Here is a 114,450-nt window from a genome sequence, read left to right as displayed (position 1 = left end):
TTGGCACGTTCTATCTGACATCGGTGATCTTCGTGGTCGTGGTGCTGGGCCTAATCGCGCGCATGGTGGGCTTCAACATCCTCCGCTTCGTGGCGTACATCAAGGAAGAAATGCTGATCGTGCTGGGCACGAGCTCGTCGGAAGCCGCGTTGCCGCAACTGATGCTCAAGCTCGAAAAGCTCGGCTGCTCGCGTTCGGTGGTGGGTCTCGTGGTGCCGACCGGCTACTCGTTCAACCTCGACGGCACGAACATCTACATGACGATGGCCGTGCTGTTCATTGCGCAGGCAACGAACACGGATCTGACGTGGACGCAGCAATTGACGTTGCTCGCGGTGACCATGCTGACGTCGAAGGGCGCGAGCGGCGTGACCGGCGCGGGTTTCATCACGCTGGCCGCAACGCTTGCCGTGGTGCCGACCATTCCGCTGTCGGGCATGGTGCTGATTCTGGGCATCGACCGTTTCATGAGCGAATGCCGCGCGCTGACGAACATCGTGGGCAACGGCGTGGCGACGGTGGTTGTGTCGGCGTGGGAAAAGGAACTGGATCGCGACAAGCTGCGCGACCAGCTCAAGCACGGCGCGGTCGATACCGAAGCCGAGACGGTTTCCTGATCGGCAGGAAAGCGATTCAACCGATCGCACAAAGGAACCAACGCAATGAAAGCGGCGAGGCATTCTCTGGCGGATGCTTCGCCGCGCGCGTTTACCGAGGCGTCGTTCGAAGCCGCGCGTGCCACAATCGGGGGATCTCACCGACTGGAACCCGTTCACGTGACGCGGCGTTTGCTGGTTTTTATCGTTCTTCTCGCAGCGCTTTGCGGTGTCTGCGCGCTCACGTGGAGCATTGCGTGGCAGCGCGGGCTCGACGATCTGCGCCAGAACGCGGCCACGCGCGTCGACCGGACGACCGCCGAGCTGAAAAGCACGCTCGACCGCTACGAATATCTTCCGTATCTGCTTTCGCGTCATCCGTTCGTCCAGGAAGTTCTCGCCGATCCCAATCCGCGTTACGCCGCGCGCGCCGACCGCTATCTCGAAGACCTGAATACGCACGCACGCGCCACGGCGACGTACATCATCCAGTCGAACGGGCGCTGCGTGGCGGCGAGCAACTGGAACGGTCCGGACAGTTTCGTGGGCGCGGAATACCTGTTCCGCCCGTATTTCGTCGATGCCGTCAAAGGCGGGACCGGCCGGTTCTTCGGGCTCGGAACCATCTCGCGGGAGCCGGGATATTTCATCTCGCAGCCGGTTTTTCGCGAGGGAACGAGGGAGATCATCGGCGTGGCGGTCGTGAAGCTGAATCTGGAATGGCTGCAAGGCGCCGATTCCACGGAACCGCTTCTCGTCACCGATGACCACGGCGTGATCTTCCTGTCCTCCGTGCCGGAGTGGAAATATCACACGCTGCGGCCGTTGCCGAAGGATATCGAGGCATCGGTTTATACGGCGCGGCAGTACGCTCAACATCCGGTGACGCCGTTGCCGATGACCATCGTGCGCACGCTCGAAGGCGGCGCGCAAATCGTGCGCGTGGGCGGCGGCCGCGATGCGCCGAGTTACCTCGCGACCCAGCGCGCGCTCGGCGAACCGGACTGGCATCTGATGACCATGGTGTCGCTTGCGCCTGCCGTCGATGCAGCCCGCAGCGCCACGATCGTCACGGCGCTGGTGTTCATCTCGTTGTGTTCGGTGGCGTTCTACTGGCGCATGCGGCGCGCGCGCGTGCGCGAAATGATCCGCAGCCGCGCGTTGCTGCAGACCGCTTATGCCGAGCTCAACGAACGCGTGGCGGAGCGGACGGCGGATTTATCGCAGGCGAACGCGTTGTTGACGAAGGAAGTGAGCGAGCGCACGCGCGCCGAGCAGGACCTGCGTGCCGCCCACGATGAACTCATCCAGGCAAGCAAACTCGCCGCTTTGGGCCAGATGGCCGCGGGCATCACGCACGAACTCAATCAGCCGCTCGCCGCGCTGCGCAGTTTTTCGGACAACACGCGTGTGTTTATCGAGCGCGGAGATCATGTGGCGGCGAACGAGAATCTCGAAGCCATCGCCGCGCTCACCGAACGTATGGGCAAGATCACGAATCAGCTCAAGCTGTTCGTGGCGAAGGCGCGGCCGAAAAACGCGCGAACCGATGTCCGCCGCGCGCTTCGCAACGTGCTCGCAATGCTTCAGCCGCGGCTGAAGAACGTGATCGTTGCGTTGAGCGCGCAGGATGATCCGCCGCTTTACGTGCGCTGCGAAGATCTGCGGCTCGAGCAGATCCTGATCAACCTGGTCGGCAATGCGCTGGACGCGGTGTTGTCTTGCGACGCTCCGCGAATCGAGATCGAGTTGATCACGAACGAGACAACGGTCGAGATCGTCGTGCGCGACAACGGCCCTGGCATTCCGTCCGACATCCTTCCGCGCCTGTTCGAGCCGTTTTTCACGACGAAGGAGATGGGTCACGGATTGGGGCTTGGATTGGCGATTTCATCGGCGATCGCGCGCGATTATGGTGGTACGTTGGTCGCGCGCAACGTGACGCCGCAAATTGAAGTCGATGGCCCCGAAGGCGGCACGCAGGCCGACGCCGACCGCTCGCACGGCGCAGAATTCGTGATCACGCTGTTGCGCGCTTAAGCGCGGCCGAGCGAATCAAGCAGGAGCAGGAATTCATGACAGCAGGACTTCAAGTGATTTTTATCGAAGACGACGAACTGGTGCGGCGCGCGAGCGTCCAGAGTCTCCAGCTCGCCGGTTTCGATGTCGCCGCGTTCGGCAGCGTGGAAGGCGCCGCGCGCGCGATCGATGCCAGCTTTCCTGGCGTGATCGTCAGCGACATCCGCTTGCCGGGCGCGAGCGGCCTCGACTTGCTCGCGCAATGTCACGAACGCGCGCCGGAAGTGCCGGTGATCCTCGTCACGGGACACGGCGATATCTCCATGGCCGTCCAGGCGATGCGCGACGGGGCATACGATTTCATCGAAAAGCCGTTTGCGTCCGAACGGTTGATCGAAGCCGTTCGCCGCGCGCTGGAACGGCGCAAGCTGGTGCTCGAGAACCGCGCGTTGCGTCGTGAACTTGCGGGACAAAGCAGCGTGGCGCCGAGGATCATCGGCCGCAGTCCCGCGATCGAACAGGTTCGCAAACTGATCGCAAACGTGGCGCCGACCGATGCGTCCGTGCTGATCAACGGCGATACCGGCGCGGGCAAGGAGCTGATTGCGCGCAGCCTCCACGATCTCTCGCCGCGCCGCGACAAGCCGTTTATTGCCGTGAATTGCGGCGCGCTGCCCGAGCAGATGTTTGAATCCGAGATGTTCGGCTACGAAGCCGGCGCGTTCACGGGCGCGCAGAAACGGCGTATCGGCAAGCTGGAACATGCGTCGGGCGGCACGCTTTTCCTCGATGAAATCGAAAGCATGCCGCTCGCGCTGCAAGTCAAGTTGCTGCGCGTCTTGCAGGACGGCGTGCTGGAACGGCTCGGTTCGAACCAGCCGATTCGCGCGAATTGCCGCGTGATTGCCGCGGCCAAAGGCGATATGGAGGAACACATCGCGGCGGGCACGTTCCGGCGCGACTTGATGTATCGGCTGAACGTGGTGACGATCACGCTGCCGCCGCTCGCCGAGCGCCGGGAAGACGTCGTGCCGCTCTTCGAGCATTTTCTCCTCGATGCCGCCGTGCGATACGAGCGCGCCGCGCCGCTTCTGAGCGACCGCCAGCGGGCGGAACTCATGCAGCGCGACTGGCCGGGGAACGTGCGGGAATTACGGAACGCGGCGGACCGGATGGTGCTCGGCATCGTCGATGAAACCGGCGTTCCTCTCGACGCCGCCACGCAATCGCTCAAGGAACGTACCGAACAGTTCGAGCGCGCGGTGATTGGCGAGGCGCTAGAGCAATGCGGCGGCGTGGTGGCCGCGGCGGCCGATCGGCTACAACTGGGCAAGGCCACGCTCTACGAGAAGATCAAACGATACGGGCTTGCAGCGAAGGGAGATTGATCGATAAAAAACGCCCGGCTTGGAACTGGCCGGGCGTTTCTTTGAAGGCGGGGAATATCAGGCGGCGTTCAATGCTTTATCGAGCAATGCATCGAGTTCCGCGAACGTCGGCTCACCCACGTAACGCTTCAGGATCTTGCCGTTCTTGTCCACCACGAAAGTGGTCGGCGTGAGTTGCACATTGCCGAATTGCTTCGCGGCGCTGCCGTCGTCCATCGCGACCTTGAACGGCAGATTGCGCGTTTGTGCGTAGTTGTTCACGTACATTGGCGCGTCGTAGTTCATGGCGACCGCCACGAATTCCAGGCCGCGGCCCTTGAAGCGGTTATACGTGTTGATCATTTCCGGCATTTCTTTCATGCAGGTTTCGCAGCTCGTCGCCCAGAAGTTGATCAGGTAGACCTTGCCCTTGAGATCCGTGGAAGTAGAAACTTTTTGCCCCGACAACAAGGTGAACGTTGCGTCCGGCACGCGTTGCTGCCCACCAAACGCGAAGTAGCCGGTACAGGCAATCACACCCGCCACAATCGCCATGACGATGTAGCGCAGCGGGCTTTTGCTCCGCGTTGAAACCTGTGAATTCTCTGACATGTGAACCTCGAGCGTGCTCGATAAAAAGGGCAAATACATCGGCGTAACCGGATGCTGCGCATTTTAGCCCCAATCTCAGAAATGCGTTTCTGCTGAAAAGCCGCTTTTGAGTGGTCAGCAGCGCCGGCGACTCGGGGAGCGGATAATTACATTTTCTCCTTCCGCTTTTCCCATGAATCGATTTTTGCAAACTTCGTTGTCCGTGGTCTTTACCGCCGTCGCGTTGCTCGCCTGCACGCCTGCTTATGACTGGCGCACGATCCAGAACAACGACGACGCCTACGAAGTCACGTTCCCCGCCAAACCCCGCTCGGACGCGCGTGACATCGAAATTGCCGGAAAGCCGATGCATATGAAGATGCAGACCGCCGAAGCCGGTGATGCGGTGTTCGCCGTGGGAACGGTGGACTTGCCCAATAGCGACGCCGCCACGCAGCAAGCAGCGCTCGACTTCCTTCAGCACGGTTTGGCTCGCAACGTGAACGCCGCGCCGGCCGCGCATCCGGTTCAGATCGAAGTCGCCGCAGGTGGCCGGCTTCACGGTTCTGAAATCGCGGTGAACGGCACGCGGGATGACGGGCAGAACCGGGAGACGCGCCAGATTCGGGCGCGCTTTATCGCGAAGGGCATGCATGCGTATCAACTCGCGATCGTCTCCACCAAGGCGCCGCCCGCGGAGCAAGTCGATCAGTTCTTTTCGTCGTTTAAACTTTATTAAGTATTTGCCGGCATTAGTAACCCTGCTTTGGTTGCCATTTCACTAGCTGATTTACGCCACGACAACGTTTCACGGCTGAGAATCTGGGCAAGGTTTTGAGGCTAAAACTAAGATTTATCTCACTTTTTCGAACTATCCACAGAGGCTGTGGATAACTTTGTGGAAAAGATCGAATGGCGAGCCGCAAGCGCCCGCCCGACGCGGCTTTCCTTACTTTGCCTTCATTCGCGGCACCCGAAAATACTCAAGAAAATCAAAGGTCTATGAATTGTTACCAGATTTAGGGTTTGATCTGACGTTAGGGAAACAAGGAACGTTCATGTGTGTATAAGTCAAGTCTTGACAGGTGATTTCTTTCCATTTTCACGCAGCGAGCAGCCTATACCGCAGTGAAAGCCCGCCGATATTGAATCGCTTCCGCAAGATGCCCGGCGGTCGGTGATTCAACGGCCGCCAGATCCGCGATCGTGCGCGCGACCTTGAGCACGCGGTAGTACGCGCGCGCCGACCAGCCAAAGCGTTCACTCGCTTCGCGCAGCAAGCTTTCCCCGGCTGCATCGAGGCGGCATACCGTGTCCGTTTCCCGTCCATCGAGCTCGCGATTCGTCTTGCCTTGGCGTTGAAGCTGACGCTCGCGAGCTGCGGCGACACGACGCGCAACAACCGCGCTCGTCTCACCGACCGCCGAGCTTCTCGCCGATAACTCCGCCGGCGATAACGCGGGCAGCTCGATCTGGATATCGATACGATCCAGCAGCGGTCCCGACAGCTTCCGCAGATAACGCGCTGCGATTTCTGGCGTGCAGCGGCATCGGCCATTCGGGTCGCCTCGCCAGCCGCACGGACACGGATTCATGGCTGCGACCAATTGACACGCTGCCGGGAAGTCCGCCTGATGCGCCGCGCGAGAAATGGTGATCCGGCCTGCTTCCAAAGGTTCGCGCAACGTTTCAAGCACCTTCCGGTCGAATTCGGGCAACTCGTCCAGAAACAAAACGCCTAGATGCGCCAGCGTGATTTCGCCTGGCTGCGGCGGATTTCGGCCGCCAACGAGCGCGACCGAACTCGATGAATGGTGCGGTGCCCGGAACGGCCGCTGACGCCACTGGGCCGGCGTAAAACCGAGCATGCTCGCCGAAAGTATTGCGGCTGAGGACAGGGCTTCGTCGTCGGTCATGGGCGGCAGCAGGCTGGGCAAGCGCGCTGCGAGCATCGATTTTCCGGCGCCCGGCGGTCCGACCATCAGAAGATGGTGTCCACCCGCGGCGGCGACTTCGAGCGCGCGTCGTGCGCCGGGATGGCCGATCACATCGGAGAGATCGGGCAACGACCTGCGCCGGTCTGCCGCTGAATCGAGCGCCGCAGTGCGAACAGGCGTGAGCCGGTCAATTTCCGAACCGCACAGATGTGCACATAAAGTGGGCAAATCCGAGGCGCCGAATACCTCGATACCCGGCACGAGCGCCGCTTCCGAGGCACTTGCCGCCGGAAGATACATTTCAGGCATACGCAAATCTGTGTCTCGAACGGATCCGTTTTTTGGCGTCACGGCGGCCGCATATTGCCGCGCGGCGCCGCACGCCATTGCAAACGCGCCGCGCATTGGACGAATGGAACCGGTCAGCGACAATTCGCCAGCGAATTCGCGATGCAGTAACGATTCGACAGGAATCTGCCCGCTCGCCGCGAGAATGCCCAGCGCGATAGGCAAATCGAAGCGGCCGCTTTCCTTGGGCAGATCGGCGGGAGCCAGATTGACGGTGATCCGGCGAACCGGAAAATCGAAGCCGCAATTTTGAAGCGCAGCGCGAACGCGCTCACGGCTTTCGCGAACTTCGAGATCGGGCAAACCGACGATTGAAAATGAAGGCAATCCATTGGCGAGATGAACCTCGACGGTCACCTCGGGCGCGCGCCCAGGCGCGGGCGCGCGGCTGCGCACCACGGCAAGCGACATGATTTTTTCCCCGCTGCCCGCGCCTCGTGATTGCAAAACGCAAACGCGGGCGCCGGTTTATTGATTCAACATCATGGCTCGCTTGGCCGATGACACGCTTTTAACTTTCAGACCTCAGTCCTGAGCACTCGATGACGTTGCGCCACCCAGCTTTGCTTCCAGTTGAGCGACGCGGCGTTCGAGTTCTTCGAGTCGGGTACGCGTACGCACGAGCACTTGCGTCTGGGTATCGAACTCTTCGCGCGTTACCAGATCCAGCTTCGAAAAACCCTGCGAAAGCATCGCTTTCATATTCTTTTCAATGTCTTTGGCCGGCGAATTCTTGAGCAACTCGCTCACCTTGGCCTGGAAGTCATTGAACACGTCGTTTGGTTGTTTCATACGGTCTTTCCTCTTGCGCACCATAAAAGTGCATTCATTGTTAGCTCAGTGCCCCGGCATTCGCGATGATCCAAATTGGTGCGTTTCGCCTCGCTGGTTGATAGCCGAAACGCTTGGATCGCACCGTGACGCGGCGTTTCGCCGCGCATGAAAAACCTGAACTTCTCCCCGGACCTTGCGTGCACTCTAGCAACGATCCACGGTGCACGCCAGCACATGGAAGCAGCGTTAGCCATCTGGTCTATGGATCGGGCCAGCATCCCGCGAAGCCCTGATGAGCATGCTTGGACGCTCGCATGGCATACGAGTTGCATATGTGGCCCGGGCCTTGTCCGTACGCGCTTTTCCGGGCGATGGGCAATGCGGCGTGGCGCGTCAGACGCCGCTCGCGATGGCACGAGGCAACACAGGATCAGGCATGGGACCAGAGCGAGGCGCTAACCCGCCAACTCTGCTCGACACACACGCGAGGGATACATGAAGCTCATTACCGCAATCATCAAGCCGTTCAAGCTCGACGAAGCACGCGAAGCGTTGTCGGCGATCGGCGTCTCGGGCATCACCGTGACCGAGGTAAAAGGCTTCGGCCGCCAGAAGGGCCACACGGAGCTGTATCGCGGCGCCGAGTACGTGGTCGACTTTCTGCCGAAAGTGAAGATTGAAGCAGCGGTGTCGGACGATATCGTCGACCAGGCAATCGAAGCGGTCGAGCGCGCGGCACGCACGGGCAAGATCGGCGACGGCAAGATTTTCGTCACCCCGATCGAACAAGTCATTCGCATTCGCACCGGTGAGACCGGCGCGGACGCTCTCTAAGAAAAAACGAAACGGCGATAAGAGGAAACAGAAGAATGCGTAAATTATTGATGTCCTTGTTGATGGCGGGGTCGCTGCTGGGAGTGAGCGCCGGCACCGTGATGGCGCAGGATGCATCGGCGCCGGCGGCTGCTTCGGCCGCAGCGCCGGACGCAGCGTCGCCGGTCAGCGCGAACACCGCGCTTGCATCTGACGTACAGGCCGCATCGGCGGCAGCGCCTGCTTCGGGCGCATCGGACGCAGCAGCAGCGCCGGCCGCACCGACAGAACCGTTCTCTGTGGATTCATCGAAGATCAGTTCCGGCGATACCGCCTGGATGCTGACCTCCACCGCCCTCGTGCTGTTCATGACGGTCCCGGGCCTCGCGCTGTTCTACGCCGGCATGGTGCGCAAGAAAAACGTGCTCGCAACGGTCATGCAGTCGTTCGCGATCTGCTGCCTGGTCACGATCATCTGGACGGTCGTCGGCTATTCGCTGGCGTTCACGCCGGGCAACTCGTTCATCGGCGGATTTTCGCGCGTGTTCCTGCACGGCATGAACTACATCAAGGGCGACAAGGCCACGACGCTGACCGTCAGCCACCTCGCGCCGACGATTCCCGAATCGGTCTACTTCGTCTATCAGATGACGTTCGCGATCATCACCCCTGCGCTGATTGCAGGTGCGTTCGCTGACCGCATGAAGTTCTCCGCGATGCTCGTGTTCATGGCCTTGTGGTCGATCATCGTCTACTCGCCGGTCGCGCACATGGTGTGGGAACCGACGGGCTGGCTGGCAACGGCCGGCATCCTGGACTTCGCAGGCGGCACGGTGGTTCACATCAACGCCGGTATTGCAGGTCTGGTGTGCTGTCTGGTACTTGGCAAGCGGGTTGGTTATGGCCGCGAAGTCATGGCGCCGCACAACCTGGTGCTCTCGCTGATCGGTGCTTCGATGCTGTGGGTCGGCTGGTTCGGCTTCAACGCGGGTTCGGCAGTGGCGGCTGACGGCCGTGCCGGTTTCGCGATGCTCACCACGCAAATTGCAACGGCGTTCGCTGCATTTGGCTGGATGTTCGCGGAATGGCTCGCAAAGGGTAAGCCTTCGGTGCTCGGCATCATCTCGGGCGCGGTGGCTGGCCTGGTGGCGATCACGCCGGCTTCGGGCTTCGTTGGTGTGACCGGCGCGATCGTGATCGGCATTCTGGCTGGCGTGGTCTGCTTCTGGTCGGCAACGTGGCTCAAGACGAAACTCGGCTACGACGATTCGCTCGATGCGTTCGGCGTGCACGGCGTGGGCGGTATTCTCGGCGCGTTGCTGACGGGTATCTTCGCGGTGAAGGACATTGGCGGCTTCGACGGCAGCATCCTGCTGCAAGCCAAGGGCGTTCTGACCACGCTGGTCTACAGCGGCGTGATGAGCTTTGTCTTGCTGAAGATCATCGACATGGTCATGGGTCTGCGTGTCACGGAAGAAGAGGAACGTGAAGGCCTCGACGTGACGCTGCATGGCGAACACGTCGAATAAGAGTGTTTTATGCGGTTGAGGCCGGGCGCGAGAGGCCGGGCTTCAATCCGAAGAAGTTGCAAGCCATGACACATGGCTCCGAGATAAGCGCAGCGATTTTGCCCGCCCGTCCTGAGGCGGGCATTTTTTTGTCCCGGTTTTGTGCACGACGCGCATTCCGAATCCGCTGAAATGTTCGCGAAAGGCGGCACGAACCATGCGAATAGGCTTGGGAAAAGGGAGTTCATCCCCAAATACGCGAAGTATTTGCTCTACAATCTTTCCTCTTAAGTCCGCGAGTCATCAATGGTTCCGCATCTCGTAACGGCGTTAAACGGCCCCCTGCTCGACCTCGAGCGGAAGATACTCGACGCGACGCCGTCCATTGAACGCTGGTTCCGGCTGGAGTGGCAAGAACACACGCCGCCGTTTTATTGCTCCGTGGACCTGCGCAATGCGGGTTTCAAGCTCGCCCCTGTCGATACAAACCTGTTCCCCGGCGGATTCAACAACCTGCCGGTCGAAGTGCTGCCGCTTGCCGTGCAGGCGGCCATGGCGTCAATCGAAAAGATCTGTCCGGACGCAAAGAACCTTCTGGTGATTCCAGAGCGCCATACGCGCAACGCGTTTTACCTCGAGAACGTTGCGCGGCTCGCCACCATCATGCGTCAGGCCGGGTTGAACATCCGCTTCGGCACGCTCGATGAAAACATTCACGGTCCTGTCACCATCGCGTTGGCCGATGGGCAGAAGATCGTGCTCGAGCCGCTCGAACGCACGCCGCGCCGACTCGGTCTGAAGAATTTCGATCCGTGTTCCATTCTGCTGAACAACGATTTGTCGGGCGGCATTCCGCCGGTGCTCGAGAATCTGCACGAGCAATATCTGCTGCCACCGCTGCATGCGGGCTGGGCGGTGCGCCGTAAATCGAATCACTTTTCCTGTTACGACGACGTTGCGAAGAAGTTTTCGAAGCTCGTCGAAATCGATCCGTGGATGATCAACCCGTATTTCGCGCACGTTGAAGGCGTGGATTACGAGGCGCGTACGGGCGAGCAGGAACTGGCGGATGCCATCGACGGCGTGCTGAAAAAGATCGCCAAGAAGTATCGCGAATATGGAATCAGCGAGAAGCCGTACGTGGTGATCAAGGCCGACGCCGGCACTTACGGCAAGGGCGTGATGACCGTGCACGACGCAAGCGAAGTCGCCGCGCTGACCAAGCGCGAGCGCGTCAAGATGAACGACGCCAAGGACGGCCTGGAAGTGCACGACGTAATCGTCCAGGAAGGCGTGCATACGTTCGAACGCGTGGAAAACGCGGTCGCCGAGCCGGTGGTTTATATGATCGACCGGTATGTGGTGGGCGGGTTTTATCGTGTGCATGATTCGCGGGATCGCGATCAGAACCTGAACGCGCCCGGCATGCACTTCGTGCCGCTCGGCTTCGAGCACACCGCGCTGCCCGACGCGCACGCGAAACCCGGCGCGGCGCCGCCGAACCGCTTTTACATGTATGGCGTGGTGGCGCGGCTTGGGTTGCTGGCGGCATCGGTCGAACTGGAAAAGACCGATCCGGAAGCCATTCAGGTTTAAGCTGTCGCAACAGGAACATAACGAGGAATACAACGGCCGCACGCAATTGCGGCCGTTTGCACGTCAGGCGCGAACGCACGCAACGTGTTAAAAATCGCGTATTGCAGACCGCTGCTGCTTTCTACCGAATAAACCAAGGCCGAACGGCCATTCTGGACGCTTATGGACATCCTTTTTATCGCTGATCCGCTCGATCATTTCAAGATCTACAAAGACACGACCTACGCGATGATGGCCGAAGCTGCGCGTCGCGGGCACACGCTGTACGCGTGCGAGCCGCAGCATCTGGCATGGGTTTCAGGCAAGGTCGAAGGGCTGGTTCAGCGCGTGTCCATTGTCGGCGACGTGGCGGATTCCGCGCGTTCGCCGTGGTACGCAGCCGAAACGCCGGAACTGCGCGATCTGAAGCAGTTCGATGCCGTTCTGATGCGCAAAGACCCGCCGTTCGACATGGAATATGTGACGTCCACATGGCTGCTCGAACTGGCCGAACGCACGGGCGCACGCATCTTCAACAAGCCGCAAGCAATCCGCGATCACTCTGAAAAACTCGCGATTGGCGAATGGCCGCAATTCGTCGTGCCGACGCTGGTGACGCGCGACGCCAACCGTCTCCGCGCATTCCACGCGGAACATGGCGATGTGATCCTGAAGCCGCTCGATGGCATGGGCGGCATGGGCGTGTTCCGTGTGAAAGCGGATGGCATGAACCTAGGTACGATAGTGGAAATGCTGAGCGACAACGGCGCGCGCAGCGTCATGGCGCAGAAGTTCATTCCGCAAATTGCCGATGGCGACAAGCGCATCTTGATTATCGGCGGCGAACCGGTGCCTTATTCGCTCGCGCGCATTCCGCAAGGCAACGAAGTGCGCGGCAACCTGGCCGCCGGCGGCCTGGGACGCGCGCAGCCGCTGACTGATAACGATCGCAAGATCGCGGAAACGCTTGGGCAAACGCTCTTCAATCGCGGTTTGCTGCTCGTCGGACTCGATGCTATCGGCGACTATCTGACCGAAGTGAACGTGACGAGTCCCACGTGCTTCCGGGAGATCATGGACCAGACCGGGTTCGATGTGGCGGGCATGTTTATCGATGCACTGGAGCGTGCTGCTGGAAATTAGAGGCGTCTTTCAGAGTTCTGACCGGGCGGTTGATTCCGTCCGGACTGCTACAATCTGCCACTCATGAGATTCGTTTCGTGGCGCGATCCGGCCCCGAAATTGAAAGTGAGAACTTGCTGCAACGTGTTTCATATTGCGCTGCGCAAGACGTGCGAATTCCGACTAAGCTTGCAATATGCGCTTTGTTCGTTGTTTTCGCATCCGGATCGATGTTTGCGAGCGTGTTTTTGAGCGCACGCATATAAAAGCAGGTTCCCACGATTTCCGACGTATCTCGTCGTTTTGGGGCAGCACACTCTGATATGGCTGGCATTCTGATCATTGCTCACGCACCGTTCGCTTCGGCGCTACGTGAGTGTATTTCCCACATTTACGGCGGTTTGCCCGCGCGCATCGGCGTGATCGATGTGATGCCGGACTGCGATCCAGTCGAGGTGCGTGCGTTCGCGCGTTCCGAAATCGATCGTCTGAAGGAAGAGAACGGCGCTGTCGTTCTCACCGACGTTTTCGGTGCAACGCCCGCGAATATTGCGCAGAGTCTGGCAAGCGATACCGTTCGCGTCCTGGCCGGCGTCAATCTGCCCATGCTCGTGCGCGCCGTGTGTTACCGGACGACACCGCTCGAGACGCTTGCCGAAAAGTCGCTGCAGGGTGGATCGAAGGGCATTCAGGAACTGGATGCATCGACGCCCGCAAATCCATGTGCAATGGCCAGCGCCGCCGCGGCGGCAAGCTGCGCCGTGAAAACGGCCGCGGTAGCCAGCGAACCCGAAAAAGTAGTCAGTCACTGAAAACGACGCACCTGCACGAGTCAGCCCTTTCATCTAGCGCCCGGAGCATCATGCTGCAACAAGAAACAACGATTGTGAATAAGCTGGGCCTGCACGCACGTGCATCAGCGAAGCTCACACAGCTGGCAGGAAGTTTTCAATGCGAGATCTGGATGAGCCGCAACGGCCGCCGGATCAACGCAAAAAGTATCATGGGCGTGATGATGCTGGCAGCGGGTATTGGCAGTACGGTGACCATCGAGACCGAAGGCGCAGACGAAGCCGAAGCCATGAAGGCCATTCTCGCCTTGATCGCCGACAAGTTTGGCGAAGGTCAATGATCCTGTCGTAGTGAATGTTTCGAAGAAAGCCGCGTTCCCACGCGGCTTTTTTTATGCGTTGCTGCAGTGCAAACGGTGAGGCATCGCGTTCGAATTTATAATGAGCGCGCAATTGCATTGCTGGGCTGTGATTGAAGTATCAGCAGCCAGGCATGCGGCCAACCGCGATCCACCATAACCAGAGAGGTGCGCGTGTCGTTCACGCTGCATGGAATTCCAGTCTCCCGCGGCATTGCCATTGGCCGTGCTTATCTGATCGCGGCCGCCGCACTCGACGTCGATCATTACCTGGTCGAGCCGGATCGTATCGACGGTGAAATCGAACGCTTTCACGCGGCTCAGGCGCAGGTCCACGCAGAGCTCGACGCGCTGCGTGAAGATCTCGCCGCCGACGCGCCCAGCGAAATGGGCGCCTTCATCAACGTCCATTCGATGATCCTGAACGACGCCATGCTCGTTCACGAAACCATCGATCTCGTGCGCACCCGCCGATACAACGTCGAGTGGGCGCTGACCGAGCAGCTCGAAATCCTGAGCCGTCATTTCGACGATATTGAAGACGAATATCTGCGCGAGCGCAAAGCCGATATCCAGCAGGTTGTCGAGCGCGTGTTGAAGGCGCTGGCCGGCGCGCCGTCCACGGCGACGCTCGTGGTCGATGGCGCCGCGACCAATGGGCACAACGACATGATCGTGGTCGCGCACGACATTGCGCCAGCCGACATGCTGCAGTTCAAGACGCAGGCCTTCAAGGGCTTTGTCACCGACCTGGGCGGCCGCACATCGCACACGGCGATTGTCGCGCGCAGCCTGGGCATTCCGGCGTCGGTGGGCGTGCAGCAAGCGAGCGCGTTGATCCGGCAGAACGATTTGATCATCGTGGATGGCGATCACGGCATTGTGATCGTCGATCCCGCGCCGATCGTGCTGGAGGAATATTCGTACCGGCAAAGCGAGAAGGTGCTCGAGCAACGCAAGCTCCAGCGCCTCAAGTTCTCGCCTACGCAAACGCTGGATGGCACCAAGATCGACTTGTGCGCGAACATCGAATTGCCCGACGACGCGAAGACCGCGCTCGATGCCGGCGCGATGGGCGTCGGCCTGTTCCGCAGCGAATTCCTGTTCATGAATCACAAGGACGAGTTGCCGGAAGAGGAAGAGCAGTTCGAGGCGTACAAGCGCGCTATCGAATTGATGAACGGCCGGCCGGTGACCATTCGGACAATCGATGTCGGCGCCGACAAACCACTTGAATCCATGAGCGGCGGCGACGGTTACGAGACCGCGCAAAACCCGGCGCTGGGCTTGCGCGCGATCCGCTGGAGCTTGTCCGAGCCGCAGATGTTCATGACGCAATTGCGGGCAATCTTGCGCGCATCGGCGTTTGGCCGGGCGAAGATCCTGATCCCGATGCTCGCGCACGCGCAGGAAATCGATCAGACGCTCGACCTGATTCACGAAGCAAAACGTCAGCTCGACGACGCTGGCATCGATTACGACCGCAACGTTCAGGTCGGCGCGATGATCGAGATTCCGGCGGCGGCGATTGCGGTGCGCCTGTTCTTGAAGCGGCTCGATTTTCTGTCGATCGGCACGAACGATTTGATCCAGTACACGCTGGCCATCGATCGCGCGGATAACGCCGTCGCGCATCTTTACGATCCGCTGCATCCCGCTGTGCTGCACTTGATTGCGTTCACATTGCGAGAGGCAAAGGCGGCGGGCGTTCCGGTTTCGGTATGTGGCGAAATGGCTGGCGACCCGAGCGTGACGCGCCTTTTGCTCGGCATGGGACTGACCGAGTTCTCGATGCATCCCAGCCAGTTGCTCGTCGTGAAACAGGAGATCCTGCGCGCCGATTTAAAGGCGTTGCACAAGCCCGTCGCGGACGTGCTCGCCGCGTACGAACCCGCGGAATTGCTCGCTGCCTTGGCAGTCCTTCAGAAGGCTTGAGCCGGCAGCGTCCGGTCGGCGATCAGGTTATCGACAACGCGCATCACGAACTCGGGCGTGATGATCGCGGTGCACTGAAATCGCTGCGCCGGATCTGCCCGGCGTGGACACCACGCGAAGTCCGATGCGTCGAACTCGACGGTGGTATCGTTGAAGCAGCTATTGCAGCCGTGGAAGTTGATTACGCGATACGGCGTGCGAAATTCCGCCGATGGATGCGAAAACCCGCTGATCATCACAACTGGCGTGCGGGCAGCCCACGCGAGCCACGACAAGCCGCTCCCCAATCCGATAAAAAATTCCGCATGATGCAAGAGGCTCAACCGTTCCTGCAGCGGCCGGTTGCCGGTGAAATCCTCGGCGTCTTCGGGCATCGCGTTCGTGTATTCCGAGTTGCCGTACGACTTTTCTTTGTCTATGCACAACACGCGATAACCGCGCGCTTTCAAATGCGCAATCAACGTTGACCAGCCGCGCGGGTTGTTCCAGTACTTGCATTGCGCCGTCGATTGCGTCGCGATGCAAACGTAGCGTTCCTTGATCGTGCGTGTTTTATTGGCGATGACCACGTTGGGGCGGCGTTCTTCGCAGGGCACGCCGAGCAGGTAGGCAATCATGTCCTGCATGTTGCTGACGCGAGGATCGGTGGGTTGATGATCTCGTTCCGAGAATGGTTTCAGCAAGCCGATGTAGTACGTTGCGTAGAACGTGTCGGCCTGGCTATTCAGTTGTTCCTCTGTCTCTATATGCAGATGCGGATAACCATCGCGGAAAAGCGGTTGCAGATGCGCTTGCAACGGCATGTGGAGTTCGCAATTGTGCTGCTCGCGAAATGTATCGATGACCGGCATCCACGCGATCGAGTCGCCGAGAGCAAGCGGCGCTGTGCGGATCGCAATCTTCTGGTTGGCGGCGTTGAACGCGTGGGAAAACACGAGGCGCTGACCGTCGAACACTTCGAGCAGGAAGCGCACGAAGTACTTGCGACGGCTTGTGACCACCGTGTTGGCTTCCACGGTTTCGTCGAGCAGGACGTTGAACGTATCGAGATCGGTCATGCGAACGCGCCAGCCATCCACCGGCACTTGCACGCGGCATCCATAGTTGAAATCGAAACGTACGCCTTCCGCTCCGTGCAACGCCAATGGGCCGGGATGTGCAAATTCGGTTTCCGTCCGGCCGCGCTGCGTGCTTCCGTTTGCTGTCTCGCTCACGTGTTGCTCCGATTGCTTTTAAAGTTCAGCGCCCACAATAGAGCCGCCGAATACGCAGAAAAATTGGAGAAGTCTTAAATTTGAGACACAGATTCGTCGCAGTCGATCGCGCTGGCAACGCGCGCCCGACTTTGGTCACGAATCAAACGATCCACGACTTGCATCACAAATTGCGGTGTGATCGATGCAGTGCATTGAAACCTTTTCGGGCTATCTTCCAGGCGGGGGCATCGTCCAAAATCGTCGGGTATGAATTCGATTCCCGTGTCGTTCAAACAGCTATTGCAGACGTGAAAGTTAATCACGCGATACGGAGTATGAAACTCGGTCAACGGGTGAGTGAATCCATTGATCATGACTACGGGCACATCGAGCGCCCACGCAAGCCACGACAAGCCACTACCCAAGCCAATAAAAAAATCTGCGTGAAACAACATGTCAACGCGATCTTGTAAAGAACGATCGCCGGTGAAATCTTCGGCGCCTTGCGGCATTGTGTTGGTGAATTCATCGTCACCGTATTGCCAATACCGGTCGATGCAAAGAACCCGATACCCAAGAGATTTCAGGTAGTCGATCAACACGGGCCAGCCGTCTGGGTTGTTCCAGTATTTACGCTGCCGGCTCGCCTGGGTCGCGATGCAAACATAACGTTCGGCAACTTGCCGCTCCGTATCTGCAACTCTGAGCGGCGGCTTGCGTTCACCCGGCGACACGCCAAGCTGATACGCGACGGTGTCCTGCATACTGCTGATGCGCGGGTCGGTCGGCTGGTGATCCCGCTCGAAAAATGGCGTTATCCAACCGAAATAGTAAGTGGCGTAATAGGTGACGTTTTGCTTGGCTAGCTGCGCTTCGGTTGCGAGCTGCAAATGCGGATAGACCTCCTGATAAAGAACCTGCAGATGTTCGCCCATGGGAACGTGCACCTCGCACCGGTGCTTATCACGGAACGCATCGATTGCGGGCAACCATGCAACAGTGTCGCCGAGCGCCCACGGCGGCATGCGGAGCCGGATTTGTTTTCCTGCCGGGTCGAACGTATGAGAAAACACTCGTCGCGCACCGTCGAACACTTCAACCAGGAAGCGTACGTAGTACTTGCGCATGCTTGCAATTACGGAGTTGGCGTCGACATGCTCGTTGAATAAAACGGTGAATGTATCGGTGTCGACCATCTTGACGCGCCAGCCGCTGACAGGGACTTGCACACGACAGCCATAGTTGAAATCGAAACGAATACCTTCTGGACCACTAAATACAGGCTCTGCCGGGCCTTCCTCCATTGCCGGCCTCCCTGCCTCACTGGGCTTCGTGCCTGCGCTCATTATTTCGCTCGTTGAAACGGTCGGTCAGATTAGACTCATTTATGATTCAACTGAACTAGAAAATTCTTAATCGAGAAAATCAGCCGTCATTCGACCCACACACCGGGCAATCCACCTGCCGCGCAACGCGCATCGTGTTCCACTCCATGCGCAGCGAATCGAGCATCATCAGACGTCCTTGCAATGTTGTCCCGAAGCCGCCGATCAGACGCAGCGCTTCCGCCGCCTGCATCGTGCCGATAATGCCGACCGTCGGCGAGAAAACGCCCATGGTCGAGCATGCGACTTCCTCGAATGCTTCGTCCGGCGGGAACACGCAGGCGTAACAAGGGGATTCTGCAGAGCGAAAATCGAAGGTGCTGATCTGGCCATCGAAGCGAAGAGCCGCGCCTGAAACCAACGGCACGCCGTGCGCGAAACACGCTGCGTTGATGGCGTGGCGAGTGGCGAAGTTATCGGTGCAATCGAGCACGACGGTCGCGTTGGGAACGTTGTCGTTCAGCCATGGCGCGTCGGCACGCACGGCAACCGTGTTCACCTTGACGTCGGGATTGAGCGCAGCAAGTGTCTTGCGCGCCGAGTCCACCTTGGGTTCGCCGACCGACGCGGTGACATGGACGATCTGTCGCTGGAGATTGGTGAGATCGACGTTATCGGCATCGACTAGCGTGATTTCGCCAATCCCGGCTGCGGCCAGATACATCGCCGCCGGAGCACCCAGGCCGCCCGCGCCAATGATCATCACACGCGCCTCGAGAAAGCGCTGTTGCGCCTCGATGCCGATTTCATCGACGAGAATATGGCGTGAGTAGCGGAGAAGCTGGTCGTCGTTCATCGAGTGCTCGAGTAGGCGTTGACCGCAGGAGGGTCAGGAAACGCCTATTTTAAGCGCGAGGCTGGAAAGCGATGACAGCGATGAAAGCGGAAACGAAAACGCCGCCCACATGGGGCGGCGTTTCAGCTACAGGGACAACAAACTTATTGCGTAGCCGATGCCGGCACCGGAGCCGAAGCAGGCGCAGCTGCGTCCGATCCTGGCGTAGCCGGCAAGGCAGGCTTCACGACGATCGGAGCCGATGCCGACGGTGTTGGTTTGTCCTGCGCGAGCTTGCGCTCCGAGTACGACTTCGATTCCTGAACCGGCTTGCCTTCCAGCTTGTTCAGGCCTTGGCTGAGCATGAAGTCGTCTGCGCTGCCAAATTCAACAGGCTTTCTCTCACGATCTTTCCGGCGCTGTTCAGGCGTCTTCTTGTCGTTCTGCTCTTCAAGGATACGCAGTTGTTCAAGCCGGTCGGCTTCGCGAGCTTCCTGTTCCTTCTTCTCGTTCGGATCCTGCGTGTTCGCCAAGTGGTTTGAATAATCCACTTCGCGCGTCACGAGTGCGTCGTCCGGATCACCTTCAGCGTATTGATCGACCGGAACGTCAGGACGGATGCCCTTGTTCTGAATCGACTTGCCACTCGGGGTGTAATAGTACGCAGTCGTCAGGCGCAAAGCGGTGTCGGCGGTCATTGGCCGGACGGTTTGGACAGAGCCCTTGCCAAACGTGGTCTTGCCCACGATCAACGCACGATGATGATCTTGTAGCGCACCCGCCACGATCTCCGATGCCGATGCCGAATAAGCGTTGGTCAGCACGACCATTGGCACCTTCTTGAACACTTCCGGCAGGTTCTTCAGCGGATCGGTGTCGAATGACGGCAGACGGTAGTTGTCGTACGTATCGCGGAAAGTTTGCTTCGCGTCCGCAATCTGGCCATTGGTCGAGACAACCACAGAATTGTCCGGCAAAAACGCACCGGCCACGCCGACAGCGCTCTGCAGCAGACCACCACCGTTATTGCGCAGATCGAGCACGAGACCCTTCAGGTCCGGTTGCTGACGGGCGAGATCCTGAAGCTTCGCAGCGAGATCAGGCACCGTGCGTTCCTGGAAGCTCGTGATACGGATATAACCGTAACCCGGCGCGGGAATCTTCATCTTCACGCTTTGCACGCGGATGAGCGCGCGCGTGACCGTGATCGGGAACGTCCGGTCGTCGGTCTTACGGAAGATGGTCAGCGTGACTTTGGTACCGGGTTCGCCGCGCATTTGCTTGACGGCGTTGTCCAGCGTCATGCCACGAACCGGCTTGTCATTGATACGGGTGATCAGGTCGCCCGGACGAATTCCCGCGCGGAACGCGGGCGTATCTTCAATGGGCGAGATCACCTTGATCAGCCCGTCTTCCGACGAGATCTCGATCCCAAGTCCCGCAAAGCGGCCCTTGGTCTGCTCCTGGAGTTCTTCGTAATCGGTTTTGTCGAGATACGACGAATGTGGGTCGAGGCTGGACACCATTCCCTTGATGGCAGCGGTGAGAAGCTTTTTGTCGTCGACCGGTTCGACGTATTCATGCTTGATTTGCCCGAAGACTTCGGCAAACAACCGTAGTTGATCTAGCGGGAGAGGCGCGGTGGCGGCTTGCTGGGCGGATGCAGAGAGTTGCAGCGTGGCAAATGCGCCGGTAGCAAGGCCCGCGGCGATCAGGCCGATGTTTTTCAGGTTCTTTCGCATAGAGTCTGTTGCGGTCGGAAGCGGATTAGGCTGCGTCGTGGTTGACTGGGCAGTATAACTGCAAGCCCTGGACCACGACTTAAACACAGCTTAAACGTCCTCGCCGGCATGGTGGGTAAGTTGTTCTCGGAAGCCGCGATTTTTAAAAACGGTAATCCTTCCGCAAATGTCAGGCCCGGTTTTACGAATTAGGGAAAAATCCTGATGACGGTTTATTTGCCAATAAAACTCAGTGATCAACGCCAATAACCTTTGAATTGGCTTGCCCCAACCATGCAATGCGACGATGCGAGCCTACAGCAACTCGCATCGCCCTTGTGGCTGAGCCGGCAACCGGAATCCGGATAACCGGCAGAGCCGATATCCCGCTTATCCCGCTTTACCTTGCTTTGCGACCGCAGCCTGCGCTTTCGCAATGGCGTCCGGGTCGCCAAGATAATAATGCTTGATAGGTTTAAGGTTTTCGTCGAGTTCGTAGACGAGCGGCACGCCATTAGGGATATTTAATCCGACGATATCGTTATCGGAAATGCCATCCAGATATTTGACCAGCGCGCGCATGGAATTCCCGTGCGCGGCAATCAGCACGCGCCGCCCCGACTTTACGGCTGGCCCAATGGATTCATTCCAGATGGGCATCACGCGCGCTACCGTGTCCTTCAGGCACTCGGTCAGCGGCAATTCTTCGCGCGGGACCTTGGCATAGCGAGGATCGTTGAACGACGTACGTTCATCCGATGGGTCCAGCGCGGGCGGCGGCGTGTCGTAGCTCCTGCGCCAGATCAGCACTTGTTCGTCGCCGTATTTCTTGGCTGTCTCTGCCTTGTTCAGGCCTGCGAGCGCACCGTAGTGCCGCTCGTTCAACCGCCACGAATGCACGACGGGTAAATACATCTCGTCCATTTGATCCTGCACGTGCCACAGCGTGCGGATGGCGCGCTTGAGCACCGAGGTGTACGCAATATCGAAACTGAAACCCGCTTCTTTCAGCAGCACGCCGGCTTGCTGCGCTTCGCGGACGCCTTGTTCGGTCAGGTCGACGTCGACCCAGCCTGTGAATCGGTTTTCCTTGTTCCACGTGGATTCGCCGTGGCGGATGAGCACTAGCTTGTACATGATGTCCGTTTAGAGGTCGGTTAGTTGGGAAGCCGTTAGAGACAGCGAGATGAGGAAAACTGGCATCGATTCTGTGCGGCAATGCGTTCCGGCGCAACTAGGCCGATTGGCCGATGCCTTTACGGAGAACGGTTATTTTATAATGGCTGGATTGTCCCGATTTTTTTACGGCTTTTCTTTTCTCCACACTCCCAATCCGGCGGTCCCGACGTGAAGTTTTTCACCGATTACACCAACCTTGTACTTATCGCGGTCCTCCTCGTTTCGGGCGGGTTGCTGCTGTGGCCAACGCTTATGCGGCGCGGCAGGGGCGCCGTTTCGCCAGCCGATGCGGTTCTCCTGATCAACCGGCGCAACGCCTCGGTCATCGATTTGCGGCCGGCCGCCGAATACTCGCAAGGGCACATTCCTGCCGCGAAAAACTTCGGTTTGGCGGAGCTTCAAGCAAAAGTTGGCCAAATCGCGAAGAATAAGAGCAATCCGGTCTTGCTCGTTTGCCAGACCGGGCAACAGTCCCAGAAGGCGAGCCAGATCGTGAGCGACGCAGGCTACGCCGAGGTCCACGTATTGCAAGGCGGACTGGATGCCTGGCAGAAAGCCGGCATGCCGGTCGTGAAACAAGGAGCCATAAAGTGAACAAAGTAATCATGTACAGCACCCAAGTGTGCCCGTATTGCCAGATGGCCGAACGTCTACTAAAGTCGCGCGGCGTGGAAAACGTCGAGAAGGTGCTGATCGACCGAGATCCGGCGAAACGTGAAGAAATGATGACGCGTACGGGCCGACGCACGGTGCCGCAGGTGTTTATCGGCGAAACGCATGTCGGCGGGTACGACGACCTGTCCGCTCTCGATCGCAAGGGCGGCCTGATGCCGCTGCTCGAGGCGGCCTGAACGCGTTGCCGGCAGCAAAGCAGTCCGTGGCATTGAGCCGGAAAAACCGGAAAAGCCGCGGACTGCACTTTAAATAATCAAGGGAATCAACATGTCTGACGACAACAACCAACCGTTCTTCAACATCCAGCGCATCTATCTCAAGGATATGTCGCTCGAGCAGCCCAATTCGCCGGGCATTTTCCTCGAGCAGGACATGCCCTCGGTGGAAGTGGAAGTGGACGTGAAAGCCGAGCGCCTGGCAGAGAGCGTGTTCGAAGTGCTGGTAACCGGCACTGTGACGGCGAAGGTGTCGGACAAGGTCGCGTTCCTGATCGAAGCCAAGCAAGCCGGCATCTTCGATATCCGCAACATCCCGGCCGACCAGATCGATCCGCTCGTTGGCATTGCTTGCCCGACCATCCTGTTCCCGTACCTGCGTTCGAACATTGCCGACGCCATCACGCGCGCTGGTTTCCCGCCGATCCACCTCGCGGAAATCAACTTCCAGGCGCTGTACGAACAACGTATCTCGCAGTTGTCCGCTGCCCAGGAAGGCGTGGCGAACGGCGCGACGCTGAACTAAAACCCCTGTTCCGGAGCCGGGCATGCAAGTAGCCGTTCTCGGCGCCGGTGCGTGGGGCACCGCGCTGGCTGGCCATCTGGCCACTCGCCACAACACGGTCCTCTGGGCGCGTGATCGCGCGCTCATCGAGTCCCTGTCCGTTTCTCATGAAAACGAGCGCTATTTGCGCGGCGTGATGCTGCCTGAGTCGCTGGCGTATGAGCCGGATCTTTCCTCCGCGTTGCGTCACTGCGTGGCCGGCGATGCGCTCTGCGTAGTCGCCGCGCCCGTCGCGGGTTTGCGCGCGTTGTGCCGGACCATGCGCGAATCGGGCATCGTCCCAGCGCATATTGTGTGGTTATGCAAAGGGTTCGAAGCCGATACCCAATGCCTGCCGAACGAGGTCGTCGCAGCTGAATTGCCGCAGCATGCGAGCAACGGAACGCTTTCCGGGCCAAGCTTTGCGCGCGAAGTCGGGCAGGGCTTGCCTGTTGCGCTGACAGTTGCAAGCGCATCGGCCGCGCTGGGCGAGCGTACTGTCGCCGCTTTCCACCATGGCGCAATGCGGATCTATACCGGCGACGATGTCATCGGCGTTGAAGTAGGCGGCGCGGTGAAAAACGTGCTTGCCATCGCGACAGGTATTGCCGACGGGCTCGGTCTCGGCCTGAACGCGCGTGCCGCGTTGATCACACGCGGATTGGCTGAGATGTCGCGGCTGGGCGTGGCGCTGGGCGGCCGCGCGGAGACGTTCAACGGCCTGACCGGACTCGGCGATCTGATACTGACGGCGACCGGCGATTTATCGAGGAACCGCACGGTCGGCATGCAGCTCGCGACAGGTCGCTCCTTGACCGATATTCTTGCCGCGCTTGGTCATGTTGCGGAAGGCGTGCGTTGCGCGCGGGCCGTGCTGGCCTTGGCCGAATCGCACGGTATCGATATGCCCATCACCCACGCAGTGTGCCGCGTCTTGTTCGACAACGTCGCGCCTCGCGATGCCGTTCACGCGTTGCTAAGCCGGGACGCAAAAGCTGAATAACAAGCGTATAGCGTTATTCGCCGCCCTCGAAGCCCGTTTGACGCCACGCTTCAAACGTCACGATCGCGACCGTGTTCGACAGATTCAAGCTCCTGTTTCCAGGGCGCATTGGTAATCGGACGCGACGGTCGTTCGTGAACTGTCCAAGTACCGCATCCGACAAACCGCGTGTTTCCGCGCCGAACACAAACCAGTCGCCTTCCTGAAACGCGTGCCCGAAAAACGGCGTAGAACCGCGCGTGGTGAACGCGAACATGCGGTTCACGTCCGGCGTCTCCTTGCCAATAAAAGCGTCCCAGCTCGAATGCACATGCATTTGCGCGTACTCGTGATAGTCGAGTCCGGCGCGCCGCATCTTGGCGTCATCGAGCGGAAAGCCGAGCGGTTCGATCAAATGCAGACGTGCGCCCGTGTTGGCGCAAAGCCGGATCACGTTACCGGTGTTCGGCGGAATTTCAGGTTCGACCAGGACGACATTGAACATAAGCGATGACTCGAAAAATTAGTCTTGTGGCGTACGCAGCGCGACGAAATTGGTGACGCGGCGCGCGCCGGCGGTTTTCAGCGTGCGCGCCAACGCGTCGAGGGTGGCGCCGGAAGTCATGACGTCATCGACGACACCTACATGCTTGCCGCGAACATCGCGCAGCACTTTGAAGGCATCGCCGACATTGTGCCGGCGAGTATCGAGATCGAGCTTTGCTTGCGGCGCGGTATCGCGTGTACGTTCTATCAGCGTTGCGTCAGCCCGCGCGCCAAGCCGGCGTGCCAACGGCTTGGCAATAGACCATGCCTGGTTGTAGCCACGCGTTCTGAGGCGCTTTGGCGATAAAGGCACCGGCGCGAGAACGTCCGGCGCCGTCAGATTCGTGTCTTCGAAGATGGCCCGCAACTGCCGCGCGAATTCGTCCGCGCTAGCGAGCCGCGCGTGGAACTTCAACTCGAGCGCGAGGGTATCGAGCGGCGCACGATAATCGGCCAGCGCGATGGTTGCATCGAAGTGCGGAGGCTCGGCCACGCAGAGTCTGCAAAGCAACGGAGCGCGTGCGCGGTCGCTCGGTTTCGTAGACAACGGCATGGGCAATGCACAAACCGCGCAACGCAGGCGTGCCTGATTCCAATACTGTTCATCGCAGCCGTCGCACAATACTCCATGCGACAAATTGCCACACAATGCACACTGACTCGGTAAAGCAATGTCGCGGAACCCGACGAACCAGCGCGCGGCGTTCGCGAAGCCTTTTCGTAAAAAGCTCGAACCCGGATTGGAATCGCGTAACGTCACGAAAATTTGTCGATTCATAAATCCGATCCAATGACACGAAAGCAACCCGAAATACTGGCTATAACGCCAGCGAACCGTTGTGGCGTCTGGTTTTGCTGAACGTTTTGACAATCGACCGAGTATACTTCGCACTCTCAGAAAACAGGCTGTCATGTCCCCAACTTCCGCCAACGCTGGCCGAGAGGCCTACGATTCGCGCCTTATCCGGCAGATTTTCGATCGCCGGGCTGCGAGATTCGACGACGTCGCATTCCTGCCGCGCGAGATCGCGGCCCGCATGCGCGAGCGGCTCGAGTACATCAAGGTCGCGCCGGTGCGGGTTCTCGATGCAGGCTGTGGCGTAGGAGCAGACTTGCCGGGTTTGCGCGAGCGGTTTGCGGATGCATCGGTGATCGGGCTGGATTTATCGGCGGCAATGCTGGGCCGCGCGAACCAGGCCGAGACGGCTGAATCGGAAGCGAACGCCGGCTGGCGCCGGTTCCTGCCGGCCACGCTGGGTAAGGCATTCGGCGCGCGCGGACCGCAACTGGCGCAGGGCGATTTCGCCGAGCTTCCCTTTGCCGGCAATGCATTCGAGATGCTCTGGTCGAATCTCGCGCTGCAATGGCACGCGCGGCCCGACCTCGTGTTCCCCGAATGGGCGCGCGTGCTCAAGGTGAACGGCTTGCTGATGTTCAGCTCGCTCGGCCCCGACACGCTGAAAGAACTCAGCGGCGCGTACGCTCAGGCGGAAAAGTCGCTGGGATTGGCGCCACGGCGGCACACCATCGAATTTGTCGATATGCACGACCTTGGCGACATGCTGGTCGAAAGCGGTTTTGAAATCCCGGTGATGGATCAGGAAGTGCTGACAATCACGTACAAATCGCCGGAATCGTTGTTAAAGGATGTACGTGGCTGGGGTGCTTTTCCCGTAGATACGGGCGCACGACAACACGGTCGTGAATTACGCGATGCGCTGCACGCGGCGCTGGAATCCCGGCGACGTGAAGACGGCACCATACCGCTGACCTTCGAGGTGATTTACGGCCACGCATGGAAGGCTGTTCCGCGAATGACAGTGGAAGGGCACGGAATAATCAGGCTGGAAGATATAGGACGAGGCCCAAAGCGGAGCAAGTGAACAAGCCGAATTGCAGCGACGGGGCCACCGGAACGCAGCCAAAACGAACTTGCAATGTTCTCAGCACCCGCTCGAATACGCGCGTTGACAAGCGTTGAAAAGGGTGCGGCAAAAAGGCGCAGAAGCTTGTGCTGCTTGGCTTTGCGGCGTATGCCACCTTGCTTGTGGATGCTGGGCAACGCGCCTATAATGCGTCAGTTTGTCGCCTGGCTGGCATGATTTTCGTCGTATTCCTAGCGACGGGTGAGCAACACGTGAACAGGAATTGGCACTTGGCGCTGCGCGGGTGAAACAACTCTGAAGCGGGAGACGGCGATGCAAGCAACCGATCTGCTGATGGACCCCGAGCCAGTCGTAAAGGACTGGTTGTTCAAGCGGAACTGTTCGGTGTCGCCGCGTCAGTTCGTAGCGTTTTATGTGTCGCTGGCGCTGTTTTCGTTGCTGATTGCCAGTTTGCTGGTTTGGGCCGGCGCTTGGCTGGTGCTGCCTTTTACGGGTATCGAATTGCTGGCGGTTGGTATCGCGTTCGTCATCTACGCGCGCCATGCTGTCGATTACGAGCGAATCCTGCTGTTTCACGACCGGCTTCTGATCGAGCGCATGGACGCTGAAACGCTGACCCAAGTGGAATTCAACCCGCGCTGGGTCCGGGTCGAACCGGGAGCGAGGCCGAGGGATCCGGTCACGCTGGTGTCGCGGGGTCAGTCGGTGCCTGTCGGGATTCATCTGGCGCAGCATCGGCGCAGGCAGTTTGCGGTCGAGTTGCGCACATGGCTGATGTGTTGCAACTGATGTGCGTGGCCGGGTAATCGCCTCCGGGGGGATGCGGTGCAGGAGTCGGACGGATGCAAACGGGGGTCGAGGGTCTGAATGGAAATTTTGGGTAAGGAAGCTATGAAAACAATCAAGCGAGCCCTCTCGGGCGTGCTGGCGTTAAGCGGACTCCTGTTCGCCGGCGCAGCCCTGGCGGTCAGTGACGTTCCCGGCGGTCCTGGAGTGAACGAACTCAACTTCCAGACGCCCGTGACGAAGATCGCCGAGGAGCTCTACGGCCTCCATACGTTCATGCTGATCATCTGCACGGTGATTTTTCTCGGCGTGTTCGGCGTGATGTTCTATTCGGTCCTGATGCACCGCAAGTCGAAGGGGCACAAGGCGTCCAATTTCCACGAAAGCACGACCGTCGAAATCATCTGGACGATCGTTCCGTTCGTGATCGTCGTGCTGATGGCGCTGCCGGCCACAAAGGCCGTGGTTGCCATGAAGGACACCACCAACGCCGATCTGACCGTGAAAGTGACCGGTTATCAGTGGAAGTGGGGCTACGACTACGTGAAAGGGCCGGGCGAAGGCATTAATTTCCTGTCCACGCTCACCACGCCGCGTAGCCAGGTCAACGGCCAGGAACCGATCGGCGAGTTGTATCTGCAGGAAGTCGACAACCCGCTCGTGGTTCCTGTCGACAAGAAAATCCGCATCATCACGACTGCCAATGACGTAGTCCACTCGTGGTATGTGCCGGCGTTCGGCGTGAAGCAGGATGCGATTCCAGGCTTCGTGCGCGACACATGGTTCAAGGCCGAGAAAATCGGCACGTTCCGTGGTTTCTGTACTGAGTTGTGCGGCAAGGAACACGCGTACATGCCGGTCGTGGTGGAAGTGCTTTCCGCCGACGACTATACAAAATGGGTCGATGGCCAGAAGAAGAAAATGGCTGCCAGCGCCGATGATCCAAACAAGACCTACACCATGGACGAGCTGAAAGCGCGTGGTGAAAAGGTCTACACGGCGAATTGCGCGGTCTGCCACCAGCCGACCGGCAAGGGCGCGGGCCAGTTCCCGGCGCTCGATGGCAGCAAGATCGCCAACGGTCCGATTGCCGAGCACGTGAACATCGTGTTGAAGGGCAAGGGCGCCATGCCGAACTGGGGCGCGACGTTGAACGACGTCGAAATCGCTTCGGTGATCACGTACGAGCGCAATACGTGGGGCAACCACACGGGCGACATTCTCCAGCCGAAGCAAGTCGCGGATGCCCGCAACGGCAAGATGCCTGAAGGCGGCGATCATCTCGCGGCGGCCGGCGCTGCTGCTCCGGCAGCAGGTTCGGACACTGCGGCGAGCGCGGCGCCTGCGGCTTCGGCTCCGGCTTCGTCGGACGGCGCGGCTCAGTCGGCCGGACTTCCCGCCAGTATCTATTTCGAAACGGGCAAGAGCGTTTTGCCCGCCGATGCCGCAGCAGCCGTCCAGGCTGCCGCTGATTACGCGAAGGCGCATCCGGACGCGAAGTTCAACTTATCGGGTTTCACCGACGCAACCGGCTCTGCCGCGACCAACGCCGATCTGGCGAAGACGCGCGCACAGGCCGTTCGCGACGCGCTGAAGGCCGCGGGCATTGCGGAAGACCGCATTATTTTGAAAAAGCCGGAAACGATCACGGGCGGTGCTGACGCGAGAGAAGCACGGCGTGTTGAGATCAGTCCGGCTGCTTGACGTACGTACCCGAACGTCCAGCTTCCTTCTGAAAGAAAGCAGGCGTAGCGTATCGCCCAAGTGCCGCAGTATTCGCTTTAGGAGATTGTCATGTCGAGCATCGGACACGATGTAACCGCGGGCCACGAACACGGCCACGCTCATGATCACGGTCATGAGCACGACGAGCACGCGCACGAACTGCCTTACGGCTGGCGTCGCTGGCTGTTCGCGACCAACCACAAGGACATCGGTACGTTGTACCTGTTGTTCTCGTTCATCATGTTCCTCTCCGGAGGCGTGATGGCGTTGATGATCCGCGCCGAGCTCTTCGAGCCTGGTTTGCAGATCATGCGTCCCGAGTTCTTCAACCAGTTGACCACCATGCACGGCCTGATCATGGTGTTCGGCGCGATCATGCCGGCGTTCGTCGGGTTCGCGAACTGGATGATCCCGCTGCAGATCGGCGCGTCGGACATGGCGTTCGCCCGGATGAACAACTTCAGCTTCTGGCTGCTGCCGGTTGCCGCCATCTTGCTGATCACGTCGTTCTTCGTTCCTGGCGGCGCGACTGCTGCGGGCTGGACGCTGTACGCGCCCTTGTCCACGCAAATGGGCCCGGGCATGGACTTCGCCATTTTCGCGATCCACCTGATGGGTGCTTCGTCGATCATGGGCGGGATCAACATTGTCGTGACGATCCTGAACATGCGCGCTCCTGGCATGACGCTCATGAAGATGCCCATGTTCTGCTGGACATGGCTGATTACCGCGTACTTGCTGATTGCCGTGATGCCGGTATTGGCAGGCGCGATCACCATGGTGCTGTTCGATCGCCACTTCGGCACGTCGTTCTTCAACGCGGCGGGCGGCGGCGATCCGGTGATGTACCAGCACATCTTCTGGTTCTTCGGGCATCCCGAGGTGTACATCATGATCTTGCCTGCGTTCGGGATCGTGTCGCAGGTGATTCCGGCGTTCTCGCGCAAGCCGCTTTTCGGCTATAGCTCGATGGTGTACGCAACGGCTTCCATCGCGATTCTGTCGTTCATGGTCTGGGCGCACCACATGTTCGCGACCGGCATGCCGGTAACGGGCCAGCTGTTCTTCATGTACGCGACCATGTTGATTGCGGTGCCGACAGGCGTGAAGGTGTTCAACTGGGTTGCCACCATGTGGCGTGGCGCGCTGACCTTTGAAACGCCGATGATCTTCGCCATCGGCTTCCTGTTCGTGTTCACCATGGGCGGTTTCACGGGCCTGATCCTCTCCATGGCGCCACTCGATATCCAGATGCACGGCACTTACTACGTGGTGGCGCACTTCCACTACGTGCTCGTGGCCGGATCGCTGTTTGCGCTGTTCTCCGGCTGGTATTACTGGGCGCCGAAGTGGACAGGCTGGATGTACAACGAGACGCGCGGCAAGATCCACTTCTGGGCGTCGATGATCTTCTTCAACATCACGTTCTTCCCAATGCACTTCCTGGGCCTCGCCGGCATGCCGCGTCGTTATGCAGATTACCCGGCGCAGTTCACGGATTTCAACCAGATCGCGACTATCGGCGCATTTGGTTTCGGTCTGGCACAGGTGTACTTCCTGTTCGCCGTTGCATTGCCGACGTATCGCGGCGGTGGCGAGTTGGTGAAGGCCGATGACAAACCGTGGGATGGCGCTGAAGGACTGGAATGGACTGTGCCGAGCCCGGCTCCGTTCCACACGTTCGAGCGTCCGCCGCAGGTTGAATAAACGCCTTATCGTGCGCCTCGCCAAGAAAGCGGGCGCACGCGGCGCAGCACATTGACAGCGAATGCATGACTAGCGGATTAAAGCCTGATCGGATGACGCGTAATTCACAGAAGCAACGCACGCCCGCGGAAGTTCGCGCAGGCAACAAGCGGCTTGGATTCATCTTGCTGGCGGTAGCTGCGGTGTTTTTTCTGGCCGTTGTTGTCGACCAATACGTGCGTTCGAGAGGCTAGGGAGCAACGTGTCGACGCCTCAGGAAGTAAAGGAAGACCGCGCGTTCAATCGCACGATGATGTTCAAGTTGATCGTCGTCGCGGCCGCCATGTTCGGGTTCGGATTTGCGCTCGTGCCCATGTATCGCGCGATCTGTTCTATTACCGGCATCAACAATCTCGTGCAGCGCGACGTGGGCGCACGGGAAGCGAAAAACACGCAGGTCGACACGAGCCGCAAGATCGCAATCGAATTCGATGCCAACGCGCGCGGCCCGTTGCAGTTCAAGCCGGAGCAGAACACGCTGGACGTGCATCCTGGCGAAGTGATGACGGTGATGTACGAGGTGACCAACCAGCAGTCGCGCACGGTTCAGGCGCAGGCCATTCCGAGTTACGCGCCCATGCAGGCCACGGAGTATTTCAAGAAGATCGAATGTTTTTGTTTCACGCAGCAGACGTTGAAGCCGAACGAGACGCGGCGCATGCCTGTGGTGTTCGTGGTGGATCCGAAGCTGCCCAAGGATGTGAAGACGATCACGTTGTCGTACACGTTTTTTGAGCTGACCGCCCCGGCGTCGGTGTCACGAAGCGGTACTTAGTAAGGCCGTATTTGCGTAGCGCACAAGCCGCGTAAAGCCGCCGAAAGCCGCATGCGGCGACGGAGAAGCAAGATGGTCGAAACACACAACCCGGCGCCGAAGAGCAGTTTTCTCCGGTTGCTGAAAGCGGTTTTCTGGTCGTTCTTCGGCGTGCGCCGTCGCCGCGACCTCGAAAGCGATGCGTCCCTGAATCCGCTGCATCTGATCGCGGCCGGCGTAATTGGGGCGGCGCTTTTTATCATCGTGTTGCTGGTGGTGGTGCGGGCGGTAGTGGGATAAAGCTGGCGGCGCTGCGGTGCGGCGCTGAGGCGATAAAAAATTCAAGCAACTGGATCGAAGTGGAGAATCAATAATGAGCGGTCAAAACGAAAGCCCGTACTATTTCGTCCCGCATCCGTCGAAGCATCCGATCATGGCCGCCACCGGCCTTCTGATCTCGATGGCTTCGCTGGCGTCGTGGGTGAACGGTGAACCGTGGGGGCCGATCGGCTTTGTTATCGGCCTGCTTTGGCTGCTTTACACGCTGTGGCACTGGTTTGGCGATTCCATCGGGGAATCGGAAGGCGGCATGTACGGCAAGAACGTTGATCTGTCGTATCGCTGGAGCATGAGCTGGTTCATCTTTTCCGAAGTCATGTTCTTCGCTGCATTTTTCGGCGCGTTGTTTTACGCGCGGCAGATTGCGCTGCATGAACTTGGCAGTCTCGATTACAAGCTGATCTGGCCGGACTTCTCGGCTGTGTGGCCGAACAACGGTCCCGCTGCGCTGGTTTCCCATTTCCGCTCCATGACGCCGTGGCCGCTGCCGACGATCAACACCGCGCTTCTGCTGAGTTCGGGCGCCACCCTGACCGTGGCTCACCATGCGTTGCGCGAGAATCATCGTAAGAAGACGATTATCTGGCTGGCAGCGACTGTCGGTCTTGGTTTGCTGTTCTTGTTCTGCCAGGGCTACGAATATTTCCACGCCTACAACGAACTGAACCTGACGCTGGCTTCGGGCGTTTATGGCTCGACGTTCTTCCTGCTGACCGGCTTCCACGGTTTTCACGTGTTCCTCGGCGGCACGATGCTGACGGTCGTTCTGGTGCGTGTGATTCGCGGGCACTTCACAGCAGACCATCACTTCGCTTTCGAAGGCGCGGCGTGGTATTGGCACTTCGTGGATGTGGTCTGGCTGGGGCTCTACGTAGTCGTCTACTGGCTGTAAGCGCGCGCAGGGGAGGACGCGCTAATCAGCGCGACCTTTCATCAGCAATTTGAAGTCGATTGAAGAAGATGCTTTACAAAAGCGCCGCCTCGACATGATTCGGGCGGCGTTTTGCTTTTTTGCGATGTGCGCTTTTGTCGCGGGATCGAATGGATTGTTTTACGCGTATCCGGTGAAAATCCGCAATCGTGGCGCGCGGAAGGCAAGCTCAGCGTCCGAGCGGGATACCGGTAGACTGAATCCATCCCATCCAGTGCGCGAACAGGATGAAAAGGAACAACGAAATCGATAGCCCGACACGCATGGCGAGCGACCACACCATGCGCTTGCTTTTGCCCTTGTCGGTCATCATGAAGTACAGCGCCGAACCCAGGCTGCCGATGATGAGAATGAATGCGATGGCAACGAATATGTGCATGAAAACAGCCAGTTGGCCTAAGAAGTTCGATTCCTCGATTATCGCATCGCAGGTAATGTGCCGCGTGCGGGTTGAAAGTTTCGTCGCTGGAATCGTGGCAGGCACCGTATGAAAATCCGCTTCTGGCCGGCACTGATCATCTTGATCGTCATGGCGGTGACGGTGCGGCTTGGCTTCTGGCAACGCGATCGCGCGCATCAGAAAGAGCAGCTCAATGCGCGGATCGTTGCGTTCGAGAACGCGCCGGCGCAACTCGTAGGCGCGGAGCCGATGGCGCTGAAGGACATCGAGTTTCATCGCGTGCTCGCGCGTGGCACGTTCATGCCCGACCAAGCCGTTTATCTCGATAATCGGCCTTATCAGGATCAGCCGGGGTTTTACGTCGTGATGCCGCTCAAGCTCGATGGCGGCGGTGTAGTGTTGGTGAACCGTGGCTGGCTGCCGCGGAATCTGTCGGATCGCACGGGTATCGAACCGTATGTAACGCCCGGCGGTGAAGTGAAAATTGAAGGGATTGCGCGCGCGAATGCATCGCAGGCGTTCGAGCTTGGGCACGGCGGTTCGGCTGCGAAACTGAAGATTCGACAGAATCTGGATGTCGCCGCGTACGCCGCCGAGACGGGTTTGCCGCTGCAACCGTTCGTGATCCAGCAACTGAACAATACGGGCGACAAGCTGGTGCGGGACTGGCCGGCGCCCACAATGGGTGTCGATACGAATTACGGCTACATGCTCCAGTGGTGGGGCATGGCGGCTGCAGCGCTCGGGTTCGGGCTCTACGCCGCGCGTCGGGCGGCGAAAAAAGACGAGTTGAAAGAAGGCGCTGCGCAGCCAATCGATGGCAACGCGTGAAGCAGCACTCACACAATCCGGATGTTGCGACGCTCCTAAACGAATAGAGGCAAATTTTGTCCATGCAAACTCCCCGTCCTTCGCCGTCCGCGGTTAACAAAGCGCGTGCGCAGCAGCAGGAGCGCACGCCCGGATCGTGGAACAAGGGCCGCTGGATGCTGCTGTTGCTCGCGTTCGTGTGCGCGGCGCCGGTCCTGGCGTCCTATTTCATGTACTACGTGGTCAAGCCGACTGGCGGCACGACGAGTTACGGCGCGTTGATTGAACCGCAGCGTCCGATTCCGGATCAACTCGTCGTGACCGACGAACAAGGCAAGCCCATGCCGCTTTCCGCCTTGCGCGGCAAGTGGCTGATGGTCACGGTCAATGGCGGCGACTGCAACGAAAAATGCGTCACGCGGCTTTTCTTCATGCGTCAGGTGCGCGCGCTGCAATCGGCTGAACGCGAGCGCGTGGTCAACGTGTGGCTTCGGACCGACGACAAACCCGTCGCTCCCGTCATTCAGACGGCCTATCCGCAGCCGGATACGCGCATGTTGATCGCCGATCCGAAAGCCGTCGCCGCGTGGCTGCCGGCAGGCGCGGATTCACAGCTCACGGACCATATCTTTCTCGTCGATCCAAACGGCAATTTGATGATGCGTTTCCCGAAAGACCCGCGGCCAGAAAAGATCAAGGCCGATCTGGCAAAGCTGCTGAAGTGGTCGCGTATCGGTTGAGACAAAAGGTTGAGACAACAGGAACCATGCAGGTATGACTTACGTTTTACAACTCGGCTTGATTGGCATTTGCATTGCGTTGTTGCCGCTTTCGTACGTCTGGGTAAAAGCCGACGACAACAAATTCCGCAAGCTCGTCTGGCTGACCACGTTTCTCACGCTTGACCTCGTGATGTTCGGTGGATTCACGCGCCTCACGGATTCCGGCCTCGGTTGCCCTGACTGGCCGGGTTGCTACGGAACGTCGTCGCCTTTTATCGCGCATGCGGCCATCACCGCCGCGCATCAGGCCATGCCCACGGGGCCGGTGAGTATCGGCAAGGCGTGGATTGAAATGATCCACCGCTATTTCGCGATGGCGATCGGCGTGTTGATCATCGCGCAGGTGATCATTGCGTGGACGGCGCGGATCAAGCGTCGCCCGCTGCATGTTTCGCCGTGGTGGCCCACGTCCATCTTGTTGCTGATCGTGGTTCAAGGTGCATTCGGCGCGTGGACGGTCACCATGAAGTTGCAGCCGGTGATCGTGACCATTCACTTGCTCCTCGGCCTCGCGCTGCTCGGTTCGCTGGGGCTCTTGGCCGCGCGCCAGACGCCGGTTCCATCGATAAACCCCGCCGCCGCGCGCTGGCTGCCGGCAGCGCTCGTGGGTTTGCTGTTGTTGATCGTGCAAATTGCGCTCGGCGGCTGGGTCAGCACGAACTACGCGGTGCTCGCCTGCACGGATTTCCCGCTATGCAACGGCGCCTGGATTCCGCCAATGAACTTCGAGCACGGTTTTCACTTGTGGCGCGCGCTCGGCATGACCGGTGACGGCGATGTCATTTCGCAAGACGCGCTGGTCGCGATCCACTGGACGCATCGCACCTTCGCGGTCGTCGTGGTGCTTTATCTGGTGTGGCTGGCTGCCAAACTGCGTCGATTTGAATCTTTGAGAAGACCCGCGAACGGCGTAATGTTCGTGATCGTGCTGCAGTTTCTGACCGGGCTGTCGAACATCGTGCTGCAGTGGCCGTTGCCCATTGCAGTGGCGCACAACGGCGGTGCGGCCGTCCTGTTACTACTGCTCGTTATGATAAACTTTCGGATCTCTTCCAGCCGCCACGGCTTCGCTCTTAGCCCCGCTGCGGCAACGTCCGCCACCGCCTCGCTGGACGCGGTATCCGCATCACTCCCGCGCCAGGCTCCGTGAGTTTCTATGGACAGCACAACACTGATTTCCCCCTCCGGCAGCCGCCTTTCCCAGTACATCGCGTTGACCAAGCCGCGCGTCACGCAGCTTGCTGTTTTCTGCGCGGTCATCGGCATGTTTCTTTCAACGCCGGGTATGGTGCCCTGGACCGTGTTGATTGGCGGAACAGTCGGTATCTGGTTGCTGGCGGGCGCCGCGTTCGCCATTAATTGCCTGATGGAGCAGAAAATCGATGCCATGATGCGTCGCACCGCATGGCGTCCGTCCGCGCGTGGCGAAATCACGCCGGCGCAGATCCTTTTGTTCTCGGCAGTGCTCGGTGCAGCGGGCATGTGGACGCTCTACACGTTTACGAACGCGCTCACCATGTGGCTGACCATTGCAACGTTCGTTGGCTACGCGGTGATCTACACGTGTTTGCTGAAGCCGGCCACGCCGCAGAATATCGTGATTGGCGGGGCTTCCGGCGCAATGCCGCCGGCGCTTGGCTGGGCGGCAGTGACGGGCCACGTTCCCGGCGACGCGTGGATCCTCGTTCTTATCATTTTCGTTTGGACACCTCCGCATTTCTGGGCGCTGGCGTTGTACCGCCGGAAAGATTATGAGAACGCCGGCCTGCCCATGTTGCCGAACACGCATGGCGAGCAATACACACGTCTGCATATTCTTTTGTACTCCGTGATTCTCTTCGCCGTGACCATGATGCCGTTCATTTCGGGCATGAGCGGCGTACTGTATCTCGCATCCGCGGTTGTGCTCGGCGGCATGTTCCTTGGGTACGCGTGGAAGATTTATCGTGATTATTCCGATGCTCTCGCGCGCAAGACCTTCCGGTTTTCCATCGTGTATTTGTCGCTGCTGTTCGGCGCACTGCTCGTGGATCATTACGTGCGGACGGTGATCGGCGTATGAAGTTTTCAGTTCGCGGGATGGTGGTGTGGATTGGGTTTGCGTTGGCCGCCGTATTACTGGCCGCATGCGACAGCAAGCCCGCATTCACGAATCTCGACATTACCGGCAATACTCAGTTCGGCAGCGATTTCTCGTTACCCGATACCAGCGGCAAGCCGCGCACCCTGGCCGATTTCAAGGGCAAGGCGGTCGTACTGTTCTTCGGCTACACACATTGCCCGGACGTCTGTCCGACCACCATGGCCGAACTGTCGCAAGCGCTTCAAAAGCTGGGCGACGACGCCAAGCGCGTTCAAGTGCTGATGGTCACCGTCGATCCCGCCCGCGATACCGCTCCGTTGCTGAGCGAATACGTGTCGGCGTTCAACCCTTCGTTTATCGGCTTGCGTCCCGCCGATACCGCTCAGCTCGTTAAGATCACGAAAGATTTCCGCGTGTATTACGCGCAGGTTCCAGGCAAGGCGCCGGGTGAATACACCATGGACCATACGGCCGCGAGCTACGTCTTCGATCCACAAGGGCAGCTCAGGCTGTTCGCCCGCGACGGACAAGGCGTGGATATCTGGGTCCATGACCTGAAGTTGTTGCTGGACTGAGCGAAACGCGTCCCGAAACATCGCAGAAACCAGAAGGCCGTTCCGACGCAAGCCGAAACGGCCTTTGTGCTTTCAGGCGCGGTACTACAAGTTCTTCTCCCAGATCGTTTGATCGCTGCGCCGCGGCCGGAAGCCACAACGTTGGAGCAGGGGCTGGAAAAGCTCATGGCGCAGATCGGGTATGCAACTCAGTCGTTCATAACCCGACTCGAGCGCAAACTCCTGGCAAGCGTCGATCAGTTGCCAACCGATTTGATCATGTTTTGCATCCGGATCAAGGACAAAAAGCACGGCGATGCGCGCATCGGCGGACCCGGGCGCGCAGACCAGCAGACTTGCTCCCGCGCTCACGCCATCTTCCTCCGCGATCCAGCACGCGTTGCGCGTGGGATCGGGCGCCGTCAAAAATTCCGCGACAATCCGCGCCGCGTGAATCTCCCGCGCCCGTTTTGCGGCATCGCCTCCCACAGCCATTCGCGCTTCGTGATCCACGATCCAGCCAAAATCGCCCGGCCGCGGACCGCGCAGCCGTGCACGCGATCCGTTTTGCGAAAGGGTGAGCAAGCGTTCGACGGCTTCCATGGATGCCATCAGTTGCGAGCCTTCGTCCGGCGTCATGGCTTTGAGCGCCGACGACACGTTGTCGCGCACGCCGGTGCTCGTTGCGGTCAGCGCGCTTTCGCCGACAGGCGTCAACGAAATCTGGCTGCTGCGAGCGTCACCGGCGTGCGGACTCCTTTCGATCAGGCCGTTACGCTCGAACTCATTGAGCATTCGGCTGAGATAGCCCGTGTTGATCTGCAGCGCGCGAGACAGATCGGCCGCGATCGTCGTGCCCGCATCCATGATCGCAAACAAGACCCGCCATTCAGTTGGGGACATCACGTTCTGATCCGCCAGTTCATACGGCGCCCAAACATTGCGTGTGTAAAACCATTGGAAACGGCGCACCGCATCTCTCAGCCCATCGCTTGCGCAACCACCCATTCTTTGCCTCGCTCTCTTTGTATTGGCGCTTCGCCGTTTCCCCCGGCGAATCGATCAGGATCATTGTGCCGAAAAATAGTATGACCGTGCGAACCTTGCGTCTGACGACATCTTGCGGAGAGTTCCGGGCGGATATAGTGTGTAGACCAGCCGCGTTGAAGTGGGCTTTATCCGAGGGTAATTACCAATGCGAAATCAATGGTCGGATAGCGCAGTGTTTTACGCAAGCTATTGATAATTAACAATTTTTGAAATGCGTTGCATTATGATTTCGTAAATTGACTGGTATTATTTTGGTTATATAATGGGCTCGCCAATCGAGGCCGGCATACGACGATTCTTATGAACATTTGGTGGACAAACGCTTCGTAAAAATTGATCAAGAAACATCAATTAAGGTGTCGTTCAGGCGTTTGCTGTCGGTCTTGTCCGTAGCGTAGGTTGCGGTTTCCACGCTGTGAGATGCCGTAACAGGTTTCGATAAAAACAATCCGGGGCGAAGTCCGCCGTCGCCGAAAATAGCCAGGTCGTTTCCTGGAATTTTCAGCTCGCTCGCAGCGGGCGTGACGGCTGATGGCGCCTTGCCACGCGTCGAAGCATCGATGAACGGGCACGTTGAAGCTGCCCGCCACGCGAACGCTGCCAACGGCGCGTCACGCAGTACGTTTCACGAGAGAGATTCATGCTGAAAGGAAACATCCTGACGACCGACGGCTGGATACATGGCTCGATCGCGTTCGAGAACGGCCGGGTGACGGCGCTCGAAGGCGCGAGCGTGGACCCCAGAACCAACGACGACCCGTATATCCTGCCGGGTTTCATCGATTGCCATGTACACGGCGGCGGTGGCGCCGACATCATGGAAGGCGGCGACGCCGCTGTCACGGTCGCGCGTGAGCACGCGAAGCACGGCACCACCAGCATGCTCGCCACCACCATGACCGCGCCCCGCGACGAATTGATGGCCGTGGTCGCCGGCCTCGGCGAACAATCCGTTCGCCGTGCGCCCGGCGGCGCGCGCGTGCTCGGCGTGCATCTGGAAGGCCCGTATATCAATCCTGGAAAGCTCGGCGCGCAGCCGGACGCCGCCGCCGTTGCAGTGCGCGACGAGGTGCTTAAATACCTTTCGCTCGCGCCCATCCGCGTGGTGACCATCGCGCCGGAAATTTCCGGGCACATTGACGTGATCCAGGAAATGGCGGCGCGCGGCGTGCGCGTGCAACTAGGCCATTCGCTAGGTACATACGACGACGCGGTCAACGCGCTCAAGCATGGCGCGCGGGGTTTCACGCATTTGTTCAACGCCATGTCGCCGCTGCATCATCGCGATCCTGGCATGGTCGGCGCCGCGCTCGCGCACGCCGAGTACGCCGAGCTGATTCCCGATCTGCTCCACGTGCATCCCGGTGCAATCCGCGCTGCGTTGCGAGCCATCCCACGCCTGTATGTGGTGACCGACAGCACGTCGGCGTCTGGTATGCCCGACGGCGAATATCGCCTGGGAAGCCAGCACGTGACCAAGTGCATGGGCGGTGTGCGTCTCGCCGACGGCACGCTCGCCGGCAGCACGCTCACGATGGATCAGGCGCTGCGCAATCTTGTCTCCATCGGCTTGCCAATGGCAGATGTTTCCAATCGCTTGTCCCGTTACGCCGCCGATTACCTCGGTCTTGAAGATCGCGGCCGGATTGCGCGTGGCGCGTGGGCGGACCTCGTCGTGTTCGATCGTGAACTGGCGTTGACAGCAACTTATGTAGAAGGTGAATCAATTGTCGAATATGCTTGATGAAGCGTTGGCATCCGCCGACGTGGTGCTTGCCCAGCTTGCCGATACATCCCACATCGAAGCGCTCGCCGCACGCCTCGCCGAAGAGCCGCGGCACGTTGCGCTGACGGTTGCGCGCGGTTCGTCGGATCACGCCGCAAGTTACTTCGCAGGGCTGACCATGAGCCGTATCGGCGTGCCGGTCGCTTCGTTGCCCATGTCCGTTGCGACCCTGCAGCAAGCGCCGTTGCGCGTGAAAGGCCAGTTGGCCGTGGCGTTTTCGCAGTCGGGCAAAAGTCCGGATCTGATCGGCACGATGCAAGCCTTGCGCAACGCCGGCGCACTGACCGTGGCGGCGGTGAACGCGCCGAATTCTCCGCTCGCCGAAGCGTGCGAATGGAATCTGCCGTTGCTGGCCGGCCCGGAATTGTCGGTGGCGGCGACCAAGAGCTACATCGCGATCCTGTCGTTGTCGGCAATCGTGATCGCGCATGTGCAGAAAGACGCCGAGTTGCTCAACGCACTCAAGTCGCTGCCCGACGCTTTGCGCGCCGCCGGCAAGCTCGACTGGTCGCATGCTGTCAATGAGCTCAAGGACGTCGATCGCATGATCGTGATCGGCCGTGGCCTCGGGCTTGCGATCGCTCAGGAAGCAGCGCTCAAGCTGAAGGAAACCTCGGGCATTCAAGCCGAAGCGTTCTCGAGCGCAGAAGTGCGGCATGGCCCGATGGAACTCATCGGCGAAGACTATCCGCTGCTGGTGTTCGCGCCGCGTGGACCCGAGCAGGCTGGGCTCGTTCAGCTCGCCCGCGACATGCGCGCCCGTGGCGCACGTGTGCTGCTCGCCGCGCCCGCCGATATCCCCGAAGCCAATCTGCCGCTCGTCGAGACCGCGCATTTCGCGCTCGATCCGATCGCGGCAATCCTGTCTTTCTATGTGATGGCTGACAGCCTGGCAGCCACGCGCGGGCGCAATCCCGACGCGCCGCGCCACCTGGCCAAAGTCACCGAAACCCGTTAATCGAGAGAAATCCGATGCGCCGTGCCGAGGAGTCCCTGTTGAATCATTCCCCTGAAAACCAGAGCGATTTTGTATTGGTCGCGCCGTTCACCGGGCCGATGGTGCCGCTCGCCGAAGTGCCCGATCCCGTGTTCGCCGACGGCATGTTCGGCGACGGCATCGGCATTGATCCGCTTGCGGGCGTGATGGTTTCGCCATGCGATGGCGTCATCACGCACCTCGCGCGCACGCATCACGCGGTGACCTTGCGCACGCCGCAGGGCGCGGAAATCCTCGTGCATATCGGTATCGATACGGTCGAGCTGGGCGGCAAAGGTTTTACGCCGAAAGTGGAGCAGGGCGCGACCGTGCGCGCGGGCGACGTGCTGATCGAATTCGATGCCGATTACGTCGCGCAACATGCGCCGAGTCTTGTTTCGGTGATCGCGGTGGCGAACAGCGATGCTTTCGATGTGGTCAATCGCGCCAGTCGCGGCATGTTGCGGGCGGGCGAAAGCCAGTTGCTGGTTCTGCGCAGCAAGGACGGCGTGAAGGCGGATGCTGCGCGCAGCACGTCGAATGTCACAGACGAAGCGCGCCGCAACGTTACGCTAGGTCATGCCGGCGGATTGCATGCGCGACCGGCCGCGCGCGCTCGGGAAGCGGCACGCGGTTTCGACGCCAAGGTCGAAGTGCGTTTCAACGGCCGCAAGGCGCCTATAGAAAGCGTCGTCGGCTTGCTCGGACTCGGCGCGGGCGAAGGCGCGACCGTCGAGTTGCTCGGCGTGGGTTCGCAAGCGGCGGCGGCGGTGGAAGCGGTCGCCGCCGAATTGCTGCGCGAAGCACATGGCGAAGTGGAAGAGAAACCGGCGCGCGCGCGTTCGCCGGCGCCCGTTGCCACCGTGCGTGATGCCGGCACGCCGCTCGATCCGAACACGCTCGCGGGCGTGTGTGCATCGGCGGGGATTGCTGTTGGCAAGCTGGTCCGCTGGGACGACAACGACGTCACGCCGCCCGAACAGGCAACAGGAACGTCGGCGGCGGAAAGCCGCTTGCTCGACAAGGCGATTGCGGCCATCGACGCAGAACTCGACGAAACGGTACGCACGGCTTCGCAACGCGGCGCGGTTGGCGAGGCGGGAATTTTCGCGGTGCATCGCGTGTTGCTCGAAGATCCGACTTTGCTCGATGCCGCGCGCGACCTGATCAGCCTCGGCAAGAGCGCCGGGTTCGCATGGCGCGAAGCGATTCGTGCGCAAATTGTGTTGCTTTCGAACGTGGAAGACGCGTTGCTGGCAGAGCGCGCCGCGGATCTTCGCGATATCGAAAAACGTGTGTTGCGCGCACTCGGTTATACGAACTCGGCCGCGCGCCAGTTGCCCGACGAAGCCGTGCTCTCCGCCGACGAATTCACGCCATCGGATCTGTCTTCGCTCGATCGCACGCGCGTGACGGCGCTGGTCATGGCGCGTGGCGGCGCGACGTCGCACGCGGCGATCATCGCGCGTCAGATTGGCATTCCAGCGCTGGTCGCAGTCGGCGACGCGCTGCATGCAATTCCTGATGGCACGCAAGTCGTCGTCGATGCAACCACGGGCCGTCTGGAATACGCACCCACCGCACTCGATGTGGAGCGCGCGCGCCTCGAGCGCCAGCGTCTTGCGGGTGTGCGCGAGGTGAACAGGAAGACGTCGCAGGCAGCGGCCGCGACCGCCGATGGCCGGACCATCGAAGTCGCGGCGAACATCGCGACTTTGGACGACGCCAGGACTGCCGTCGAAAACGGCGCCGATGCTGTCGGCCTCTTGCGCACGGAACTGTTGTTCATTCATCGCCAGTCGGCGCCGACCGCCGCTGAGCACGCAGAAAGCTATCAATCGATTGTCGGCGCGTTGAGTGGACGCACGGCGATCATCCGCACGCTCGACGTAGGCGCGGACAAGGAAGTCGATTACCTCACGCTGCCGCCCGAAACCAACCCGGCGCTCGGCCTGCGCGGCATTCGCCTGGCGCAAGTTCGCCCCGATCTGCTCGACGACCAGTTGCGTGGTCTGCTCGCAGTCAAGCCGTTCGGCACGGTGCGCATTCTCCTGCCCATGGTGACCGACTCGGGTGAACTCGTGCGCTTGAGAAAGCGTATCGATGAACTCGCGGCCGAAATTGGCCGCACCGATCCCATTCAGGTCGGCGTGATGATCGAAGTGCCATCGGCCGCGTTGCTCGCCGACCAGCTCGCGCGGCATGCGGATTTTCTGTCTATTGGCACGAACGATCTCACCCAATACACGCTTGCCATGGACCGTTGCCAGGCCGATCTCGCTGCACAAGCCGACGGTTTGCATCCGGCCGTCCTGCGCCTCATCAAGGCGGCAACCGACGGCGCCGCGAAGCACGGCAAGTGGGTCGGCGTCTGCGGCGCGCTGGGTGGTGATCCGGTCGCGGTGCCCTTGCTCGTGGGGCTGGGCGTGACGGAATTATCGGTGGATCCGGTTTCGGTCCCCGGCATCAAGGCGCTCGTGCGCAAACTCGATTACCCACTGTGCCGCCAGCGCGCGCTCGATGCATTGGCGCTCGAATCGGCACAGGCAGTAAGAGCAGCAAGCCGCGAAATCTGGCCGCTGGACTAACACGTCCTTCCGGCTGCCAGCCTTCGCGTTCATTAGTAAAAAGAATCGGTCGACAACAGCTTCACCTCACGATCAACGACAAGACACTTATCTTTGGAGAATTCGATGGACGCCAACCCGTTTGCAAAAATGCAGCGACTCGGCCGCGCGCTGATGCTGCCGATTGCGGTGCTACCGGTTGCCGGGCTGCTATTGCGCCTTGGTCAGCCGGATGTCTTCAACATCAAGATGATCGCCGATGCAGGCGACACCATCTTCACCAACCTGCCGCTCTTGTTCGCCATCGGCGTGGCAGTGGGTTTCGCGAAAGACAACAACGGCACGGCCGGTCTGGCTGGCGCCATTGGTTATCTGATTGAAATTGCGGTGATGAAGGACATCAACGACAAGCTCAACATGGGCGTGCTGTCGGGGATCGTTGCGGGTTGCGTGGCCGGGTATCTCTACAACAAGTACAAGGACATCAAGCTGCCCGAGTACCTCGCGTTCTTCGGGGGGAAACGCTTCGTGCCAATTGTCACGGGGGTGGCCTGTCTGGTGCTCGGCATTGTCTTTGGCTACATCTGGACGCCCATTCAAGCGGCGATCGATGCAGCCGGCGGCTGGCTGACGGGCGCGGGCGCAATCGGCGTGTTCGTGTTCGGCGTGCTGAACCGGATCCTCCTGGTCACGGGCCTGCACCACATCCTGAACTCGCTTGCGTGGTTCGTTTTCGGTTCGTACACGCCAACGGGCGGCGGCGCGGCGGTGACGGGCGACTTGCATCGTTTCTTTGCCGGCGATAAAACCGCTGGCGGCTTCATGACGGGCTTCTTCCCGATCATGATGTTCGGCTTGCCGGCAGCGTGTCTGGCCATGTTCCACGAAGCACCGAAGGAACGTCGCGCAGTCGTGGGCGGCCTGCTGTTTTCAATGGCGCTGACCGCGTTCCTGACGGGCGTGACCGAGCCGATCGAATACAGCTTCATGTTCCTCGCGCCGGTTTTGTATGCAATCCACGCAGTGCTCACGGGTTTGTCGCTCGCGATCTGCTCGGCGTTGGGCATTCACCTCGGCTTCACGTTCTCGGCTGGCGCGATCGACTATGTGCTGAACTATGGTCTCTCGCAGCGCGGCTGGCTGGCGATTCCTATTGGCCTCGTCTATGGTCTCGTCTATTACGGCCTGTTCCGCTTCTTCATCCGCAAGTTCAATATGGCGACGCCGGGCCGCGAACCCGCGACGACCGACGCAGAAGTCGCATCGTTCGACAACACGGGTTTCGTTTCGCCGACCGCTGGCGCAACTGTGCCGCGCGCCGTGCGTTACATCGCGGCGTTGGGCGGCGCGTCGAACCTGACGCTCGTCGATGCCTGCACGACGCGTCTGCGTTTGTCCGTGGTCGATTCGGAAAAGGTTTCGGAACCTCAGTTGAAGGCGATTGGTGCACGTGGCGTGTTGAAGCGTGGCGCGACGAACGTGCAGGTGATCATTGGACCGGAAGCCGATCTCATTTCTGATGAAATCCGCACCGAACTCGAACGCTCATCCACGCGCGGCGCGACGCCGGCATCGTCCAAACCCGCTGTTGCCGAAACCGCGCCGCTGGCAGCCGTTCCGGCCGGCGAACAAGGCCCGCTCGATCCGGACCCGGTGCGCTGGCTTGCGGTGTTCGGCGGCGCAACGAACGTTGCTTCCCTTGATGCCGTCGCATCCACGCGCCTGCGTGTGGTCGTGCGCGATCCGTCGTCGGTTGATCGTCAACGCTTGTCGACGCTCGACGTAGCCTGGGTTTCCGCCGATACGTTCCATATTGTCGTAGGCAACTCGGCGCCGCGTTACGCTGCAACGATGGCGAAGCGTCTATCGCCGGGCAACGGAGCGTCGCCGCTGCCGGCATGATGTTTGTTTGATGCTGCTACGCGAACTCATCATCTGCAATGAGTTCGCGATTCATTAAGTTCCTTTAGGTTGCTGTTAAACCTTTTAAGACCCGGCATGGCGAAAGTCATGATCCGGGTCTATTATTTGGTTGGTAAAAAATAAGTTAACCTAAGTATTTATAAATCAGAACCAATTCGGTTTTCGTTTCTCATTAGGTCAATGATTGCTCCCGGAACATTTCGCTTTTGCATAACATCGCTTTAATTAAATAAAGAATCCTAATCAATTTATAAAACGCGAAACTCATTTCTTCGGCATTTCAGTTTCTATGACAGGAGTTGCTCATGAAAAAGTTTGTTATGGGGTTGGTGCTTTTAACGACTGTCTGCGGGGCACATGCGGCTGCTTCATTCTCCGTGCAGTGCACGTATTCGCACACGTTGCCGGATGATCCGATCGTGTACCCAGGCAAGCCGGGAGAGGCGATGGTGCATGATTTCTTCGGTAATCCGGGATCGAATGCGAACGCCACGTATGAGTCGCTTGCGGCCAACAAAGTAACGACGTGCAATGCCAGCGCGGATGTCTCGTCGTATTGGGCGCCACAATTGAAGCGCGCGTCCGGCATCATCGTTCCTTCGTATCAGAAGACCTATTACAAGAACGATCAGGCCGTGGTGCCCGTAACTGCTCCGCCACCAGGGTTGCAAATGCTGGCTGGGGATCACATGGGCACGGCGCCAAACTCGCACGTCAGTTTTCTATGCTCGGGATACGGATATAAATCGACGATGCCAACGAGTTGTCCGCCAAGTACTCCCGGTGGAACTTCACAGCTCAACATCTCAGTGCGGTTTCCGGATTGCTGGGATGGACATTCGCTGAAACCAAATCTCGGAACCAGCCGAACGGAGCGAATGAATAACCTCATGAAGGCCGCGAACGGCAAGCTGAACGTGGGGTATCGAAATAGCGACGGCACGTGTCCCGCAGCGTATCCAGTCAAGATCCCCGAGTTGCAGTTGAATCTGGCTTACGACCTGGGAAGTGATCAGGACCTCTCGACCGCGCAACTTTCGCTTGATCCCGTGTTCCAGAATGGCGAATGGGTGCCGCAATGGGGCAGCATGTACACGGCGCATGGTGACTTCTTCAACGTGTGGCATGTGTCGACCATGAAGTATCTTGTCGATATGTGCTTGAACAAGCCCGAGACTGGGGGAAGCTGCGGTAGCGGCATTCCCACTTATTACTCTGCGGCAAGCGCGGACGTCCAGGTCGACAGCGACGGCACGACTCATCCGGTCGATGCGACCGTGGTTTCAGTACCGGGCAACGCGGTCCTGATCAAGTTCCCGATGCCAACCAACCTAAACGACTACCCCTACGCCAAGTCGTACTTGCAGACATACGGCGGCAACTCCACCGACGGCGAAGCGGTCATGCTGGATCTCTACGCCGCCACCACGACATGGGACGATGGCCCAAACCTGCCGTCTACGGCTGCGTGCAGCACGAGCGAGCGGATCGGCGGAATCTACCTGGACAACGTCAAGCAGGTGCGGATCAACGAAATCTCCGGCTACATTGCCGCACAAAAATCTGCCGGCGCCGCGCAGATCGCACTGTGCATTCGCAACAACACTGGGCGCACCGTCACGTTTTCATCGCGCGAGGGAATGTGGACGCCCGGGCTCTATCTCAAATAAGCAGATAACGAATAAGCGTGAGGCAGGTCAAAGCAGTTCGTACGGTTTCCGTCGAACTGCTGATTTTCTTAACATTAAGCGCTTATCTTCTTAAGCGTTTCTGATTGTCTCGGTAATTATTTTAAAGATATAAATAAAATTACAAATTTAATCCGTGACAATAAGCCGCATCGAATAAATCACAAAATATTCTTTAAATAAATTCGAGCAATTGCACCCTTGAAATCGCGATACCCTTTGCCCGAGGCTCACTAACAGTCTAAACGTAATATCTCAAAAACGTTGAAATCGGGCAAGGTATGAAACAAAATTCGGGGTCGGGGTTTTGCAAGCGCTTAGCAATTTTCCCTGCTCTTCTTTTGTCGGGTTGCGGTGGCCAGATGGATCTTCTCGATCCTAAAGGTAGCATCGGACTGGCTGAGAAGAATCTTATTCTAACGTCCACGTACGCCATGCTGATTGTGGTTGTACCGGTGATTTTTCTTACGCTTTTTTTCGCATGGAAATACAGGGCATCGAATACATCGGCTGAATATTTGCCGAAATGGGCGCACTCGACAAAGATCGAAATCGTGGTCTGGCTGGTTCCGGCTTTAATTATTCTTTATCTCGGAATACTGACTTATAAGAGCACGCATGCGCTCGATCCTTATAAGCCGCTGGTGTCGGAAGTAAAGCCAATTAATGTCGAAGTGGTGGCATTGGACTGGAAATGGCTTTTCATCTATCCGGATCTTGGTATTGCCACGGTCAACCAGATCCATTTTCCAGTTGGCACTCCGGTGAGTTTCAAGATCACGTCGGATTCGGTGATGAACTCGTTTTTCATCCCACAACTGGGTGGCCAGATCTACGCGATGGCGGGCATGCAAACCAGGCTGCATTTGATCGCCGATCACGCAGGCGACTATGCCGGCCTGTCTGCGAACTTCAGCGGCCAGGGTTTCTCGGACATGAAGTTTCGCGCCATCGCGACCACGCCTGAAGAATTTGCAGCCTGGGTGGCGAAGGTGAAGGCATCGCCAAGTCAGCTCGACGGCCCGAACTACGCGGCGGTTGCCTCGCCGACCGAAAAGCATCCGGTCCAGTACTTCTCGAAGGTCGACGCAAATCTGTTTCAGACCATCGTCGCGAAATACAACAACGGGCATGCTCGCAACATACCCGACCCCATCTGCCGTACGAAGGGATAAGCCATGTTTGGAAATTTGCTGGGAAAACTAACGCTGGCGGACATACCGTTCGACCAGCCCATCGTCATGGGCGCGGCAGCGTTCATGGTGCTCATTGTGGTGGCCGTGGTCGCTGGGCTGACGTGGTTCAAGAAGTGGGGCTATTTGTGGAGCGAATGGCTGACATCTGTCGATCATAAAAAAATCGGCGTGATGTACATCGTGGTCGCCGTGCTGATGCTGCTGCGCGGTTTTGTCGATGCCCTCATGATGCGCGGTCAGCTCGCGCTTGCGTATAACGGGCCGGGATTCCTGCCTCCCGAGCATTACAACCAGATCTTCACCGCGCATGGCGTCATCATGATTTTCTTCATGGCGATGGCGTTCATGATCGGCCTGATGAACATTGTCGTGCCACTGCAGATTGGCGCACGGGACGTTGCGTTCCCGTTCATCAACTCGCTCAGTTTCTGGATGACGGCAGTTGCAGCGATTCTGATCAACGTCTCGCTGGTGATCGGCGACTTTGCACAAACGGGTTGGCTCGCGTATCCGCCTTTGTCGGAACTGGAGTTCAGTCCAGGAGTGGGGGTCGACTATTACTTATGGAGCCTGCAGCTGTCCGGCATAGGGACGTTACTTACGGCCGTCAACTTCTTCGTCACGATCGTCAAGATGCGTGCGCCTGGCATGACGTACATGAAAATGCCGGTGTTCACGTGGACGTCGCTGTGCTCGAACGTGCTGATCCTTGCCACGTTCCCGATCCTGACGGCAACGCTTGCATTGCTCGCGCTCGACCGTTACCTCGGCATGCACTTCTTTACGAACGATGGCGGCGGCAATGCCATGCTGTATCTGAACCTGATCTGGGCGTGGGGGCATCCGGAGGTATACATCCTCGTGCTGCCTGCATTCGGCATCTATTCGGAAGTCATCTCCACGTTCGCCAAAAAACCGCTGTTCGGCTACAAGACCATGGTCTACGCCACGTGCTCGATCATGGTGTTGTCTTTGCTCGTCTGGCTGCATCACTTTTTCACGATGGGTTCCGGCGCGAACGTAAATGCGTTCTTCGGGATCATGACCATGATCATCGCCATTCCGACTGGCGTGAAGATCTTCAACTGGCTGTTCACCATCTATAAGGGACGGCTCGAGTTTTCGTCGCCCGTGCTGTGGACGATCGGCTTCATGGTGACGTTTACTATCGGCGGCATGACCGGCGTGTTGCTGGCCGTGCCGGGCGCGGACTTCGTGCTGCACAACAGCTTGTTCCTGATCGCTCACTTCCATAACGCGATTATCGGTGGCGTGGTGTTCGGCTATCTGGCCGGTTTCACCTACTGGTTCCCGAAGGCGTTCGGTTTCAAGCTGAACGAAACGCTCGGCAAGTGCGCGTTCTGGTGCTGGCTTATCGGGTTCTGGACCGCGTTCATGCCGCTTTATGTACTCGGTTTCATGGGCGCAACCCGCCGTATGAATCACTACGACACCCCCGGCTGGCAGCCTTACATGGTCGTTGCGCTGATTGGCGCCCTGATCATTCTGGTTGGCGTGCTGTGTCAGGTGGCGCAGGTCGTTGTGAGCGTCGTGAAGCGCAACACACCCGAGTACAAGGACGTCACTGGCGATCCGTGGAATGGCCGTACGCTCGAATGGGCAACCAGCTCGCCGCCACCGGTTTATAACTTCGCGGTCTTGCCGGTGGTGCATGAGCTCGACGCCTTCGCTCACATGAAGGAACGAGGCCGCACGCGCCTCGCCCGCGAGGATTACCGCGATATTCACATGCCGCGCAACACCAGCGCCGGTCTTGTGATTGCGCTGTTCAGCCTGGCAATTGGATTTGCGCTTGTCTGGCACATCTGGTGGCTCGCGATTGCCGGATTGCTGGGCGTGATCGTCACGCTGATCATTCGCAGCTACGACAATGACATCGACTACACCATTCCTGCTGCAACTGTGGCCGGAATGGATGGCCCGCCGGCGCCAACACGCTCGCGCGACCTGCAGGAGGCACTGTAATGCTGACTAAAACCATTTCACACGATATGCCGGAGTCGCACGACGACCACGGCTCATCGAATACGGTCCTCGGGTTCTGGGTGTACCTGATGACCGACTGCATCATCTTTGCGTCGCTGTTCGCCGTGTTCGCCGTCATGGGTAACCAGTTCGCAGGAGGCCCTTCAGGCAAGGACGTGTTCGAACTGCCTGGCGTCATGCTGGAAACCGGCATTCTGCTGCTGAGCAGCATCACGTTTGGTTTCGGCATGCTCGCCGCGTACAAGGGCAAGAAGACCTCGCTGCTCAGCTGGCTTGGCGTCACGTTCTTGTTGGGTGCAGCGTTTATCGGGCTGGAAATTCATGAGTTCCATCTGCTGCTCCAGCAAGGCTATGGTCCAGGAACCAGCGCGTTCTTGTCGGCGTTCTTCACGCTGGTGGGAACACACGGCTTGCACGTCACGGCCGGTCTGATCTGGATGGTAGTGCTGGCGGTGCAGGTTATCGGCAACAAGAAAATCACCCAACGCGATCTGACGCGCCTGGCGTGCCTGAGCCTCTTCTGGCACTTCCTCGACGTTGTCTGGATTTGCGTTTTCACCTTTGTTTATCTGACGAGCGTCGTATAAATGGCACACGCACATTCAATCGATACCGGCGCGAGTCACGGCAGCGTGCGCTCGTATGTCATTGGCTTTGTTCTGTCGGTCGTGCTTACGGCCGCGGCGTTCGGTCTGGTCATGCAAAAGGCCATGGGTCCAACGGAAACAATCGTCGCGATCGCGGTACTCGCGTTCATCCAGATCCTTGTGCATCTGGTGTTCTTCCTGCACATGAACACGTCGTCATCGCAGCGATGGAACGTCGTCGCGTTCGGATTCACCATCCTGGTGGCGGTGATCGTGATTGGCGGGACGTTGTGGGTCATGCATAACGTTGGCCACCACATGATGTCGCGCTAAGTTTTTAGCGGTGGCAAATGCATGAGAACGGCGCTCGGAGGTCACTCTCCGGGCGCTTTTCTTTAGCTCGAAGGGAAAAGCGAAGCCGTGCCGCGAGAAAACTCCGGACGAAAAAAAGCCCGCTGTCCTTCGACAGCAGGCAATTTCCAACTGTTCTACCTACGCTTTAAGCGTATTCGTGTAAGGCCGAACGCATCTTCTTCATAGCGCTGGCTTCAATTTGACGAATCCGCTCAGCCGATACACCAAACTCATCGGCGAGTTCATGCAGCGTCTTGCCGCCCGAGCCGTCGTCTTCCACTTCCAGCCAGCGCGCCTGAACGATCCTGCGGCTGCGTTCATCGAGCGATTCGAGCGCGGTCGACAACCCCTCGCTCTGCAACTTGTCGAACTGACGCGATGCCAGTACGTTAGTCGGCTCGTTATGCGAATCCGCCAGATATGCGATCGGCGCGTACGACTCTTCGCCGTCGTCAATCTGACCTTCCAGCGCAATATCGCCGCCGGAAAGACGCGTTTCCATTTCCGAGACTTCTTCGCGCTTCACATTCAGCTCTTTCGCAAGGCTATCGACCTCGCCCGGCGTGAACGCGTTGTGCCCCGTCTTATGGCTGCGCAGGTTGAAGAACAGCTTGCGCTGCGCCTTCGTGGTCGCAACCTTCACCGTGCGCCAGTTGCGCAGAATGTATTCATGAATCTCGGCCTTGATCCAGTGCATGGCGTACGAAACGAGCCGTACGTTTTGCTCCGGGTCGAAACGCTTTACAGCCTTCATCAAGCCGATGTTGCCTTCCTGGATCAAGTCTGCATGCGGCAGGCCGTAGCCCAGATAATTCCGCGCAATGGAAACGACCAGGCGCAAGTGCGACAATACGAGCTGACGGGCAGCATCGAGGTTGTCGTTCTCGCGAAATTCAGTGGCGTACTGACGTTCTTCCGACGGCGTAAGCATCGGAATCCGGTTGACAGCCGAAATGTAGGCGTCGATGTTGCCGATCTGACCAGTCAACATGGACGACTGCGCGAACGTGAGCGCACCTGCCGAAGCGGCCTTGGCCGACGCCGAGTGTCCAGTAATCGGAAGGGTTATCGCATTGGTCACGCTTGTCTGCTCCTTATCAACAAAAAACCCGATGAAAACCGGGTCTAGCCACGATATTAGCACTCTGGTATTCCGAGTGCTAAAGATTAGAGGGGTGAAATGCATGGGAGTTCCCCAAAAGCTATTAGAACGGATGCTCCAATAGCCTGTACGTGCTTCCCCGAACTATTTCGTTTGATTTCGCAAGGAGAAACGAGTTCCTTGTCAATTTTACCGAAAGAAATTCGCAAGCTTTTGCACGATTTACCTCCTGAATCCCCGATCGACGAAACTTAATTCCGTATTTCCAACATTCCGCAGAACTGTTCTGAGCTTTTTTTTAAGACCGTCTCTAAAATGGCGACGGTGCCGCCTTCGCGGTGAGTGAGTTCCGAGAAACCAGCTCCGGAGTAGTTCATGCAGAAGAACAAAAGTGTTTGGCAAAAACGCTCTTTTTATGGCGCCTTGCTGGGGGCTCTTGCCTTGGTTTCAGCTAGCGCCAAAGCTGACCAGTTCGGTGTGCAGGTCGCTGGTGGGGTCGCCGATCACGATGTCCGCAAAGCGGATGTCGGCGTTGTCTGGGACCCGAACTTGACGTGGTGGGAAATTGGCGGGTTCCATTTCACGGTCGTCGGCGAGGCGCACGTCGCTTACTGGGACATTCGCGAAAGCAATGCAGCGCATCCGAACATCTGGGAATTTGGCCTGACGCCAGTATTTCGTTTTATCAAGAGTTCTGGCTGGTTCCGGCCGTATGTGGAAGCGGGCGTTGGCGTACGGCTCTTGTCGCACGTGCGGGAAACGCAGGACCGGACGTTTTCGTCGTCGTTCCAGTTCGCCGATATGGTCGGCGTCGGCGCGCAGTTCGGCGCACGCCAGAACTACCAGGCTGGCTTCCGGTTTCAGCATTTATCCAACGCCGGTATCGAACACCCGAATCCTGGTATAAATTTCAGCCAGATATATTTGCAGTACAACTTCTGACGGGAACCGCGTCCATCGGTTCCTCGCGCGTGAGAGGAACCGATCGATGCCGGCACAACCCACCGATACGCCCACTGAGGCAATTCGCGAACTCGAGCGCGGCCGTTTTCGCGCGATGGTCGACGGCGACGGCGAAGTGCTCGACGCGCTTCTGGCCGACAACGCCAGCTATGTCCACACCAATGGCAAGCGTGAGTCGAAGCGACAGTTTATCGATGCAATCACGGCCGGACGCCGGCGCTATCGGCAAATCGAGATCCAGACGCAGGATCTCATGCCGGGCGGCCAGGACACGTGGATTGTGCATGGGCGCGCGCTGATCGAGATGGAATCGAAAAACGGTGCGCTGCTGTTTCCGATTGCGTACACGGCTGTTCATCTTCATGTCGATGGCCAATACAAGCTGATTGCGATGCAGGCGACGCGCGTGGCGCTGGATTAGCGCCGGTTCGATGCCGTTAGATTTGGCACCTGGGAGCCGGTGGCCGAACCGAAACGCTTTATGAGCGCTGGACGCCATGCCGGTCCTTTACGTCGCCTGCTACGTCTTTAGGTAAGCGTTCAAGCCGCGACCGCTTCGTCTTCCACTGCCTTTTGTCCCGTCCAGCGCGCGCGATTCACTGCGCTGATAATCGCGTCGCTAATTGCCTGCACCGCGTTCGCGTGTACGGCGACGCCGTAACGCGCGGCCTGATCGCCAATCCGGCAACCGATAAAAACCGCCGTCTCTCCCTTCGCCGTTACTGCCGTTTCGAACGACGTCACATCGATGGTCGCGCGTGCCACTTCAGCCAGTGCAACAGCAACGGCCTGCGCGTGTGCTTCGTTGGCGGTCTTCGAAACCGGCAGGGTCACACGACGATCGTTGAAGTGAATTGCCGATGCATCGGCGCGTGACGCCGGGCCTTTCGCATCGAAGTATTCGCGCTTGAAGAGGGCGCAAATGGCTTCGCCGGAAACTTCCTCACCGGAAGAGTCGGCGACTTTCTGGACGGCATGGCTGAATTCGATCTGCACGCGGCGCGGCGGCGTGAAGCCCAGGCCGCGTTCGAGGAGATAAGTCGCGCCGCCTTTGCCCGACTGGCTGTTCACGCGGATCACAGCGTCGTAGCTGCGGCCGAGATCGGCGGGATCGATCGGCAGATATGGCACATCCCAAACCGTACCGTCTACGCGTTGCGCAAAACCCTTGCGGATCGCGTCCTGATGCGAGCCGGAAAACGCTGTAAAAACAAGATCGCCGGCATACGGATGACGCGGATGCACGGGAATCTGGTTGCATCGTTCAACAACGCGGCGCACGCCGTCGATATCCGAAAAATCGAGGCCCGGATCGACGCCTTGCGTGTACAGGTTCATCGCGAGCGTGACAAGGTCCACGTTGCCGGTGCGCTCGCCGTTGCCGAAAAGACAACCTTCCACGCGATCCGCGCCGGCCAGAATCGCGAGTTCCGCAGCGGCGACGGCGGTGCCGCGATCGTTATGCGGATGCACGGAAAGCACGATGCTGTCGCGATAACCCATGTTGCGGTCCATCCATTCGACCTGATCGGCGAAGACGTTGGGCATGGCTGCTTCGACTGTCGCGGGCAAATTCACGATCATCTTGTGAACGGGCGTGGGCCGCCACATTTGCGCGACGGCGTCGCAGACTTCGCGGGAGAACGAAAGCTCGGTCATGCTGAACGTTTCCGGCGAATACTGATAAGTCCAGTGCGTGCCAGGCCGCGCCGCGGCGCATTCCTTGATGATGCGCGTGCCTTCCACCGCGAGCGCCTTGGTTTCGTCCTTCGTCATCCCGAAGACGATCTTCCTGAACGACGGACAAATCGCGTTATACAAATGCACGATCACGCGCGGCGCGCCTTCCACGGCCTCGAACGTCCTTTCGATGAGATCCCGGCGCGACTGCACGAGCACTTCGATGGTGACGCCGTCGGGAATGCGATTTTCAGTGATCAGCTTGCGCACGAAGTCGAAATCCGTTTGCGATGCCGACGGAAAACCCACTTCGATCTCCTTGAAACCCACCGCCACCAGCATTTCGAAGAATTCAAGTTTGGCGTCGATGCTCATCGGGTCGATCAGCGCCTGATTGCCATCGCGAAGATCGGTGCTCATCCAGATGGGCGCGCGCTCGATAACGCGATTCGGCCATTGGCGGCCTTTGAGCGTGACTTGAGGGAAAGGGCGGTATTTCTCGGAAGGGTTGCGCATCATCATCGTGGGCCTCGGCTGAACGCGTTGTACGCGTGAAAGCGCAGTCGTTGCGAGGCGGACGAGTGGCCGGCGGCTTGCCGGCATCGGTCCAATGCGCGCTGCCTGGGTTCGCGTGTTGCCGGGGCGTGGATAACGCCGGTGACAAACGTGAACGATGCATATGCAGCGTGCATGTGATCCTCGCGTTTTTCGTGACCGTGGATGAACGGACGAAAGCAGACGACTACGGGTGTAAAAGGGAACTGCGAAAGGGGCGATACGGGAACTGCGGGAGGGACCGGGCGTTGGGAACGCACGGCGCCACGTTTAGCGACTTACGCTAGACGTAGCGATAGGGGCCGCGCTAGGCGACCCAGAGTAATTCGAAGGGAGGAGAATTGGGCAAAGCTCATTCGTGCACATTAGCCGACGGCGCGCGGGTTTGTCAACCGTCTTGCCTTCTGACAATTTCCGTAATCAGCTCGGCCTGACGTGCGAGCGCTGCAGGAACGGGCGCTTCGCCACGTAGAACGGTTTCTATCCAGCGCGCGGTCGTGGCCGCGTCAAGGGCTTCGGGCAACGGCACGGCGGGCGCTTCCGGCGACGAGCGTTCGGGAGACAACAGCGTTTCTGCATGGCCGTCGTGGAACCAGTCGACTTGAACCTGGCGGCGTGTATCGGCGACGGCTTCGCCTTCCGTGCCTCGGGCGAGCAGCGCGCCGCCGGCGGCGGCATCGGGATGTTCGGTGAAAAGTCCCGTCAGGCTTTCCCTGTATTCCGGATGGGTGTAATTCACAAGCCGCAAACCCGGCTGCGCGAACGGTTGAAGAATCTTGACGAGCGTGTGAGTGGAATTTCGCACGCCCATGATCCGGCGAATCGCCAGCAAGCGTGCGAGTTTCGGCGCTAGCACGGCAACTGGCGCAAAGGCGAGACGCCGCGAGGCAAGGTTGTCTTCGATTTCATCGTGGGAAGCCGATGCCTTGATGCCCAGTTCGGCGAAGATCGCGGCGCTGGTCACGCGGCCGGGATCTTCGGTGACGCCGTGCACGAGCACCGGTACACCTTCACGCGCGATCAGCAACGCCAGCAGCGGCGTGAGGTTAGGTTGCTTGCGTGCGCCGTTGTAGCTCGGAATAGATACGGGACGCGCGTTATCGCGGCCATTCTGAATATGCAGCGGCTCGAAAGAGCGATGCGCGGCGGCGAGCATCGCGGCAAGTTCGGCCGACGTTTCCCCCTTCACACGATACGCAAGTAGAACCGCGCCGAGTTCGAGATCGGAGACGCGGTTGTCGAGCATCGCTTCGTAGAGCGCGTACGTGTCCTCGCGGGTGAGCGCGCGGGCTCCGTTCGGCCCGCGGCCGATTTCCTTGATGAAACGGGCGCAGGGGAATGCAGCAGAGTCGGTCATCGAATAGTCCGAGCGGTCGTCTCGCACAAGCGTCAGTCTTCACTTAGTTGTGCACGATCAGCCGCTTCAATTGTGAAATGCGGGAACACATTCAGTACCGCATTTGCGGCGGGCTGGCAAGCGAAGCAGGCGACCAAGCTATCAAAATCCACCGCGGGCCGCCTTTTGAGCTCAACGTATGCCGTCAGAAAAACGGTGTGCTCGACTGAGGCAAAGGCGCATTGGTCTGGCAGGCGAAATAGGTGTACCGAGTTTTACTTCAATATCAGTTCAGCTATGACAGCCACAATGAAAAACAGGATCGCATTAGCTTGAACGATCGCATCTCAAAATTAATCATTTGACCAGTGATAATTTTTGACAAAAATATCATTCCAATCGTTGATTCGATTCGTTAATCTCTTCGAACGGGCAACTGATATTTGCAAGCAGCGTTTATCAGGAAGCACTCGGTCGTTGCGAAAATCGATTTGAGCGCTGATAAAAATGAGAACTGGAGCATCTCTTAAACATATGGAAAGCCAGACATACACAGGCATGTGCAGAGGCACTCTTGGAGAATTGGTACAAGGTCCGTATTTAGACGGCGGAAGGCTTAATATTGCGATCGTCTCTCTTCCGATTGAACAGTATACTTGGGTTCACTTTACTCGGAATGTTGACGAAACAGATGATAGAGAGTTATGCGCAAAGAGCAAATCATTGAAAGCTCTACGCAACTATTTGAATTTATATGATTTACCCGCGCCACGCGGGAGCTGGCGCTTTCGCAGCGAGCTAGAATGCGGAAAAGGGATGGCTAGTTCTACCGCAGATATCATTGCCACGATACGCTGTCTCGACGCGGTATTTGGTAAATCAACACCAGTTAGCCAGATTTGCGAGATTCTTAAAGATATCGAGCGTTCTGACAGCGTCTTCCTGGATTCGCTAGCGCTTTATTTGAGCGGTGAGCAGAAAGTCGTGCATCAATTTGTCAATGTAATCACTTTATACGTTTGCTACATCGACGAGGGGGGAGTAGTTGATACGGAGAAATCAACTAGAAAGCTGCTAGACCACTATGATCGAAATTTGGCTCGCTATTCTACAAATATGGAGCACGCCATTGAGGCAATCGGCAACGAGGACTATCAGCGTATCTGCGATTGCGCAACGAAGAGTGCTGAGCTTTCGCAAACGGTTTTTCCCAAGAAGAATTTCGAAAAATTTATTAATAACAAAGAGCGATTTGGTTCTGATGGAATGATCGTGGCGCATACCGGCAGCATGCTTGGATTTCTGTTTATAAAAAAACCGTCGATTATGCTGATGGCAGATCTATCGAATTTTTTCTTCGAGATTGGATACGCCTGTAAGTTTATAAAAGCGGGATCATCATATTAAACCCATCGAGATGTTTTTTTGGAGGAGTCGTGTTTAACCATATCGCAGATGCAGTCAAGAGCCCGATGCTAATCAAGCTGCGAGACAATCTCTCTTTCGCTCGGTTCGAGGTCCTCAAGGTCTACTCCACACTCACCGCGATTGAGCAACTGCTTGGTTCCGGGACCATTCAGCCGGGTTATACGCTGCTGGACAGTTCAAGTGGCATCTACGCGTACTCCCTCGCACTCGCGTGCCATCGCTACGGTATGAAGTGCCGTATTATCGCGTCCAGAACGGTAGACAAGGCGCTGCTGGTCCAACTCCAAATTCTTGGCGCCGAAGTGGAGCAGGTTCAGTCTGGCGGTAATCTTAAGATGGATCAGAGCCGACGCGTCGAACGGATTAAGGAAATACTGGCGTCGGAATCCGATGTGTACTGGATGCGGCAGTATCATGACACTATTCACTACAACGGCTATCAACCCATCGCTAAACAAATCGTCCGGGAACTTGGAGGCGAGGCGGTCACGATTGTCGGCGGTGTCGGTTCCGGATGCTCGACCGGAGGAGTCGCCCGAAGCTTGCGCGAAGCCGGTTATCCGGCTGAACTAATCGGTGTGCAGCCATTCGGCAGCGTTACATTTGCCAGCGAGAAAATCGATGATCCCGGCATCATCATCGCGGGAATCGGCAGTGCGATTCCGTTCGAAAACGTCAAGCACGCGCTCTACGATCAGATTCATTGGGTCTCTTTTCAATACGGGATGTCCGCAACAGTGGCGCTCCTTAAACGCCATGCAATCTTCGCAGGATTGTCATCGGGCTGCGGCTATCTAGTCGCCTCTGCCGAATCCCTCAAGCACCCTGACAGGCAGTACATCGTTATTGGCGCAGACACCGGGCATCGCTACGTTGACGATGTGTACAGCCGTCACGCCGAGGCGCTGAACATCGATGCGCTGGCGCCCTCCGAAATCACAACAGCGTCCGAAATATCGTTCCCGTGGTCCTTTGCACGCTGGAACCGGCGAGAGCTATCGCAATTCAATTGAGCTACTTATGACAATCATCGCGCTCGAGGCGCTTACCTTTGGTTTGAACCGTCTGGCCGATGCCGCCAGAAGCCGCTCGGAAGAATTAATCCTGCTGACGCGCGACCGCAGCGTCTACGCGTACGAACTGAGCCGGCAGGGTGACGTGAAGGTCGTTGACGTGGATACGTTCGACCCCGCTGCGCTCAAAAAGGCGATCGTGCATTTGGCTGGCGCACGCGGCTTGATCAATTCGACGGATACCTGGAGCGTGTTGTCGCTCGATCTGTTCGATCATTTCGGTTTCCCGGGGCAGCCGGCCGACTCGATCAGGTTGGTACGCGACAAGTTTTCGTTACGCAACGTGTTGCACGACAACGGTCTGTCTTCGGCGCGCGCAGTCAGGATTGACCCGCGCGCGACCATTGGGCATGAGGTCGTCTATCCGGTCATTGTCAAAGATCTCGCGGGGACTGGTAGCCAAAATGTATGGCTCGCCCGAAATGCCGCCGAACTTGACGACGTGTTGGGTCAGGCGCGCAACGCAAATCTGCGCGGCGGCGCGCTGACGATGGAACCGTATTTTGCCGGAACATTGTTCAGCGTCGAAGCGTTGACTTGGGAGGGCGAGACCAAGGTTCTGGCGGTTTCCAGCCGCATCATGTCTCACGAGCCCGATTTCCGTGAGGAGGCGGTATCGCTCCCGGTTCATCTGCCGCCCGAGTTGCACGAGTCAGTTTCCGGGTGGATCGATTTGGTTCTTCGAACGGTCGGATACACGCGGGGGTTTTCCCATACCGAATTCATGTTCACGAAGAACGGTTTCGAAGTCATCGAGATCAACCCGCGGCTTGGCGGCGGCCAGATTGGCGAAGCGCTTTGTGATATTTACGGTAAGAACGTTTATGAAGCGTTTATCGACATGGCGCTCGGCCAGCGGCCGCAATTGCTTGACGAAAAATTGAACTCGCGCAAAGGCGTGGCAATGTCACTCGTGTACGCGCAATCGAAAGGCTATTACGACGATGTCACTGGAACTCACGCGCTACAAGCTTATCCTGGCGATCCGGTACTGTTCCCCACCGCTGCACGTGGCAAGCTGATAGATAGCCTCGCTGATCAGCGCGCGTGTGTCGGCTTTCTCATGGCTTCCGGGCAAACATCAGAGATCGCGCTACAAAACGTGCTTGCAGCCCAAAACAGGCTGCAAGTCCGAGTGTCACCCGAGAGGATTTGACTATGTCGAAGCCACATATTCTGATTCTCGGGGGCTGGACGGAACTCGTTGAGAAGGCCTTGGGTCTCGGCATGGACGTTTCGTACCTCGGGTCGACCAAAGGCACGTCCTATTTCGACGCCGATCTGCTGAAAGACTGTGCGTACGCCTGCGATGCAAACATTGAGCGGATCGGACTTTGCCTGGCGCAGGCTAAGTCTATTCATCGCGCTCTTCCGCTCACCGCGGTGGTTTCCTTTAGCGAGTTGGGACTTGAAACTGCGGCCGTTATCGCCGACAACCTGCGAATCAGCGGGCTTGATCTCGATGCCGTTCTGAACACGCGCTACAAGGACACAATGCGCGCGAAACTCAGCGATTATCCCGACTTGCAGCTTCCGTGGAAACGCGTGCGCTCCGAGGAGGATTTGAAACATTTCTTCGATCAACACGGTCCTGGAATTATCGTCAAACCGATCAATGGCGCCGCAAGTCAAGGCGTGCATCAGATTCGTAGTGCCGAGGAACTGGAGCGCTATGTGAAATCGGGCGGACAATATGGCGGCGACGGCATTCTTGCGGAGATGCTGATCGACAGCGACAAGCTTTACAGCATCGAATCGCTCTCTGTAGATGGTCGTCACGACATCATCACGATGTCGCTGTCGAAACTGGTCGGTTATCCGTATTCGCTGGTCAGCCACACGGTGGTTCCGCCTTACGGAGTCGAGCCGGAAGAGACGTTGCGTATCGCCAACTTGACCCGGACCTTTTTGTCCGCGATCGACCTCAAGAACGGTGTCGCTCACACTGAAGTGAAAGTCGGGAGCGACGCTCGGCCATTCCTTATCGAATCCCAGACGCGGGTGGGAGGCGACCGCATCTGGAAGATGGCCGAACTCACGAGCGGTGTACATCAAATCGATATGGCGCTCGATAATCTGGTCGGCAGGCCCGTCGATTCGGCCAACGCGCAAAAACTCGGAGTGGCGGGCTTCTTTTGTTTCTTGCCGCCGGCCGGGGTTGTCAAGGCAGTTTGCGACCCAGGCTTCTTGAAGATAGACGACGCCGTCATTGAATATGAGTTCAACGTCGAGGCCGGCGATCTGCTTATAGACATCTTGGACAACACTCAGCGCAAGGGCTATGTGTGTGCGCGCGCGCTGTCGCACGACGATCTGTTCGAGCACGTCGCTCGCATCTATAAAAATATCTGGATTGAGTATGAAGATGGTTCGTTCTGGCGCCCGTCGTTTGCGTGAACTGCAGGACAGCACGAGGATATTGCTATTTTGTTCGTTCCTGATTCCATTCGGAAGTTTTCTCGTGTTGCCTTTCGTTCCAGTCATGCTGTCGAACATCGGCGGCACCGACATGCGCATAGTCGGCTGGATCCTGGCGGTCGCCTCGTTGATCCAATTTGGCGGTGGACTGGTCGGTGGCATGGTGGCGGATCGGATCGGCCTGAAAAAAGCGATGATCCTGGGGCTGCTGACCAGATCGCTGGGATTTGGACTTATCGTCCTGTCGACGCAATACCTTTGGCTTTTAATCCCCTCGGTGCTGACGATCGCGGCTGGCGCAGCGATCTATCTGCCTGCCAACAAAGCCTATTTGATCAAAGGCCTTGCCGACGAACAGCGCGCCATCTTTCTGTCGTTCTCCAATTCCGCCTTCAATGCGGGGATGGGACTGGGACCACTCGTTGGCAGCTTTTTTATTATGAGTAACCGGGGCCTGTTGTTCAGTGTCACGTTCGGCATCTTCGTACTGGCAACAATCTTGCATATCCGCGTGTTGGCAAGCGATCGGATATCAGGCACCACCGGTGCTTACGTATCGCCAACGCGGATGGAGTTCGGTCGAGCTTCCAAAATGACGGCGCCGTTATTGTTCAATTTCATGGCGTTCTATTGCTACTTTTACTTTCAGAATTACATCGGCCCTTATGTCGTTGAAAATCATCCGCCGGAGATGCTCGGGGCCATCCTGCTGCTGAACTCGATGCTTGTCATTTTCGTTCAGCCGCTCGTTGCGAAACGGATCGAACGAAGTTCGTACGGCGCGATTCTCAGCCTGTCGTTTCTGGCGGTTGCCGTGGGTGCGGTCTTCCTGTCGATCGGCAGTGCCGCCAGCCTGCTGCTCGGAGTTGTGTTCTTCACGATGATGGAAATCTCAGTCTTTCTCAAGAACGACCTCGTCTTCGTGGCCGCCCTGTCCGAGAGTCCTGCTACAGCGTTCGGCCTGCAGCGCCTGTCTGGTGGATTGGGCGCGTTCGTTAGCAGCGCGGCTGGCGGAATGCTGTTCGCTCGCGCAGCCAGCAATGCGGAAGGATCGACGGGAGATTTTTGGCTTTGGTTATCTGTTCAATGTGCGGTTCTACTCTTCGCATCCGTTCTGTATTGGGTGAGTCAAAGCCGCTATCGTTCGCCGGCGGTTTAAGCAGAACGGGGGCCACTGGGTTCGCTGTTCTCGATGCATTACCGGACGTATAGAGAGTCCTGCAGTCGTCTGAAATCTGCAGCCAACTTATGCTAACGAAGCCGGATTCGGCGCAGACGCGAAACCGGATCGACGCCATCAGCACGCACCGTGTTGTTGCACCAGACTGCCATTTCGTACAACGTGGATGTCGAAGTCCCGGATGCATTGAGTTTGTCTTTCTTTCGTCACGCCTGTCGGCCGCGCTAAAAATCGCAAAAACCGCATGCGGCCAACTTTGGCGGCTGTCGTCAGATTTTTTTGATGCCGTTCTGTTCTACCCGTGCTTCTGCGTCGCTCCCGGGACCCTATGCCATTCGGCTGAGTCGCGACGGCAAACCGCGCACGTTAAACTTGAGCCCTTGGTCGAGCCTTATCTAACTGGAGAAAGCGCAATGAGTCATGTATTTGCTGTGGCGCCCGTGGTTGCGGTGCCTGTCGCCGGTTCCAACGACGAATTCCCCGTTCGCCGGATCTATTGCGTCGGCCGGAATTACGAGGCGCACGCGCGCGAAATGGGTCACGATCCGGATCGCGAGCCGCCGTTCTTTTTCTCCAAGCCCGCGGACGCCGTGCTGTACGTCGCGCCTGGCGCGACGGGCGAATTCCCGTATCCGTCGCAATCGAAAAATGTGCATTTCGAGATGGAACTGGTCGCGGCCATCGGCAAACAAGGCAAAGACATTCCCGCCGATCAAGCCCTCGATTACGTCTACGGCTACGCGCTTGGTCTGGATATGACCCGCCGCGACTTGCAGGCCGAAGCGAAGAAGCTCGGCCGTCCGTGGGACACGGCGAAGGGCTTCGATCATTCCGCGCCGCTCGGCCCTGTTCATCCTGTGGCAAAGGTCGGGCATCTGGAAAAAAGCGCGATCTGGCTCAGCGTCAATGGCGAGGAAAAGCAGCGCTCGGACATCTCGCAACTGATCTGGTCGGTGAGCGAGACGATCGCGTATTTGTCGACGCTGTTCGAACTGTTCCCCGGCGATCTGATTTTTACCGGCACGCCTGAAGGCGTCGGGGCGATTCAAAAGGGCGATCTGATGAAAGGCGGCGTTGATGGAATCGGCGAGTTCGCCGTGCGCGTGGTCTGACTACAAAACGGAGGGGACCGATGAAGCTCTACAGCTATTTTCGGAGTTCGGCTGCGTATCGCGTGCGCATTGCGCTGAATCTCAAAGGGCTTGGTTACGACTATGCGCCGGTTCACCTTCTGCGCGATGGCGGGGAGCAATTGAAGCCTGAGTATCGAGAGTTGAATCCGGACGGCATCGTGCCAACGCTCGTGGATGGCGACGACGTACTAACGCAGTCAATTGCGATCATCGAATATCTGGAAGAGACGCATCCGAAGCCAACGCTGCTGCCGGGGAGCGCGCTGGATCGTGCGTTCATCCGTTCGGTCGCGCTGCAGGTGGCTTGCGAGATTCATCCTATCGACAATTTGCGCGTGCTCAAGTATCTGAAGCACACGCTCAAAGTCGGTGAGGAAGCGAAAGATACGTGGTACAGGCATTGGCTGGAATCGGGCTTCAGTTCGCTGGAAAAGCGTCTGACGAACGATCCGCGCGTCGGCGCGCTGTGTTTCGGCAATACGCCCACGCTTTCCGATTTGTGCCTCGTGCCGCAAGTGTTCAACGCGCGGCGCTTCAATCTCGATATGAGCCGGTATCCGACAATCGAACGTATCGCCGATCACGCCGGGCAAATCGATGCGTTCGCGCGCGCTGCGCCTGGGCAACAACCGGACGCGGAATGACGACAGCAGTTTTTTTATCCGGCGCCGGGCTTGGCGCAAGCTTGATTATCGCGATTGGTGCTCAGAACGCGTTTGTGTTGCGGCAGGGTTTGAAGCGGCGACATGTGGGATTAGTCGTCGCCATCTGCGCGTTGATCGATGTGATGCTGATTGGGTTGGGCATCGGCGGAATGGGAGCGTTGATAGCCCGCGCGCCGGTTCTGCTGGACGTGATTCGCTGGGCCGGCGCGGTGTTCTTGTTCCTGTACGGCGTGCGGGCTTTTCACGCGGCATGGAAAGGGCCGGGGCACTTGCAGGCGGAGAATGGTGAGTCGCAGACGGCGTTAAAAGCGGCATCGACCGTGCTCGCCTTGTCGCTGCTCAACCCGCACGTTTATCTGGACACGGTCGTATTGCTCGGAGGCATTGGCGCGCGATACGGCTGGCCCGGGAACGCATGGTTCGCGGCCGGGGCAATGTGTTCATCGATTATCTGGTTCACCGTGCTCGGATTCGGGGCGCGGTTGCTGCGGCCGTTGTTCGAGAAAGATGTCTCGTGGCGCGTGCTGGATGTGATCGTGGGCGTGGTGATGTGGTGGATTGCCGGAATGTTGATCTTTTCCCGGTGAAGCGTGACTTGCTGCAGGCCTTGTAAAACGCCTGCAGCATGCCGAATCAATTACCCAGCAATGCGTCCGCGAATTCGTCGGCGCTGAATGGCTGCAGGTCTTCCACCTTTTCGCCTACGCCAATGAAATACACCGGAATCGGCCGCTGGCGTGCGATCGCCGCAAGTATCCCGCCCTTCGCGGTGCCGTCGAGTTTCGTCACGATCAACCCGGTTAGGCCGAGCGCATCGTCGAAAGCCTTTACTTGGGCAAGCGCGTTCTGGCCCGTGTTTGCATCGATAACCAGCAGAATCTCGTGCGGCGCGTCCGGCTGCGCCTTCGCAATCACGCGCTTCACCTTGCGCAGCTCTTCCATCAGGTGAAGTTGAGTGGGCAAGCGGCCGGCGGTGTCGGCCATCATCACGTCGATTTTCCGCGCGCGAGCCGCGCCGACAGCATCGAAAATCACGGCGGCTGCATCGCCGCTTTCTTGCGATAGAACCGTCACGTTGTTCCGTTCGCCCCACACGCGCAATTGCTCGCGCGCTGCTGCCCGGAACGTGTCGCCGGCGGCGAGCAATACGGACTGATCGAAGCTTTGCAAATGCTTGGCCAGTTTGCCGATGCTCGTTGTTTTCCCCGCGCCGTTCACACCTGCGATCATCATCACCAACGGTTGCGCGCGGCCTAGCATCAGTGATTTTTCCAGCGGCCGAAGCAGATCCGCGAGAAGCGAGCGGAGCGCGGCCTTCACTTGCATTGCGTCGGTTAGACGCTCGCTGCGCACTTTTTCGCGCAGTTCTTCGAGTAGATATTCGGTGGCGTCCATGCCTGCATCGGACATCAGCAGGGCGGTTTCGAGCTCTTCGTACAGGTCATCGTCAATCTTCGCGCCGACGAAAATGCCTGTCAGCCCCGAACTCGTCTTCGATAAACCCGTCTTCAGGCGAGTGAGCCATGACCGTTTTGCGCCGGCGTCCGCTTCCGGCGGCGGCACGATGACGGCTGTTTCCTGCTGCGCGGTCCATTGCGACGCCGTGCGGCCTTGCCAGTACGGCTTCGTTTCCCCAATCGGCGAATCGTCGACCAGTTGAGCCGGCGTTACGGGAGTGGTGGCGTGAGAAAGCGGCTCGCCGATACTCTCAACCGGCTGCGCCGGTGTTACGGGCGTGGTCGCGTGCTGTAGCTCTTGACCGGTTTCGGACTCCGAATCCAGCTCGATAGCGTCCTCTGCCTGATTTTCATCGGGCGTATCGCTCGTTTTGCCTACTAATCGTTTGAAAAAGCTGAACATGATCTGCTGTGGTGGAGGTGGCGTTTCATCTGTGCCGTCGCGAATGTGTTGATGGTTCGACAGTCCGCGAAAACGCAAAGATGAAGTTGCCATCGTGCCGCGAAAAACCGCTAAAAACAGCGGGAAGAGCCGGGCGAAAAGCGCAAATACGCGAAAGATGCGTATTTTATCAGCCGGCATCGATTGTAGTAGCGGGATGGCGGCGGCCCGTGACATCCGTGGCGGCGGGGCTGTGGTAACGTGCCGCATCGGTGAAAGGCATTGTTATTCACGTACTTTTTCTTCTTTTCCGCGCTCGGCTAACCGTCCGCCCACTCACGCACGTCCATGTCCCGCTCTGACATTACCCGAACGCTCACGAGAAATCCCGAACGCGCCCGCGATAAAACCCGTGAACCCGCAGCGGCCGAACGCGCGCCAAAGGTACGCGAAGCACAGCCATCGCGGGGCGGAAAGGCGCATTCCATTCGGATCATTGGCGGTGACTGGAAGCGCACGCCGTTACCGGTGCTAAGCCTCGACGGTTTGCGTCCCACGCCGGACCGGGTGCGGGAGACGCTTTTCAACTGGCTCGGCCAGTCGCTCGATGGCCGCCAGTGCCTCGACCTCTTCGCCGGGAGCGGCGCGCTAGGCTTCGAAGCCGCATCGCGCGGTGCTCTGCGCGTACTGATGGTGGAGCGCAGCGGCCGCGCAGTCGCGCAGTTAAAAGCGAATCAGGCGCGCCTGGCCGCGAAGAACATCGAAATTGTGGAAGCCGATGCGTTGCGCCTGGCTGCAAATCTGCCGCCGAATTCCTTCGATGTCGTTTTCCTCGATCCCCCTTTCGGCGATACCGCCATGCTCCAGCGCGCACTCGAACTTGCGGCGCCGCTGGTAAAGGCGAGTGGCGTGCTTTACGTGGAGTCGGGGGAACCGATCGACCCGGCGCAAGTGCCCGCGCTCGCCGGATGGGCAATTACCCGCGAAGGCAAGGCGGGCGCGGTCCGCTATCATTTGCTGCAGCGCGAAAATGGTGAATAATGCGCGTTCCAAAATGGCGGGCCGCCATGCGCGGGCCATCGCCGAGCAGGCCGGCGAAACGGCATGATTGATTACGGCTTCTTGTAGATGCCGGTGTCGTCCCAATTTAAATCTGGCGAAGCATCGTCAGTAATTCTGCAAAAAGCCAGAAAAAGTATCAGAAAGAGGAGATGCCCATGGTTACAGCCGTTTATCCGGGAACGTTCGATCCGCTCACGCGCGGTCACGAAGACCTTGTGCGACGCGCATCGAGTATTTTCGATACGCTGGTGGTCGGCGTTGCCGATAGCCGCAACAAGAAGCCGTTTTTCAGTCTCCAGGAACGGCTGGACATTGCCCATGAAGTATTGGGGCACTATCCGAACGTTAAGGTGATGAGCTTCAAAGGCCTGCTGAAGGATTTCGTGCGCAAGAACAACGCGCGCGTGATCGTGCGGGGTCTGCGCGCTGTTTCCGATTTCGAATATGAATTTCAGATGGCCGGCATGAACCGTTATTTGCTGCCCGACGTCGAAACCATGTTTATGACGCCGTCGGACCAATATCAATTCATTTCGGGCACGATCGTGCGCGAGATCGCGCAACTTGGCGGCGATGTCAGCAAATTCGTGTTTCCATCGGTGGAAAAGCGCTTGCAGGATAAAGTTGGACCGATCGCGCCAGATCCCGCTGTGCCGTGAGCGCGCATCACAAAGCCGGCTGAAATGCCGGGCGAAGAGAGTAAAGCATGGCCCTGTTTATTACCGACGAGTGCATCAATTGCGACGTGTGCGAGCCCGAGTGCCCGAACGACGCCATATCGATGGGCGTGGACTACTACGTGATCGATCCGAACAAATGCACGGAATGCGTCGGACACTTTGACGAACCGCAATGCGTGCAAGTGTGTCCCGTCGAATGCATTCCGCGCGATCCGGCGCACGACGAAAATCCCATCCAGTTGATGGCGAAATATCACGCGTTGATGAAAGCGAAGGGCGCCTGAACAAGCGCCCATCCGCATTTACAGCATGGCGCGCAACGCGGCCAGAAGCGCATCACATTCGGCGTCTGTCCCAATGGTGATCCGCAAATGCTGATCGATCCGCGGCAACTTGAAATGCCGCACGAAAATCTCCTTCTCCTTCAGGCTTGCGGCGAGCGTTGCGGCGTCATGTGCCGGATGGCGCGCGAACACGAAGTTCGCGGCTGACGGCACTACATCGAATCCGAGCGCCTTCAGTTCGGCCGATAAACGCTCGCGGCTCTCGACCACTTTCGTGCAGGTATCGCGGAAATACGCGTCGTCGTCAAACGCGGCAATGGCCGCAACCTGCGCCAACCGGTCGAGCGGATACGAGTTGAAGCTGTCCTTTACCCGCGTGAGCGCCTCGATCAGCGCTTCGTGGCCCAACGCGAATCCCACTCGCATTCCGGCCAGCGAACGCGCCTTCGATAACGTCTGGACCACCAGCAGGTTCGGATATTCATCGACTAAAATAGCCGCCGATTCCGCGCCGAAATCCACATACGCTTCATCGATCACGACAACCGAATCCGGGTTCGCCGCGAGCAGAATCCTGATTTCGTCGAGCGGCAACGCGCGCCCGGTCGGCGCGTTCGGATTCGGCAACAGCACGCCGCCATTGGGCGCGCGATAGTCGTCTACATCGATGCCAAAGTCCGCGTTCAGCGGCATGGCACTGAACGCGACGCCATACAACTGCGCGTACACCGGATAAAAACTGTACGTGATATCGGGAAAACGAATCGGCTTGTCGTGCTTGAGGAGCGCCTGGAACGTGTGCGCGAGGACTTCATCGGAGCCATTGCCCACGAACACCTGCTCTGCGCGCAGCCCGTGATGCCGCGCGATTGTTTCGCGCAACGCACGCGCCGTCGGGTCCGGATATTTACGCAGCGAATCTCCGTCGTTTCCAAGTTCGCGCTGGATTGCATCGATAACCCGCGGCGACGGCGGATACGGATTTTCGTTCGTATTGAGCTTCACGGGACGTGCAAGCGCGGGTTGTTCACCCGGCACATACGGCGTCAATTTGTCGACGATCTCGCTCCAGAAACGGCTCACATTTCGCTCCTTATCAGGCATTCAGTTCAGCCAGCGCGATGCAGATTCATCATCGCGCGTTCCATTTCGTCGTTGATCGCGACAGGCATGACGGCGAGTGCGCGTTCAATCGATGCATCGATCACATCCTGTTCTTCACGGCGAGGCGACTTCAGCACGAAATTGGCGACATCGGGCTTCGCGCCGGCGCGCGAGGCTTCGGGAATCAGATCGCGCGGATGCCCGATGCCAATCCGCAACCGCCAATATTGCTGCGACGAAAGATGCGCGGAAATGTCCTTCAAGCCGTTATGCCCGCCGCTGCCGCCGCCGAGCTTCAGCTTGACGGTGCCGGGCGGCAGATCGAGTTCATCGTGCGCGACGAGAATTTCGTCCGGCAAAATCTTGAAAAACTGCGCGACAGCCACGACCGATTGCCCTGACCGGTTCATGAAGGTCTGCGGCTCGAGCAGATGAATTTCATGGCCGTTGAGCCGGCCGCGTCCGTAGTGGCCGTGGAAGCGGCGTTCGTCGCGCAGAGACGCGCCCGAGTCGCGCGCCAGTTGATCGACGAACCAGAAGCCGGCGTTGTGACGCGTCGCGGTGTATTCGGCGCCCGGATTGCCGAGCCCGACGATCAGTTTGATCATGTTCAATCGTGGCGGCATAAAAGCGCGCGAGCATGCTCGGCAAGCTTCAACCGCACCAGAAAAAGGCTAAAAAAAACCCGCCGGAGCAGAGCAACGGCGGGTCACTTTGTCCACTCCTGAGAGTGGACTCAAGCGTACAGGCTTCAGCAGACTTATGCAGCCGGCTTGTCGCCTTCGGCAGCGGCGTCGCCTGCAGCGGCTTCGTCCGAAACAACGGCAGCCGGAATGGTCGCCGAAGCGATAACCGGATTTTCTGCTTCGAGGTGAGCGATCAGCGCCACGCCCTTCGGCAAAACGATGTCCTTCACGTGCAACGCCTGACCCGCTTCGATCTTGGCGAGGTCGAGTTCGACGAATTCCGGCAGATCAGCCGGCAGACATTCGATTTCGATTTCGTTGATCACGTGCGAGATCACCGCGCCAGCCGTTTTCACAGCCGGGTTCGTTTCCTGGTTCAGGAAGTGAACCGGAACCTTGGTGTGCAGCTTCTTCGATGAATCGACACGTTGGAAGTCAACGTGCAGAACCATTTGCTTGAACGGATGGTATTGCACATCGCGCAGCAGGACTTGTTGGGTCTTGCCAGCAACTTCCAGGTCGAGAATCGACGAATGGAAAACTTCTTTCTTCAGCGCGTGCCAAAGGGCGTTGTGATCGAGCTCAACAGCCAGAGCTTCAGCGTTCGCGCCATATACGATACCCGGCGTCTTGCCCGAGTTACGCAGGCGGCGGCTCGCACCCGTACCTTGCAGATTGCGCTCAAAAGCGACTACTTTCATGATTCGACTCCATAATCTGCCCGCGACCAGGCAGTGAAAACGGGGCTGTCCGCGAAAGCGTTCAGCCCCAGAGCAGCGGTTCAGGCCTTCGTTCGCCTGAACCGATTACGCGGTATCGCGAAGTTTTATCCTCCCGATACCGCAAATACTTTCAACCGCTTTCAACCTTCGGCAAATAGCGACATGACCGAGTCGCCGCGACGGATTCGCGAGAACGTCTCGGCCAGCAGGCCGGCGCTCGACAACACGCGCACCTTGGTGCATGCGCGCGCTTCGTCGGAAAGAGGGATTGTGTCCGTGACAACCAGTTCATCCAGTTCCGATGCCGCGATCCGCTCGCCCGCGCCGCCCGACAAAACCGGGTGCGTGGCGTACGCAAACACTTTGGTTGCGCCGCGTTGCTTCAACACTTGTGCCGCCTTGCAAAGCGTGCCGGCGGTGTCGACCATGTCGTCCATGATCACGCACGTGCGGCCTTCCACTTCACCAATGATGTTCATCACTTCAGCGACGTTCGCCTTCGGGCGACGCTTGTCAATGATCGCGAGATCGGTGTTCAACTGTTTGGCCAATGCCCGGGCGCGAATCACGCCGCCTACATCTGGAGACACGACCAGCAGGTTTTCATGATTTTGCTTACGCAGATCGCCGAGCAGAACAGGCGTTGCGTAGATGTTATCGACCGGAATGTCGAAGAAACCTTGAATCTGGTCGGCGTGGAGGTCCATGGTAATGACACGATCCACACCGGCGATTTCCAGCATATTCGCTACGACTTTCGCCGAAATGGCGACGCGAGCCGAGCGCGGCCGGCGATCCTGGCGGGCATAACCAAAGTACGGGATGGCTGCGGTGATCCGGCCAGCGGATGCACGCTTGAGCGCATCGACCATGATCATGAGTTCCATCAGCGTGTCATTGGTCGGCGCGCAGGTGGATTGCAGCACGAACACGTCTTTGCCGCGGACGTTTTCCTGGATCTCGACCATGATTTCGCCGTCGGAAAACCGGCTGACCATTGCCTTGCCAAGAGGGATTCCAAGGATTTTGACGACTTCCTGTGCAAGCGCGGGATTCGCGTTGCCAGTGAATACCATCAGGCCGTCACTGCTCATCGTGCACCTGTTTCTTGGCTGGGCGAGAGGAAAAACGCGGGAAATTAATGGCAGGGGAAGAAGGATTCGAACCTTCGCATGCTGGAATCAAAATCCAGTGCCTTAACCAACTTGGCGACTCCCCTACACTAACTTTGAGTCTCGCCGGGCAGTGTAGGACAAACCCGGCAAAACGAAACTTTACGACGCGAAAGCGAAGAGAGGATGCGAATCCAGGCTTTCGGTCACTTTGCTTTTCCAGCTTGCCGGGAGTTTGGCTTGCGCCATCTCAGCTTCGGCTTTACTACGAAAAGCGGCAAACACGCTCGCTCCAGATCCGGTCATTCGCGCAGGTGAAAGATTCGATAACCACTCCAGCACCTGAGCTACTTCCGCGTACTTCTCTGTCACAACTGCCTGCATATCATTTCGGCCGAAGCTGTCAGGCCAATCTGCGTCAGAACTATGTTGTGCAAGGAAGTCCGTTATTGTGAGGACTTCTGAGTCCCTTGTCAACGCTTTCTCTGAAAAAATCGCGGCGGTTGGAACATGTACCGCAGGACTCACCACCAGGAAAAAGCGTTTTGGCAAATCCACCGACTGCAGCGCTTCGCCTACCCCTTCGGCAAAAGCATTCTGCCCGAAGACGAAAAAAGGCACGTCGGCGCCAAGTTTCAATGCCAGTTCCTGCAGCCCTTGTCTCGACAAACCCAGACCCCACAAGCGGTTCAGGGCCAGCAGCACGGTCGCGGCGTCAGAACTGCCGCCGCCGAGACCGGCGCCCATGGGCAGTATTTTATCAATTTCTATGTTTACGCCAAGGGGGGTGCCGGTTGTCGATTGCAGCAGACGTGCCGCGCGCACAACAAGGTCATCTGCTTCGGGCACGCCGGGGACATCGGTGATGCGGGTTATCACGCCGTCGTCGCGCCGGGTGAAGTGGAGCACGTCGCCCCAGTCGAGCAACTGGAATACCGTCTGGAGCGCGTGATAACCGTCCGGACGACGTCCCGTGATGTGCAGGAAAAGATTGAGCTTGGCCGGCGCGAGGCAATTGCGCAGCGCTGCGCCAGGCAGCGGGCCTGATGAGCCCGGTTGAGTGGAAGCCATGCTTGTGGATGCGAAAAACGTTACTGGTCGAGGACGAGCTTGATATCGAGCGGCGGTTCTTCCCGCGAGAGGTTCAAACGCTTCACGCCGGTGGCGGGTGCATCGGCGTAGGCCAGATAGTCGATCGTCCAGCCGTCCTGCTTGATTTGCTTCAACCTATCATTCTGCGACGATGAATCCATGGTCGTGCGTGCCCGGGATGTCGGCGCCGGCGAAGGTTGCAGCCAATAACGCAAGCCTTCCACGGGCAACGCGAAACCCACCGCATTGCGCATCAGATCGGATACGTTGTCAGCGGTTTGCGGCTCGCGGTTCGGCAATTCCAGCGTGGCCGATGACGGCGATGACGTGACGATTGCCATGGTCTGTCCCAACGGATTGCGCAATTGCAGCGTGACCGTGTCGCCCGTTTCCTGCCAGTCGAAGTTGCCGTACGCGTTGCGTTGCTGACCGTTCTGGTCGTCGTACTGAACGGCGAAACGGCCGTGATACGCGCGGCTCGTCTGCGCCGTGACCGCGGTCGCGGCATTCGATGTAGTCGGAACACGAGGCTTGACCGCACAACCGGAGAGCACCACGGCGCTTGCCGCCATCAACGCCAGTGCGCTGCGTCGAGCGCGCTGGCCGTTCAGGACATTCATTGCATTCAAGTTCAAAGGTCGTTCACCTGGAATCGTTTGAGCGTTTTGACGAGTGTGTCGTTGCCGGGTTCAAGCTTTTGCGCCTGGCGCCACGTGCTGCGCGCCTGGTCCTGTTGCCCCGACTTCCACTGCACTTCGCCAAGATGCGCGCCAATTTCAGCATTCGGCTGCAAATCGTAGGCTTTCTTCAGGATGCTGGCCGCTTCAGCGTCGTTGCCCTGCCGATATTTCGCCCAGCCAAGGCTGTCCATGATGAACGCATCATTCGGCGCCAGCGATACCGCCTTCTCAATCAGCTTCACCGCTTCATCCAGCCGCTCGTTGCGATCGACGAGTGAATAGCCAAGCGCGTTGTACGCTTGCGGATTGTCCGGCTGCGTCTTCATCAGCTTGCGAAGCTGCGTTTCCATGACCTCGTAATGCCCGTTTTTCTCGGCGGCCATGGCGTAGTCGTAAGTGAGATCAGGATCTTCGGGGAAAGCTGCCGACGCCTTCGACAAAGCCGTCTCCGCTTCCGGATAACGCTGCGCCTGGAACAACAACGACGCATCGGTCCGGGCGAGCAAGGCAAGGTCCCGCGGATCCGATGTCTGCAGGCTGCCGAGCAACTGGCGAGCTTCATCGACCTTGCCGTGGTTCGCCAGAATCTGCGCGCGCGTGACTTGCGCCGGCAAATACTGCTGGCTCGAGCGCGTGATCTTGTCGAGATACTGGTTCGCGGCGACATCGTCCTTTTGCTCGAGCGAAAGTTGCGCGAGATAGATGTACGCCTGACCCGGATCAGCGCCCGGTGTGGCCTCAGCCGCCTTTGCGTACTGAGTCAGATAGTCCTTAGCCTTGTCCGGCTGCTTCTTCTGAATGTTGATCAACGCGAGCGCCATCAGCGGCGTCAGATCCTTCGCGTCGTTCTTGCGCATGACTTCGAACTGCTTCTGGGCGTCATCGAGCCGATCCGCCGATAAATACAGTTGCGCCAGCGCAAGCCGTGCGTCATGCGATTTCGGATTCTTGTCGAGGTACTTTTCGAACGAAGCGATGCCTTCGTTGCGCTCGGCCGGTCCCATGCGCGCGAGCGTCAACGCTGCGGGCAAGTAGTCGGGCTTGAGCTGCAGCGCCTTTTCAAGCGATGCCTTCGCGCCCGGCTGATCGTCGGCGGCGAGTTGCTGGCGGGCGAGCGCCAACTGCGTTTCGGGCCGGTCCATGTCGTTCTTGACCAGGTCCTTCAACACATTCAAACCGCCCACGCGGTTCGGCCCGCGCGAGATCAAAACCTGCAGCGAAATGATCGCGTCGCCACGCTGCTCGGCCGGGATCTTTGCGAGTTCGCCAGCAAGAATCGGCTCGGCGTCGTCGGGCTTGCCGGACAAGATCAACAACGATGCGCTCAACTGCGCCGCGCGTTCCGAGTTCGGCGAGAACTGCTGCCAAAGCTGAACGGCCGTCAGCGCGTCGTTGGGACTTTGTGCGGCAATCGCAATCTCGGTGGCGCGCTGGGCGAACCGTGGATCATGCGTGTCACGAGCAAGCGCGAGATATGTCTGGTAAGCAGGCGCGGCCTGATTACGCTGCAACGCGACTTCGGCCGCGAGCACCTGGAACACGATCTGGCTGGACGCTGCAATGTTGGGCAGGTCCTGCGTTTCCTTGCCCGTAGGTGGCGCGGTGATCAGGTCTGCTGCGTTGATTGAAGCCTGATTGTCGTCCGGAGAAGGAAGTTGCGCCGGGCTCTGGGCGTAGGCGGAGGAGCCGAGTGCGAACGCTGCCACGGCAAGCGCCACAGCCGCCGCGAGCTTGCTCGGCGAGACCGGCTTACCGCGTGCCGCAATCGTTTCAGCGGCCGCTGCACGTTGCTTCGAAAACAGCTTAACGAAGGACAAGTTCATGGAAATCCGATCAATGTTTCAGTCGATTGTAACGCGCTCGCTACAATACGCGCACGTCCCACAGCAAGTTGCAGACCAGTAAAACATGCCAGAGCTGCCGGAAGTCGAAGTAACCCGACGCGGTATTGAACCGTTCGTTGCCGGCCGCCGTGTCGAGCGTGTCGATATCCGCACGCCCGCGCTCCGGTGGCCCATTCCCGCGCATCTTTCAAAGACGATGAAAGCGCTGAAAATCGACAAGGTCGAGCGGCGCGGCAAGTACTTGTTGTTCGAAACCTCTGACGGTTGGCTGATCGTGCATCTCGGCATGACAGGAACATTGCGTGTTTTGCGTAACGTTCCGCGTCCTCCCGATGCTGCAAAGCATGATCATATCGATTTGATCTTCGACGACTTCATTTTGCGCTTCCGCGATCCGCGGCGTTTTGGCGCCGTGCTCTGGCATTCGCGCGAGGACGGCGATGTTCTCGATCATCCGCTGCTCGCCGGTTTGGGCGTGGAGCCGTTCACTGCCGGGTTTTCCGGCGCACTGATGTACCGGCTGACGCGCGGGCGCAAGGTGTCGGTGAAACAAGCGCTGCTCGCCGGAACGATGGTCGTTGGCGTCGGCAACATCTATGCATCGGAAAGCCTGTTTCGTGCGGGAATCCGGCCGACAACCGCCGCCGGTCGCGTTTCCCTCGTTCGCTACGATCTTCTCGCCGACGCCGTACGCACGACGCTCGCGGCGGCTATCGAAAAGGGCGGCAGCACGCTGCGTGATTTCGTTGGCAGCAACGGCGAGTCGGGTTATTTCCAGCTCGATTATTTCGTCTATGATCGCGCCGGCCTGCCATGCCACGTTTGCGGAACGGCCATCAAACACATCGTGCAAGGCCAGCGATCCACGTACTTTTGCCCGCGCTGCCAGCGCTAGCCCACATGCTCCAGCTCACCGACTTCTCCGCGCGCCTGATCGCGTGGCAACGCGTTCACGGACGTCACGACCTGCCGTGGCAAAACACGCGCGATGCTTATCGGATCTGGCTGTCCGAGATCATGCTGCAGCAGACGCAAGTGTCGACGGTGATTCCGTATTACGCACGGTTTCTCGAACGTTTCCCCGATGTCAACGCGCTCGCCGCCGCGCCCGTCGATGACGTCATGGCGCTGTGGGCCGGCCTCGGCTACTACTCGCGCGCGCGAAATCTGCATCGATGCGCCGATGTCGTCGCGACCGAGCATGGCGGCGCGTTTCCTCGCGGTGTCGATGAACTCGCGGAATTGCCAGGCATCGGCCGATCGACGGCGGCGGCGATTGCGTCCTTTGCATATGGCGCGCGCGCGACGATTCTCGATGGCAACGTGAAGCGCGTCCTGGCGCGTGTGTTCGGCGTGGAAGGTTTCCCGGGCGAGAAGAAAGTGGAAAACGCGATGTGGACGCTCGCCGAATCGCTTCTGCCCGACGCCGCGCACAAGGACGACGTCACGGCCTACACGCAAGGTTTGATGGATCTGGGCGCAACGCTTTGCGTGCGTGGCAAGCCGGATTGCCCGCGCTGCCCGTTCGCGCCGGATTGCGTGGCGAACGTCACGCATCGGCAAAAGGAATTGCCAACGGCTCGGCCGAAAAAAACGGTGCCAACGCGCAAGACGTGGATGCTGGTATTGCAGGACGGCGATACGGTTCTGCTGGAAAAACGCCCGCCGACGGGAATCTGGGGCGGTTTATGGAGCTTGCCTGAAGCCGCCGATGAAGACGCTCTGGCCGCTGTCGCGCATAGTCTCGGCGGCGGAACGGACAAGCTTCAGCGCCTGAGCCCGTTCACGCATACGTTCACGCATTTCAAGCTGGATATCGAGCCGCGTCTCGGGCGCGCGGACGCGGCGCCCGAACTCGCCGATAACCGCACGGTGTGGGCGCCGTTATCGAATATCGACGCGTATGGCGTTCCTGCGCCGGTCCGCAAACTCCTGGACGCACTGCAAGGCTCGCTGATCTGAACTGAGTTGAATTACAGAAGCTGATGCTGCTGCATGTAGTGATGCACGACATCGATACGCGCCGCTGCATCTTCCAGTTCCATCAGCTTTTGCCGGGCGCGCATGGGGATCGGCAAAATCTCGGACAAACGGTTCGATACCCACGTTGGATCGTCGAGCAGAAAGGGCTCGGTGAAAGGCAGATCCTTGGGTTCCCGCGCCTTGATTGCATCGATGATCCGCTCCAGCACCTCCGCGCACGCGCCGAACTTGGCTATCGCTTCGGCATTTTCCAGCGGCGCGTCGTCGCCGATTGTTTCCGCCACGCCAACCAGCAAATTGCTCGGTTCCACTCGATGCGAGAGCAGCCGGAAGCGCGTCGTGCCGCGTGCCTGGATCAGCAGCATGCCGAACGTGTCCACGTCGCATTGCGTGATTTCGGCAAGACAACCAATGGCTTCCGGCACCGACGGATCTCCCGGCGAAGCAATCTCGTTACCGCTTTTCAGCAGGCACACGCCAAACGGTGTGCCCTCGCGCAGACACGCGCGCGCCATGTCGAGATAGCGCGCTTCGAAGATTTTCAGGGGAAGATGGCCACCGGGAAACAGCACGGTGTGCAAGGGAAACAGCGGCAGGTCGGCGAGAAGGGGATTGGTGGACATCGCGCGCTTCTTCTAAAAAGACCGTCCGAAGGCGATCAGGTTTGCAAGGGCGCGACGTGTCCATCGATGGCGATGGGTGCGTCGCGATGCCGCACGATTACGTTGGCGCTTTCGCCAAAACGCGCGGCGAGCGTCTGGGCGATGAACACCGAGCGGTGCTGACCGCCGGTGCAGCCAATCGCGACCGTGAGGTAACTGCGGTTATCTTCGCGAAACTGCGGCAACCATTTCGCAATGAACGTGCCGACGTCGTCGATCATCTGATGAACCATCGGCTGAGCGGAAAGAAAATCGATCACCGGCTGGTCGAGGCCCGTCAGCGGCCGCAACTCGCGGTCGTAATAGGGATTCGGAAGCGTGCGGACATCGAAGACGAAATCGGCGTCGAGCGGCACGCCGCGCTTGAATCCGAACGATTCGAACATCAGCGTCAGGCCGGCCGTTTCCTGCTCGACAAAACTCTTGACCCACGCGCGCAGGACGTTCGCGCGCAGATTGCTCGTGTCGATCTGATGGCCGAATTCCGCAAGCCCCGACACCAGTTCCCGTTCCCGTTCGATCGCTTCGCCAAGCGATGTGTGCAGGCCGACATCGGCGTCGTGCGTGGGTGAACCGGACAGAGGATGACGACGGCGTGTTTCCGAAAAACGCTGGATCAGCGACTGCGTGCTTGCGTTGAGGAACAGCACGCGGACATCGAAGGACTGCGTGAGGCCGTTGATGATGGCCGGAACTTCGTCGAGCGATCGGCTGGAACGTGCGTCGATGGCGACCGCGAGGCGCGCCTGACCTTTCGACTCGAGATAAGTCGCGAGTTCGGGCAGGAAACGCGGCGGCAAGTTGTCGACGCAATAGTAGCCGGCGTCTTCGAGCGCGTTCAGGGCGACGGATTTGCCAGAGCCGGAAATGCCGGTAATCAGGATGATGCGCATGAATGAGGACTCGTCAGATTGGGCGAATAGTTCGGGTCCAGACGTCACCGGCTCGTTAGTCCACCGATCAGATCAGCTTGCCGGGGAACTGGCTCTCCGGATCCTGCATGGCGAGGCGCTGACGATCCATGAAGTCCCGCAAGGTATCGATACCGCGCAGTTGCAGGATCGTATTGCGCACAGCCGCTTCGACCAGCACGGCGAGGTTTCGGCCGGCAGCCACCTGGATGGTGACCTTGCTGATTGGCAAGCCGAGTACATCGACCGCCTGGCTTTCCAGTGGCAGCCGCTGGAATTCGCCGTCCGGCCGACGCACGAGCTGAACGATCAGCTTGAGCTTCATTTTCCGCCGAACTGCGGTTTCACCAAAGATGGTTTTGATGTCCAGGAGGCCGAGGCCGCGCACTTCGAGCAAATTCTGCAGCAGCGGCGGGCATCGTCCTTCGACAAAGTCCGGACCGAGGCGCACGAAGTCTACTGCGTCGTCCGCGACAAGACCGTGACCGCGGCTGATCAGCTCCAGCCCGAGTTCGCTTTTGCCAAGGCCCGAGTCGCCGGTGAGCAGCACGCCCATACCGAGAATATCGAGAAATACGCCGTGCAGCGTTGCGCGCGGCGCGAGGATGCGCGACATGTAAAGCCGCAAACTGTCGATTACCGCGGCTGCGGACATGCGTGTGGTGAAGAGCGGCGTGGACGAACGCGTGCAGCGCAAAACCAGTTCGGGCGGCGCGCCGACTTCGCCCGCGACCACCAGGAAAGGCGGTTCGAGTGCGATCAGCTCGGCCATGTTGCGCGAGCGGTCTTCGTCGGACTGACGCTGGTAGTAGGTGATTTCGGCGTCGCCGAGCACCTGGATACGGTTGGGGTGAATCAGGTTCAAGTGGCCGACCAGATCGGCACTCGATGTTGCATTGGCGACCGTCTCTGTCGAGAAACCGCGTTCCCAGCCTTCGTGACCTGTCAGCCAGCTGAGTTTCAGCGCGGCCGCGTTGTCGTCGAAAATACTCTGGGCATTGATGCTGGACGTATCCATGAGGCCGGAACTCCGTGAGGGGCCGCGAGCGCTGGGCAGCTGAATGGGCCGGGGTTGGCTCGTTCAATGCTCCGCTCAATAGGACTGATTGTGCGCTAGAAGGACCGCCGGCGCGAGAGGCTTGCTCGCGCCATGTGCGTGGATTCGAGCAGTTTCGACGAACTCAGGGTTGCCATTGCGTAAGAAGCTGATGCAGCGCCTCACGGTTTTCTTCGGTATTCAGACGTTCTCGCGTGTCCCGGTCGGACAATAACTGGGCGATCTCGGACAGGATTTCAAGGTGTTGCTGCGTAGCCTGCTCAGGAACGAGGAGGAAGATCAGCAGCGAAACCGGCTGGCCATCCGGCGACTCGAAAGCGATCGGCTCAGCCAGACGCACGAATGCGGCGAGCGGATGCTTCAGGCCCTTGATGCGTCCGTGGGGAATGGCGACACCTTCGCCCAGACCGGTCGAGCCGAGGCGCTCGCGCGCGAAGAGATTGTCGGTGACGGTGCTTCGGCCAATGCCGTTCTGATTCTCGAAGATCAGGCCCGCTTGCTCGAATACACGTTTCTTGCTGGTGACGGACAGTCCGAGTACGACATTTTCGAGGGGAAGAAATTTGGCTAAACGATTCATGTTGGCAGGCAGATGCGTGGCCTGAATTCTCCTCACGGTGGCGACTTCAGAAGCTCGAACAAGCACTGAGCGCGCACGGCGATTTTGGTTAGGAATGCGCGGAAGACCGAAGTTCGGCTGCTCTCCGCTACGTTTCATTCCGATTTAACAACCCCGGTATTACCCGGACCATTATAGAACAGCGTCTCTTTCGATGGTGCGGCGCGCAATACGGCGCCAACGTTTGGTGCCACGAACGCAACAGTCCACATTTGCTTCTCGCGCACCGACGTATCAATCCACCGGAGACAAAAAAGCCGCCTGCTGTCAGGCGGCTGCTACCGGTCAAGCTGGTCCGGTGCTGATTCTCCGAACCCGGCGCATCAGAAAAATCGGTTCAACTGATGCGCCGTCCAAGCTTTTGATGCAGACCTCTAAAAACGCTACTCGGCAGTTACGGCGCCGGTGCTTCGCTTTCCTGCGGTTCGTACTTCATTGTTGCATGTGCATGACCCTGGATCTTGTCCTTATGACGAAGGACTTGTCTATCCAGCTTGTCGACCATCAGATCGATCGCCGCGTACATATCAACGTCACAACTTTCGATGAAGATGTCCTTGCCTTTCAGATGCAGGTTGATTTCAACCTTTTGCCGCTTGTCCTTTTCCCTATGATTGTCGACCGAGAGGACCACACTGCCGTCGATCACCTGATCGAAGTGCCGAAGCACTCTATCCAGTTTGGTGATCACATATTCTCGCAACGCAGGCGTCAATTCGAGATGGTGTCCACTGATCTGCAGATTCATAGTTGCTCTCCAAGCTAATGGCCGCCTGGTCGCTCTTACGCTGCTGAAAACCGGTCGCTACGCCCGCGGTTGGCCATTGGTTCGACGGCTGAAACGGATCGGGAAACGTATCGTCCGGCTCGTTCGCGTGTTTGCGACGCGGCCGGTAAAGGCCCGCCGCAACATGCAGCGGGCTACAGAGACTTTCGCAGGTTCACTGCCGGAATTTTCAGGGCTTCGCGATATTTCGCCACCGTACGGCGCGCCACCACAAACCCTTGTTCCGCCAGCAATTCGGCGATGCGGCTGTCTGAAAGAGGAGATTTTGAGTCTTCAGCTCCTATCAGTTGCTTGATGAGGGCCCGGATCGCCGTTGACGATGCCGCGCCACCCGTGTCGGTAGAAACGTGCGATCCGAAGAAGTACTTGAATTCAAGCGTCCCGAACGGGGTCAGCATGTACTTGCCGGTTGTCACACGTGAGACAGTGGATTCGTGTAAACCCAGCGTATCAGCAATCTCCCTCAAAACCAAGGGCCGCATTGCAATTTCACCGTGCGCGAAAAAGTTCTTCTGACGCTCCACAATTGCCTGCGCCACACGAAGAATCGTCTCGAATCTTTGTTGAATATTTTTAATTAACCAGCGTGCTTCCTGCAGTTGCTGTCGTAGCGAACCGCTGCCCGGATCGCCGCGATTGTTGCGCAAGATATTTGCGTAAAGGTGATTGATGCGAAGCCGCGGCACAATTTCCGGATTCAATTCTGCCGTCCATCCGCTGGACATCTTGCGCACGAGAATGTCCGGAACCACGTAATCGGCTTCACTTTTTCCGAACGCCGCGCCCGGAAACGGTTCGAGCGAGCGAATCAGCAGATGCGCGTCCCGCAATGCGTCATCGGAGGCTTTGAGCTGCTTGCGCAGGCGCGTGAAGTCGCGCGCGGCGAGCAACTCCAGATGATGCATGACGATATCGAGCGCCAGCGTCCTGACAGGCGATGAGTCCAGCCGCAAAAGCTGCAGCTTGAGGCATTCCGACGCGGAACGGCCGCCCACACCCGGCGGATCGAAACTCTGCAGCAGCGCGAGCGCGGCGCTCAATTCGTCGAGATCGACCTCGAGTTCGTCAGGTAAATCGGCTTTCACTTCGTCGAGCGAGGAAGTGAGATAACCATCTTCATCGAGGGATTCGATCAGGAACGTGATCAGCGCGCGATCGCGCTGATTCGCTTTCGTCATGCGCAACTGCGACATCAGGTGATCGCGCAGCGTGGTAGTCGATTCGTGGATTTGAAGCGGAGGCAGGTCGTCGTCGTCGGAACCGCTGTTCGAGCGGCCGTAATCCTCCAGATTCCACGAACTGGAATCCGGACCGTTGTCCGACGAACTCATGCCGTTGTATTCGTCGACACCTTGAGGCTCGCCGTTTTCCGAGCGCTCGGTCGTGCTGCTGCTCGACGACGTGCCGTTGCTCATCATGGGCTCGGGCGCGTTCACCGAAGCGCCCGTGGTGATCAGCGATCCATCTGCCGCCACGCGCAGCGGACTGGTGGTCCAGTCGTCCTCGTTTTCGAGCAACGGATTCTGCGCGACAGCCATCGCGACTTCCTGCTGCAATTCGAGCGTCGACAACTGCAGCAGCCGGATGGACTGCTGCAGTTGTGGAGTGAGCGCAAGATGCTGCGATAGGCGTAGTTGGAGGCTGGCTTTCATGGCAAGGTTTTAATCATTGTAGAGAGTTTGCCACGGGCGCGAAACCTCGCGGGGATCGGCCAAAAACAAGCGTGCCGCCCGCGGGCGGCACGTAAGAATTGCTGGCGCTGCTCCAAAGCCGCGCATTGCCGCCCACAGCGGGCTCTGCAGCACTGCGGGCACGAAGTTCACGCTGTTACATGCGGAAATGTTCGCCGAGATACACGCGCCGAACACTCTCGTTTTCGATGATTTCGCTCGGCGCGCCGGCTGCGAGCACGCTGCCGTCGCTGATGATGTACGCGTGATCGCAAATGCCGAGTGTCTCGCGCACGTTGTGGTCCGTGATGAGCACGCCGATGTTCCGTTGTTTCAGGAACTTCACGATCTTCTGGATTTCCAGCACGGCAATGGGATCGACGCCGGCAAACGGTTCGTCCAGGAGGATGAACGCCGGGTTCGTAGCCAGCGCGCGGGCAATTTCCACACGGCGCCGTTCGCCGCCGGACAAGGACAGCGCCGGATTTTCACGCAGATGCGCGATCTGGAGTTCATCGAGCAAGGCTTCCGCGCGGTCCGTGATTGCCTGCTTGGACAGCGGCTTGTCGTTTTCGCCGGTCTGCAGTTCGAGCACGGCGCGGATGTTCTGCTCGACGGTAAGCTTGCGGAAAACCGATGCTTCCTGCGGCAGATAAGACAGCCCGAGGCGCGCGCGCTGGTGGATCGGCAACAGGCTGATGGACGTGCCATCGAGTTCGATCTCGCCTGCATCGAGCGGAACCAGACCCACGATCATGTAGAACGAAGTGGTCTTGCCCGCGCCGTTTGGCCCGAGAAGCCCGACCACTTCGCCGCTTTTCACGTCGAGCGACACGTCCTTAACGACCGTGCGTGAACCGTAGCGTTTCTTCAGATTGCGGACGGTGAGCGAGCTGCTCGTTCCTTCCGGCTTTCGATGAGGCATGGCGGGCGAGTTCACGGTTGCGGCGATCCTTGCAACGTGTTGGACGGAGTAAGCTTGGCGGGCCCGCCGGTCAGCGGTGCTGCACCGCCGTTGCGCGGCGCGAGCATGGCGCGAACGCGACCCGTGGGGTTGCCCGGACCCGCAACGTCCTTGCCGGCTTTCGCCGTGTAAAAGTCTTTCTGGCCGTCGTACGTGATCACGCTGCCGTGCACTTCGTCCTGAATCTTGGTCAGCCCGGCCAGACGGCGCACGACTGCGCGCGTGGTGAGCGTGGTGAGATCCTGCTTGCCGTCGTAGTCGATCCGCACGGCATTGCCTTCAATGTATTCATCCAGGCCATCGCGTTTCTGGCGGAAATACGAGAGATTGTTGCCTGTCGACGTGCCCGTTGCGTACTGATAACCCTGCGGGTCCTGCGTCACGTCCACGCGATCAGCCTTGATGATGATCGTGCCTTTGGTCGCGACCACGTGCCCGGTGAAGATGTTGACCTGCTTCAGGTCGTCATACGTCATGTTGTCCGCTTCAATGTTCAGCGGCTTGTCGTTATCGGCGCGTTCAGCATGTGCGGCCGGGGCGAAACCTGCCAGCGGCAACGCCACGCTGGCTGCCGCAATCCCGAATTGCACGAGGCGTGCGGCGCGGCGTATAAATGCAGCGCGGGCTGCACGCAGACGGCCGGATTCGGGTCGGAGAAACGGTTTGTTCATGCAGTCACACTTGAATGGATTAAGCGCAATTCGTCGGAACTGCCGGGTTTATTTGGATGAGTTGTTCAGGGTGGATGCGGCGATCTGGCCACGTACCGTCCCGAAGAGCTTCATGACCCGGGTCGCGTTGTTGTAGTTCATGCCGTCGCCCGTCATCACCGACGGACCGCGCTGAAGTTTAACCGGCTTTTCTGTTTCGATGACATCGTCGTTCACAAGGATCCGGAAGTGCTCGGAATCCGCGGTCATCTGCGGGTCGCCGAAGCCGGCCACGCGCAACAGGTGGGCGTTTTCGTACAAATCGACAATCGATACATCGCCGTTCACCGTCCCGCGCTCGGAAGTCGCCGTGACGGTCGGCCGGAGCGGCTGGAACATGCGCATGGCCGGCTTGACCAAGTCGCTGTTTTCGTCGTCCTCGTAATGCACCATGGATACGGCCGTCAGCCGGTATTGCGTCGTGCCGGTGGTATCGAGTTCGGAGACCGAGAAGTTGTTCGCGAAATAGTCGGCCGCGTGTTCCTTCGGGCGCTCCGGCGTTTGCGCGGGCGGCAGCGTGGCTTGCAGCAGCCAGTAAGTGACGCCGGCCAGCGCCGCCATCGCGACGAGCGGCAAAAGTGATGTCAGTTTGGTCGGGCGCGCCATGAGAATCAGGCTCCAATCGCGGTTGCAAGCAGACCGTCATAGCGATCCTGCGCGCGCAGAATTGCGTCGCAGACTTCGCGCACCGCGCCTGCACCGCCTCGTTTCGATGCCGCGAAGTGCACGCGTCGCAGCACTTCCTCGTGCGCGTTGGCGGGCGCCGCTGCGAAACCACACAGGCGCATGACCGCGAGATCGGGCCAGTCGTCGCCCATATAGCCGCATTCCATTGCCGAAATGCCGGTGCTTTGCAGCAACTCGGCCAGCGCGATGGTTTTATCGGCGACGCCTTGGTGCAGGTGCGTAATGCCGAGCTCACCCGCGCGCGCCGCGACGATTCCCGAGTTGCGCCCGGTGATGATCGCCGTCTGCACGCCAACCGATTGCAGCATCTTCACGCCGTGGCCATCGAGTGAATTGAAGGACTTCATGGCGTCGCCGGCGGCAGTAAAGAACAGGCTGCCGTCGGTGAAAACGCCGTCGATGTCGAAAATCATCAGCTTCACGCGGCTCGCGCGGTCGTGCGCGTCTGCCGTTGCAGCAACGTCCGGCGTGAAAGACAAGGTCGACATCAGATTACCTTCTTGGAAAAGAGGTCATGCATGTTCAGGGCGCCGATCAGGATCGCGTTTTCATCGACGACCAGCATCTGATTGATGCGGTAACGCTCCATCAGTTCCACCGCTTCCACCGCGAGATGGTCCGGACCGATGGTTTGCGGATTACGGGTCATGACATCTGCGAGCGGCAACGCGCGGAAATCGCCGTCGCGCTGAAGAATGCGGCGCAGGTCACCGTCAGTGAAAATGCCTTCCACGTGATTCTTCTCGTTGACCACCGCCGTCATGCCCATGCGCTTCGCGGTGATCTGGAAGAGGGCGTCGGACACGGTGGCGGCGAGCGGCACGACCGGCACTTCCTCGCCTGTGCGCATCACGTCGCGTACATATGTCAGCAGGCGCCGGCCAAGCGCGCCGCCCGGATGCGAACGCGCGAAGTCTTCCGGCCCGAAGCCGCGTGCGTCGAGCACCGCGACCGCGAGCGCGTCGCTCAACGCGAGAACCGCGGTCGTGCTGGCCGTGGGCGAGAGGTTCATCGGGCACGCTTCCTTGTCGACGTGAGCATTCAGATGCACGTCGGCGAGTTTTGCGAGGCTGGATTCGGGGCTGCCGGTGATGGCGATCAGCTTGGCGCCGAGGCGCTTGATGATCGGAAGGATGGCGACGAGTTCAGAAGTTTCGCCTGAATTCGATAACGCGATAAACACATCGTCAGCGGTTACCATGCCAAGATCGCCGTGGCTGGCTTCCGCCGGATGAACGAAGAAACCAGGCGTGCCGGTGCTCGCGAGCGTAGCCGCGAATTTGCGGGCTATGTGCCCGGATTTCCCGATGCCCGATACCACCACGCGGCCCTTGCATCCGAGCAGGAATTCGACGGCGCCGGTGAAGTTGTCATCGAGTTGAGCGGACAGGCCTCGAACAGCGTCGGCTTCAATTTCGAGCACGGTGCGAGCCAGCGCAAGTGCCCGGTCGCCATTGATTTTCGCTATCATGCGCGGAGTATATCAAAGGCACCTTTATGCCGCGCCGGACGGCGGCCGCCGGGCTTTTGCCCGTCGCCATTTGCGCGCTCATCCGCCCACGCAGGTCGGGCTTCCAGTCGCGCCGTCAAGCATCCGGCGCCTGGAAAAACCGATCCGCAATCCAACGACCAACGAGGATTCCCGACGGATGACTTCTCCGCTTGAAATGACGTTGTTGTTACTGCTGTGTTCAGTGGTCGGCGTCGTCGTGTTCCGCTTTTTCAACCTGCCGCCCATGCTCGGGTATCTGGCGGTGGGGATTATTGTCGGGCCGCATGCCGCGGGCATTGCACCGGACAGCGAACGTGCGCAGCATCTCGCCGAATTCGGCGTCGTGTTCCTGATGTTTTCTATCGGACTCGAGTTTTCGTTATCCAAATTGAGATCGATGCGCAGGATTGTGTTCGGACTTGGCGCAAGCCAGGTCGGCGGAACGATCCTGCTTGCGCTTCTGTTCGGCTGGATCGCGAATTTCTGGATGGATATGTCGTGGGAAGCGAGCATTGCGCTCGGCGGCGCGTTATCCATGTCATCCACCGCGATCGTTTCGAAAATGCTCGCCGAGCGGCTCGAACTCGAATCCGAACATGGCCGCAATATCTTCGGTGTACTGCTGTTTCAGGATCTGGCCGTGGTGCCGCTGCTGATCATCATTGCGGCATTCGGTAACGGGAATTCGAAGCAACTGGCGTTCTGGCTCGCCATCGCTGCCGTGAAAATCGTGGTGGCGTTGACGGTGTTGTTGTTCATCGGCCAGAAGTTCATGACGCGCTGGTTCAATATTGTCGCGCGGCGCCGGTCGCAAGAACTTTTCATGCTGAACCTGTTGCTGGTGACGCTGGGCGCCGCGTTCATCACCGATAAATTCGGCTTATCGCTCGCCCTCGGCGCTTTCATTGCCGGAATGCTGATTGCCGAGACGCCGTATCGGCATCAGGTGGAAGAGGACATCAAGCCGTTTCGCGACGTCTTGCTCGGTCTCTTTTTCGTGACCACCGGAATGCTATTGAATCCGCGCGTGATCTGGGAACATCCGTTCCTTGTTGCCACGTTTTTTATAGTGCCGATTCTGCTCAAGGCCGCGATGATCACCGGCCTCGCGCGGCTTTTCGGCTCGCCGCCCGGCGTCGCCATGCGCACCGGCCTGAACCTCGCGCAAGCCGGCGAATTCGGTTTCGTGCTGCTGAACCTGATTCTCGATAAACATCTCGTCGAGCCCGTGCTGCTGCAAGCCATTCTTTCGTCCATGCTGCTTTCCATGCTCGCCGCGCCGTTCATCATCCAGAACGCCGACCGGATCGTGCTGCGGCTTTCATCGACGGAATGGTTGAGGCAATCGTTGCAGATGACGCGTATCGCGACGCACAGCATCAAGCAGAGCGGTCACGTGATCATCTGCGGCTACGGCCGCGCCGGGCAGAACCTGGCGCGGATGCTCGAGCACGAAGGTTTGTCCTACGTGGCGCTCGACCTGGATCCTGATCGCGTGGCGGCTGCTGCGGCGGCGGGCGAAAGCGTCGTTTATGGCGATGCCGGGCGGCGCGAGGCACTGGTCGCGGCCGGTTTGCATCGTGCGGCGACGGTGGCCATTACGTTCGCCAACACGCCGTCCGCGTTGCGCGTGCTGCACAGCATTCACGAATTGGAGCCGACGTTGCCGACCATCGTGCGTACCGTCGATGACGCCGATCTCGAGAAGCTGATTGCGTCGGGCGCCACGGAAGTGATTCCGGAAATCGTGGAAGGCAGCCTGATGCTGGCCTCGCACACGCTCGTGCTGATGGGCGTGCCGATGCGGCGCGTGGTGCGTCGTGTGGAAGAAATGCGTGACGAGCGTTACAGCCTGCTGCGCGGATATTTTCACGGCGCGGACGATTCCGACGACGAAGAACGCCGCGAGCAGGTGCGGCTACAATCGGTTCCCGTCGATGAAAACGCCGACGCCGTAGGCCGCACGCTCGACGAACTCGGGCTCGTGGACGACGGCGTGGAAGTCACGGCGATTCGCCGTCACGGGATTCGTGGCGTGGAGCCCGATCCTGAAACCAAGCTGCGCGCGAGCGACATTGTCGTGCTGCGCGGCTTGCCTGAAGCGCTGCAGCGAGCCGAAGAACGGCTGTCGCGCACGCGCCGCGCGGGCGCGGTAGCCTGACGTTTTTCCGGAGAGATCATGTCCTCAACAGCAGCGCCGGTGGTTTCGCCGTTATCCGATGCCACTAGTTTTATCCGCGAGCGAATCCGCACGGTTCCGGACTGGCCGCAACCCGGCGTGCAGTTTCGCGATATCACGCCCGTGCTTCAGGACCGGCGCGCGTTGCGCACGCTGATCGATCTGCTGGTGCAGCGCTATATAGATGCGGGTATCGATACGATCGCCGGGCTCGATGCGCGTGGTTTTATCATCGGGCCGATCCTCGCTTACGAACTGAGCCTCGGTTTCGTGCCAATCCGCAAAAAAGGCAAGCTGCCCTACAAGACGTTGTCGCAGTCGTACGAGCTCGAATACGGCAGCGCAACGGTCGAAATCCACGAGGACGCGTGCAAGCCGGGTGAGCGCGTAGTGCTTGTGGACGACCTGATTGCGACCGGCGGCACGATGATGGCCGGCAAACTCTTGCTGGAGCGACTTGGCGCCGACGTGGTGGAGGGCGCGGCGATCATCGACTTGCCGGCGCTGGGTGGATCGAAAATTCTGCGCGAATCCGGGTTGCCGTTATTCACCGTTTGCGAATTCGACGGTCATTGATTGGAGCACTTTGAGCCATGCCGAATTTCCTTCTGTTTCTGGCTGCATCGATAGCAATAACGGCCGCGCCCGGCCCCGATAACCTGCAAGTTCTAGCGCGCGGGATATCGCAGGGACGCGCGGCCGGACTTGTCGCCGCGCTCGGTTTTGCGGCCGGCATTTCGTTTCATACGACGCTGGCGGCGCTCGGCGTGGCGGCGTTGTTGAAATCATCGCAAGTGGCGTTCGAGATCGTGAAACTGGCGGGCGCCGCTTATCTGATCTGGATCGGCATCAAGGCAATCCGGAGCAAGGGTTTGTCGAGCGCGCACGAGCGGCCGAGCCAGCCGCTGACGACCGTGTTTCGTCAGAGCGTGATTGGGAATTTGTTGAATCCGAAAGTGACGCTGTTTTTTATCGTGTTCCTGCCGCAGTTCGTGAATCCGCATGGCACGCAAAGCGTCATGCTGCAGATGTTCGAACTCGGCGGCGTGTTCATGCTTCAGACCGTCCTGGTGTTCTCGGTGTTCGGCGTGGCGGCGGGGATGATCGGCGCGTATTTGAAGCGACGTCCGAAGGTTGGCGTGTGGCTCGACCGGCTGGCGGGCGCGACGTTTATTGGGCTGGGAATTCGGGTGGCATTGAAGGATTAAGGATTGGTCTGTGCAAGTGCCTCCTTATTGAGATGGGCGCGCGGAAAGTTGCGCTAACGTAGGGGCGTTAGAGCAACCAAAATTCAGGATGACAACCGAATTGATGCGGTATGAAGGCCATCGTTTCTTGCTTTATAGACGATGGGATTACGCGCCGCATGGCAGAACTAAAGAGCAGCAGGAAGCGCTCGAAGCGGGGCAAGCCTTATTCAAGGCCGCCAATTTCGAACACTGGGCGAACCAGCCCGAGCTTGTCGAGCGTGTTCAAGATTTCCTCGTAAATTCGGTTTCGTCATACCGGCCAAGTCCTTATGGCGATAGACCACGTGATGTCATTAACGCGCTGTGCTGGGAGGTGCGAAACGGTGCGGCGGTGATTGTGCTCGCCAAGCCGGCTTATATCGCGCATGACGGTTTCGTCCCGGCGCTTTCCGAAGATGAACGGTATAGCCGTGAACTGGCGGACCGTGCCGAGCGCGCCGCCAGCTACGAGGCGAGGTCAAAAGCACATGAAGAAGATTTTGACGCGTATAAGCAGGAAATGGCGCGGGCCGAGCGTGCAGCGCGTCCGCTTAAACCGTTCCGGCACATTGAAACAATCGCGGAGGCTGCGGCGCGCAATCGCGCAGCTTGGGCCGCGCGTGATGCACTTGCCGCGCTTGCATTGACGACAGCGTCTTCGTTACCGTTCATGGACGATAGCGCTGTCGATCTAGATGTGGCCTCAGACGTTGACATGGGCAGCACGGCGCCAGGCGGTGCCGCGCCGTTTGAGTATGGCGCCGTGCCCAGTTTCGGCGATAGTTTCGACATAGCGAAAACGCCTAACCGCGGTGATCCGGGGACGTGGTACACGAACCCTGGAAGCGGACAAATGCGGTTATACGGCGATACTGGCGCACCGGCAGTTGATCTGGATTTCGACCATCCACATTTAGGGATTCGACCACACGCCCACAATTGGTCGGAAGGCCGTCGCGATAAAGACTCCGACGTCGTACCTTTCAGCCCATGGAATCCTTAAAATGCCTGATAACTTCGACAGCTTCAATTCGTTTCACGATTGGATCTTTGCGGGATTCTGCTCTGATAGCCAGCGCAGCACTGCATATCTCGACTTGGTTTCGGACAATTTCGAAGAACATAAAACCGTCATTTTTACAGACGTCACGCGTTGCCTTGTCACGGATTATGGCGTGGAAAATATCGTCTACTCGTTGGATATACTTTCCGATTTCGATTCACCCAAATTCATGGCTGCGCGTGGGATCTTGGATCGGTCGACACCTTTTGGATCAGGCTTGCCGCTCAAAAAAATCGCGGTACTAACGGCAAGTTTTGGCGGCGAAGCGTGGATTGAATACGGCACGTATCGCGTTATGTCGAAGGACAACACCAAGTCGTTGCCCGATTAAATTAATCTTCCTCGCATTAACCGCCGACGGGTTGGCGCATCGGCCGCATCGTACAAGCCTTCTCTTTCGCGGCGACGAGATGTGCAAATGAGGACGATGCGCACGAGCGTAAGCGGAGACCGCGCCAAGAACCTCCCTGTACAATTTCGCCTTCCCGCCGCCGGAGACCCTTGCAATGCCCTTACCCGCGATTTCCGCAGCGCGCCGTTTCGATGCATCGGCGCACCTGCCGTTTTACATTGCCGATGAGCGGGTTGGCTGGATCCGCCGCGCGGACGTATCGGCGTTGAAACCCTGGCCTGACGTGTTCGAAATCACGGAAACCGCGGTCCGTCTCGCGGCCACCTTCAACACCCTGGAATCCCGCAGCGCGGCGCTCGGCGCGGTGATCGGCATGCTTGCCGCCGATGGCCGCATTCCCGGCTGGCGCAACGAAACCTACGCAATCCGCAATACGTTCGATGCCGAACCGCTGGCGTTCATCGAACGGGCGGCTTCGCGCTTCTTCGGCACAATGACGTACGCGGTGCATCTGAATGGCATCGTGGAAGCGCCGGGCCAGGCGCCGGAGCTCTGGATCGCGCGCCGCAGCGAGACCAAGGCGACCGATCCGGGCATGCTCGATAACGTGGTGGCGGGGGGTATCGGCTGGGGAATGGGGATTGAAGATACGCTCGTGAAGGAATGCTGGGAAGAAGCCGGCATGCCGCCCGATCTGGCCGCGAACGCGACGCCCGGGCGAGTCTTTTATGTGCTGCAATCCCTGCCCGAAGGCACTCAAGCCGAGCAGATCTACGTTTTCGACCTCGCGCTGCCAGTTGATTTCGCGCCGCGCAATCAGGACGGCGAAGTCGGCGAACACAGGCTTGCGCGGATCAGCGACGTCGCGCGCTGGATAGAAGAGGGTTCGATGACCGTGGACGCCAGTCTCGCCACGCTCGACCTTTTGCTGCGCCGCCGATGGATCGATGAAGACGCATGCGCAGGCATGCAGGCGGTGTTCGCGCCGCCACTGCTGTGAATTATTTCAAAGGAGTATCGGTTCATGTCGACCGAACATAGTTTTATCTTGAAGTTGTCGTGTCCGGATCGTCCGGGAATCGTGCATGCCGTGTCGGGATTCTTGTTCGATCTTGGCAGCAATATCCTGGACTCCGCGCAGTTCGGCGACAGCCACACGGGCGAATTTTTCATGCGGGTGCACTTTCAGCAAGTCGGCGGCGATCCGGGACTTGAAGCATTGCGCATATCGTTCAGCTCGCTCGCCGATCAGTTCGGCATGAAGTGGGAATTGCACGACGCATCCGTCAAACCGCGCGTCATGATCATGGTGTCGAAGATCGGACATTGCCTGAACGATCTGCTGTTCCGTTATCGCACGGGGCAACTCGGGATCGAAATTCCGGCGATTGTTTCGAATCATCGCGAGTTTTATCAGCTCGCCGCGAGTTACGACGTGCCGTTTCATCATTTGCCGCTGATGGCATCGACGCCCGAGGCCAAGGCTTCGCAAGAAGCGCGTGTGCTGGAAATCGTCGAGCAGAACAAGATCGATCTCGTGGTGCTCGCGCGATACATGCAGATTCTGTCGCCGGAATTGTGCGCCGCGTTGAACGGCCGGGCGATCAACATTCACCACTCGTTCCTGCCAAGTTTTAAGGGCGCGAAGCCGTATTACCAGGCGTTCGATCGCGGCGTGAAGCTGATCGGCGCAACGGCGCATTACGTGACGACGGATCTTGATGAAGGTCCGATCATCGAACAGGAAGTGGAGCGCGTGGATCACAGCATGGCGCCGGATCAATTGACGGCGATCGGGCGTGACGTGGAATGCGTGACGCTGGCGCGTGCGGTGCGCTGGCATGTCGAGCACAGAATCGTGCTGAACGGCAGCAAGACGGTGGTGTTCAAGTAAATCGGAAAGCTGGTGATCAGCGAGCGGCGCCGACCCCGTTCAGATTGCACGGGTCGTTTAAAGTAAATGCCGACTATGTTCGAAAACTTTTAATAAAGGGTTGTCACTACAAAAGAAGGTCAAATGAAGATGGAGAGGTGCTCAACAGACGCCGCAGAATTAAGTCAAGCGGCTCTGCACAGCGAAAGCAAGATTTATAAGGAAATCAAACAAGCGATTCGGACAAAGCTTCGTGGTTTCGAATACCGCACATTATTGAAGGAGCTGGCGGAATATTTGAAGCCGCAAAAAATTACCCGTCAGGCAACGATGCTCCGATTTCCCTGGGTGGCGGAACGGCTTGCTTTATGGGCGTTGCAAGACGAACCACAATTGTACGGACATACATTGATGCTCTCGTCGGACGTCGTTGACCTAGTCAATATCGCATTGCAAGCGACTGATCGAGCAGATCTATGGATGGATTCCAAGATACCACTCCCGTTGTTTTTTCGCCAAGCTTCGTTGGCTCAGATACCGCATCAGATTCCTTCAAATATCGGTGCATTTGCGCGTCAAATCGATTTAGCGAAAAGGCTTGGAGGCAATTGTAAGTGCCGACAATACCTCGAAAGCCGCCTCAAAATGTCGCTCGAAGACTACCTCCAGCTTGCATTAATTTTTTGGTGTAACGCAAGCACGCCTGCGAAGCTATTGACGCCTGAATTTATAAAATTTTTAGAGACGAGATTCTCGAAAAAACTGGTTGGCGCGTTCTTAGATCGGCTTATAACTGAACAGGAATGCTTATCAGTTGATTTGCAATCAGCGAGTGCCGATGAATGGTTTCAAACGAATGTTTTGTGTCAGTTTCCGTTTGTGCGGTATCGTAGCGAGGTCTATTCCTGGGGTGCCCCGCCCCTTTATAGGCACTTAGAGTTTACTTTTGCAAATTTGGCCGCAGAGGCCGAAGATGATGGCATCCGGTTAGAACTGAACGAAGCTTTTGAACGTTACGTTGGGGAATCTCTGCGCAGGAACGGCCAGCCTACCTTTGGCGAAAAGCAGATCTCGTCTCGCTTCGCCTTACAAGGCAGCAAGTGCTGCGATTTTGCGCAGATTTATGAAGATTGCGTAATTCTTGTTGAAGCGAAAAATAAAGCTTTGAGCGCATCGGTGCCGACTTTCGGAGCAACAAAAAGGTATAGAGCAAAGCTCAGAAAGACAGTTATGAAGGCAGCGATCCAAATCAACAACGTCGCGGGCCATATCCGAAAATTTTCTGAGTTCGATGAACGACCAATTTATGGCGTGGTTATTACGAATGATGATTTGCTACTCGGTCAAGCCGATTTTTTATTTGAACAACTGGATAGCAGAGTTGCACCTTTTGTTTTGAGCATTGATGAGTTGGATCGGTTAATTGAAAGTTGCCGCTTAGGAAAGTGTAGTTTTGGAAGTTTTTTTGCTGACGTGCTGTCTCGACGCGAAGGGTATGGATCGAAGATTTTCGCCCCAGCCCAGTTGTTAAGGGAGGAGCCGTACCGAGTCGAATATCGTTCTGGCCATTTGGTGGAGCTTTGGGAAGAAATCCACAAGAAATTCGAACAACGTCCTGACTTAGCCGAAAGTGAGGCGGCTACCGCAATATAGCCAACCGACCACTTCGACCCGGTCTTCGACGCTCGATCCATTGCGTGTCTGGAATATTAAACCAGCCTCAAATAAACCAGTTCGCGCTTGATATAAGCATAAAAAATCGGCGCGGCGATCACACCCGGAAGTCCGAACGCGGCTTCCATAGCGAGCATTGCCAGCAGCAATTCCCACGCGCGTGCTTCGATTTGTCCGCCAATGATCCGTGCATTCAGGAAGTATTCGAGCTTATGAATCACGATCAAAAACACCAGCGACGCCACCGCCGTTCCAAAAGACACGGACAATGAGATCGCGACGATCACCGCGTTGGAAATCAGATTCCCGATAACCGGCAGCAATCCGACAATAAACGTCACCATCACGAGCGTCTTCGATAACGGCAGCCGCTCGTGAAACACCGGCAGTGCAACCAGCAAATACAACGCGGTGAACGCGGCGTTAATGGCGGAAATTTTCACCTGCGCGAAAACGATACGGCGAAACGCCTCCGAAAACCGCGTTACGCGTGTGACCAGCGCGGTGGAAAGCGGCAACCGATGCGTCGTGCGCGGCACGCCCACGGCAATGATCGCGCCGATGATCATCCCAATCAGCACATGTCCGAACCCGCGCGCGGCGTCTTTTCCGCCTTGCTGCAGCATGGCGGCGTGCTTCTGCATGAGGTCCGTCGCCTTGTCCTTCATCTGCTCCGAATCAACAGGAAGATAGTTCGCAATCCAGTCCGGCACCTGCAGGCGCGCGTGCGATGTGATCATCATGAGTTGATCGAGGAGCTTCTGGACGCTCGGGACATCGCGTTGAAAATGATCGATGGTCGCAACCGTCGCACCGGCCAGCCCGCCCACGATCACGACCGCCAGAATCACGACCGCGACCCAGCGAGCACGCCCGCTCGTCATGGTTTTCTCGATTACAGGCGCAATGGTGTGCACGAGCTGGAACACGAGCATGCCGGCCAGCAGCGCGCCGAGCAGTTCCAGGCGGAGCACGGCGTACATGCCGGCGAACGCGGCCAGATAACTGCCGATCTCCACCGCCGACAGCCTGGGCATGCTCATATCGCTCGTCAGCCTCACGGGCCGGACTGCGGGCCTGTTTTCGGCCGCTTCGTTGCGCTTAGCCATGAATCCTTCGGTCTCCTGCCGCGAACGGGTTATAGAGTGCTACGGCCCGGAAACGGGCCGGCCCTTGGTTGCGGATGGTGCGTGTTCGTCAAGCCGCCGATCTCGGCCGCTGCAACAGCGGTGCGAGATACCGGCCGGTAAAACTGGCCTTCGATTTGGCTACCTGCTCCGGCGTCCCCTGCGCGATGATCTGCCCGCCGCCGGCGCCGCCTTCCGGCCCCAGGTCGATCACCCAGTCGGCGGTTTTGATTACATCCAGATTATGCTCGATGATTACGACAGTATTACCCTGATCGCGCAGCCGGTGAATCACTTCGAGCAGCAGGGCGATATCGTGGAAATGCAATCCGGTCGTCGGTTCGTCGAGAATATAGAGAGTCCGACCCGTGTCACGCTTGCTCAGTTCCAGCGAAAGCTTCACACGCTGCGCTTCGCCGCCCGAAAGCGTGGTCGCGGACTGGCCGAGGCGGATATAGCCGAGTCCCACATCGAGCAAAGTTTTCAGTTTCCGCGCCACGATGGGCACCGGCTTGAAGAATTCATGCGCCGCTTCAACCGTCAGGTCGAGCACCTCGTGGATATTCTTGCCCTTGTATTGGACTTCGAGCGTCTCGCGGTTGTAGCGCTTGCCGTGGCAGACGTCGCACGGCACGTACACGTCGGGCAAAAAGTGCATTTCCACTTTCAGCACGCCGTCGCCCTGACACGCTTCGCAACGGCCGCCCTTCACGTTGAACGAGAACCGGCCGGGATCGTAACCTCGTTCCTTCGATGCCGGCACGCCCGCAAACAACTCGCGGATCGGCGTGAACAAGCCGGTGTACGTTGCCGGATTCGAGCGCGGCGTGCGGCCAATCGGCGATTGATCGACGTTGATGACCTTGTCGAAATGTTCGAGCCCTTCAATCGCCTCGTAAGGCGCCGGCTCGGTCGCCGACCCATACAGATGCTGCGAGACCGCGTGATACAGCGTGTCGTTGATGAGCGTGGATTTGCCCGAGCCCGATACCCCCGTCACGCACGTCAGCAACCCAACCGGCAAGTCCAGCGAGACGTTCTTGAGGTTGTTGCCGTAAGCCTCGATGATCCGCAGCCGCCGTTCGTCGGGCGCGGTGCGATCGGTCGAATAGCTGATGCTGCGTTTGCCCGACAAATACTGTCCGGTCATGGAATTCGGGTCGTTCTGGACATGCTTCGCCGTGCCTTGCGACACGATCTCGCCGCCATGCACGCCCGCGCCCGGGCCCATGTCGACCACATAATCGGCCATGCGGATCATGTCTTCGTCATGCTCGACCACGATCACCGAATTGCCGATATCGCGCAGATGCTTGAGGGTATCGATAAGCCGGTCGTTGTCCCGCTGATGCAAGCCAATGGACGGTTCGTCCAGCACGTACATCACGCCGGTCAATCCCGAACCAATCTGCGATGCCAGCCGGATGCGCTGCGCTTCGCCGCCGGAAAGCGTCTCCGCGCTGCGTTCCAGCGACAGATAATCCAGCCCGACGTTATTCAGGAAGGTCAGCCGCGCGACGATTTCCTTGATGACCCTGTCCGCAATCTCGGCCTTCGAGCCTTCGAGCCGCAACGTCTGGAAGTACCCGAGCGTGTCACGCAGCGGCCAGCCGCTCACTTCGTAAATAGCGCGCGCGTGTTCGCCTGTGCCGAGCTTCACGTTGCGCGCTTCCGTGCGCAGGCGCGTGCCTTCGCAGGCCGGACACGCCTGGTTGTTCTGATACTTCGACAATTCCTCGCGCACCGCCGCGGAATCCGTTTCCTTGTAGCGCCGTTCCAGACTCGGAATGATCCCTTCGAATGCGTGCTCACGGACCGTCGTGCGCCCGCGCTCGTTGATGTACGAGAACGGAATCACCTGCTTACCGGAACCGAACAGCAGGATCTTGCGCACTTTCTCCGGCAAGTCCTCGAACGCGGCATCAAGATCGAATTCGAAGAACGACGCCAGGCTTTGCAGCATCTGGAAGTAGAACTGGTTGCGCCGGTCCCAGCCTTTTACCGCGCCGGCCGCAAGCGACAGCGACGGATGCGCGACCACGCGCTTCGGATCGAAGAACGTGATCTGACCGAGACCATCGCATTCCGGGCACGCGCCCATTGGGTTGTTGAACGAGAACAGGCGCGGCTCGAGCTCCTGCAGCGAGTACGAGCAGATCGGGCAGGCGAACTTCGAGCTATATAAATGCTCGCGCTCCGAATCCATTTCGAGCGCAACTGCGCGGCCATCGGCGAGACGCAACGCGGTTTCGAACGATTCCGCCAGCCGCTGCTTCATGTCGGGCCGGACTTTCAACCGGTCGATGACGACATCGATCGTATGTTTGTCGTTCTTCTTGAGCTTCGGCAGCGACTCGATTTCATAGATCTTCGCGACGCCTTCATGGGCCGTGCCGCCGCCCGAACGCACGCGAAAGCGGATAAAACCCTGCGCCTGCATGGCTTCGAACAGTTCGGTGTGCTCGCCCTTGCGATCAGCGACCACGGGCGCGAGGATCATCAGCTTGGTTTCCTCGGGCATGGCGAGCGCGGCATCGACCATTTGCGACACGCTTTGCGCTTCCAGCGGAATGTGATGATCCGGACAGTGCGGCGTACCGACGCGGGCAAACAGCAGCCGAAGATAGTCGTGAATCTCGGTGACGGTGCCGACGGTCGAGCGCGGATTATGCGAAGTCGCCTTCTGCTCAATGGAAATTGCCGGCGACAATCCTTCGATCAGATCGACGTCCGGCTTTTCCATCAGCTGCAAGAATTGACGCGCGTAGGCGGACAGGCTTTCGACGTAACGGCGCTGACCTTCTGCGTAGAGCGTGTCGAAGGCGAGCGACGATTTCCCCGAACCCGACAAGCCCGTAATCACGATCAGCTTGTGACGCGGCAAGTCGAGACTGATGTTTTTGAGATTGTGGGTGCGAGCCCCACGAATACGTATTTCTTCCATGAATCCGGGCGGAAAGTAAGGGGGCTAAACCTGCTACTATAACGACTTTTCGAGGGCGCGTTGCCCGCGCTCATCGGCGTCAATCAAGCGTGCAGCGGGGTTTTCATGACGTTCACGTGGGGCCGGAGCTCGGTTCCGAAGCGCGTTCCAAAGTACAAATTTCCGCCTCGGCCGTCTGTCTCATATAGTGCCGTTCCGGGCAACCACAAGGCGACCGCCCGGTTTGCGCTTAGCGCGCGCACCGCCTGACGCGTTTCCACATTACCTCGTCCGATGTCCAATCCGTCTGTTACGTCCACACGTCTGAGCGCGCCCGAGTTGCGTGCGACCGTGTCGCTTGCCGCGATCTTCGCGCTGCGCATGCTCGGTCTCTTCATGATCATGCCGGTGTTTTCCATCTACGCGAAAACGATACCCGGCGGCGACAACGTGCTGCTCGTCGGCATCGCGCTCGGCGCTTACGGCGTCACGCAATCGCTGCTTTATATCTTTTACGGCTGGGTCTCGGACAAGCTCGGGCGCAAGCCGGTCATCGCGTTTGGGCTGATCGTGTTTGCGATCGGCAGCTTCATCGCGGCGGCCGGGCATTCCATGACGTGGATCATCGTCGGGCGCGTGATTCAGGGCATGGGCGCGGTTTCATCGGCGGTGATTGCGTTTATCGCCGACCTTACGACTGAAGAAAACCGTACGAAAGCCATGGCGATGGTCGGCGCGAGCATCGGCGTTTCGTTCGCGGTCGCCATCGTCGGCGCGCCGATCGTGTTCCAGTGGGTCGGCATGAGCGGCCTGTTCACGCTAATCGGCTTTTTATCGATACTCGCCGTCGGCGTGGTGATCTGGGTGGTCCCCGACGCGCCCCGGCCGCCCGTGCACGTAAAAGCGCCTTTTGCCGAAGTGCTCCACAACGTCGAATTGCTGCGCCTGAACTTCGGCGTGCTCGTCCTGCATGCCACGCAAACGGCGCTGTTCCTGGTGGTTCCGCGCATTCTGGAAGCCGGCGGTTTGCCCGTCGCGGCGCATTGGAAAGTATATTTGCCCGTCATGGGCCTTGCGTTTGTCCTGATGGTGCCGGCAATTATTGCTGCCGAGAAACGCGGCAAGATGAAGGCCGTGATGCTGGGCGCCATTTTGCTTATCCTGATTGGACAGTTGTTACTGGGCGCCGCTCCGCATACTCTGTGGTCAGTGGCCGCGATCTTGTTTATCTACTTCCTGGGCTTCAATGTGCTGGAGGCGTCGCAGCCGTCGCTGGTCTCCAAGCTCGCGCCAGGCACGAGAAAAGGCGCGGCGGCGGGCGTCTACAACACGACGCAGTCCATCGGCCTGGCAATTGGCGGGGTGATTGGCGGATGGTTGCTGAAAGTGGATGGCCAGAGCGCCGTGTTTTTCGCGTGCTCGGGGTTGGTGCTGGCGTGGCTGATCGTGGCGACGAACATGAAGCCGCCGCCGCAGAAGATCCGGCGCACGGCGTAGCGGGATCGAGCCTGCGTGGCGTTGAATGGAATCAAATTGAATCAAATTGAATCGAATTGTATTGAACTGAATTGAATTAACAGGGAGAAATCATGGCATCCGTCAACAAGGTCATTCTGGTAGGAAATCTGGGCGCTGATCCGGAAACCCGGTATCTGCCAAGCGGTGACGCCGTGGCGAACGTCCGTCTCGCGACGACTGATCGCTTCAAGGACAAGGCGTCCGGCGATATGAAGGAAATGACGGAATGGCATCGCGTGACGTTTTTCGGGCGGCTCGCCGAGATCGTCAACGAGTACCTGAAGAAGGGCTCGTCTATCTACGTGGAAGGACGTATTCGCACGCGTAAGTACACCGATCAGGCGGGCGTGGAGAAGTACGCAACCGAGATCGTCGCGGAACAGATGCAGATGTTGGGCGGACGTGGCGGCGCGGGTGGCGGTGGTGGCGGCGGCGATGAAGGCGGCTACAGCAGCCGCGCGCCTGCCGAGCGCAGCGGCGGCGGAGCAAGTCGCGGAGGAGCATCGGGCGGACGTCCTGCGGCGGGCGGGAGCGGCGGCGGTGCAAGCCGTCCGAGCGCGCCGGCTGGCGGCGGTTTCGACGAAATGGACGACGACATCCCGTTCTAATCGGCGAAATCCTATTCTTGAATCGGTTGTGATGGACCCGGAGTTTCCCGCTCACTAATCGGCGAGCGCGAAATCTGGGTCTTTTTTGTTGTCGGCCAAACCCTTGGCACGTCAACGGGCGATGCGTTTTCCGGCAGTACTGAATGCGGAGCAGTTTAGCGTTGTGATTCCGCCACTAAGCATTTGCGCTAGCGCAATCGTTTGCGAGGTAGATTTTCTGAATTTTTATGGATTGTTTCTACCGAAACCCTCGAACCATCCCGTTCCGGCCAGCGGTTCCAAACCGTTATAAGAAACGGCATTGGCCTTTCAGGACGCGTGCTCCGACGCGATTTCCCCGCTTTTCCCTCGACGCAAATTCCCTTACAGCCCACTTCGAACGACTATTTCTTCAATCGAATCAAAGTAGTGGAACGTTTCTAAATTCGCGCGAATAGGACGATTCGTATTGAGCCGTTAGCCGTTTGAAAACTACTCTGAATAATGTCGGATGGCACACAGCTTCACCATCGGCAAATTACTTAAGAGCCTTTGGTGAACGCTCCAAGCACTGGAATAAGCGAAATCTTAGAAATCGTCTCGTTTCCGGAAAGGAACATTGAGAGTGTTCCTATGTATGGCAGCTTGGCACCCGTGTTCTTATCCGTAACGGCGTGTTGCCTAAATGATCGTTGCTGGATCGGCCCTGAAATGACCCGACGTGCAAACAATAAAATGAGAGGCCGAATTGAAATTGCGAGTCGTTCTGGCAGACGATCATCCGTTTGTTTTGCTTGGCATTCGAGCCACCTTCAGCACCGATGAAAATCTGGAAGTCGTGGGCGAAGCCTCAAGCGCAACCGCTTTGCTGCGATTGCTCGTTTCAACACCTTGCGACGTGCTGGTCACCGACTTCGCCATGCCCGAACTGGGATCGCAGGCAGAGGACGGGCTGCGCCTGATCAAGCGGGTGCGGCGCGACTGGCCGGAAATTCGCATAGTGGTGCTGACCAGCATGAGCAACGTCGCAATCCTGCGTTCTATCCTGAGCGCAGGCGCAATGGGCCTGCTCAACAAGGTCGAATCCATGGACCAGCTCGCGGCAGCCGTCAAGTTTGCGGGCGTTGGACGCCGGTATCTGAGTTCATCGGTTGTCGACGCGCTCGCTGTTGCCGGTGCCGAAAACGATCTGCTCGGCGAAGGGCCACGTCTTTCGCCTCGCGAAATCGAAGTAGTCCGAATGTTTGCAAGCGGCCTTTCCATCACCGAAATCGCGCGCTTCATGGAACGCGATGTACGCACCATCAGCCGTCAAAAACGTGATGCCATGAGCAAACTCGGCGTTCAGAACGATCCGGGACTATTCGCATTTGCCCGCGCATACGGCCTCACGTAATGAGATTTCCTAACTTGAAATGCTTTCAGATGCATCTTATGTCGATGGTGGCGCGAATCAACGATCCTGCAGCGGGCCGTACGAACACAGGCAAAGTAAAACCCGCCTTGAGCGGACGCATCACCCGGGCGGACATCGGGTTTAAAGAGGTTAGTAAATGATTGCGTTCACTCAACGGATCAGGTTGGCAGTCGCTGACGATCACCCACTCGTTGTTCTAGCCATCGAGCGCTTGATCGCCAGTGTGCAGAATATCGAGATCGTGTGCCGCGCGCAGGATTCCACGGGGCTTGTCGCCGCGCTGGAGAAAGAGGAATGCGACGTCGTCATCATGGATTTCTACATGCCTGGCGGTACGCACGGTGATGGCATAGAACTCATCAAATACATTGTCGAGAATCACCCGAAGGCGGCGATCGTGGTTTTGTCGATGACAACCGACGCCGATCTCATTGCCCGAGCGCTCGACGCCGGTGCGAACGCCGTGGTGAGCAAGCAGGATCGCCTCGAGTTGATCTATGTGCCGATCGTCACGGTGCTGGCGAATGAGGATTACCTCGGCCCATCGGTGCGCGCGCTTCTCGCTGATGCGACTTCGGCACATCGTGTCGACCTTATTCGCCAGAAGCTCACGCGTCGCGAACTCGATGTAATCGCCCGCTACGCGCGCGGCGGAAACGTCACGGAAATCGCGCGCGAACTCGGGCGCAGCGTCAAGACCATCAGCGCGCAGAAGTGCGCCGCCATGCGCAAGCTCGAGTTGAATACGGACGCGGAGCTGTACCGCTTTGCGTTCGACAGCGGTCTGGTTCAGATACAGCAAACCGCGCCTTGATCTGATCGCCGATCGCGCGGAAACCATTCAAGTGGAATCGAACATACGGATCATCCTGGCCGACGATCACGCCGTCGTCAGAGAAGGGATTACCAGCTGGCTTCATCGTGATTCGCGGGTTGAAGTCGTAGCAACGGCCATCGACACCCAATCGCTCGCGGACCGGATCGCACACGTTCCCTGCGATGTCGTGATCTCCGACATCGCTATGCCGGGAATCAACGGCGAAAGCAATGCCATCGGATTTTTGCGGCAGTTCCTGAGGCAGCCGGAGCGGCCGCGCCTGATTGTCCTCACCATGGTTGCGCAAGCCCGCATGTTTGCCGGGCTGCTCGAACTCGGGGCGGACGGACTTGTGGACAAGCGCGATTGCATGGATTCCCTGAATGCGGCGGTGGCCGCGGTCATTGACGGCGACTGTTTCGTTTCGCATCACGTGGAAACGCTGCTGAAATCCCATCCCGACGATACACCCGGCCAGCCCGGCGTCCTGAGTCCACGAGAGTGGGATGTGCTGCAGTTGTATGCCGGTGGAAAAACGCTTGCTGGCATCGCAGAACACCTTGGACGAAGCGTCAAGACTATCAGTACGCAAAGGCGCAACGCCTTGCGAAAACTCGGTGTCGAAACCGAAACGCAATTGATGAACTACCTGAGGCAGATCGGCCTCGTCTGAGCGCTGTTCTCCTACCATCGAAAAAACCCGTGCTTCTGTTACTCAGAGATAATTAGGAATGCTCTGATTAATGCGATGGGTTTCTGCGCCCAGACTTCATTGCTTTACGCCCCGATGTTTGCCGTTCCGCGAGGATTGCTACCGCACGGCGAACATCGCGCGATGGAGCTCGACCTGCGATGGAAGACGGTATTTTCAAGAAGATGTTGGGCGAGTGCGTCGGAACTTTTTCGCTCGTCTTTTTTGGGTGCGGTTGCACGGCACTGGCCAGCGGCTACTTCCGCGCCGACCTCGGACTGATCTGCCAGGCGGTGGCATTCGGGCTCGCCGCAACCACGCTCGTTCACGTGCTTCGCCCCATTTCGTATGCCCACTTTAATCCGGCCGTGACGGTCGGGTTCGCCATCGTCAATCGATTTCCCATACGCGAGCTGATACCCGCCATCGCAGCGCAAGTTTTCGGCGCGATGGTCGGGGCGTGGCTCTTATATGTCGTCGTCAGCGCGCGGCCGGGGGCATCGCCGGACTTCGTTGCGTTTGGCGTGAACGGCTATGACGCTCATTCGCCAGCGCAGTACCAACTACACGCCGCGTTGATCGTGGAAGTGCTGATGACCTTCGTGTTCGTGCTGGTCAATCTCGTCGTGGCTTCCGGAAAGCGGATGCGAATGGGTGGCCCGGCGTTGATCGGGTTGTCGTTGACGTTGTGTTCGTTGCTTGCCATTCCGGTCACCAACGCGTCCATCAATCCTGCCCGTTCCACGGGGCCGGCGGTCGTGATGGGAGGTTGGGCGCTGGACCAGTTGTGGCTTTTCTGGGCGGCACCACTTGCCGGCGGCGTGCTCGCCGGGCTCTTTTTTCCCATGCTCCAGCGCAGTTCCCCGGTCAAAAACCGCCTGGTACGGCATCCCGCCCGCGTCAGCGGCGCACTCGACAAACAAACGCTATGACCCGCGCAAATCCTTCATTTCTGCGCGCCATGTCCAGTTCGCGAATCTTCCGCTTTGTCCGCCTGATGGCGCTGTTCGTGCTCGTGCTGGCGGGATCGGGCGCGTCCGCCGATCCATTGCAGGCCGAGACCGCTCCGCAATCAACGCTAACTGTGAGTGTTCCCGATCAGCAGGTTCAGGAGCTCAAGCTGAGCGCCGGCGAACGCGCTTACCTGCGCTCGTTGCCGCCGCTCGCGCTCGGCATCGATACCAGCTGGGCACCGTTCATGTATGCCGATTCCAATGGTCAGACGGGCGGCATCGCACTGGCTTACACGGCGTATTTGTCGAAGGCGCTCAATATAAGCTTCGATCAACGCGTGTATCCGGATTGGGCGGCTGTGTCGAACGCGTTCGAGAACGGGCAGATCGATGTGCTCGCAACCACTCGCCGCGATACGCCGCGTCTGGCCGATGGAATCGTCACCAAGCCAATCGAGAGCTTTCCGCTTGTCATGGTCGGACGCCACAACGAAACGCCCGCGGACGGTTTAAGGCAGACATCGGCACGGCGCGTGGTCGTGACCGCGCGCCTCGCCGCGAGTGGCCGGCTTGGCAACCTTGCCTCGAATGCAACCTTCAGCGTCGCGCCGAATCTGACCGCCGCGCTCGACCGGGTCGCGCGCGGCGAGGCGGATGTGTTTGTCGGTGACCTTGCCGCGGTCGATATCGCGGTCGCCGCGCGTTACGAAGATCAACTGAAGATCATCGGGCCGGCGGGCGACTTCGAGCACATCGGGTTCGCGCTGCGTCCCGAATACAGCCAACTCGTGCCGCTTTTTGACCGGGCATTGCGCGCCATGCCCGCCGCCGACAAGGGAAAGATTCTTTTGGCGCGCCGGGCCGCATTCGATCCGCCGTCGAGCGGATGGAGCGTCAACGCACTGCGTTTATTGCCGGCGCTGATTGCCATCGGCGTGATTCTTGCCGTGACGTTGCGCGCGTTCGTGCTGCTTCAGCGCGAGATGGCGCGGCGCGTCGAGACGGAACAACGTCTCGCGACGCAACTCAGCTTCCAGCAGACCATGATGGAAGTCGTGCCGTATCCGTTGGTCGCAAAGGATCTGAACAATCGTTACATCGCGGTGAATCGCGCGTTTGAAAAGACGCTTGGAATCCGGCGCGAGGACGTAATGGGCCAAACGACGCTCGAAGCGCAGTCGTGGGGTTCCGAAAACAGCATACGTCTGCACGATCTGGTGGGGCAGAGCATCACGAACGGACAACGCGAGCAAGTTGAAATCGCGTTTGTCGATCGGCATGGCGAGCAGCGGCACGGACTGTTCTGGACCGGCGCATTCAAGGCGGCAAACGGCGACATGGCGGGCGCTGTCGGCACCATGATCGACATCACAGATATCCGCGACGCCGAGATGCGCGCACGCGAAAACGAGCGTCGACTGGACGACGTCACGCGCTCGTTGCCGGTCGTCGTGTTCCAGTTGCGGCGCGCGGCGGACGGCACTTACAGCTTCCCGTACGTTGGTGGCGACACGCGGCATTTGTTCGGTCAGGATCTCGCGGCATTGAGCCGCGACCAGGTGGCGGGTTTGTCGGTGATTCACGCCGAGGACAAGCACGCCGTACGCGATGTCATCGAGCGTTCGGCACAGACGCTCGAGCCCGTCCACATCGAGTTCCGCTCAATTGTCGACGAAGGCCGCCGCTGGATCCGCGCCGATCTCGTTGCGCATTCCGAGGCGGATGGCGCCGTGGTCTGGAACGGCTATTGGATAGACGCAAGCATCGAGCGTGGTCGAGCCGACGAACTCGCGGCAGCGCGCGACGCGGCCGAAGCAGGTTCACGCGCCAAGGATGATTTCCTCGCGATGATGAGTCACGAAATCCGTACGCCGATGAACGGCGTGCTCGGTCTCGTCGAGGTTTTCGAGACCACGCCACTCAATCCGGATCAATCGCAGATGCTCGGCATGATCCAGGATTCCGCGAGCGCGTTGCTGCAGATCCTGGACGACTTGCTCGACTATTCGAAGATCGAAGCAGGGCGGCTGACCATTGAATCAATGCCTATCGACTTGCGCGAACTCGTCGATAACGCCGTCGGCCTGCTTGCCGGACGCGCGCATGAAAAAGGCTTGCGCGTGCGCGTGGCGGTGTCGCCGGAAGTTGCGGCGAGCGTTCGCGGCGACAGTGTGCGTCTGCGCCAGGTGCTGTTCAACCTGCTCAGCAACGCCATCAAGTTCACCATGAAAGGCGAGGTCACGCTGTCGGTGAGACTGGTCGAAAGCATGGGCGACGTACAAACAATCGAGGTGAGCGTCGAAGACACAGGCATTGGCATTGCCGCCGATGCGCAAGCAAGTCTGTTCGAACCATTCGTGCAGGCTGAAACATCCACCACGCGCCGCTTCGGCGGTACGGGCCTTGGCCTCACGATCTGCCGCAAGCTCGTCGCGCTGATGGGTGGAACGCTCGGGCTGAAAAGCGAATTAGGCGTTGGCACGACGATGACAGTCCGGCTCGCCATGCCGGTAGAAACGAAGAGCTATCAGATCGACGGACTGCGCGGTAAGCGCGGCATCATTGCAATCGATGATCGGCGCGTCGCTCGTGCGCTCGTCGACTACGGACATGCGCTCGGCCTCGATCTCACGATCCGGTCTCGCGACGACACCGCGTTGCGCGATCCTCACACGTTCAATGGCATCGATCTGGTGTTTCTCAGCGATACCCACGAAGAAGCGTTGCCGTTGAAAACGCGGGTCATTCACGTTACGGAAAAACCGAAGCCGACGGGATATCGAATCCTAGAAGACGATATTCGCGTGAGCGTCAATCCAATTTCATGGCGCGGCCTTGGCGCCGCTTGCGTGGCCGCTTTGACCGGCTTGCCGCAGATTGCAGCGCGCGCGGCACGTGGTATTGAAACGAACATGGAAGCGCCCGATCGCGAGCGCGCCATCCGGACGGGAAAACTCGTGCTCGTGGCGGAAGATCATCCGGTGAATCAGGAACTGATCCGTCATCAGCTTTCGTTGCTTGGATTTGCCTGCGATGTCGTGCCGGACGGCGTGGAAGCGCTCGCGGCGCTGAAACATGGATATTACGGGTTCCTTATCACCGACTGCCACATGCCGAATATGACCGGCTACGAGCTCGCGCGGCGTGTGCGGGCGAGCGAACTGGGTTTGTCGAAGCGGCTTCCTATATTGGGCATTACCGCGAGCACGGCGCCAGAAGAGCTTTCCATGTGTCGCGATGCCGGCATGGACGATTGCTTCGTCAAGCCGACTCGTCTTGCCACGCTACGCGAGCATTTGAACCGATGGCGCGTGATGGAGAACACGACGTTCGTGGCGGAAGATGTCGCGGTGGCGAAGCACCCTGCAGATCCGGTTCAAACCACTGAAACCGATGAACTCGATCTCGGCTACATGACGCAGCTTTGGGGCAGCGAGACCACGGTAAAGGCGTTGCTCGACGCGTTTGTATCGTCGTTTCGTGACGACCTCCGCACGCTCGGGTCGCTGCTCGATAGCGGCGGTTCCGTCGCGCAATTGCGTGAGTGGCATCACCGCGTGATCGGGGCGGCGAGCGTGTTGCAGTATCGTCCGTTGCAGACAGCGCTCGATGCATTCCGGCGCGATCTTCTCGATAAACCCGCCGCGCGCAGAAACGAAGACGGCGCGTTGTTGATCAAGCGCTGCGAGGTGCTGCTGGAAATCATAGAAGGGCAGTGTGCAGCAATGGCCTGAAAGCGTTCCGTCGATCCGGCGCGCTCAGAACAACGCGCCGACAGCGGTATCTTTCCTGAAGTGCGCGATTGCGAAGTCCACGAAGGAACGCGTTTTCGCCGATACATGCCGGCGTCCCGGATAAACCAGCGACACTTCCTTGTCGGCATTGTTGACGCTGTAGTCGGTCAATAACCGCAGCAATGCGCCGTTCGCGAGGTCATCGGCGACATGGGTTTCGGGCAGCGCGGTGATGCCCATTCCGGACAAAGCCGCCTGCCGCAGCATTTGCGAATTGTTGACGGTGTAATCCGGATCGATGACGATCTCCTCGCCTTCTCCCGCCGCGCTCGTGAACGACCACGTGGCGCCATGAATATCCGCCGATGGAGACAAAAATGCGTGCGCCGCAAGATCGGCGGGACGCAATGGCACGCCATGTTTCGCGAGATAGTCGGGCGCCGCCACGATCACGGGCGTGACCTTGAACAACGGCCGGTTGATCAGCGTGCCGCTATTGACCATGCGCGGCACGACAATCCCGACATCGAAACCTTCGTCAACCAGATCCACTGGTCTGTGCAGCAGCGTGAGCCGCAATTTCACGTTGGGGAATGCGACGCGATATTCGCAGAGCAACGGCGTGAGTCCAAACAACGAAAACGATGCCGACGCCACGAGCTTCAACACGCCGGAAGGATCGAACGATGTTTGCGACACGGTCGATTCAATCGCTTCCACTTGTTCGATCACCGCGCGACAACCTTCGGCGTAAGACGCGCCAGCTTCTGTGAGCGACACGCTGCGGGTGGTGCGGTTCAGCAGCCGGGTGTTCAGATGTGCTTCGAGCAACGCGACGTACCGCGTGATCACCGCATTCGATAATTCAAGCGCAGTTGCGGCCCGACCGAACGACCCGGTTTCGGCGACCTTCACGAAAACGCGCATGGCTTGCAGATGGTTCATTGACTACCGATGCTCACAGAGTCACCCCGTGTGACGTTCGGGGCGGGAGTGGGGATACGTAGAGGGTCTTCCAGAGACCACCCACTCGCGCGTGCGATGTTAATCGTGCGGAGCTGGCCGGGAAATAGGAATAAGACGAAAGCGACGGAAAGGAACGTTGTGTCGTGCGGTTGCTACTGTCGCAACCGTGCAACGGGCGTAAGTAATTAGGTATCCAGAGGTTAATTCAAGATAACGGGAATGCCTGATACGACAAGCGTTTGCGCGTATCGAAAACCTACTTTTCGACTTATTCGAAAAGCCTTTTGTGTCTGCTTCGATGGTTTGCTTAAAAGCCAGCGCCCTAAACTTTGTTCAGCCGAATCGCGGTGTCCGGGAAAGACCGGAAACGGGTCGCCTAGAAGTCAAGCAAGTGGGCGTCGCGTTATGCAACTAGTCGAGTCGTCAGACTCATTAAAAGGATCTACCATGAAAAAGACTCTGATCGTTGCGGCCGTAGCCGCTTCTTTTGCGACCGCCGCTAACGCGCAAAGCAGCGTGACGCTGTACGGCCTTATCGATGCTGGCTTCAGCTATGTGAACAACGAAAGGAATGTCAACGCGGACAAGGGCAGCGGTAATGCATTCCGTGTGTCGAGCGGTAACATCAACGGCAGCCGTTGGGGCCTGCGTGGCGTTGAAGACCTCGGTGGCGGCATGAAGGCGATCTTCACGTTGGAAAGCGGGTTCACCATGGGCGACGGTTCGTCGCTGCAGGGCGGCCGTGAGTTCGGTCGTCAGGCTTTCGCTGGTATCTCGACGGCTCAGTTCGGCACGGTTACGTTGGGTCGTCAATATGACTCAGTGGTGGATTACCTCGGCCCGATGACGGCTACCGGTAGCTGGGGTGGTACGTACTTCGCACACCCGTTCGACAACGACAACGCGCAGAACTCGTTCCGCGTCAACAACGCCGTCAAGTATCAGAGCGCGAACTACTCAGGCCTGACGTTCGGTGGCCTGTATGGTTTCTCTAACCAGGCTGGCGGATTCGGTGACAACCGCGTTTATAGCGGTGGCGCACAATACGCGAACGGCCCGTTCAAGATTTCGGCTGCATACATGCAGCTGCAAAATCCGAATGGCAAAGCTGGCGGCGCGATGACGGATGACGATGCTGGTTCGACGGTGCTGGCAAACATGATTGGTGGTGGTGCGACGGTTGAGACGCAGCGCACGTACGGTGTCGGCGCAAACTACGCAATCGGCCCGGTGACGGTTGGCGGTGCATGGACGCAAAGCCGCTTCAAGTTTGCAGTGACCGATTCCACGGTTCGCTTCAACAACTATGAAGTAAATGCACGTTACTCACTGACGCCGGCGCTGGCTCTGGGTGCCGCGTACACGTACACCGACGCAAAGGGCCTTACCACGGCTGAGGGCAACGGTACGATGCGTGCTCATCAGTTCGGTTTGCAAACGGACTACTCGTTGTCGAAGCGCACGGACATCTACGCTGAAGGTGTTGTCCAGCTGACGAACAATGGCACACCCGCCAAGGTGTACGGTACGGGTGACGTAGCAGCACACGGCAACCAAGTTGTGGTCACCACGGGTATCCGTCACCGCTTCTAATGCTTTGACGTTGTAACGCTGTAAGTTTCACGCTGTAAAGGAAAGGCGCCTTCTGAACTGACCCCGCGAAGTTGGACAGTTTTCGGCTAGGGCCGAGTGGGCTGAGTTCTGTACATCACAGGACTCAGCCCGTTTAGTTTGAGCTTGATGCGGGAAAGCTAGATATAATAAATAAAAAAGGCGCCGGAATGAACTGACCCCGCGAAGTTGGACAGTTTTCGGCTAGGGCCGAGTGGGCTGAGTTCTGTACATCACAGGACTCAGCCCGTTTAGTTTGAGCTTGATGCGTTTGTGGTTGTAGTAATGAATGTACTGTTTGATGCCGGCTTTTAGCTCTTCGATGCTCTCGAATTTGTTTAGGCGGAAGAACTCCGACTTGAGCGTGCCGAAGAAGCTTTCCATCGCTGCGTTGTCATAGCAGTTCGCCCTACGCGACATGCTCTGTGTCAGGCCGTTTTGATCCAGCAGCCGTCTGTACGCAGGCATCTGATATTGCCAGCCCTGATCCGAGTGCAACATCGGCTTGTCTCGATCGCTCAGCTTTGCCAGCGCTTTCTTGAGCATTCGGCTCACCAACTCAAAGACTGGGCGCGTGTTCATTTCATAGGCCACGATCTCAGCGTTGTATAGATCCATGATCGGCGAGAGATAGAGTTTCTGCCCCAGTACGTTGAACTCCGTTACGTCGGTGACCCACTTCTGATTGGGCTTTTGCGCACAAAATTCCCGGTTCATCAGGTTCTTCGCGATACGCCCGACTTCGCCGCGCCAGGCGCGGTACTTCTTTGCGCGCACCAGCGATTTCAGTTTCAGTTGCCCCATCAAACGCTGCACCGTCTTGTGATTGACCGTCTGGCCCGCTTGTCGTATCGCTGCCGTGATGCGTCGGTAGCCATAGCGGCCCTTGTGGCTTTCGTACAGCGCTTGGATTTTCGTTTTGAGTGGCGCGTGCCGATCCCCAGCATCGAGCACCGTCAATTGGTAATAGAACGTGCTTCGCGCCAGACCCGCTGCCTTGAGCAAAGCGGGCGTTGGGTGGTGCTCTCTGAGCGCTTGCACTATTTGCGCTTTTTCTTTTGCACGCCCTGCTTCTTCGCCTGAAGCAGGGCATCGAGCTTTTTTAGGTACGCCACCTCCGCGCGCAGGTACTCGTTTTCCTTGAGCAACTGCTCACGCGTGCGTTCATCGGGTGTATTTTCCTCAGGCGGCTTTTCGGGAGTGGGTCGGGTCATTGTTTTGGGGCGCCCTCGTGGGCGGGGCGCCAAAGCATCCATACCGCCATCATGATACTGGCGTTCCCATTTCCCAATGCAGCCCGGACTGCGAATGTCGAACACGGCAGCCACTTTTTGATGTGACAGCTCTTTCTTCCACATGTGGCGCAGAACCGACATCTTGAACCGCGCGTCGTAGTGAATGAATTTCTTGCGCAATCCATCGCGGCCATGTTGCTCATAGGCCGATATCCAGCGACGCAATAGCGAGCGCCCCACCGCATGCTGCTGCGCAAGCACTCGAGTACCCGCAACGCCAGCGAAATACTGCCTGACAAGTTTGAGCTTTAATTGCTCGCTATGCTTCGCCATAAAAAACACCCCAAATTGTTGGACGGGTGTCCAACTTTTGGGGTGCAGTTCATAAAAAACACCCCAAATTGTTGGACGGGTGTCCAACTTTTGGGGTGCAGTTCA

Annotated in this window: 106 protein-coding genes and 1 tRNA gene (1 of these 107 only partly in view); 68 read left to right on the top strand and 39 right to left on the bottom strand. The window is 58.7% G+C overall.

The window, feature by feature from the left end; all coding sequences use genetic code 11:
• The 3 genes in view from ASG35_RS14125 to ASG35_RS14115 are tightly spaced (at most 45 nt apart) and all read left to right on the top strand, a layout consistent with a single transcriptional unit that may run on beyond the window.
• Positions 1 to 617, top strand: the end of a protein-coding gene (locus tag ASG35_RS14125; RefSeq protein ID WP_056358140.1) for a dicarboxylate/amino acid:cation symporter. It extends 691 nt beyond the left edge of the window; only the last 617 of its 1,308 coding nucleotides appear in the window; its start codon lies off the left edge, out of view; its stop codon occupies positions 615 to 617.
• 45 nt (positions 618 to 662) lie between these two features.
• Entirely contained in the window at positions 663 to 2,636 is a 1,974-nt protein-coding gene (locus ASG35_RS14120) for a sensor histidine kinase (RefSeq protein ID WP_082508382.1), read from the top strand.
• A gap of 35 nt (positions 2,637 to 2,671) precedes the next feature.
• Positions 2,672 to 4,003, top strand: a complete 1,332-nt coding sequence (locus tag ASG35_RS14115; RefSeq protein ID WP_056358137.1) for a sigma-54-dependent transcriptional regulator — start codon at positions 2,672 to 2,674, stop codon at positions 4,001 to 4,003.
• Between the two features lie 57 nt (positions 4,004 to 4,060).
• On the opposite strand, the gene ASG35_RS14110 is transcribed toward ASG35_RS14115, so the two are convergent.
• On the bottom strand, positions 4,061 to 4,594 hold the full coding sequence (locus ASG35_RS14110; RefSeq protein ID WP_056358134.1) for a peroxiredoxin family protein: 534 nt from the start codon (positions 4,592 to 4,594) through the stop codon (positions 4,061 to 4,063).
• A 172-nt stretch (positions 4,595 to 4,766) separates the two neighbouring features.
• Here ASG35_RS14110 and ASG35_RS14105 point away from each other — a divergent pair, with 172 nt between their 5' ends.
• Positions 4,767 to 5,312: a hypothetical protein gene (locus tag ASG35_RS14105; RefSeq protein ID WP_056358133.1), complete on the top strand. Its 546-nt coding sequence runs from the start codon at positions 4,767 to 4,769 to the stop codon at positions 5,310 to 5,312.
• A 379-nt stretch (positions 5,313 to 5,691) separates the two neighbouring features.
• On the opposite strand, the gene ASG35_RS14100 is transcribed toward ASG35_RS14105, so the two are convergent.
• Positions 5,692 to 7,269 carry a YifB family Mg chelatase-like AAA ATPase gene (locus ASG35_RS14100; RefSeq protein WP_056358130.1) on the bottom strand — a complete coding sequence of 526 codons (1,578 nt, stop codon included), beginning with the start codon at positions 7,267 to 7,269 and terminating at the stop codon, positions 5,692 to 5,694.
• Positions 7,270 to 7,383: 114 nt separating this feature from the next.
• The gene (locus ASG35_RS14095; protein ID WP_056358127.1) at positions 7,384 to 7,650 is read right to left on the bottom strand and encodes an accessory factor UbiK family protein; all 267 of its coding nucleotides are present in this window, start codon (positions 7,648 to 7,650) and stop codon (positions 7,384 to 7,386) included.
• A gap of 477 nt (positions 7,651 to 8,127) precedes the next feature.
• On the opposite strand from ASG35_RS14095, the gene ASG35_RS14090 reads away from it, so the two are divergent.
• The 7 genes from ASG35_RS14090 (at position 8,128) to ptsP (ASG35_RS14055) (ending at position 15,735) form a co-directional block, all read left to right on the top strand.
• A complete protein-coding gene (locus ASG35_RS14090) occupies positions 8,128 to 8,466 on the top strand; it encodes a P-II family nitrogen regulator (protein ID WP_031364354.1) in 339 nt (112 codons plus the stop codon).
• Between the two features lie 35 nt (positions 8,467 to 8,501).
• Positions 8,502 to 9,974: an ammonium transporter gene (locus tag ASG35_RS14085; RefSeq protein WP_056358123.1), complete on the top strand. Its 1,473-nt coding sequence runs from the start codon at positions 8,502 to 8,504 to the stop codon at positions 9,972 to 9,974.
• 285 nt (positions 9,975 to 10,259) lie between these two features.
• On the top strand, positions 10,260 to 11,549 hold the full coding sequence (gene gshA / locus ASG35_RS14080) for a glutamate--cysteine ligase (RefSeq protein WP_056358120.1): 1,290 nt from the start codon (positions 10,260 to 10,262) through the stop codon (positions 11,547 to 11,549).
• Positions 11,550 to 11,711: 162 nt separating this feature from the next.
• The gene (gshB, locus tag ASG35_RS14075) at positions 11,712 to 12,671 is read left to right on the top strand and encodes a glutathione synthase (RefSeq protein ID WP_056358117.1); all 960 of its coding nucleotides are present in this window, start codon (positions 11,712 to 11,714) and stop codon (positions 12,669 to 12,671) included.
• Between the two features lie 302 nt (positions 12,672 to 12,973).
• The gene (locus ASG35_RS14065) at positions 12,974 to 13,462 is read left to right on the top strand and encodes a PTS sugar transporter subunit IIA (RefSeq protein WP_056358111.1); all 489 of its coding nucleotides are present in this window, start codon (positions 12,974 to 12,976) and stop codon (positions 13,460 to 13,462) included.
• A gap of 50 nt (positions 13,463 to 13,512) precedes the next feature.
• On the top strand, positions 13,513 to 13,782 hold the full coding sequence (locus tag ASG35_RS14060; RefSeq protein ID WP_056358108.1) for an HPr family phosphocarrier protein: 270 nt from the start codon (positions 13,513 to 13,515) through the stop codon (positions 13,780 to 13,782).
• A 192-nt stretch (positions 13,783 to 13,974) separates the two neighbouring features.
• Positions 13,975 to 15,735, top strand: a complete 1,761-nt coding sequence (gene ptsP, locus ASG35_RS14055; RefSeq protein WP_200945732.1) for a phosphoenolpyruvate--protein phosphotransferase — start codon at positions 13,975 to 13,977, stop codon at positions 15,733 to 15,735.
• Here the strand turns inward: ptsP (ASG35_RS14055) and ASG35_RS14050 are convergent.
• From ASG35_RS14050 to gpmA, 5 genes are all read right to left on the bottom strand, one after another.
• On the bottom strand, positions 15,723 to 16,949 hold the full coding sequence (locus ASG35_RS14050; RefSeq protein ID WP_056358101.1) for an autotransporter strand-loop-strand O-heptosyltransferase: 1,227 nt from the start codon (positions 16,947 to 16,949) through the stop codon (positions 15,723 to 15,725). The two genes, ptsP (ASG35_RS14055) and ASG35_RS14050, sit on opposite strands and share 13 nt — an antisense overlap.
• A 74-nt stretch (positions 16,950 to 17,023) precedes the next feature.
• Positions 17,024 to 18,277, bottom strand: a complete 1,254-nt coding sequence (locus ASG35_RS14045; RefSeq protein WP_082508381.1) for an autotransporter strand-loop-strand O-heptosyltransferase — start codon at positions 18,275 to 18,277, stop codon at positions 17,024 to 17,026.
• Positions 18,278 to 18,356: 79 nt separating this feature from the next.
• Entirely contained in the window at positions 18,357 to 19,112 is a 756-nt protein-coding gene (locus ASG35_RS14040) for a HesA/MoeB/ThiF family protein (RefSeq protein ID WP_056358094.1), read from the bottom strand.
• 143 nt (positions 19,113 to 19,255) lie between these two features.
• Positions 19,256 to 20,833: a S41 family peptidase gene (locus ASG35_RS14035; RefSeq protein ID WP_056358091.1), complete on the bottom strand. Its 1,578-nt coding sequence runs from the start codon at positions 20,831 to 20,833 to the stop codon at positions 19,256 to 19,258.
• Between the two features lie 369 nt (positions 20,834 to 21,202).
• Positions 21,203 to 21,949: a 2,3-diphosphoglycerate-dependent phosphoglycerate mutase gene (gene gpmA, locus ASG35_RS14030; protein WP_056358088.1), complete on the bottom strand. Its 747-nt coding sequence runs from the start codon at positions 21,947 to 21,949 to the stop codon at positions 21,203 to 21,205.
• A gap of 210 nt (positions 21,950 to 22,159) precedes the next feature.
• Between gpmA and ASG35_RS14025 the strand changes: the two genes are divergently transcribed.
• From ASG35_RS14025 to ASG35_RS14010, 4 genes are all read left to right on the top strand, one after another.
• Positions 22,160 to 22,585: a rhodanese-like domain-containing protein gene (locus ASG35_RS14025; protein ID WP_056358084.1), complete on the top strand. Its 426-nt coding sequence runs from the start codon at positions 22,160 to 22,162 to the stop codon at positions 22,583 to 22,585.
• Positions 22,582 to 22,842, top strand: a complete 261-nt coding sequence (gene grxC, locus ASG35_RS14020; protein ID WP_056358080.1) for a glutaredoxin 3 — start codon at positions 22,582 to 22,584, stop codon at positions 22,840 to 22,842. The genes ASG35_RS14025 and grxC overlap by 4 nt, the downstream gene beginning before the upstream one ends.
• A 91-nt stretch (positions 22,843 to 22,933) precedes the next feature.
• Positions 22,934 to 23,407 (top strand): protein-export chaperone SecB, encoded by a 474-nt coding sequence (secB, locus tag ASG35_RS14015; protein ID WP_056358077.1) that lies wholly within the window; start codon positions 22,934 to 22,936, stop codon positions 23,405 to 23,407.
• Between the two features lie 22 nt (positions 23,408 to 23,429).
• The gene (locus ASG35_RS14010; protein ID WP_056358074.1) at positions 23,430 to 24,428 is read left to right on the top strand and encodes an NAD(P)H-dependent glycerol-3-phosphate dehydrogenase; all 999 of its coding nucleotides are present in this window, start codon (positions 23,430 to 23,432) and stop codon (positions 24,426 to 24,428) included.
• Positions 24,429 to 24,441: 13 nt separating this feature from the next.
• On the opposite strand, the gene trmL is transcribed toward ASG35_RS14010, so the two are convergent.
• Together trmL and ASG35_RS14000 are read right to left on the bottom strand one after the other, a co-directional pair.
• A complete protein-coding gene (trmL, locus tag ASG35_RS14005; RefSeq protein ID WP_056358072.1) occupies positions 24,442 to 24,912 on the bottom strand; it encodes a tRNA (uridine(34)/cytosine(34)/5-carboxymethylaminomethyluridine(34)-2'-O)-methyltransferase TrmL in 471 nt (156 codons plus the stop codon).
• Between the two features lie 18 nt (positions 24,913 to 24,930).
• On the bottom strand, positions 24,931 to 25,731 hold the full coding sequence (locus ASG35_RS14000) for a ComF family protein (protein WP_082508380.1): 801 nt from the start codon (positions 25,729 to 25,731) through the stop codon (positions 24,931 to 24,933).
• A 133-nt stretch (positions 25,732 to 25,864) separates the two neighbouring features.
• Between ASG35_RS14000 and ASG35_RS13995 the strand changes: the two genes are divergently transcribed.
• The 8 genes from ASG35_RS13995 (at position 25,865) to ASG35_RS13965 (ending at position 33,081) form a co-directional block, all read left to right on the top strand.
• On the top strand, positions 25,865 to 26,836 hold the full coding sequence (locus ASG35_RS13995) for a methyltransferase domain-containing protein (protein ID WP_056358069.1): 972 nt from the start codon (positions 25,865 to 25,867) through the stop codon (positions 26,834 to 26,836).
• Positions 26,837 to 27,151: 315 nt separating this feature from the next.
• Positions 27,152 to 27,628: a DUF2244 domain-containing protein gene (locus ASG35_RS13990; RefSeq protein WP_056358066.1), complete on the top strand. Its 477-nt coding sequence runs from the start codon at positions 27,152 to 27,154 to the stop codon at positions 27,626 to 27,628.
• Between the two features lie 78 nt (positions 27,629 to 27,706).
• Positions 27,707 to 29,329, top strand: a complete 1,623-nt coding sequence (gene coxB / locus ASG35_RS13985; protein ID WP_056358063.1) for a cytochrome c oxidase subunit II — start codon at positions 27,707 to 27,709, stop codon at positions 29,327 to 29,329.
• Between the two features lie 90 nt (positions 29,330 to 29,419).
• Positions 29,420 to 31,057 (top strand): cytochrome c oxidase subunit I, encoded by a 1,638-nt coding sequence (ctaD, locus tag ASG35_RS13980; RefSeq protein WP_056358060.1) that lies wholly within the window; start codon positions 29,420 to 29,422, stop codon positions 31,055 to 31,057.
• Positions 31,058 to 31,149: 92 nt separating this feature from the next.
• Positions 31,150 to 31,290, top strand: coding sequence for a cytochrome oxidase small assembly protein (locus ASG35_RS32115; protein WP_086383990.1), 141 nt, complete (start codon positions 31,150 to 31,152; stop codon positions 31,288 to 31,290).
• Between the two features lie 8 nt (positions 31,291 to 31,298).
• Positions 31,299 to 31,871: a cytochrome c oxidase assembly protein gene (locus ASG35_RS13975; RefSeq protein WP_082508379.1), complete on the top strand. Its 573-nt coding sequence runs from the start codon at positions 31,299 to 31,301 to the stop codon at positions 31,869 to 31,871.
• A gap of 72 nt (positions 31,872 to 31,943) precedes the next feature.
• Positions 31,944 to 32,150: a DUF2970 domain-containing protein gene (locus tag ASG35_RS13970; RefSeq protein ID WP_056358057.1), complete on the top strand. Its 207-nt coding sequence runs from the start codon at positions 31,944 to 31,946 to the stop codon at positions 32,148 to 32,150.
• Between the two features lie 73 nt (positions 32,151 to 32,223).
• Entirely contained in the window at positions 32,224 to 33,081 is an 858-nt protein-coding gene (locus tag ASG35_RS13965) for a cytochrome c oxidase subunit 3 (protein WP_056358054.1), read from the top strand.
• A gap of 208 nt (positions 33,082 to 33,289) precedes the next feature.
• On the opposite strand, the gene ASG35_RS13960 is transcribed toward ASG35_RS13965, so the two are convergent.
• On the bottom strand, positions 33,290 to 33,499 hold the full coding sequence (locus tag ASG35_RS13960) for a twin transmembrane helix small protein (protein WP_056358051.1): 210 nt from the start codon (positions 33,497 to 33,499) through the stop codon (positions 33,290 to 33,292).
• 108 nt (positions 33,500 to 33,607) lie between these two features.
• Here ASG35_RS13960 and ASG35_RS13955 point away from each other — a divergent pair, with 108 nt between their 5' ends.
• The 5 genes from ASG35_RS13955 to ASG35_RS13935 are packed head-to-tail and all read left to right on the top strand — an operon-like array spanning position 33,608 to position 37,770.
• A complete protein-coding gene (locus ASG35_RS13955; RefSeq protein ID WP_056358048.1) occupies positions 33,608 to 34,351 on the top strand; it encodes an SURF1 family protein in 744 nt (247 codons plus the stop codon).
• Positions 34,352 to 34,407: 56 nt separating this feature from the next.
• Complete coding sequence (locus ASG35_RS13950; RefSeq protein ID WP_082508378.1) at positions 34,408 to 35,070, top strand: cytochrome C oxidase subunit I; 663 nt, start codon at positions 34,408 to 34,410, stop codon at positions 35,068 to 35,070.
• Positions 35,071 to 35,104: 34 nt separating this feature from the next.
• The gene (locus tag ASG35_RS13945) at positions 35,105 to 36,262 is read left to right on the top strand and encodes a COX15/CtaA family protein (protein WP_056358042.1); all 1,158 of its coding nucleotides are present in this window, start codon (positions 35,105 to 35,107) and stop codon (positions 36,260 to 36,262) included.
• A 6-nt stretch (positions 36,263 to 36,268) separates the two neighbouring features.
• Positions 36,269 to 37,174 carry a heme o synthase gene (gene cyoE, locus ASG35_RS13940; RefSeq protein WP_056358039.1) on the top strand — a complete coding sequence of 302 codons (906 nt, stop codon included), beginning with the start codon at positions 36,269 to 36,271 and terminating at the stop codon, positions 37,172 to 37,174.
• Positions 37,171 to 37,770 carry an SCO family protein gene (locus tag ASG35_RS13935; protein WP_056358036.1) on the top strand — a complete coding sequence of 200 codons (600 nt, stop codon included), beginning with the start codon at positions 37,171 to 37,173 and terminating at the stop codon, positions 37,768 to 37,770. The genes cyoE and ASG35_RS13935 overlap by 4 nt, the downstream gene beginning before the upstream one ends.
• A gap of 84 nt (positions 37,771 to 37,854) precedes the next feature.
• Here the strand turns inward: ASG35_RS13935 and ASG35_RS13930 are convergent, their stop codons facing one another.
• Entirely contained in the window at positions 37,855 to 38,652 is a 798-nt protein-coding gene (locus ASG35_RS13930; protein WP_162244411.1) for a bifunctional helix-turn-helix transcriptional regulator/GNAT family N-acetyltransferase, read from the bottom strand.
• 787 nt (positions 38,653 to 39,439) lie between these two features.
• On the opposite strand from ASG35_RS13930, the gene nagA reads away from it, so the two are divergent.
• The 9 genes from nagA to cyoD all read left to right on the top strand — a co-directional run bounded on the left by nagA (position 39,440) and on the right by cyoD (position 51,862).
• Positions 39,440 to 40,543, top strand: coding sequence for an N-acetylglucosamine-6-phosphate deacetylase (gene nagA / locus ASG35_RS13920; RefSeq protein ID WP_056358027.1), 1,104 nt, complete (start codon positions 39,440 to 39,442; stop codon positions 40,541 to 40,543).
• On the top strand, positions 40,536 to 41,543 hold the full coding sequence (locus tag ASG35_RS13915) for an SIS domain-containing protein (RefSeq protein ID WP_056358025.1): 1,008 nt from the start codon (positions 40,536 to 40,538) through the stop codon (positions 41,541 to 41,543). The genes nagA and ASG35_RS13915 overlap by 8 nt, the downstream gene beginning before the upstream one ends.
• A 14-nt stretch (positions 41,544 to 41,557) precedes the next feature.
• Entirely contained in the window at positions 41,558 to 44,149 is a 2,592-nt protein-coding gene (gene ptsP / locus ASG35_RS13910; protein ID WP_056358020.1) for a phosphoenolpyruvate--protein phosphotransferase, read from the top strand.
• A 105-nt stretch (positions 44,150 to 44,254) separates the two neighbouring features.
• Positions 44,255 to 46,030: an N-acetylglucosamine-specific PTS transporter subunit IIBC gene (gene nagE, locus ASG35_RS13905; protein WP_056358017.1), complete on the top strand. Its 1,776-nt coding sequence runs from the start codon at positions 44,255 to 44,257 to the stop codon at positions 46,028 to 46,030.
• A gap of 326 nt (positions 46,031 to 46,356) precedes the next feature.
• Positions 46,357 to 47,721 (top strand): DUF1996 domain-containing protein, encoded by a 1,365-nt coding sequence (locus ASG35_RS13900; RefSeq protein ID WP_056358014.1) that lies wholly within the window; start codon positions 46,357 to 46,359, stop codon positions 47,719 to 47,721.
• A gap of 299 nt (positions 47,722 to 48,020) precedes the next feature.
• On the top strand, positions 48,021 to 48,914 hold the full coding sequence (gene cyoA / locus ASG35_RS13895; RefSeq protein ID WP_056358011.1) for a ubiquinol oxidase subunit II: 894 nt from the start codon (positions 48,021 to 48,023) through the stop codon (positions 48,912 to 48,914).
• Between the two features lie 15 nt (positions 48,915 to 48,929).
• A complete protein-coding gene (gene cyoB / locus ASG35_RS13890) occupies positions 48,930 to 50,921 on the top strand; it encodes a cytochrome o ubiquinol oxidase subunit I (protein ID WP_056358824.1) in 1,992 nt (663 codons plus the stop codon).
• Positions 50,921 to 51,529, top strand: coding sequence for a cytochrome o ubiquinol oxidase subunit III (gene cyoC, locus ASG35_RS13885; RefSeq protein ID WP_056358009.1), 609 nt, complete (start codon positions 50,921 to 50,923; stop codon positions 51,527 to 51,529). Before cyoB ends, cyoC begins: the two co-directional genes overlap by 1 nt.
• Positions 51,530 to 51,862 (top strand): cytochrome o ubiquinol oxidase subunit IV, encoded by a 333-nt coding sequence (gene cyoD, locus ASG35_RS13880; protein ID WP_056358006.1) that lies wholly within the window; start codon positions 51,530 to 51,532, stop codon positions 51,860 to 51,862.
• Positions 51,863 to 52,028: 166 nt separating this feature from the next.
• Here the strand turns inward: cyoD and rpoH are convergent, their stop codons facing one another.
• The gene (rpoH, locus tag ASG35_RS13875; protein ID WP_056358003.1) at positions 52,029 to 52,964 is read right to left on the bottom strand and encodes an RNA polymerase sigma factor RpoH; all 936 of its coding nucleotides are present in this window, start codon (positions 52,962 to 52,964) and stop codon (positions 52,029 to 52,031) included.
• A 396-nt stretch (positions 52,965 to 53,360) separates the two neighbouring features.
• Here rpoH and ASG35_RS13870 point away from each other — a divergent pair, with 396 nt between their 5' ends.
• On the top strand, positions 53,361 to 53,927 hold the full coding sequence (locus ASG35_RS13870; RefSeq protein ID WP_056357999.1) for an acyloxyacyl hydrolase: 567 nt from the start codon (positions 53,361 to 53,363) through the stop codon (positions 53,925 to 53,927).
• Between the two features lie 46 nt (positions 53,928 to 53,973).
• The gene (locus ASG35_RS13865) at positions 53,974 to 54,369 is read left to right on the top strand and encodes a nuclear transport factor 2 family protein (protein ID WP_056357997.1); all 396 of its coding nucleotides are present in this window, start codon (positions 53,974 to 53,976) and stop codon (positions 54,367 to 54,369) included.
• A 119-nt stretch (positions 54,370 to 54,488) separates the two neighbouring features.
• Here ASG35_RS13865 and leuA read toward each other — a convergent pair whose 3' ends face one another.
• Both leuA and ybiB read right to left on the bottom strand, forming a co-directional pair.
• The gene (gene leuA, locus ASG35_RS13860; RefSeq protein ID WP_056358821.1) at positions 54,489 to 56,147 is read right to left on the bottom strand and encodes a 2-isopropylmalate synthase; all 1,659 of its coding nucleotides are present in this window, start codon (positions 56,145 to 56,147) and stop codon (positions 54,489 to 54,491) included.
• A gap of 424 nt (positions 56,148 to 56,571) precedes the next feature.
• A complete protein-coding gene (gene ybiB / locus ASG35_RS13855) occupies positions 56,572 to 57,540 on the bottom strand; it encodes a DNA-binding protein YbiB (RefSeq protein ID WP_056357993.1) in 969 nt (322 codons plus the stop codon).
• Between the two features lie 513 nt (positions 57,541 to 58,053).
• On the opposite strand from ybiB, the gene ASG35_RS13850 reads away from it, so the two are divergent.
• From ASG35_RS13850 to ASG35_RS13815, 8 genes are all read left to right on the top strand, one after another.
• Positions 58,054 to 58,926, top strand: coding sequence for a GHMP family kinase ATP-binding protein (locus ASG35_RS13850; protein WP_156393164.1), 873 nt, complete (start codon positions 58,054 to 58,056; stop codon positions 58,924 to 58,926).
• A 29-nt stretch (positions 58,927 to 58,955) separates the two neighbouring features.
• Positions 58,956 to 59,960 carry a pyridoxal-phosphate dependent enzyme gene (locus tag ASG35_RS13845; protein ID WP_156393162.1) on the top strand — a complete coding sequence of 335 codons (1,005 nt, stop codon included), beginning with the start codon at positions 58,956 to 58,958 and terminating at the stop codon, positions 59,958 to 59,960.
• A gap of 7 nt (positions 59,961 to 59,967) precedes the next feature.
• Positions 59,968 to 61,176 carry an ATP-grasp domain-containing protein gene (locus tag ASG35_RS13840; protein WP_056357984.1) on the top strand — a complete coding sequence of 403 codons (1,209 nt, stop codon included), beginning with the start codon at positions 59,968 to 59,970 and terminating at the stop codon, positions 61,174 to 61,176.
• The gene (locus ASG35_RS31370; protein WP_156393161.1) at positions 61,068 to 62,417 is read left to right on the top strand and encodes an ATP-grasp domain-containing protein; all 1,350 of its coding nucleotides are present in this window, start codon (positions 61,068 to 61,070) and stop codon (positions 62,415 to 62,417) included. Before ASG35_RS13840 ends, ASG35_RS31370 begins: the two co-directional genes overlap by 109 nt.
• The gene (locus ASG35_RS13830) at positions 62,380 to 63,597 is read left to right on the top strand and encodes an MFS transporter (RefSeq protein ID WP_056357978.1); all 1,218 of its coding nucleotides are present in this window, start codon (positions 62,380 to 62,382) and stop codon (positions 63,595 to 63,597) included. The genes ASG35_RS31370 and ASG35_RS13830 overlap by 38 nt, the downstream gene beginning before the upstream one ends.
• Before the next feature lie 434 nt (positions 63,598 to 64,031).
• On the top strand, positions 64,032 to 64,730 hold the full coding sequence (locus tag ASG35_RS13825) for a fumarylacetoacetate hydrolase family protein (protein ID WP_056357975.1): 699 nt from the start codon (positions 64,032 to 64,034) through the stop codon (positions 64,728 to 64,730).
• Positions 64,731 to 64,750: 20 nt separating this feature from the next.
• Positions 64,751 to 65,395: a maleylacetoacetate isomerase gene (gene maiA, locus ASG35_RS13820; protein ID WP_056357972.1), complete on the top strand. Its 645-nt coding sequence runs from the start codon at positions 64,751 to 64,753 to the stop codon at positions 65,393 to 65,395.
• Complete coding sequence (locus ASG35_RS13815; protein ID WP_056357969.1) at positions 65,392 to 66,003, top strand: LysE/ArgO family amino acid transporter; 612 nt, start codon at positions 65,392 to 65,394, stop codon at positions 66,001 to 66,003. Before maiA ends, ASG35_RS13815 begins: the two co-directional genes overlap by 4 nt.
• 46 nt (positions 66,004 to 66,049) lie before the next feature.
• Here ASG35_RS13815 and ftsY read toward each other — a convergent pair whose 3' ends face one another.
• Positions 66,050 to 67,369, bottom strand: a complete 1,320-nt coding sequence (ftsY, locus tag ASG35_RS13810; protein WP_442854834.1) for a signal recognition particle-docking protein FtsY — start codon at positions 67,367 to 67,369, stop codon at positions 66,050 to 66,052.
• A gap of 234 nt (positions 67,370 to 67,603) precedes the next feature.
• Between ftsY and rsmD the strand changes: the two genes are divergently transcribed.
• The 3 genes from rsmD to ASG35_RS13795 all read left to right on the top strand — a co-directional run bounded on the left by rsmD (position 67,604) and on the right by ASG35_RS13795 (position 69,281).
• Positions 67,604 to 68,296: a 16S rRNA (guanine(966)-N(2))-methyltransferase RsmD gene (rsmD, locus tag ASG35_RS13805; protein WP_082508376.1), complete on the top strand. Its 693-nt coding sequence runs from the start codon at positions 67,604 to 67,606 to the stop codon at positions 68,294 to 68,296.
• Positions 68,297 to 68,472: 176 nt separating this feature from the next.
• Positions 68,473 to 68,976 (top strand): pantetheine-phosphate adenylyltransferase, encoded by a 504-nt coding sequence (gene coaD / locus ASG35_RS13800; RefSeq protein WP_056357966.1) that lies wholly within the window; start codon positions 68,473 to 68,475, stop codon positions 68,974 to 68,976.
• A gap of 47 nt (positions 68,977 to 69,023) precedes the next feature.
• Positions 69,024 to 69,281, top strand: a complete 258-nt coding sequence (locus ASG35_RS13795) for a YfhL family 4Fe-4S dicluster ferredoxin (RefSeq protein ID WP_056357963.1) — start codon at positions 69,024 to 69,026, stop codon at positions 69,279 to 69,281.
• Positions 69,282 to 69,299: 18 nt separating this feature from the next.
• Here ASG35_RS13795 and hisC read toward each other — a convergent pair whose 3' ends face one another.
• The 8 genes from hisC to ASG35_RS13755 all read right to left on the bottom strand — a co-directional run bounded on the left by hisC (position 69,300) and on the right by ASG35_RS13755 (position 76,500).
• Positions 69,300 to 70,364: a histidinol-phosphate transaminase gene (hisC, locus tag ASG35_RS13790; RefSeq protein WP_056358811.1), complete on the bottom strand. Its 1,065-nt coding sequence runs from the start codon at positions 70,362 to 70,364 to the stop codon at positions 69,300 to 69,302.
• Between the two features lie 26 nt (positions 70,365 to 70,390).
• On the bottom strand, positions 70,391 to 70,993 hold the full coding sequence (gene pth / locus ASG35_RS13785; RefSeq protein WP_056357960.1) for an aminoacyl-tRNA hydrolase: 603 nt from the start codon (positions 70,991 to 70,993) through the stop codon (positions 70,391 to 70,393).
• A 152-nt stretch (positions 70,994 to 71,145) separates the two neighbouring features.
• Positions 71,146 to 71,772, bottom strand: a complete 627-nt coding sequence (locus ASG35_RS13780) for a 50S ribosomal protein L25/general stress protein Ctc (protein ID WP_056357957.1) — start codon at positions 71,770 to 71,772, stop codon at positions 71,146 to 71,148.
• Between the two features lie 161 nt (positions 71,773 to 71,933).
• Positions 71,934 to 72,887, bottom strand: a complete 954-nt coding sequence (locus tag ASG35_RS13775; RefSeq protein WP_056357954.1) for a ribose-phosphate pyrophosphokinase — start codon at positions 72,885 to 72,887, stop codon at positions 71,934 to 71,936.
• Positions 72,888 to 72,935: 48 nt separating this feature from the next.
• Positions 72,936 to 73,012: transfer RNA gene (locus ASG35_RS13770), tRNA-Gln, on the bottom strand.
• Between the two features lie 55 nt (positions 73,013 to 73,067).
• A complete protein-coding gene (gene ispE, locus ASG35_RS13765) occupies positions 73,068 to 73,976 on the bottom strand; it encodes a 4-(cytidine 5'-diphospho)-2-C-methyl-D-erythritol kinase (protein ID WP_056357951.1) in 909 nt (302 codons plus the stop codon).
• A gap of 20 nt (positions 73,977 to 73,996) precedes the next feature.
• Positions 73,997 to 74,617, bottom strand: coding sequence for a lipoprotein insertase outer membrane protein LolB (gene lolB, locus ASG35_RS13760; protein ID WP_056357947.1), 621 nt, complete (start codon positions 74,615 to 74,617; stop codon positions 73,997 to 73,999).
• 11 nt (positions 74,618 to 74,628) lie between these two features.
• Positions 74,629 to 76,500, bottom strand: a complete 1,872-nt coding sequence (locus ASG35_RS13755) for a tetratricopeptide repeat protein (protein ID WP_056357944.1) — start codon at positions 76,498 to 76,500, stop codon at positions 74,629 to 74,631.
• 85 nt (positions 76,501 to 76,585) lie between these two features.
• Between ASG35_RS13755 and mutM the strand changes: the two genes are divergently transcribed.
• Together mutM and mutY are read left to right on the top strand one after the other, a co-directional pair.
• A complete protein-coding gene (gene mutM / locus ASG35_RS13750) occupies positions 76,586 to 77,416 on the top strand; it encodes a bifunctional DNA-formamidopyrimidine glycosylase/DNA-(apurinic or apyrimidinic site) lyase (protein WP_056357941.1) in 831 nt (276 codons plus the stop codon).
• Positions 77,417 to 77,421: 5 nt separating this feature from the next.
• Entirely contained in the window at positions 77,422 to 78,483 is a 1,062-nt protein-coding gene (gene mutY / locus ASG35_RS13745) for an A/G-specific adenine glycosylase (protein ID WP_056357939.1), read from the top strand.
• 11 nt (positions 78,484 to 78,494) lie between these two features.
• Here the strand turns inward: mutY and ASG35_RS13740 are convergent, their stop codons facing one another.
• The 11 genes from ASG35_RS13740 to kdsD all read right to left on the bottom strand — a co-directional run bounded on the left by ASG35_RS13740 (position 78,495) and on the right by kdsD (position 88,042).
• Positions 78,495 to 79,127: an LON peptidase substrate-binding domain-containing protein gene (locus ASG35_RS13740; RefSeq protein WP_056357936.1), complete on the bottom strand. Its 633-nt coding sequence runs from the start codon at positions 79,125 to 79,127 to the stop codon at positions 78,495 to 78,497.
• A 35-nt stretch (positions 79,128 to 79,162) separates the two neighbouring features.
• On the bottom strand, positions 79,163 to 80,059 hold the full coding sequence (gene rapZ, locus ASG35_RS13735; protein WP_056357933.1) for an RNase adapter RapZ: 897 nt from the start codon (positions 80,057 to 80,059) through the stop codon (positions 79,163 to 79,165).
• Between the two features lie 67 nt (positions 80,060 to 80,126).
• Positions 80,127 to 81,095 (bottom strand): HPr(Ser) kinase/phosphatase, encoded by a 969-nt coding sequence (gene hprK, locus ASG35_RS13730; RefSeq protein WP_031357600.1) that lies wholly within the window; start codon positions 81,093 to 81,095, stop codon positions 80,127 to 80,129.
• A gap of 163 nt (positions 81,096 to 81,258) precedes the next feature.
• Positions 81,259 to 81,714, bottom strand: a complete 456-nt coding sequence (gene ptsN / locus ASG35_RS13725) for a PTS IIA-like nitrogen regulatory protein PtsN (RefSeq protein WP_056357931.1) — start codon at positions 81,712 to 81,714, stop codon at positions 81,259 to 81,261.
• A gap of 433 nt (positions 81,715 to 82,147) precedes the next feature.
• Positions 82,148 to 82,501, bottom strand: coding sequence for a ribosome hibernation-promoting factor, HPF/YfiA family (gene hpf / locus ASG35_RS13720; RefSeq protein ID WP_056357928.1), 354 nt, complete (start codon positions 82,499 to 82,501; stop codon positions 82,148 to 82,150).
• Positions 82,502 to 82,674: 173 nt separating this feature from the next.
• Positions 82,675 to 84,192, bottom strand: a complete 1,518-nt coding sequence (locus tag ASG35_RS13715; protein ID WP_056357926.1) for an RNA polymerase factor sigma-54 — start codon at positions 84,190 to 84,192, stop codon at positions 82,675 to 82,677.
• A gap of 175 nt (positions 84,193 to 84,367) precedes the next feature.
• On the bottom strand, positions 84,368 to 85,135 hold the full coding sequence (lptB, locus tag ASG35_RS13710; protein WP_200945735.1) for an LPS export ABC transporter ATP-binding protein: 768 nt from the start codon (positions 85,133 to 85,135) through the stop codon (positions 84,368 to 84,370).
• Positions 85,136 to 85,146: 11 nt separating this feature from the next.
• Positions 85,147 to 85,845 (bottom strand): lipopolysaccharide transport periplasmic protein LptA, encoded by a 699-nt coding sequence (gene lptA, locus ASG35_RS13705; protein ID WP_056357920.1) that lies wholly within the window; start codon positions 85,843 to 85,845, stop codon positions 85,147 to 85,149.
• Between the two features lie 48 nt (positions 85,846 to 85,893).
• Positions 85,894 to 86,490 carry an LPS export ABC transporter periplasmic protein LptC gene (gene lptC / locus ASG35_RS13700; RefSeq protein ID WP_056357917.1) on the bottom strand — a complete coding sequence of 199 codons (597 nt, stop codon included), beginning with the start codon at positions 86,488 to 86,490 and terminating at the stop codon, positions 85,894 to 85,896.
• 5 nt (positions 86,491 to 86,495) lie between these two features.
• Entirely contained in the window at positions 86,496 to 87,059 is a 564-nt protein-coding gene (locus ASG35_RS13695) for a KdsC family phosphatase (protein ID WP_056357914.1), read from the bottom strand.
• Entirely contained in the window at positions 87,059 to 88,042 is a 984-nt protein-coding gene (kdsD, locus tag ASG35_RS13690; RefSeq protein WP_056357911.1) for an arabinose 5-phosphate isomerase KdsD, read from the bottom strand. Before kdsD ends, ASG35_RS13695 begins: the two co-directional genes overlap by 1 nt.
• Before the next feature lie 178 nt (positions 88,043 to 88,220).
• Here kdsD and ASG35_RS13685 point away from each other — a divergent pair, with 178 nt between their 5' ends.
• From ASG35_RS13685 to ASG35_RS13650, 8 genes are all read left to right on the top strand, one after another.
• Complete coding sequence (locus tag ASG35_RS13685; RefSeq protein WP_056358808.1) at positions 88,221 to 90,224, top strand: monovalent cation:proton antiporter family protein; 2,004 nt, start codon at positions 88,221 to 88,223, stop codon at positions 90,222 to 90,224.
• Positions 90,225 to 90,242: 18 nt separating this feature from the next.
• Positions 90,243 to 90,818, top strand: coding sequence for an adenine phosphoribosyltransferase (locus ASG35_RS13680; protein WP_056357908.1), 576 nt, complete (start codon positions 90,243 to 90,245; stop codon positions 90,816 to 90,818).
• 17 nt (positions 90,819 to 90,835) lie between these two features.
• Complete coding sequence (locus ASG35_RS13675; RefSeq protein ID WP_056357905.1) at positions 90,836 to 91,450, top strand: LysE family translocator; 615 nt, start codon at positions 90,836 to 90,838, stop codon at positions 91,448 to 91,450.
• 88 nt (positions 91,451 to 91,538) lie between these two features.
• Positions 91,539 to 92,474 carry a hypothetical protein gene (locus ASG35_RS31940; protein WP_056357902.1) on the top strand — a complete coding sequence of 312 codons (936 nt, stop codon included), beginning with the start codon at positions 91,539 to 91,541 and terminating at the stop codon, positions 92,472 to 92,474.
• A 1-nt stretch (position 92,475) separates the two neighbouring features.
• The gene (locus ASG35_RS13665; protein WP_056357899.1) at positions 92,476 to 92,865 is read left to right on the top strand and encodes a hypothetical protein; all 390 of its coding nucleotides are present in this window, start codon (positions 92,476 to 92,478) and stop codon (positions 92,863 to 92,865) included.
• A 175-nt stretch (positions 92,866 to 93,040) separates the two neighbouring features.
• Positions 93,041 to 93,886, top strand: coding sequence for an NUDIX hydrolase (locus ASG35_RS13660; RefSeq protein ID WP_056357896.1), 846 nt, complete (start codon positions 93,041 to 93,043; stop codon positions 93,884 to 93,886).
• A gap of 24 nt (positions 93,887 to 93,910) precedes the next feature.
• Positions 93,911 to 94,780 (top strand): formyltetrahydrofolate deformylase, encoded by an 870-nt coding sequence (gene purU, locus ASG35_RS13655; RefSeq protein ID WP_056357893.1) that lies wholly within the window; start codon positions 93,911 to 93,913, stop codon positions 94,778 to 94,780.
• 123 nt (positions 94,781 to 94,903) lie between these two features.
• On the top strand, positions 94,904 to 96,412 hold the full coding sequence (locus tag ASG35_RS13650) for a hypothetical protein (RefSeq protein ID WP_056357890.1): 1,509 nt from the start codon (positions 94,904 to 94,906) through the stop codon (positions 96,410 to 96,412).
• A gap of 56 nt (positions 96,413 to 96,468) precedes the next feature.
• Here ASG35_RS13650 and ASG35_RS13645 read toward each other — a convergent pair whose 3' ends face one another.
• Both ASG35_RS13645 and uvrA read right to left on the bottom strand, forming a co-directional pair.
• Positions 96,469 to 97,542, bottom strand: a complete 1,074-nt coding sequence (locus tag ASG35_RS13645) for an AI-2E family transporter (protein WP_056357887.1) — start codon at positions 97,540 to 97,542, stop codon at positions 96,469 to 96,471.
• An 88-nt stretch (positions 97,543 to 97,630) separates the two neighbouring features.
• Entirely contained in the window at positions 97,631 to 100,504 is a 2,874-nt protein-coding gene (uvrA, locus tag ASG35_RS13640; protein WP_056357883.1) for an excinuclease ABC subunit UvrA, read from the bottom strand.
• 273 nt (positions 100,505 to 100,777) lie between these two features.
• Here uvrA and ASG35_RS13635 point away from each other — a divergent pair, with 273 nt between their 5' ends.
• The 7 genes from ASG35_RS13635 to ASG35_RS13605 all read left to right on the top strand — a co-directional run bounded on the left by ASG35_RS13635 (position 100,778) and on the right by ASG35_RS13605 (position 110,200).
• The gene (locus ASG35_RS13635; RefSeq protein WP_056357880.1) at positions 100,778 to 101,980 is read left to right on the top strand and encodes an MFS transporter; all 1,203 of its coding nucleotides are present in this window, start codon (positions 100,778 to 100,780) and stop codon (positions 101,978 to 101,980) included.
• A 92-nt stretch (positions 101,981 to 102,072) separates the two neighbouring features.
• A complete protein-coding gene (locus tag ASG35_RS13630; protein ID WP_056357877.1) occupies positions 102,073 to 102,609 on the top strand; it encodes a single-stranded DNA-binding protein in 537 nt (178 codons plus the stop codon).
• A gap of 727 nt (positions 102,610 to 103,336) precedes the next feature.
• Complete coding sequence (locus ASG35_RS13625) at positions 103,337 to 103,984, top strand: response regulator transcription factor (protein WP_056357874.1); 648 nt, start codon at positions 103,337 to 103,339, stop codon at positions 103,982 to 103,984.
• Between the two features lie 157 nt (positions 103,985 to 104,141).
• Positions 104,142 to 104,819: a response regulator transcription factor gene (locus ASG35_RS13620; protein ID WP_056357871.1), complete on the top strand. Its 678-nt coding sequence runs from the start codon at positions 104,142 to 104,144 to the stop codon at positions 104,817 to 104,819.
• Positions 104,773 to 105,495 (top strand): response regulator transcription factor, encoded by a 723-nt coding sequence (locus ASG35_RS13615; protein ID WP_235527546.1) that lies wholly within the window; start codon positions 104,773 to 104,775, stop codon positions 105,493 to 105,495. The genes ASG35_RS13620 and ASG35_RS13615 overlap by 47 nt, the downstream gene beginning before the upstream one ends.
• A gap of 179 nt (positions 105,496 to 105,674) precedes the next feature.
• Positions 105,675 to 106,445 (top strand): aquaporin, encoded by a 771-nt coding sequence (locus tag ASG35_RS13610; protein WP_082508375.1) that lies wholly within the window; start codon positions 105,675 to 105,677, stop codon positions 106,443 to 106,445.
• Between the two features lie 29 nt (positions 106,446 to 106,474).
• Positions 106,475 to 110,200, top strand: a complete 3,726-nt coding sequence (locus ASG35_RS13605) for an ATP-binding protein (protein WP_162244410.1) — start codon at positions 106,475 to 106,477, stop codon at positions 110,198 to 110,200.
• A 24-nt stretch (positions 110,201 to 110,224) separates the two neighbouring features.
• Here ASG35_RS13605 and ASG35_RS13600 read toward each other — a convergent pair whose 3' ends face one another.
• Positions 110,225 to 111,145, bottom strand: coding sequence for a LysR family transcriptional regulator (locus ASG35_RS13600; protein WP_056357868.1), 921 nt, complete (start codon positions 111,143 to 111,145; stop codon positions 110,225 to 110,227).
• 468 nt (positions 111,146 to 111,613) lie between these two features.
• Between ASG35_RS13600 and ASG35_RS13595 the strand changes: the two genes are divergently transcribed.
• Positions 111,614 to 112,759 carry a porin gene (locus ASG35_RS13595; protein ID WP_056357865.1) on the top strand — a complete coding sequence of 382 codons (1,146 nt, stop codon included), beginning with the start codon at positions 111,614 to 111,616 and terminating at the stop codon, positions 112,757 to 112,759.
• A 222-nt stretch (positions 112,760 to 112,981) separates the two neighbouring features.
• Here ASG35_RS13595 and ASG35_RS30755 read toward each other — a convergent pair.
• A protein-coding gene (locus ASG35_RS30755; protein WP_156393159.1) for an IS3 family transposase occupies positions 112,982 to 114,345 on the bottom strand; the annotation gives its coding sequence in 2 pieces (ribosomal slippage) (positions 112,982 to 113,883 and positions 113,883 to 114,345; 1,365 coding nt in all).
• Between the last annotated feature and the right edge of the window lie 105 nt (positions 114,346 to 114,450).

Source organism: Burkholderia sp. Leaf177, assembly GCF_001424345.1.
Classification (GTDB): Bacteria; Pseudomonadota; Gammaproteobacteria; order Burkholderiales; family Burkholderiaceae; genus Caballeronia.
Note: the sequence above shows the minus strand (reverse complement) of the source record. Positions and strands in the feature narration are given on the sequence as shown.

Excerpts from the sequence above, each read along its gene's own strand:
- ASG35_RS14120 (WP_082508382.1), top strand. The coding sequence starts at position 663 with ATGAAAGCGGCGAGGCATTCTCTGGCGGATGCTTCGCCGCGCGCGTTT.
- ASG35_RS14115 (WP_056358137.1), top strand. The coding sequence starts at position 2,672 with ATGACAGCAGGACTTCAAGTGATTTTTATCGAAGACGACGAACTGGTG.
- ASG35_RS14110 (WP_056358134.1), bottom strand. The coding sequence starts at position 4,594 with ATGTCAGAGAATTCACAGGTTTCAACGCGGAGCAAAAGCCCGCTGCGC.
- ASG35_RS14105 (WP_056358133.1), top strand. The coding sequence starts at position 4,767 with ATGAATCGATTTTTGCAAACTTCGTTGTCCGTGGTCTTTACCGCCGTC.
- ASG35_RS14100 (WP_056358130.1), bottom strand. The coding sequence starts at position 7,269 with ATGTCGCTTGCCGTGGTGCGCAGCCGCGCGCCCGCGCCTGGGCGCGCG.
- ASG35_RS14095 (WP_056358127.1), bottom strand. The coding sequence starts at position 7,650 with ATGAAACAACCAAACGACGTGTTCAATGACTTCCAGGCCAAGGTGAGC.
- ASG35_RS14090 (WP_031364354.1), top strand. The coding sequence starts at position 8,128 with ATGAAGCTCATTACCGCAATCATCAAGCCGTTCAAGCTCGACGAAGCA.
- ASG35_RS14085 (WP_056358123.1), top strand. The coding sequence starts at position 8,502 with ATGCGTAAATTATTGATGTCCTTGTTGATGGCGGGGTCGCTGCTGGGA.
- gshA (WP_056358120.1), top strand. The coding sequence starts at position 10,260 with ATGGTTCCGCATCTCGTAACGGCGTTAAACGGCCCCCTGCTCGACCTC.
- gshB (WP_056358117.1), top strand. The coding sequence starts at position 11,712 with ATGGACATCCTTTTTATCGCTGATCCGCTCGATCATTTCAAGATCTAC.
- ASG35_RS14065 (WP_056358111.1), top strand. The coding sequence starts at position 12,974 with ATGGCTGGCATTCTGATCATTGCTCACGCACCGTTCGCTTCGGCGCTA.
- ASG35_RS14060 (WP_056358108.1), top strand. The coding sequence starts at position 13,513 with ATGCTGCAACAAGAAACAACGATTGTGAATAAGCTGGGCCTGCACGCA.
- ASG35_RS14045 (WP_082508381.1), bottom strand. The coding sequence starts at position 18,277 with ATGAGCGCAGGCACGAAGCCCAGTGAGGCAGGGAGGCCGGCAATGGAG.
- ASG35_RS14040 (WP_056358094.1), bottom strand. The coding sequence starts at position 19,112 with ATGAACGACGACCAGCTTCTCCGCTACTCACGCCATATTCTCGTCGAT.
- ASG35_RS14035 (WP_056358091.1), bottom strand. The coding sequence starts at position 20,833 with ATGCGAAAGAACCTGAAAAACATCGGCCTGATCGCCGCGGGCCTTGCT.
- gpmA (WP_056358088.1), bottom strand. The coding sequence starts at position 21,949 with ATGTACAAGCTAGTGCTCATCCGCCACGGCGAATCCACGTGGAACAAG.
- secB (WP_056358077.1), top strand. The coding sequence starts at position 22,934 with ATGTCTGACGACAACAACCAACCGTTCTTCAACATCCAGCGCATCTAT.
- ASG35_RS14010 (WP_056358074.1), top strand. The coding sequence starts at position 23,430 with ATGCAAGTAGCCGTTCTCGGCGCCGGTGCGTGGGGCACCGCGCTGGCT.
- trmL (WP_056358072.1), bottom strand. The coding sequence starts at position 24,912 with ATGTTCAATGTCGTCCTGGTCGAACCTGAAATTCCGCCGAACACCGGT.
- ASG35_RS14000 (WP_082508380.1), bottom strand. The coding sequence starts at position 25,731 with ATGAATCGACAAATTTTCGTGACGTTACGCGATTCCAATCCGGGTTCG.
- ASG35_RS13995 (WP_056358069.1), top strand. The coding sequence starts at position 25,865 with ATGTCCCCAACTTCCGCCAACGCTGGCCGAGAGGCCTACGATTCGCGC.
- ASG35_RS13990 (WP_056358066.1), top strand. The coding sequence starts at position 27,152 with ATGCAAGCAACCGATCTGCTGATGGACCCCGAGCCAGTCGTAAAGGAC.
- coxB (WP_056358063.1), top strand. The coding sequence starts at position 27,707 with ATGGAAATTTTGGGTAAGGAAGCTATGAAAACAATCAAGCGAGCCCTC.
- ctaD (WP_056358060.1), top strand. The coding sequence starts at position 29,420 with ATGTCGAGCATCGGACACGATGTAACCGCGGGCCACGAACACGGCCAC.
- ASG35_RS32115 (WP_086383990.1), top strand. The coding sequence starts at position 31,150 with ATGACGCGTAATTCACAGAAGCAACGCACGCCCGCGGAAGTTCGCGCA.
- ASG35_RS13970 (WP_056358057.1), top strand. The coding sequence starts at position 31,944 with ATGGTCGAAACACACAACCCGGCGCCGAAGAGCAGTTTTCTCCGGTTG.
- ASG35_RS13965 (WP_056358054.1), top strand. The coding sequence starts at position 32,224 with ATGAGCGGTCAAAACGAAAGCCCGTACTATTTCGTCCCGCATCCGTCG.
- ASG35_RS13960 (WP_056358051.1), bottom strand. The coding sequence starts at position 33,499 with ATGCACATATTCGTTGCCATCGCATTCATTCTCATCATCGGCAGCCTG.
- ASG35_RS13955 (WP_056358048.1), top strand. The coding sequence starts at position 33,608 with ATGAAAATCCGCTTCTGGCCGGCACTGATCATCTTGATCGTCATGGCG.
- ASG35_RS13945 (WP_056358042.1), top strand. The coding sequence starts at position 35,105 with ATGACTTACGTTTTACAACTCGGCTTGATTGGCATTTGCATTGCGTTG.
- cyoE (WP_056358039.1), top strand. The coding sequence starts at position 36,269 with ATGGACAGCACAACACTGATTTCCCCCTCCGGCAGCCGCCTTTCCCAG.
- ASG35_RS13935 (WP_056358036.1), top strand. The coding sequence starts at position 37,171 with ATGAAGTTTTCAGTTCGCGGGATGGTGGTGTGGATTGGGTTTGCGTTG.
- ASG35_RS13930 (WP_162244411.1), bottom strand. The coding sequence starts at position 38,652 with ATGTCCCCAACTGAATGGCGGGTCTTGTTTGCGATCATGGATGCGGGC.
- nagA (WP_056358027.1), top strand. The coding sequence starts at position 39,440 with ATGCTGAAAGGAAACATCCTGACGACCGACGGCTGGATACATGGCTCG.
- ASG35_RS13915 (WP_056358025.1), top strand. The coding sequence starts at position 40,536 with ATGCTTGATGAAGCGTTGGCATCCGCCGACGTGGTGCTTGCCCAGCTT.
- ptsP (WP_056358020.1), top strand. The coding sequence starts at position 41,558 with ATGCGCCGTGCCGAGGAGTCCCTGTTGAATCATTCCCCTGAAAACCAG.
- nagE (WP_056358017.1), top strand. The coding sequence starts at position 44,255 with ATGGACGCCAACCCGTTTGCAAAAATGCAGCGACTCGGCCGCGCGCTG.
- ASG35_RS13900 (WP_056358014.1), top strand. The coding sequence starts at position 46,357 with ATGAAAAAGTTTGTTATGGGGTTGGTGCTTTTAACGACTGTCTGCGGG.
- cyoA (WP_056358011.1), top strand. The coding sequence starts at position 48,021 with ATGAAACAAAATTCGGGGTCGGGGTTTTGCAAGCGCTTAGCAATTTTC.
- cyoC (WP_056358009.1), top strand. The coding sequence starts at position 50,921 with ATGCTGACTAAAACCATTTCACACGATATGCCGGAGTCGCACGACGAC.
- cyoD (WP_056358006.1), top strand. The coding sequence starts at position 51,530 with ATGGCACACGCACATTCAATCGATACCGGCGCGAGTCACGGCAGCGTG.
- ASG35_RS13870 (WP_056357999.1), top strand. The coding sequence starts at position 53,361 with ATGCAGAAGAACAAAAGTGTTTGGCAAAAACGCTCTTTTTATGGCGCC.
- ASG35_RS13865 (WP_056357997.1), top strand. The coding sequence starts at position 53,974 with ATGCCGGCACAACCCACCGATACGCCCACTGAGGCAATTCGCGAACTC.
- leuA (WP_056358821.1), bottom strand. The coding sequence starts at position 56,147 with ATGATGCGCAACCCTTCCGAGAAATACCGCCCTTTCCCTCAAGTCACG.
- ybiB (WP_056357993.1), bottom strand. The coding sequence starts at position 57,540 with ATGACCGACTCTGCTGCATTCCCCTGCGCCCGTTTCATCAAGGAAATC.
- ASG35_RS13850 (WP_156393164.1), top strand. The coding sequence starts at position 58,054 with ATGGAAAGCCAGACATACACAGGCATGTGCAGAGGCACTCTTGGAGAA.
- ASG35_RS13840 (WP_056357984.1), top strand. The coding sequence starts at position 59,968 with ATGACAATCATCGCGCTCGAGGCGCTTACCTTTGGTTTGAACCGTCTG.
- ASG35_RS13830 (WP_056357978.1), top strand. The coding sequence starts at position 62,380 with ATGAAGATGGTTCGTTCTGGCGCCCGTCGTTTGCGTGAACTGCAGGAC.
- ASG35_RS13825 (WP_056357975.1), top strand. The coding sequence starts at position 64,032 with ATGAGTCATGTATTTGCTGTGGCGCCCGTGGTTGCGGTGCCTGTCGCC.
- maiA (WP_056357972.1), top strand. The coding sequence starts at position 64,751 with ATGAAGCTCTACAGCTATTTTCGGAGTTCGGCTGCGTATCGCGTGCGC.
- ASG35_RS13815 (WP_056357969.1), top strand. The coding sequence starts at position 65,392 with ATGACGACAGCAGTTTTTTTATCCGGCGCCGGGCTTGGCGCAAGCTTG.
- ftsY (WP_442854834.1), bottom strand. The coding sequence starts at position 67,369 with ATGGCAACTTCATCTTTGCGTTTTCGCGGACTGTCGAACCATCAACAC.
- rsmD (WP_082508376.1), top strand. The coding sequence starts at position 67,604 with ATGTCCCGCTCTGACATTACCCGAACGCTCACGAGAAATCCCGAACGC.
- coaD (WP_056357966.1), top strand. The coding sequence starts at position 68,473 with ATGGTTACAGCCGTTTATCCGGGAACGTTCGATCCGCTCACGCGCGGT.
- ASG35_RS13795 (WP_056357963.1), top strand. The coding sequence starts at position 69,024 with ATGGCCCTGTTTATTACCGACGAGTGCATCAATTGCGACGTGTGCGAG.
- pth (WP_056357960.1), bottom strand. The coding sequence starts at position 70,993 with ATGATCAAACTGATCGTCGGGCTCGGCAATCCGGGCGCCGAATACACC.
- ASG35_RS13780 (WP_056357957.1), bottom strand. The coding sequence starts at position 71,772 with ATGAAAGTAGTCGCTTTTGAGCGCAATCTGCAAGGTACGGGTGCGAGC.
- ASG35_RS13775 (WP_056357954.1), bottom strand. The coding sequence starts at position 72,887 with ATGAGCAGTGACGGCCTGATGGTATTCACTGGCAACGCGAATCCCGCG.
- ispE (WP_056357951.1), bottom strand. The coding sequence starts at position 73,976 with ATGGCTTCCACTCAACCGGGCTCATCAGGCCCGCTGCCTGGCGCAGCG.
- lolB (WP_056357947.1), bottom strand. The coding sequence starts at position 74,617 with ATGAATGTCCTGAACGGCCAGCGCGCTCGACGCAGCGCACTGGCGTTG.
- ASG35_RS13755 (WP_056357944.1), bottom strand. The coding sequence starts at position 76,500 with ATGAACTTGTCCTTCGTTAAGCTGTTTTCGAAGCAACGTGCAGCGGCC.
- mutM (WP_056357941.1), top strand. The coding sequence starts at position 76,586 with ATGCCAGAGCTGCCGGAAGTCGAAGTAACCCGACGCGGTATTGAACCG.
- mutY (WP_056357939.1), top strand. The coding sequence starts at position 77,422 with ATGCTCCAGCTCACCGACTTCTCCGCGCGCCTGATCGCGTGGCAACGC.
- ASG35_RS13740 (WP_056357936.1), bottom strand. The coding sequence starts at position 79,127 with ATGTCCACCAATCCCCTTCTCGCCGACCTGCCGCTGTTTCCCTTGCAC.
- rapZ (WP_056357933.1), bottom strand. The coding sequence starts at position 80,059 with ATGCGCATCATCCTGATTACCGGCATTTCCGGCTCTGGCAAATCCGTC.
- hprK (WP_031357600.1), bottom strand. The coding sequence starts at position 81,095 with ATGGATACGTCCAGCATCAATGCCCAGAGTATTTTCGACGACAACGCG.
- ptsN (WP_056357931.1), bottom strand. The coding sequence starts at position 81,714 with ATGAATCGTTTAGCCAAATTTCTTCCCCTCGAAAATGTCGTACTCGGA.
- hpf (WP_056357928.1), bottom strand. The coding sequence starts at position 82,501 with ATGAATCTGCAGATCAGTGGACACCATCTCGAATTGACGCCTGCGTTG.
- ASG35_RS13715 (WP_056357926.1), bottom strand. The coding sequence starts at position 84,192 with ATGAAAGCCAGCCTCCAACTACGCCTATCGCAGCATCTTGCGCTCACT.
- lptB (WP_200945735.1), bottom strand. The coding sequence starts at position 85,135 with ATGCCTCATCGAAAGCCGGAAGGAACGAGCAGCTCGCTCACCGTCCGC.
- lptA (WP_056357920.1), bottom strand. The coding sequence starts at position 85,845 with ATGAACAAACCGTTTCTCCGACCCGAATCCGGCCGTCTGCGTGCAGCC.
- lptC (WP_056357917.1), bottom strand. The coding sequence starts at position 86,490 with ATGGCGCGCCCGACCAAACTGACATCACTTTTGCCGCTCGTCGCGATG.
- ASG35_RS13695 (WP_056357914.1), bottom strand. The coding sequence starts at position 87,059 with ATGTCGACCTTGTCTTTCACGCCGGACGTTGCTGCAACGGCAGACGCG.
- kdsD (WP_056357911.1), bottom strand. The coding sequence starts at position 88,042 with ATGATAGCGAAAATCAATGGCGACCGGGCACTTGCGCTGGCTCGCACC.
- ASG35_RS13685 (WP_056358808.1), top strand. The coding sequence starts at position 88,221 with ATGACTTCTCCGCTTGAAATGACGTTGTTGTTACTGCTGTGTTCAGTG.
- ASG35_RS13680 (WP_056357908.1), top strand. The coding sequence starts at position 90,243 with ATGTCCTCAACAGCAGCGCCGGTGGTTTCGCCGTTATCCGATGCCACT.
- ASG35_RS13675 (WP_056357905.1), top strand. The coding sequence starts at position 90,836 with ATGCCGAATTTCCTTCTGTTTCTGGCTGCATCGATAGCAATAACGGCC.
- ASG35_RS31940 (WP_056357902.1), top strand. The coding sequence starts at position 91,539 with ATGACAACCGAATTGATGCGGTATGAAGGCCATCGTTTCTTGCTTTAT.
- ASG35_RS13665 (WP_056357899.1), top strand. The coding sequence starts at position 92,476 with ATGCCTGATAACTTCGACAGCTTCAATTCGTTTCACGATTGGATCTTT.
- ASG35_RS13660 (WP_056357896.1), top strand. The coding sequence starts at position 93,041 with ATGCCCTTACCCGCGATTTCCGCAGCGCGCCGTTTCGATGCATCGGCG.
- purU (WP_056357893.1), top strand. The coding sequence starts at position 93,911 with ATGTCGACCGAACATAGTTTTATCTTGAAGTTGTCGTGTCCGGATCGT.
- ASG35_RS13650 (WP_056357890.1), top strand. The coding sequence starts at position 94,904 with ATGAAGATGGAGAGGTGCTCAACAGACGCCGCAGAATTAAGTCAAGCG.
- ASG35_RS13645 (WP_056357887.1), bottom strand. The coding sequence starts at position 97,542 with ATGGCTAAGCGCAACGAAGCGGCCGAAAACAGGCCCGCAGTCCGGCCC.
- uvrA (WP_056357883.1), bottom strand. The coding sequence starts at position 100,504 with ATGGAAGAAATACGTATTCGTGGGGCTCGCACCCACAATCTCAAAAAC.
- ASG35_RS13635 (WP_056357880.1), top strand. The coding sequence starts at position 100,778 with ATGTCCAATCCGTCTGTTACGTCCACACGTCTGAGCGCGCCCGAGTTG.
- ASG35_RS13630 (WP_056357877.1), top strand. The coding sequence starts at position 102,073 with ATGGCATCCGTCAACAAGGTCATTCTGGTAGGAAATCTGGGCGCTGAT.
- ASG35_RS13620 (WP_056357871.1), top strand. The coding sequence starts at position 104,142 with ATGATTGCGTTCACTCAACGGATCAGGTTGGCAGTCGCTGACGATCAC.
- ASG35_RS13610 (WP_082508375.1), top strand. The coding sequence starts at position 105,675 with ATGGAAGACGGTATTTTCAAGAAGATGTTGGGCGAGTGCGTCGGAACT.
- ASG35_RS13605 (WP_162244410.1), top strand. The coding sequence starts at position 106,475 with ATGTCCAGTTCGCGAATCTTCCGCTTTGTCCGCCTGATGGCGCTGTTC.
- ASG35_RS13600 (WP_056357868.1), bottom strand. The coding sequence starts at position 111,145 with ATGAACCATCTGCAAGCCATGCGCGTTTTCGTGAAGGTCGCCGAAACC.
- ASG35_RS13595 (WP_056357865.1), top strand. The coding sequence starts at position 111,614 with ATGAAAAAGACTCTGATCGTTGCGGCCGTAGCCGCTTCTTTTGCGACC.